The sequence below is a fragment of the Aquabacterium sp. CECT 9606 genome (assembly GCF_918741295.1).
Taxonomy (GTDB): Bacteria; Pseudomonadota; Gammaproteobacteria; order Burkholderiales; family Burkholderiaceae_C; genus Aquabacterium.
Window position 1 is genome coordinate 1 of record NZ_CAKKNB010000003.1, and the last position, 115,343, is coordinate 115,343.

82 protein-coding genes and 1 pseudogene (1 of these 83 running past the window's edge) are annotated in these 115,343 nt (G+C 64.4%); 43 read left to right on the forward strand and 40 right to left on the reverse strand.

Annotated elements, in window-relative coordinates:
- On the forward strand, positions 1–2,704 hold a 2,704-nt coding region (locus tag LQ232_RS12770; protein ID WP_230180733.1), incomplete at its 5' end, for a non-ribosomal peptide synthetase.
- A gap of 4 nt (positions 2,705–2,708) precedes the next feature.
- Entirely contained in the window at positions 2,709–10,610 is a 7,902-nt protein-coding gene (locus LQ232_RS12775; protein ID WP_230180734.1) for a non-ribosomal peptide synthetase, read from the forward strand.
- Here the strand turns inward: LQ232_RS12775 and LQ232_RS12780 are convergent.
- The 4 genes from LQ232_RS12780 to LQ232_RS12795 form a co-directional block, all read right to left on the reverse strand.
- Positions 10,595–11,551, reverse strand: coding sequence for an alpha/beta hydrolase (locus LQ232_RS12780; RefSeq protein ID WP_230180735.1), 957 nt, complete (start codon positions 11,549–11,551; stop codon positions 10,595–10,597). The genes LQ232_RS12775 and LQ232_RS12780 overlap by 16 nt on opposite strands.
- 9 nt (positions 11,552–11,560) lie before the next feature.
- A complete protein-coding gene (locus LQ232_RS12785) occupies positions 11,561–13,558 on the reverse strand; it encodes a TonB-dependent siderophore receptor (protein WP_230180736.1) in 1,998 nt (665 codons plus the stop codon).
- 194 nt (positions 13,559–13,752) lie between these two features.
- On the reverse strand, positions 13,753–15,048 hold the full coding sequence (locus LQ232_RS12790; protein WP_230180737.1) for a lysine N(6)-hydroxylase/L-ornithine N(5)-oxygenase family protein: 1,296 nt from the start codon (positions 15,046–15,048) through the stop codon (positions 13,753–13,755).
- 28 nt (positions 15,049–15,076) lie between these two features.
- Complete coding sequence (locus tag LQ232_RS12795; protein ID WP_230180738.1) at positions 15,077–16,123, reverse strand: GNAT family N-acetyltransferase; 1,047 nt, start codon at positions 16,121–16,123, stop codon at positions 15,077–15,079.
- A gap of 155 nt (positions 16,124–16,278) precedes the next feature.
- Between LQ232_RS12795 and LQ232_RS12800 the strand changes: the two genes are divergently transcribed.
- Positions 16,279–18,663, forward strand: coding sequence for a penicillin acylase family protein (locus tag LQ232_RS12800; protein WP_230180739.1), 2,385 nt, complete (start codon positions 16,279–16,281; stop codon positions 18,661–18,663).
- Here LQ232_RS12800 and fhuF read toward each other — a convergent pair.
- The gene (gene fhuF / locus LQ232_RS12805; protein WP_230180740.1) at positions 18,638–19,402 is read right to left on the reverse strand and encodes a siderophore-iron reductase FhuF; all 765 of its coding nucleotides are present in this window, start codon (positions 19,400–19,402) and stop codon (positions 18,638–18,640) included. The two genes, LQ232_RS12800 and fhuF, sit on opposite strands and share 26 nt — an antisense overlap.
- 136 nt (positions 19,403–19,538) lie before the next feature.
- Here fhuF and LQ232_RS12810 point away from each other — a divergent pair, with 136 nt between their 5' ends.
- The 8 genes from LQ232_RS12810 to LQ232_RS12845 all read left to right on the forward strand — a co-directional run bounded on the left by LQ232_RS12810 (position 19,539) and on the right by LQ232_RS12845 (position 38,729).
- Positions 19,539–21,191 carry a cyclic peptide export ABC transporter gene (locus tag LQ232_RS12810; RefSeq protein ID WP_230180741.1) on the forward strand — a complete coding sequence of 551 codons (1,653 nt, stop codon included), beginning with the start codon at positions 19,539–19,541 and terminating at the stop codon, positions 21,189–21,191.
- A 177-nt stretch (positions 21,192–21,368) separates the two neighbouring features.
- Entirely contained in the window at positions 21,369–22,115 is a 747-nt protein-coding gene (locus LQ232_RS12815) for a response regulator transcription factor (RefSeq protein ID WP_230180742.1), read from the forward strand.
- On the forward strand, positions 22,106–23,785 hold the full coding sequence (locus tag LQ232_RS12820; RefSeq protein ID WP_230180743.1) for a FecR domain-containing protein: 1,680 nt from the start codon (positions 22,106–22,108) through the stop codon (positions 23,783–23,785). Before LQ232_RS12815 ends, LQ232_RS12820 begins: the two co-directional genes overlap by 10 nt.
- Entirely contained in the window at positions 23,786–25,600 is a 1,815-nt protein-coding gene (locus LQ232_RS12825) for a CHASE2 and HATPase_c domain-containing protein (protein WP_230180744.1), read from the forward strand.
- A gap of 166 nt (positions 25,601–25,766) precedes the next feature.
- Positions 25,767–31,865 (forward strand): SdrD B-like domain-containing protein, encoded by a 6,099-nt coding sequence (locus LQ232_RS12830; protein WP_230180745.1) that lies wholly within the window; start codon positions 25,767–25,769, stop codon positions 31,863–31,865.
- A gap of 56 nt (positions 31,866–31,921) precedes the next feature.
- Positions 31,922–36,202, forward strand: coding sequence for an OmpA family protein (locus LQ232_RS12835; RefSeq protein ID WP_230180746.1), 4,281 nt, complete (start codon positions 31,922–31,924; stop codon positions 36,200–36,202).
- A 50-nt stretch (positions 36,203–36,252) separates the two neighbouring features.
- A complete protein-coding gene (gene aqpZ, locus LQ232_RS12840; protein ID WP_230180747.1) occupies positions 36,253–36,936 on the forward strand; it encodes an aquaporin Z in 684 nt (227 codons plus the stop codon).
- A gap of 257 nt (positions 36,937–37,193) precedes the next feature.
- Positions 37,194–38,729 (forward strand): methyl-accepting chemotaxis protein, encoded by a 1,536-nt coding sequence (locus LQ232_RS12845; RefSeq protein ID WP_230180748.1) that lies wholly within the window; start codon positions 37,194–37,196, stop codon positions 38,727–38,729.
- 87 nt (positions 38,730–38,816) lie between these two features.
- Here LQ232_RS12845 and LQ232_RS12850 read toward each other — a convergent pair whose 3' ends face one another.
- The 4 genes from LQ232_RS12850 to LQ232_RS12865 all read right to left on the reverse strand — a co-directional run bounded on the left by LQ232_RS12850 (position 38,817) and on the right by LQ232_RS12865 (position 45,027).
- A complete protein-coding gene (locus tag LQ232_RS12850) occupies positions 38,817–38,954 on the reverse strand; it encodes an EAL domain-containing protein (RefSeq protein ID WP_371820229.1) in 138 nt (45 codons plus the stop codon).
- Positions 38,955–39,251: 297 nt separating this feature from the next.
- The gene (locus LQ232_RS12855) at positions 39,252–42,365 is read right to left on the reverse strand and encodes an efflux RND transporter permease subunit (RefSeq protein WP_230180749.1); all 3,114 of its coding nucleotides are present in this window, start codon (positions 42,363–42,365) and stop codon (positions 39,252–39,254) included.
- 14 nt (positions 42,366–42,379) lie between these two features.
- Positions 42,380–43,540 carry an efflux RND transporter periplasmic adaptor subunit gene (locus LQ232_RS12860; RefSeq protein WP_230180750.1) on the reverse strand — a complete coding sequence of 387 codons (1,161 nt, stop codon included), beginning with the start codon at positions 43,538–43,540 and terminating at the stop codon, positions 42,380–42,382.
- Positions 43,537–45,027, reverse strand: a complete 1,491-nt coding sequence (locus tag LQ232_RS12865; RefSeq protein ID WP_230180751.1) for an efflux transporter outer membrane subunit — start codon at positions 45,025–45,027, stop codon at positions 43,537–43,539. Before LQ232_RS12865 ends, LQ232_RS12860 begins: the two co-directional genes overlap by 4 nt.
- 143 nt (positions 45,028–45,170) lie before the next feature.
- Between LQ232_RS12865 and LQ232_RS12870 the strand changes: the two genes are divergently transcribed.
- From LQ232_RS12870 to LQ232_RS12890, 5 genes and pseudogenes are all read left to right on the forward strand, one after another.
- Positions 45,171–45,866 carry a response regulator transcription factor gene (locus LQ232_RS12870; RefSeq protein WP_230180752.1) on the forward strand — a complete coding sequence of 232 codons (696 nt, stop codon included), beginning with the start codon at positions 45,171–45,173 and terminating at the stop codon, positions 45,864–45,866.
- Between the two features lie 2 nt (positions 45,867–45,868).
- On the forward strand, positions 45,869–46,936 hold the full coding sequence (locus LQ232_RS12875) for a HAMP domain-containing sensor histidine kinase (RefSeq protein ID WP_230180753.1): 1,068 nt from the start codon (positions 45,869–45,871) through the stop codon (positions 46,934–46,936).
- A gap of 43 nt (positions 46,937–46,979) precedes the next feature.
- A pseudogene (locus LQ232_RS23615) lies at positions 46,980–47,399 on the forward strand (ABC transporter permease); the annotation flags it as partial.
- Positions 47,400–47,433: 34 nt separating this feature from the next.
- Complete coding sequence (locus tag LQ232_RS12885; protein WP_230180754.1) at positions 47,434–47,574, forward strand: GMC oxidoreductase; 141 nt, start codon at positions 47,434–47,436, stop codon at positions 47,572–47,574.
- Between the two features lie 99 nt (positions 47,575–47,673).
- Entirely contained in the window at positions 47,674–48,345 is a 672-nt protein-coding gene (locus LQ232_RS12890; RefSeq protein WP_230180755.1) for a TetR/AcrR family transcriptional regulator, read from the forward strand.
- Here LQ232_RS12890 and LQ232_RS12895 read toward each other — a convergent pair.
- The 5 genes from LQ232_RS12895 to LQ232_RS12915 all read right to left on the reverse strand — a co-directional run bounded on the left by LQ232_RS12895 (position 48,333) and on the right by LQ232_RS12915 (position 54,437).
- Positions 48,333–49,493, reverse strand: a complete 1,161-nt coding sequence (locus LQ232_RS12895; RefSeq protein WP_230180756.1) for a serine hydrolase — start codon at positions 49,491–49,493, stop codon at positions 48,333–48,335. The genes LQ232_RS12890 and LQ232_RS12895 overlap by 13 nt on opposite strands.
- 118 nt (positions 49,494–49,611) lie before the next feature.
- Positions 49,612–51,234 (reverse strand): bifunctional 3-(3-hydroxy-phenyl)propionate/3-hydroxycinnamic acid hydroxylase, encoded by a 1,623-nt coding sequence (locus tag LQ232_RS12900; RefSeq protein ID WP_230180757.1) that lies wholly within the window; start codon positions 51,232–51,234, stop codon positions 49,612–49,614.
- Between the two features lie 18 nt (positions 51,235–51,252).
- Positions 51,253–52,290 carry an alcohol dehydrogenase catalytic domain-containing protein gene (locus LQ232_RS12905; RefSeq protein ID WP_230180758.1) on the reverse strand — a complete coding sequence of 346 codons (1,038 nt, stop codon included), beginning with the start codon at positions 52,288–52,290 and terminating at the stop codon, positions 51,253–51,255.
- Positions 52,287–53,252 carry a fumarylacetoacetate hydrolase family protein gene (locus LQ232_RS12910; protein ID WP_230180759.1) on the reverse strand — a complete coding sequence of 322 codons (966 nt, stop codon included), beginning with the start codon at positions 53,250–53,252 and terminating at the stop codon, positions 52,287–52,289. The genes LQ232_RS12905 and LQ232_RS12910 overlap by 4 nt, the downstream gene beginning before the upstream one ends.
- A 45-nt stretch (positions 53,253–53,297) precedes the next feature.
- On the reverse strand, positions 53,298–54,437 hold the full coding sequence (locus tag LQ232_RS12915; protein WP_230180760.1) for a VOC family protein: 1,140 nt from the start codon (positions 54,435–54,437) through the stop codon (positions 53,298–53,300).
- 118 nt (positions 54,438–54,555) lie between these two features.
- Between LQ232_RS12915 and LQ232_RS12920 the strand changes: the two genes are divergently transcribed.
- The 9 genes from LQ232_RS12920 to paoC all read left to right on the forward strand — a co-directional run bounded on the left by LQ232_RS12920 (position 54,556) and on the right by paoC (position 65,510).
- A complete protein-coding gene (locus LQ232_RS12920; RefSeq protein ID WP_230180761.1) occupies positions 54,556–55,242 on the forward strand; it encodes a TetR/AcrR family transcriptional regulator in 687 nt (228 codons plus the stop codon).
- 7 nt (positions 55,243–55,249) lie between these two features.
- Positions 55,250–57,187, forward strand: coding sequence for an acyl-CoA synthetase (locus LQ232_RS12925; protein WP_230180762.1), 1,938 nt, complete (start codon positions 55,250–55,252; stop codon positions 57,185–57,187).
- Between the two features lie 128 nt (positions 57,188–57,315).
- Positions 57,316–58,287: a fumarylacetoacetate hydrolase family protein gene (locus LQ232_RS12930; RefSeq protein WP_230180763.1), complete on the forward strand. Its 972-nt coding sequence runs from the start codon at positions 57,316–57,318 to the stop codon at positions 58,285–58,287.
- Positions 58,288–58,387: 100 nt separating this feature from the next.
- Complete coding sequence (locus LQ232_RS12935) at positions 58,388–59,491, forward strand: amidohydrolase family protein (RefSeq protein ID WP_230180764.1); 1,104 nt, start codon at positions 58,388–58,390, stop codon at positions 59,489–59,491.
- A gap of 77 nt (positions 59,492–59,568) precedes the next feature.
- Positions 59,569–60,171, forward strand: coding sequence for a TetR/AcrR family transcriptional regulator (locus LQ232_RS12940; protein ID WP_230180765.1), 603 nt, complete (start codon positions 59,569–59,571; stop codon positions 60,169–60,171).
- Positions 60,168–61,580 carry a serine hydrolase gene (locus LQ232_RS12945; RefSeq protein WP_230180766.1) on the forward strand — a complete coding sequence of 471 codons (1,413 nt, stop codon included), beginning with the start codon at positions 60,168–60,170 and terminating at the stop codon, positions 61,578–61,580. The genes LQ232_RS12940 and LQ232_RS12945 overlap by 4 nt, the downstream gene beginning before the upstream one ends.
- Before the next feature lie 122 nt (positions 61,581–61,702).
- On the forward strand, positions 61,703–62,350 hold the full coding sequence (gene paoA / locus LQ232_RS12950; protein WP_230180767.1) for an aldehyde dehydrogenase iron-sulfur subunit PaoA: 648 nt from the start codon (positions 61,703–61,705) through the stop codon (positions 62,348–62,350).
- On the forward strand, positions 62,347–63,297 hold the full coding sequence (locus tag LQ232_RS12955; RefSeq protein ID WP_230180768.1) for a xanthine dehydrogenase family protein subunit M: 951 nt from the start codon (positions 62,347–62,349) through the stop codon (positions 63,295–63,297). Before paoA ends, LQ232_RS12955 begins: the two co-directional genes overlap by 4 nt.
- Positions 63,298–63,299: 2 nt before the next feature.
- Positions 63,300–65,510, forward strand: a complete 2,211-nt coding sequence (gene paoC, locus LQ232_RS12960; RefSeq protein WP_230180769.1) for an aldehyde oxidoreductase molybdenum-binding subunit PaoC — start codon at positions 63,300–63,302, stop codon at positions 65,508–65,510.
- Here paoC and LQ232_RS12965 read toward each other — a convergent pair.
- The 7 genes from LQ232_RS12965 to LQ232_RS12995 form a co-directional block, all read right to left on the reverse strand.
- Positions 65,503–66,405 (reverse strand): hypothetical protein, encoded by a 903-nt coding sequence (locus LQ232_RS12965; RefSeq protein WP_230180770.1) that lies wholly within the window; start codon positions 66,403–66,405, stop codon positions 65,503–65,505. The two genes, paoC and LQ232_RS12965, sit on opposite strands and share 8 nt — an antisense overlap.
- Positions 66,402–67,451, reverse strand: a complete 1,050-nt coding sequence (locus tag LQ232_RS12970) for a glycosyltransferase family 4 protein (protein ID WP_230180771.1) — start codon at positions 67,449–67,451, stop codon at positions 66,402–66,404. The genes LQ232_RS12965 and LQ232_RS12970 overlap by 4 nt, the downstream gene beginning before the upstream one ends.
- Positions 67,451–67,855 (reverse strand): 6-carboxytetrahydropterin synthase, encoded by a 405-nt coding sequence (locus LQ232_RS12975; protein WP_230180772.1) that lies wholly within the window; start codon positions 67,853–67,855, stop codon positions 67,451–67,453. The genes LQ232_RS12970 and LQ232_RS12975 overlap by 1 nt, the downstream gene beginning before the upstream one ends.
- Positions 67,856–67,870: 15 nt before the next feature.
- Entirely contained in the window at positions 67,871–68,656 is a 786-nt protein-coding gene (locus tag LQ232_RS12980; protein WP_230180773.1) for a RibD family protein, read from the reverse strand.
- Positions 68,653–69,660 (reverse strand): zinc-binding alcohol dehydrogenase, encoded by a 1,008-nt coding sequence (locus LQ232_RS12985; RefSeq protein ID WP_230180774.1) that lies wholly within the window; start codon positions 69,658–69,660, stop codon positions 68,653–68,655. The genes LQ232_RS12980 and LQ232_RS12985 overlap by 4 nt, the downstream gene beginning before the upstream one ends.
- Positions 69,661–70,530, reverse strand: a complete 870-nt coding sequence (locus LQ232_RS12990; RefSeq protein ID WP_230180775.1) for a 1-acyl-sn-glycerol-3-phosphate acyltransferase — start codon at positions 70,528–70,530, stop codon at positions 69,661–69,663.
- 147 nt (positions 70,531–70,677) lie between these two features.
- Positions 70,678–71,250 (reverse strand): hypothetical protein, encoded by a 573-nt coding sequence (locus tag LQ232_RS12995; RefSeq protein WP_230180776.1) that lies wholly within the window; start codon positions 71,248–71,250, stop codon positions 70,678–70,680.
- Between the two features lie 208 nt (positions 71,251–71,458).
- Here LQ232_RS12995 and LQ232_RS13000 point away from each other — a divergent pair, with 208 nt between their 5' ends.
- From LQ232_RS13000 to tadA, 3 genes are read left to right on the forward strand one after another with little or no spacing between them, the layout of a single operon-like run.
- On the forward strand, positions 71,459–72,046 hold the full coding sequence (locus LQ232_RS13000) for a 2'-5' RNA ligase family protein (RefSeq protein WP_230180777.1): 588 nt from the start codon (positions 71,459–71,461) through the stop codon (positions 72,044–72,046).
- A 46-nt stretch (positions 72,047–72,092) separates the two neighbouring features.
- The gene (locus LQ232_RS13005) at positions 72,093–72,356 is read left to right on the forward strand and encodes a hypothetical protein (protein WP_371820231.1); all 264 of its coding nucleotides are present in this window, start codon (positions 72,093–72,095) and stop codon (positions 72,354–72,356) included.
- A 44-nt stretch (positions 72,357–72,400) separates the two neighbouring features.
- Entirely contained in the window at positions 72,401–72,928 is a 528-nt protein-coding gene (tadA, locus tag LQ232_RS13010) for a tRNA adenosine(34) deaminase TadA (RefSeq protein WP_230181590.1), read from the forward strand.
- A 2-nt stretch (positions 72,929–72,930) separates the two neighbouring features.
- Here the strand turns inward: tadA and LQ232_RS13015 are convergent, their stop codons facing one another.
- Together LQ232_RS13015 and LQ232_RS13020 are read right to left on the reverse strand one after the other, a co-directional pair.
- Positions 72,931–74,052: a beta-ketoacyl-ACP synthase III gene (locus LQ232_RS13015; protein WP_230180778.1), complete on the reverse strand. Its 1,122-nt coding sequence runs from the start codon at positions 74,050–74,052 to the stop codon at positions 72,931–72,933.
- Between the two features lie 9 nt (positions 74,053–74,061).
- Entirely contained in the window at positions 74,062–75,750 is a 1,689-nt protein-coding gene (locus LQ232_RS13020; protein ID WP_230180779.1) for an electron transfer flavoprotein-ubiquinone oxidoreductase, read from the reverse strand.
- A 209-nt stretch (positions 75,751–75,959) separates the two neighbouring features.
- Here LQ232_RS13020 and LQ232_RS13025 point away from each other — a divergent pair, with 209 nt between their 5' ends.
- From LQ232_RS13025 to LQ232_RS13050, 6 genes are all read left to right on the forward strand, one after another.
- Positions 75,960–76,745, forward strand: coding sequence for an SDR family oxidoreductase (locus LQ232_RS13025; protein WP_230180780.1), 786 nt, complete (start codon positions 75,960–75,962; stop codon positions 76,743–76,745).
- A gap of 31 nt (positions 76,746–76,776) precedes the next feature.
- The gene (locus tag LQ232_RS13030; RefSeq protein ID WP_230180781.1) at positions 76,777–77,247 is read left to right on the forward strand and encodes a thioesterase family protein; all 471 of its coding nucleotides are present in this window, start codon (positions 76,777–76,779) and stop codon (positions 77,245–77,247) included.
- A gap of 97 nt (positions 77,248–77,344) precedes the next feature.
- Positions 77,345–78,052 carry a CoA transferase subunit A gene (locus LQ232_RS13035; protein WP_230180782.1) on the forward strand — a complete coding sequence of 236 codons (708 nt, stop codon included), beginning with the start codon at positions 77,345–77,347 and terminating at the stop codon, positions 78,050–78,052.
- A gap of 2 nt (positions 78,053–78,054) precedes the next feature.
- Positions 78,055–78,687: a CoA transferase subunit B gene (locus LQ232_RS13040; protein ID WP_230180783.1), complete on the forward strand. Its 633-nt coding sequence runs from the start codon at positions 78,055–78,057 to the stop codon at positions 78,685–78,687.
- Positions 78,688–78,761: 74 nt separating this feature from the next.
- Positions 78,762–80,228, forward strand: a complete 1,467-nt coding sequence (rmuC, locus tag LQ232_RS13045) for a DNA recombination protein RmuC (RefSeq protein ID WP_230180784.1) — start codon at positions 78,762–78,764, stop codon at positions 80,226–80,228.
- Positions 80,229–80,328: 100 nt separating this feature from the next.
- Positions 80,329–82,866: an EAL domain-containing protein gene (locus LQ232_RS13050; protein ID WP_230180785.1), complete on the forward strand. Its 2,538-nt coding sequence runs from the start codon at positions 80,329–80,331 to the stop codon at positions 82,864–82,866.
- Here LQ232_RS13050 and LQ232_RS13055 read toward each other — a convergent pair.
- Both LQ232_RS13055 and LQ232_RS13060 read right to left on the reverse strand, forming a co-directional pair.
- On the reverse strand, positions 82,833–83,609 hold the full coding sequence (locus LQ232_RS13055) for a glutathione S-transferase family protein (protein ID WP_230180786.1): 777 nt from the start codon (positions 83,607–83,609) through the stop codon (positions 82,833–82,835). The two genes, LQ232_RS13050 and LQ232_RS13055, sit on opposite strands and share 34 nt — an antisense overlap.
- Entirely contained in the window at positions 83,606–84,520 is a 915-nt protein-coding gene (locus tag LQ232_RS13060; protein ID WP_230180787.1) for a glutathione S-transferase family protein, read from the reverse strand. Before LQ232_RS13060 ends, LQ232_RS13055 begins: the two co-directional genes overlap by 4 nt.
- Positions 84,521–84,601: 81 nt before the next feature.
- Here LQ232_RS13060 and LQ232_RS13065 point away from each other — a divergent pair, with 81 nt between their 5' ends.
- Positions 84,602–85,573: a GlxA family transcriptional regulator gene (locus LQ232_RS13065; protein ID WP_230180788.1), complete on the forward strand. Its 972-nt coding sequence runs from the start codon at positions 84,602–84,604 to the stop codon at positions 85,571–85,573.
- Between the two features lie 131 nt (positions 85,574–85,704).
- Positions 85,705–86,403: a methyltransferase gene (locus LQ232_RS13070; RefSeq protein WP_230180789.1), complete on the forward strand. Its 699-nt coding sequence runs from the start codon at positions 85,705–85,707 to the stop codon at positions 86,401–86,403.
- Here the strand turns inward: LQ232_RS13070 and hemH are convergent.
- The 12 genes from hemH to LQ232_RS13130 all read right to left on the reverse strand — a co-directional run bounded on the left by hemH (position 86,386) and on the right by LQ232_RS13130 (position 101,584).
- Positions 86,386–87,483 carry a ferrochelatase gene (gene hemH / locus LQ232_RS13075; RefSeq protein WP_230180790.1) on the reverse strand — a complete coding sequence of 366 codons (1,098 nt, stop codon included), beginning with the start codon at positions 87,481–87,483 and terminating at the stop codon, positions 86,386–86,388. The genes LQ232_RS13070 and hemH overlap by 18 nt on opposite strands.
- Positions 87,480–91,118, reverse strand: coding sequence for a PAS domain S-box protein (locus LQ232_RS13080; protein ID WP_230180791.1), 3,639 nt, complete (start codon positions 91,116–91,118; stop codon positions 87,480–87,482). The genes hemH and LQ232_RS13080 overlap by 4 nt, the downstream gene beginning before the upstream one ends.
- Positions 91,119–91,184: 66 nt before the next feature.
- Positions 91,185–92,123 carry an adenylate/guanylate cyclase domain-containing protein gene (locus tag LQ232_RS13085; RefSeq protein WP_256450048.1) on the reverse strand — a complete coding sequence of 313 codons (939 nt, stop codon included), beginning with the start codon at positions 92,121–92,123 and terminating at the stop codon, positions 91,185–91,187.
- A gap of 62 nt (positions 92,124–92,185) precedes the next feature.
- Positions 92,186–93,010 (reverse strand): lipase family protein, encoded by an 825-nt coding sequence (locus tag LQ232_RS13090; RefSeq protein WP_230180793.1) that lies wholly within the window; start codon positions 93,008–93,010, stop codon positions 92,186–92,188.
- A 94-nt stretch (positions 93,011–93,104) separates the two neighbouring features.
- Positions 93,105–95,351 (reverse strand): RNA polymerase sigma factor RpoD, encoded by a 2,247-nt coding sequence (gene rpoD / locus LQ232_RS13095; protein WP_230180794.1) that lies wholly within the window; start codon positions 95,349–95,351, stop codon positions 93,105–93,107.
- A gap of 117 nt (positions 95,352–95,468) precedes the next feature.
- Complete coding sequence (gene dnaG, locus LQ232_RS13100; RefSeq protein WP_230180795.1) at positions 95,469–97,532, reverse strand: DNA primase; 2,064 nt, start codon at positions 97,530–97,532, stop codon at positions 95,469–95,471.
- 104 nt (positions 97,533–97,636) lie between these two features.
- Complete coding sequence (adk, locus tag LQ232_RS13105) at positions 97,637–98,293, reverse strand: adenylate kinase (RefSeq protein ID WP_230180796.1); 657 nt, start codon at positions 98,291–98,293, stop codon at positions 97,637–97,639.
- A gap of 93 nt (positions 98,294–98,386) precedes the next feature.
- The gene (gene kdsB, locus LQ232_RS13110) at positions 98,387–99,148 is read right to left on the reverse strand and encodes a 3-deoxy-manno-octulosonate cytidylyltransferase (protein ID WP_230180797.1); all 762 of its coding nucleotides are present in this window, start codon (positions 99,146–99,148) and stop codon (positions 98,387–98,389) included.
- Between the two features lies 1 nt (position 99,149).
- On the reverse strand, positions 99,150–99,389 hold the full coding sequence (locus tag LQ232_RS13115; protein ID WP_230180798.1) for a Trm112 family protein: 240 nt from the start codon (positions 99,387–99,389) through the stop codon (positions 99,150–99,152).
- Between the two features lie 16 nt (positions 99,390–99,405).
- Complete coding sequence (gene lpxK / locus LQ232_RS13120; RefSeq protein WP_230180799.1) at positions 99,406–100,470, reverse strand: tetraacyldisaccharide 4'-kinase; 1,065 nt, start codon at positions 100,468–100,470, stop codon at positions 99,406–99,408.
- Between the two features lie 28 nt (positions 100,471–100,498).
- Complete coding sequence (locus tag LQ232_RS13125; protein WP_230181591.1) at positions 100,499–100,930, reverse strand: biopolymer transporter ExbD; 432 nt, start codon at positions 100,928–100,930, stop codon at positions 100,499–100,501.
- Positions 100,931–100,945: 15 nt separating this feature from the next.
- Positions 100,946–101,584 (reverse strand): MotA/TolQ/ExbB proton channel family protein, encoded by a 639-nt coding sequence (locus LQ232_RS13130; protein ID WP_230180800.1) that lies wholly within the window; start codon positions 101,582–101,584, stop codon positions 100,946–100,948.
- A gap of 364 nt (positions 101,585–101,948) precedes the next feature.
- Here LQ232_RS13130 and xseA point away from each other — a divergent pair, with 364 nt between their 5' ends.
- From xseA to zapE, 6 genes are all read left to right on the forward strand, one after another.
- Positions 101,949–103,265 (forward strand): exodeoxyribonuclease VII large subunit, encoded by a 1,317-nt coding sequence (xseA, locus tag LQ232_RS13135; protein ID WP_230180801.1) that lies wholly within the window; start codon positions 101,949–101,951, stop codon positions 103,263–103,265.
- Positions 103,266–103,352: 87 nt separating this feature from the next.
- Positions 103,353–103,934 carry a superoxide dismutase gene (locus tag LQ232_RS13140; protein ID WP_230180802.1) on the forward strand — a complete coding sequence of 194 codons (582 nt, stop codon included), beginning with the start codon at positions 103,353–103,355 and terminating at the stop codon, positions 103,932–103,934.
- A 305-nt stretch (positions 103,935–104,239) separates the two neighbouring features.
- Positions 104,240–107,098, forward strand: coding sequence for a 2-oxoglutarate dehydrogenase E1 component (locus LQ232_RS13145; RefSeq protein WP_230180803.1), 2,859 nt, complete (start codon positions 104,240–104,242; stop codon positions 107,096–107,098).
- A 68-nt stretch (positions 107,099–107,166) separates the two neighbouring features.
- A complete protein-coding gene (odhB, locus tag LQ232_RS13150; protein ID WP_230180804.1) occupies positions 107,167–108,459 on the forward strand; it encodes a 2-oxoglutarate dehydrogenase complex dihydrolipoyllysine-residue succinyltransferase in 1,293 nt (430 codons plus the stop codon).
- 77 nt (positions 108,460–108,536) lie between these two features.
- Entirely contained in the window at positions 108,537–109,964 is a 1,428-nt protein-coding gene (gene lpdA / locus LQ232_RS13155; protein WP_230180805.1) for a dihydrolipoyl dehydrogenase, read from the forward strand.
- A gap of 73 nt (positions 109,965–110,037) precedes the next feature.
- The gene (zapE, locus tag LQ232_RS13160; RefSeq protein ID WP_371820286.1) at positions 110,038–111,135 is read left to right on the forward strand and encodes a cell division protein ZapE; all 1,098 of its coding nucleotides are present in this window, start codon (positions 110,038–110,040) and stop codon (positions 111,133–111,135) included.
- Positions 111,136–111,137: 2 nt separating this feature from the next.
- On the opposite strand, the gene LQ232_RS13165 is transcribed toward zapE, so the two are convergent.
- The gene (locus LQ232_RS13165) at positions 111,138–111,905 is read right to left on the reverse strand and encodes a PP2C family serine/threonine-protein phosphatase (protein WP_230180807.1); all 768 of its coding nucleotides are present in this window, start codon (positions 111,903–111,905) and stop codon (positions 111,138–111,140) included.
- 99 nt (positions 111,906–112,004) lie between these two features.
- On the opposite strand from LQ232_RS13165, the gene LQ232_RS13170 reads away from it, so the two are divergent.
- Positions 112,005–112,208: a DUF465 domain-containing protein gene (locus LQ232_RS13170; RefSeq protein ID WP_230180808.1), complete on the forward strand. Its 204-nt coding sequence runs from the start codon at positions 112,005–112,007 to the stop codon at positions 112,206–112,208.
- Between the two features lie 10 nt (positions 112,209–112,218).
- On the opposite strand, the gene LQ232_RS13175 is transcribed toward LQ232_RS13170, so the two are convergent.
- Both LQ232_RS13175 and map read right to left on the reverse strand, forming a co-directional pair.
- Complete coding sequence (locus tag LQ232_RS13175) at positions 112,219–114,819, reverse strand: [protein-PII] uridylyltransferase (RefSeq protein ID WP_230181592.1); 2,601 nt, start codon at positions 114,817–114,819, stop codon at positions 112,219–112,221.
- Between the two features lie 17 nt (positions 114,820–114,836).
- Positions 114,837–115,343, reverse strand: the 3' portion of a protein-coding gene (map, locus tag LQ232_RS13180) for a type I methionyl aminopeptidase (RefSeq protein ID WP_230180809.1). The gene runs 303 nt beyond the window's last position; the window shows 507 of its 810 coding nt (coding positions 304–810); the start codon falls outside the window, past its right edge; the stop codon is at positions 114,837–114,839.

Consider the following 115,343-nt stretch of genomic DNA (forward strand, 5'->3'; position numbering starts at 1 on the left):
CGGACGCTACCGCGACTACATCGGTTGGTTGCAAGCTCAGGATGCCTCGGCCAGCCAGGCCTACTGGCGCGAACAGCTGGGGCAACTGGCCGCGCCCACGCGCCTGGTCGACGCCTTGCCCAAGAGCGAGGCAGGACAGGGCCATGGCGTGCAAAGCCGGGGCTTCGATGCCCAGGCCACGCAAGGCCTGGTGGCCTTTGCCAAGCGCGAGCGCATCACGCTCAACACCCTGGTGCAAGGCGCCTGGGCGCTGCTGCTGCAACGCTACAGCGGGCAGGAGGCCGTGGCCTTCGGAGCCACGGTGGCCGGGCGTCCCAGCGAGCTGGCCGGGGCCGAGCAGATGCTGGGCTTGTTCATCAACACCTTGCCGGTGATCTGTGCGCCCAAGGCAAGTCAGCCCGTGGGCGAGTGGCTGCGCGCGCTTCAGGCGCAGAACCTGGCCGCCCGCGAGCACGAGCACACCCCGCTGTACGAGATCCAGCGCTGGGCCGGCCTGGGCGGGCAGGGCTTGTTCGACTCCATCCTGGTATTCGAGAACTACCCCGTCGATCAGGTTCTGCGCGAGGCTTTGCCTGGTGGCTTGCACGCCACCGTGGTGGACAAGCGCGATGAGACCAGCTACCCGGTGACCTTGTCGGTGGTGCAGGACGACGCCCTTGATCTGCAACTGAGCCACGACCGTGCGCTCATCGACGACGAGGTGGCCACCCGCATCGCATCGCACTTGGTGAACCTGCTGCAAGCTTTGGTGGGGGACAGCCATGCCGCCGTCGCCTCGCTGGCTGTGCTTGATGACCATGAGCGATCGCAACTGCAATCCTGGGGCCTTAACCCCGAGCGCCATGCGGGGCTGGACCCGGTGCACCTGACGATCGCCCGCCAAGCGAGCTTGAGGCCGCAAGCCACGGCCCTGGTCTTCGAAGACCAGGTGCTGAGCCATTTCGAACTCAACCGTCGAGCCAACCGACTGGCCCACCGCCTGATCGCCCAAGGCGTGCGGCCCGAATCGCGCGTGGGCATCGCCGTGGCGCGTTCGGTGGAGATGATCGTGGGCCTGCTGGCCATCCTCAAGGCCGGCGCCACCTACGTGCCTCTGGACCCGGAGTACCCATCCGATCGCCTGGCCTACATGGTGGACGACAGCGGCTTGCAACTGGTGCTCACCCAGACCTCTTTGCTGGCCAGCCTGCCGCCCAGCGAGGTGCCCGTGCTGGCGATCGATGCACCGGCCGATGTCAGTCCCCACCACGACCACGACCCGATCGTGCCCGTGCACGGCCACCAACTGGCCTACATCATCTACACCTCCGGCTCGACCGGCCAACCCAAGGGCGTGGGCATCTCGCACCAGGCCCTGGCCGAGCACGCCCAGGTGTCCATCGGCTTCTTCGGCCTCACGCCCGAAGACCGCATGCTGCAGTTCGCCACCTTGAACTTCGACGGCTTCATCGAACAGGTCTACCCCACCTTGTGCGCCGGGGCCGCCATCGTGTTGCGCGGCCCTCAACTGTGGGACAGCGAGACCTTCTACCAAGCGCTGATCGACAAGCGCATCAGCGTGGCTGACCTGACCACCGCCTACTGGTTCCTGCTGGCCCAGGACTTCGCCCGCCAAGCCCCGCGCGACTACGGTGCCCTGCGCCAGGTGCACGCGGGCGGCGAAGCCATGCCGCCCGAAGGCCTCAAAGCCTGGCGCGACGCCGGCCTGGGCCACATCAAGCTGCTCAACACCTATGGCCCCACCGAGGCCACGGTCACCGCCACCGTGCTGGACTGCGGCCCCTATGTACGGGGCAGCTTGCCAGCGCCAGCGCAGATGCCGATTGGCAGCCCGCTGGCCGGGCGGCAGCTGCATGTGCTGGACGCCAACCTGCAGTCCGTGCCCGTGGGCGTGGCCGGCGAGCTGTGCATCGGCGGCGAACTGCTGGCGCGCGGCTACCTCAACCGACCTGGCTTGAGTGCCGAGCGCTTCGTGGCCAATCCCTTCACCGAGACGGGCGAGGAGGGCGGGCGCCTGTACCGCACCGGCGACCTGGTGCGCTGGAGCGCGCAGGGCCAGCTCGAGTACCTGGGCCGCATCGACCACCAGGTCAAGATCCGGGGCTTCCGGATCGAGCTGGGCGAGATCGAAGCGCAGTTGCTGGCCGAGCCGCAGGTGCGCGAGGCCGTCGTGGTTGCCCAAACCGCAGCCAGCGGTGCCCGCCTGCTGGCCTATGTCTCGCCGCAGGAAGGCCACAGCCTGGACAACGCCACGCTGCGCCAAAGCCTGGCCCAAGCCTTGCCCGAGTACATGGTCCCCGGTGTGATCGTGGTGCTGGAACGCTTGCCCCTGAACCCCAACGGCAAGGTCGACCGCAAGGCGCTGCCCGAGCCAGACAGGGCAGGGCACGAGGACCACTACGAGGCCCCGCAAGGCGAGGTCGAACAGGCGCTGGCCGCCATCTGGGCCGAGGTCCTGGGCATCGTCCGCGTCGGCCGGCAAGACAACTTCTTTGAGCTTGGTGGGCACTCGCTGGCGGTGCTGCAGGTTCAGGCCAAGGCCCAGGAGGCGCTGTCGACCCGGTTGCCCCTTAAAACCTATTTTGAGCAGCCTTCGCTGCAGGGCATCAGCGCGGCCCTGCACAGCCAGCGCGTCCAGGCCCAGGCCACCGAGACCGCGGACATCGACGAGATGGCGGCCCTGCTTGAATCATTGGAGTCATGAAAAAATGGACCAGAAGAAAAGACTGATTGCCGAGCGCTATGCAGCGTTGCCCAAGGCCAAGCAGAAGGATTTCCTGGAGGCGCTGCGCCGCCAGGGCGTCGATTTCGGGCTGCTGCCGATCGTCTCTGCGGGCGACCGGCAGGGCTTGCCGCTGTCGCCCGCCCAGCAACGCCAATGGTTCCTTTGGCAGCTCGATCCGCAAGGCACGGCGTACCACATTCCCGGAGCCCTGCGGCTGCAAGGCTGCCTGGACGTGGCCGCGCTTCAGGCCAGCTTCCAGGCTCTGGTGGCGCGCCACGAGTCCTTGCGGACCACCTTCCGTGCGCATGAAGATGGTTTGGCCGAGCAATGCATCGCACCCGAAAGCCAACTGAGCATTCCCTTGACCGACCTGCGCGCGGTCGCGCCCGGGCCCGCGCGGGATGCGCAGGCCCTGGCCGCCGCCATCTTAGTTAACCAGACGCCCTTCGACCTGGCGCAAGGCCCACTGCTGCGCGTGAGCCTGATCCGCCTGGCCGATGAAGAACACCTGCTGGTGGTGGTCATGCACCACATCATCTCGGACGGCTGGTCGATGCAGGTCATCGTGGACGAGTTCAGCGCCCAGTACCGGGCCCGCGTTCAGGGCCAGGTGCCGACGCTGGCGCCCCTGCCGATCCAGTATGCGGATTACGCCGTCTGGCAACGCAGTTGGCTGGAAGCCGGCGAGCAGGCCCGCCAGCTGGCTTACTGGCAAACCAAGCTGGGCAGCGAACATCCCGTGCTGCAATTGCAGACCGATCACCCTCGCCAGGCGGTGGCCAGCCACCGGGCTGCCAAGCATGGCTTCGAGTTGCCCGCGCCGCTGGTGCGTGAACTCAAGCAAACCGTGCAGGCCCAGGGTGGCACGCTGTTCATGGCCTTGCTGGCCGGCTTGCAGGCGCTGCTGCACCGCTACACCGGGCAACCCGACATCCGCGTGGGCACCTTGGTCGCCAATCGCCAGCGCCCGGAAACCGCGGGCGTCGTCGGCTTTTTCGTGAACACCCAGGTGCTCAGCACCCGTCTGCAAGCGCACCTGCCTTTGAAGGCCGTGCTCCAGCAGACCCAGGACACGGTCTTCGAAGCGCAGGCGCATCAGGACCTGCCCTTCGACACCTTGCTGGACGTGCTCAAGCCCGAGCGGGGGCTCAGCGCCAACCCCTTGTTCCAGGTGCTGATCAACCACCAGCAAGAGGACTACCAGCCCCGCCAGCAACTGCCTGGCCTCACGGCTGAAGGCTTCGATCTGGGCGCTTCCGAAACCGACTCGCGCTTCGAGCTGATGCTGGACACCATCGAGCGTCCCGACGGTGTGGTGGGTGTGCGCCTGACCTACGCCGCCGACCTGTTCGAGCCGGACACCATCAAGCGTCTGGCGGGTCACTACCAGGCCATGCTTCAGGCCCTGGCTCGGAACCCCGACGAGACCTTGGGCAATGTGCCGCTGCTCAACCAGCAAGAACAGTCGCAACTGCAAGCGTGGGGCACCAACCCCGAGCGCCATGCGGGGCTGGACCCGGTGCACCTGACGATCGCCCGCCAAGCGAGCTTGAGGCCGCAAGCCACGGCTCTGGTCTTCGAGGACCAGGTGCTCAGCCACTTCGAACTCAACCGTCGAGCCAACCGACTGGCCCACCGCCTGATCGCCCAAGGCGTGCGGCCCGAATCGCGCGTGGGCATCGCCGTGGCGCGTTCGGTGGAGATGATCGTGGGCCTGCTGGCCATCCTCAAAGCCGGTGCGACCTATGTGCCGTTGGACCCGGAGTACCCGCCCGATCGTCTGGCCTACATGGTGGACGACAGCGGCTTGCAACTGGTGCTCACCCAGACCGCTTTGCTGGCCAGCCTGCCGCCCAGCGAGGTGCCCGTGCTGGCGATCGATGCACTGGCCGATGTCAGTCCCCACCACGACCACGACCCGATCGTGCCCGTGCACGGCCACCAACTGGCCTACATCATCTACACCTCCGGCTCGACCGGCCAACCCAAGGGCGTGGGCATCTCGCACCAGGCCCTGGCCGAGCACGCCCAGGTGTCCATCGGCTTCTTCGGCCTCACGCCCGAAGACCGCATGCTGCAGTTCGCCACCTTGAACTTCGACGGCTTCATCGAACAGGTCTACCCCACCTTGTGCGCCGGGGCCGCCATCGTGTTGCGCGGCCCTCAACTGTGGGACAGCGAGACCTTCTACCAAGCGCTGATCGACAAGCGCATCAGCGTGGCCGACCTGACCACCGCCTACTGGTTCCTGCTGGCCCAGGACTTCGCCCGCCAAGCCCCGCGAGATTACGGTGCCCTGCGCCAGGTGCACGCGGGCGGCGAAGCCATGCCGCCCGAAGGCCTCAAAGCCTGGCGCGACGCCGGCCTGGGCCACATCAAGCTGCTCAACACCTATGGCCCCACCGAGGCCACGGTCACCGCCACCGTGCTGGACTGCGGCCCCTATGTACGGGGCAGCTTGCCAGCGCCAGCGCAGATGCCGATTGGCAGCCCGCTGGCCGGGCGGCAGCTGCATGTGCTGGACGCCAACCTGCAGTCCGTGCCCGTGGGCGTGGCCGGCGAGCTGTGCATCGGCGGCGAACTGCTGGCGCGCGGCTACCTCAACCGACCGGGCTTGAGTGCCGAGCGCTTCGTGGCCAACCCATTCACCGAGACGGGCGAGGAGGGCGGGCGCCTGTACCGCACCGGCGACCTGGTGCGCTGGAGCGCGCAGGGCCAGCTCGAGTACCTGGGCCGCATCGACCACCAGGTCAAGATCCGGGGCTTCCGGATCGAGCTGGGCGAGATCGAAGCGCAGTTGCTGGCCGAGCCGCAGGTGCGCGAGGCCGTCGTGGTTGCCCAAACCGCAGCCAGCGGTGCCCGCCTGCTGGCCTATGTCTCGCCTCAGGAAGGCCACAGCCTGGACAACGCCACGCTGCGCCAAAGCCTGGCCCGAGCCTTGCCCGAGTACATGGTCCCTGGTGTGATCGTGGTGCTGGAGCGCTTGCCCCTGAACCCCAACGGCAAGGTCGACCGCAAGGCGCTGCCCGAGCCGGACAGGGCAGGGTACGAGGACCACTACGAGGCCCCGCAAGGCGAGGTCGAGCAGACCCTGGCTGCCATCTGGGCCGAGGTCCTGGGCATCGCCCGCGTCGGCCGGCAAGACAACTTCTTCGAGCTTGGCGGCGACTCCATCCTCAGCCTGCAAATCGTGGCCAAAGCGCGCCGCGCCGGCTGGCAGCTCACGCCCCGGCAGATGTTCGAACGCCAGCGCATCATCGACCTGGCCCAGGTGGTGCAGCGCGAAGAGGATCAAGCGCACGCGTCAGTGGCACATCAGGCCACGCCCCGCGCCATCGGCCGCCTGAGCGACCACCTGTCTGCCGAACTCATCCAGCGACTCGCCTTGAGCGAGGCCGACATCGAAGACGCCTATCCGCTGTCGCCCACGCAAGAGGGCATGCTTTTCCACACCATCGAGTCGGCCGGTTCGGGCCTGTACGTCAACCAGCGCAGCCTGGACGTGCAAGGCCTGGACCCTCGGCGCCTGGAATCCGCTTGGCGCGCGATGGTGCAGCGCCATCCCATCCTGCGCACGGCTTTCATCTGGCAGCCCGGCATGGAGCGGGCCGTCCAGATCGTGCGCCGCAGGGCCGATGCCGCCATCACGTCCCTCACCCAACTGGACTGGCGTGGCCAGGCCGACGTGCCCGCACGCTTGGCTGCCCTGGCCGACGAAGAACTCAAGCGCGGCTTCGACCTGCTGGCCCCGCCACTGTCGCGGGTCACCCTGGTCCGCCTGGACGAAAACCGCCACCAGCTGATCTGGACTGAGCACCACATGCTGCTGGACGGCTGGGGCGAGGCCCGCCTGATGGGTGAGTGGCTGCAAAGCTATGCCGGCGAAGCCTTGCCCGACGCCGGCCCAGGCTATGGTGACTATGTTCGCTGGCTCCAGGCGCAGGACGCGTCCGCCACCGAAGCCTTCTGGCGCCACACCTTGCGCGACGCCGAAGGCGCCACGCTGCTGGCCGAGGCCGCCCGCGCCCCGCAGGGCGCCACGGGCTACGGCAAGATCTACTCGCGGCTGTCGGCCGCCCAGACCCAGGCCCTGAAAGCCTTCGCTAGACAAGCACGCGTGACCATCAACACCGTGGTTCAGGCCGCCTGGGCCTTGAGCCTGCAGCGTTTCACCGGCAAAAGCACGGTGGTGTTCGGCGCCACGGTGGCGGGCCGCCCGCCCAGCCTGAATGGCTCGCAGGACATGCTGGGCCTGTTCATCAACACCATCCCGGTGCCCGTGCGGCACCGCGCGTCGCAGCCCCTGGGCGAGCATCTGCGTGAACTGCAGACCCTCAACCTGCAGTTGCGCGAGTACGAACACACGGCCCTGGCCGACATCCAGCGCTGGCAAGGCTCGTCCGGCCGGCCGCTGTTCGACAGCATCCTCGTGTTCGAGAACCACCCCATCGCCGAAGCGCTGCTCGACACCGAACGCCTGGGCTTGCGCTTCGGCGAGGTGGCCACCCAGTCGCTGACCGGCTACGCCATGGACCTGCAGGTCATGGTGCAGGACACCCTGGAGATCGAGTACTGCTACAGCAAGCGCGAGTTGCCCGACAGCATGGCCACGGACTTGCGTGCCCAGATGGAAAGCCTGCTGGCACAGTTTGCGCACGATGGCGAGCAACGCCGCCTGGGCGAACTGGCCTGGCTGCCGCGCGAGGAACAGCAGGCCTTGCTGGCCCTGGGCTGCGATGCCCAGGCCAGACCTGCTGTGCCGTCGCCTGCCCAGCGCCTGGTCCACCAGCACATCGAACACCATGCCGCCACCCGGCCCGAGGACATCGCCTTGCGCATGGGCGAGGCGACCATGAGTTACGCCGAGCTGAACGCACGCGCCAACCACCTGGCTCACCAATTGCGCCAGCAAGGCGTGACCTGGGAGCACCGCGTCGGCGTCGCGCTCGACCGTTCCTTCGACATGATCGTGGCCCTGCTGGCCGTGCTCAAGGCCGGCGCGGCCTATGTGCCCATGGACCCCGACTACCCGGTCGATCGTCTGGCCTTCATGGTCCAGGACAGCGGACTGTCGCTGCTGATCACGCAGACCAGCGTGCTGCCCAAGCTGAAGCTGCCCGCCCACGTGCGGGTCCTGACCCTGGACACCCTGAGCCTCGCTGGCCATCCCGAGACCAATCCCGATGTGCCCGTGGGCTTGCGCAGTCTCGCCTACGTGATCTACACCTCAGGCTCCACCGGACTGCCCAAGGGTGTGGCCGTCGAACACGGCCCGCTGGCCATGCACTGCCGTGCCACGGGCGAGATCTATGGCATGGGCCCGCAGTCCTGCGAATTGCTGTTCATGTCCTTCTCCTTCGACGGTGCCCACGAACGCTGGCTCACGGCCTTGACCATGGGATCCTCGCTGGTCCTGCGCGACCCCGAGCTGTGGACCGCGGAGCAAACCTACCGCGTGCTGCAGCGCCATGGTGTCAGCCACGTCGCCTTCCCGCCGGCCTACCTGGGCCAACTGGCAGAGTGGGCCGTGGGGCGTGATGACGTGCTGCCCATCGAGGTGCTGGTCTTTGGTGGCGAAGCCATGCCCAAGGCTTCCTACGACCTGGTGCGCCAGACCTTGCGGCCGCGCTTCATGCTGAACGGCTACGGTCCCACCGAAACCGTGGTGACCCCGCTGATCTGGAAGGCCCCCGCCAGCCAGGCCATCGACTGCGCCTACGCGCCCATCGGCAGGCCGGTCGGCAGCCGCGACGCCTACGTGCTCGACGATGAACTGCGCCTGGTGCCCATCGGCACCGTGGGCGAGCTGTACATCGGCGGCCAAGGCCTGGCCCGCGGCTACTTGCACCGTCCTGGTTTGAGCGCCGAGCGCTTCGTGGCCGATCCTTTCGGCGAAGGGGGCGGGCGCCTGTACCGCACCGGCGACCTGGTGCGCTGGCTGGGCGACGGCAACGTCGAGTACGTTGGTCGCGCCGACCAGCAGGTCAAGATCCGGGGCTTTCGCATCGAACTGGGCGAGGTCATCGCCCGTGTGCGGGCCTGTCAGGGCGTGCAGGAGGCCACGGTCACGGTGCACGAGGCCGACACTGGCCGAAGCCTGGTGGCCTACGTGGTGGCAGCCCTTGGCACCGATACCGCTTTGATGCCCGGGCGCATCAAACAGGAATTGGGAGAATCCTTGCCGGCCTACATGGTGCCGTCGCACGTGCTCGTCATCGCCCAGATGCCGGTGCTGCCCAGCGGCAAGCTCGACCGAGCGGCATTGCCCGCGCCTGGTCAGACCGACCAGTTTGTCAACAGGCATGTGGCGCCGCGCAATGCCACCGAGCAACGGCTGGCCGACATCTGGGCCCAGGTGCTGCGCACCGAGCGTGTAGGCATCACTGACAACTTCTTTGAGCTGGGGGGCGATTCCATCCTCAGCCTGCAAGTGGTTTCCAAGGTTCGCAACGCTGCATTGGGCTTCGAGCTGCGCCTGCGTGATCTGATGCGCCACCAGACCATCGCGGCCCTGGTCGAAAAGCTCCAGCCGAACATCCACCTGCCGACGCAGGCCGTGTCCGCCTTGCCCGATGGGCAGTTGGTCTTGACGCCTGGCCAGGCCCGATTTTTCGCGCAGCAGCATCCTCAGCCGCACCATTTCAACCAGGGGGTGCTGCTGAAGCTCGACCGCCCAATGGACCTCCACGCGCTGGCTCAGGCGCTGGGCATGCTGTCGCGCCACCACGATGCTTTGAACTTGCGCTTCCAGCGAGGGGACGATGGCAACTGGACAGCCAGCCTGGCCGACCCGCATGGCTTCGCGGCTCCACTGTGGTCACGCCAGGCCTCCGGTCCTGCTGACATCGAGGCCCTGTGCCAGGCCGCACATGGCAGCCTGGACCTGGCACAAGGCCCGCTCTGGCGCGTGCTGCACATCACCTTGCCTGACGGCAGCGCGCGCCTGTTCATGGCGGCACACCACCTGGTCAGCGATGCCATCTCAGGCCGCATCCTGCTGGAAGACCTGCAACAAGCCTACCGGTCGCTGGGTGATGGCCGCCCAGTGGCCTTGCCGGTCGCCACGGCCAGCTTCCAGGCGTGGTCGGCGCAGTTGCTGGCCATGGCGCAATCCCCTGCCTTGATGCAAGAGATGCCCTTCTGGGAGGCGCAAACAGACGAGGCCACCGAGGTGCCCTGTGACCATCCCGCGCCAGCCAATCTGAACCGCGATGCGCACGTGGCCACACGCCTGCTCGATGCGCGATTCACAGACCGATTGCGTCAACAGGCCACTGCCGTCCACGGCACGGGTATCGACACGCTCCTGCTGTCGGCCCTTGGCCGCGCCATCCACCGCTGGACCCACCTGCCCAAGCTGGTGATTGACGTTGAGGGCCATGGCCGCGAAAGCGATGTCGCCCAACTGGACCTGAGCCGCACCGTGGGCTGGTTCACCAGCATCTACCCGGTCAAGCTTGCTGTGGGGCAAGCCGACGCCCGCGACACGGTCAGTGCGGTTCACACCCTTTTGCGGCAGGTGCCCAACCAAGGCATCGGCCATGGTGTGCTGCGCCACCTGGGCAGCCAGCAGGTGCGGGAGCGACTGGCGAGCACAACTGCCAGCGTGGCCTTCAGCTACCTGGGCCGCGCTGGCGGACAGGCCGACCTGGGGGAATTGGCGTCAGAGTTCAGCGGACAGCCCTGGAGCGATCAGGCCCCTTTGAGCCATCGTTTGCAATTCATCGTCAGCATTGATGAAGAGAGCCGGCTGTCTTGGCGCTGCCGCTTCAGCCAGGCGCTGTATGAGGTTGGAACAGTCGAACGCCTGCTTGATCAATGCCTGGATGAACTGGGGGCGATCATCGTCAGCCAGTCACGGCCTTGCGTTCAAGCTGCTGTGTGATGATGAAAAGCGCTGGCCAGCGCCTGAGCAATGTCCGCTCGCACCTGATCGGCTTCGTCCACGATGTTGCCCAGTCGGGCGAAGTCATGGACCATGCCTTCATAGACCTTGAGCTGCACGGTCACGTCTTCGTGCCGCAGCCGATCCGCGTATGCCAAGCCTTCGTCCAGCAGCGGATCATGGTCGGCCAAGGCGATGAATGCCGGTGCCACCCCACGAAGGTCGGTGGCCTGAAGGGGGGCGAAACGCCAGTCAGTGCGGTCCTCGTTGCTGCGCAAATAGTTGGCGTACATCCAGCGCAGGGTCGTCGCTTCCAGCAGGTGGCCAGTGGCGAAGCGCTGGTGTGAAGCGCTGTCCTGGTGGCCGAGGGTGCAAGGGTACAGCAGCACCTGAAGGCAAGGCTGCTCGGCCCCGGTTTCGCGCGTGGCGATGGTCAAGGCGGTGGCCAAGGTGCCACCCGCACTGTCACCACCCACCGCGATGCGCCGCGTGTCCAGGCCATGCGATGGGCCTTGGGATTGCAACCACCGCAAGGCATCCTCGGCATCGTGGAAGGCCACCGGAAAGCGGTGCTCCGGTGCCAGCCGGTAGTCCACGGCCAGCACCGCGCAGGGCGTGTTCACGGCGATCGCCGCACACAGCGAGTCGTGGGATTCAAGCCCACCGACGGTGTAGCCGCCGCCGTGGAAGTACAGCAGAACGGGCAGGGCTGCCGCGCCAACCGGTTTGGTCTTGTACAAGCGTGCCTTGATCAAGGCGCCATCACGGCAAGGCAAGGTCAGGTTCTGCACGCTGTCCGGCGCGGCGCCTGGTGCGTCCAGCGCCAGGGTTGATGCATTGTAGTCAGCTCGTGCTTGCGCGACGCCCACCTGGTTCATCGCGGGACGATCGCCCGAATTGACCAACTCCAGAAATGCTTCCAAGTCAGGGTGAAGCGCCATTGCTGCCTACTACCAGTTATAGGCCAGTGAAGCCCGCAGCACGCGGCCTTGTCCATAGAACTGAGCGCGGTTGGCCACGTAGGCCTTGTCTGTCAGGTTAGCGGCATTCAAGGCCAGGGTGATCGGGCCTGTCTTGTAGTGGATTGCCGCATCGATCACGGTGTAGGACGGGTTGTAGTACGCCACATCGCCGTCATACGCCGCCAGGACCTTGTCCACATAGCGAACGCCACCACCAATGCTCAAGCCCCCTAGCACGCTGCCCGAGAACTTGTAGTCCAACCAGACCTTGGCCGTGTTGCGAGTGGTCTGGTCCAGTTGGTGGCCCACGTCCCCATTGTTGCTGCGGCTGACCTTGGGAACCAGGTATGTGTAGCTGGCGATCAAGTCCAACTGGCGGCCCAGCGAGGTGGATCCTTCCAACTCCAGGCCTTTGACGTGAACTTCTCCGGTTTGAATCACCGCATCCGCAGTGTCGTTCGGATCATCGGTTGTGACGTTTTGCTTCTTCAGGTCAAACACCGAGGCGGTGAGAAGCAGGTCGGTGCCGCGAGGCTGGTACTTCACGCCGAGTTCGATCTGTTGACCTGATTCAGGTTTGAGGTGCTCGCCCGAGACGGTGCGGTCAAACACATTGCCGGGCTCGAACGAGGTCGAATAGCTGGCGTAGGGGGAGATCCCATTGTCCCAGGTGCGCAAAACGCCAAGGTTGTAAGTGGTCTTGGCATTCTTGTTCTCATAGACATCGCCATCGCTATAAAACGTGGCGGTGCGATCATGGCGCAGGCCCACGTTCATGGCCCAGGCCCCAAGGCGCATCTGGTCCTGCGCATACAGCCCGGCTTGACGCAGCTTGCTGGTATTCGGGTTGGTCACGATGGGGTCCACCGCGAGGCCATAGACCGGGTTGTAAACGTTCAGAATCGGCGCGTTGCCAAATCCGAGGTCTTCGATGCCTGTGAAACGTTGGGTGTCCAGGCCCAGCAGGATCTTTTGTTTAAAGATGCCCCAGTTCAGGCTCACCTCTGCCTGGTTGTCCACCGTCAGCGCGCGCCCCTTGGTGCGAGAAAGCAAGCTGCCACGCACGATGTCCGTCATGTCCGAGTTTGTCCATGAATCACCATACAAATGCTGGTAATTCAGCCTGAAATCCGAGTAGCGGACATTCTGGCGCACGGTCCACGTTTCATTGAACTTGTGCTCAATCAGGTAGCCCAATGAAGCCATGTCACGGTTGTAATGATCAAAGCCGGGCTCACCCGCAAAACGGTTGACGGGAATTTTTGGATTTGACTGAATCAGGGCCAGCGTTGGCCACCAACTTTTTGGGGTTGCCCGATCACGGGTCACGTCGGCCAGCACAGTCACCGAAGTTTGCGCCGACGGACGCCACGACAGGGACGGAGCCAGGAACACGCGGTTGTCCTGGCTGTAGTCGGTCTGCGTCTTGCTGTCGCGCACCAATCCATTGATACGGAACAACAAAGTGCCATCTTGATCAAACTTGCCGCCCAGATCGAAACTCGCCTCGTAGCGGTCGTGATTGCCCACCGACATGCCGATCTCGTTGATTTGATCAACCTGAGGGCGCTTGCTCACCTGGTTGACGATGCCGCCAGGTGCGCCCTGGCCGTAAAGCACCGATGCAGGACCCTTGAGCACTTCAACCCGCTCCAGGCCTTGAGGATCTGCCTGCCAGTCGCCAAAGCTACCAGATGCGAAGGTACGCATACCGTCACGGTATACCGTTGGTGCAAAGCCGCGAACCACCATTGACTGGTAGCGTAGGTCGTAGCCCGTGACCTCTGTCATCACGCCTGCTGTGTAGCGCAGCGCCTGCTCGGCGGTCTGTACACCCTGTGCCTTCATCTGGTTCCGGGTGACCACGGAAATCGATTGCGGTGTTTCGCTGATCAGCGAATCGGTCTTGGTGCCTGAGGCGCTGCGCTTGGCCACATAGCCATTCACCGGACCCGTAGCGGTTTCCGCATCCCTTTTGCCTGTCACGGTTACCTCTGGCAGCCTGGCATCCACCTTGTCAGACGCCTCCTGCGCGCGAACTCCGGACCCGAAAGCCAGTCCGATCAGGGTGCTTTGAACCAACAAAAAACCAAGATTCCGCCTGGGCAGGGAGGAGGAAGACAATGCCTTGAAACGACGTGAATGCAACATGATGTAAATACAAACGAGAATGATTCTTGTTAATAACTATAGCTCAGGCTTGTTGTGTCGCTTGCACGCGAAGGCCACCCTGAAGCCAACAACGCATCGCCGATCTCACCTGTCCTCGAGGCCGTCACCGACAGCAGCGTGTCGCTCAAGCCGTGGCTGGATTCGCAGGCGCCCTGCAAAAACACGGATGGCAGGAAGTTGGCATGGCTCCGCAAGCGGTACTGGCGGTCCACCTTGAAGTCGTCCAGCCATGGCGCGATGGGGGCCAGCAGGGTCTTGTGGCGATCTCGCGCATAACCTGTCGCCAACACCACGGCGTCATAAGTCACGCTGCTTTCGCGTTGGGCATTCATGTCCACCAAGGTCATGTGGATGCCTTCTTCAGAAGCGCGCGCGCTCATCACCTCGTGGCGCCGCAGGAAGCGATGGCGCTCAATGCCCGTCACCCTTTGTTGGTAGAAGACATCGAAGATCTTCTCGATCAAGGCCAGGTCAGGGGCCGCGTAATTGGTGTGCCAGAACTCGTCCAGCAAGGCGGCGCGTTCCTGGTCCGGACGGCTGTAGACGAAGTCGATGAAATCGGCATTGAAGATCTCGTTGACGAAGGGGCTGTCGTCCGAAGGCTTGATCGAGCGTGCCCGCATGATCAGGTCGACCTGGGGGCCGTTGGGCCGCCCATGCAGGTCCATGAAAATCTCCGAGGCACTTTGGCCCGCGCCCACCACGGCGATGCGTTGGGCCTTGGGGTGGCGTGCGATTTCCTGCAGATAGTTGCTGGAATGGAAGACGCGCCCGTCGTGCCTCAAGTGGGCGAAGCAGGCGGGGACATTGGGCATGCCGCCCACGCTGACCACCAGGTTGCGGGTCAGGCGTTCATGCACGACCTGGTGGCTGTCGCGCGAACGCACGCGCAGCAAGGCGACATCGTTGCCACGCCGCTCGGGCAGCACTTCGAACACATCTTCTCCGTAGGCGCAGGCACCTTCGAACTGCGCAGCTGCCCACGACAGGTAGTCGCTGAACTCCTGGCGGCTCGGGAAAAAGGTCTTCAGGTTGATGAAGTCCTGCAGGCGGCGCTTTTGGTGCAGGTAGTTCAGGAAGGTGAAGCGGCTGGCGGGGTTGCGCAGCGTGGCCAGGTCCTTGAGGAAGGAGATCTGCATGTGCGCGCCATCCAGCAGCATGTTCTTGTGCCACGCAAAGCTGGGTTGTTTCTCGATGAACAGGGCATCGACGGGCTCGCCCGCCTCGCGCTTTTCTTCTAGCGCGATGGCCAGCGCGATGTTGGACGGGCCGAAGCCAATGCCGATCAGGTCATGGATTTGCATGGTGTTGTCCTCGGTGGGTGGGCGTGGATCAGGGCTGCGGAATCCACAGTGCTTCGTTGAAAAAGCGTTCGCGCAGCAACATCCCCAACATCGCCCGCTTGTGCGGGAAGTCGAAAGCCTTCAGGTGGGCGTAACCGCAGCGCCCCAGGCTGTGGATCATTTTCTGGTTGTCGATGCGCGGCTCGATGACGATGCGCTGGGTGCGGCAATCGTCCAGAAAAAGGTGGTGCGAAATGGAGGGCATCCAGGCCGTCAGGAATGGTTTGCCACGAAAGCGGGCCTCGCCCACCAGGGCATGCCAGCCGCGGTCGAAGTCGGCCACGTCGTAGTACGGCGCGATGCGGTCTTCCTTGGCCCAGTACACCTCGAAGTAGCCGAAAGGCTCGCCATCGAAGCAGCCGATCAGCCCGGTCACCCGCGGGTCGGCCTGGATGGCTTCCAGGTAGGCGCGGTGCTTGGCCAGGTCGCCTTCTTCTTCCCAGAAACGGGAGACCTCCGGGTCGTTCATCCAGCGGTGGAAGAGCGGCAGGTCCTGCGCGATGTCGATGGTGCGCAGCGACAAGGTCTGGTCCAGCCAGGGGATGTGCCGTTGATAGACGGTCCCGCTGGGCTTGGGCGCACGGCGTGGATGGCGGCGGCCTTGCGTCAGCGTGTATTGCAGGGGGCAGGAATCGGCGCTGAGCGCGTGCCAGAGGCGGGGTATTTGCCACAGCGCCTCGCGGGCCACGCTGGCCCGGCCTTCGCCGCCAGGCACGATGGTGCCCGACCGCAACAGCGGCACAGGCCAGGGCAGGGTGGAACCCAGTTGCACATGGGCATGCCCAGGGTGGTGCATGAACGCGGCCTCCAGCGCCGCCAGCCAGTGGGTGTCGCCGGGAGGCGCCGCTTGCAAGTCCTCGGCTTCCAGCCAGAGCGCTTCGCCTTGCGCGCGCAGGGCCCATCGGCTCAGCCGGGCATCGCCGGGTGGGCCAATCAAAAGGGCTTGCCCGTCGCGCACCACTTTCAGCGCCAGTCCGTCCGGACGTGACACGAACGAACCCCAGTTGCGCAGGGGCAGGGTCGATTCGATGGGCATGGCGTTTCCTCGCGGTTTGGCTTGAAGGTGGGAAGGTGGCAGACGCCGCCCTCCGTGTGATCAAGACGAACCAGGCTTGCAAATGTTCAGTTGAATTCCTGCGCTGCCAAAACGTCTGAGTGGCAAGGGGGCAGCAGACAAACACTGGAGACTGCATGCAACGCAAGTTCGGAATGGCCTTGGCGGCCCTGGCCCTGTTGGCGTCATCCGGCCACGCAGCCGCCGCCAAGCAAGCCCTGGAGGTTCGCCGCACGACCGATGGCATCGCGCACGTGCGCGCAGGCAACTGGCGCGACCTTGGCTTTGGCGTGGGCCATGCGCAGGCACAGGATGCCCTTTGCACATTGGGGGAGGCCTTCGTGACTTTCGAAGGCCGGCGATCCCAATTTTTTGGCCCGCAGGCACGCCCCGACAGGCCGTCCACGTTTGGCCAGGCCAGGAACCTCGATCTGGACTTTTTCTTTCTGGCTTTTGCGGATGCCGCGCTGGTGGCGCGCTACCGACAAGCGCAGACGGCCGAGTTCGATGCGCTGATGGAAGGCTTTGCGCAGGGCTACAACCGCTACCTCGATGAAGTCCAGTGGCAAACCCGACCGTCCGCCGCGCGCCGGCATGTTTGCTCGCAGGCGCCCTGGCTGCGCCACATCACGGCCGACGATCTTTATCGGCGACTTTATGCAACCCATCTGGCCGCGGGCTATGCGCGCTTCATCCCCGAGATCGTGAACGCTCGCCCCCCAGTCAGCAACGACCTGCCTGCGCCACCTGCCAGTGAGGCTGGGATGGCCGATCTGCAGGCCAAGCTGGCCCGCGGTGTGGGCGATCAGGATGGCCTGGGCAGCAACATGATCGCCTTGGGCCGCCAAGCCACAGGCGAAAACGGCGCGGTGCTGCTGGGCAACCCGCACTGGTATTGGGGTGGCCCCGACCGCTACTACCAGATGCACCTCACCATCCCGGGGCAACTCAATGTGGCCGGTGTGTCCTTCCTGGGCATACCGGTGGTCATGATCGGCTTCAACGCGCAGATCGCCTGGAGCCACACGGTGTCCAGGGCCCGCCGATTTGGCCTGTTCGAGCTGAAGCTTGATCCGCAAAATCCCACGCGCTACGAGGTGGACGGCGCCTTCGAGCCCATGCGTCCAACCGTGTTGACCGTGACTTGGCAGGACGAACGTGGCGCAACCCTGTCTGCCTCGCGCACCTTGTACCGCACACGTTTCGGGCCGGTGCTGGATTTGGGCGACCGCGCACCAGCCTTCGGCTGGAGCCACGCTCGTGCACTGGCCATCCGCGACATCAATGCCGACAACTTCCGCATCTACCGCAACTTCATGGATTGGGGGCGGGCCCGTTCACTGGATGATTTCATCGCCATCCAGCGGCGCGATGCCGCCATGCCTTGGGTGAACACCGCCGCCATTGGCCGTGGCGACGGGCGTGTCTGGTACAGCGAGATCGGCGCCGTGCCCCATGTGCTTGACGCATGGCGGGCCGGCTGCGCCTCGCCATTGAGCCAAGCCTTCGGGGCGGCCGATATGTTGACGCCCGTGTTGGATGGCCGCCGCTCAAGCTGCGACTGGCCGAGCGATCCGGGCGCAACGCAAGCCGGTGCCCTGCCCGCCAGCGCCATGCCGACCTTGCTGCGTGAAGACTACGTGGCCAACATGAACGACAGCCACTGGCTCGTCAATGCACGCCAGCCCTTGGAAGGCTATCCCCTGGTGATGGGCGCGGAGCGGCAGGCCCTGAGCCTGCGCGGGCAACTGGGCCACGAGATGGCCTTGTCACTGCTGAAGCCCGATGGCGGTCCCCGGTCCGCGCAGGCCCTGGGTCGGCGGTTGATGCGGCAAGCGCTGGTCCCGCGCGCTCATTCGGCGGAACGCTTCAAGCGACCACTGCTTGAGCAGGTTTGCCAAGCGCCCACCGCGCCGAACCTGGTGGTCGCCTGCGGCACCCTGCGACGCTGGCCTGACACCGCCCAGGCCCACGACCGTGGCGCCTTGTTGTGGGATGCCTTCTGGGCCAGGCTGGAGGACAGCATCCCCGCCGATGAGTTCTACCGCAGACCCTTCTCGGCCAAGGCCCCCCTGGACACGCCGGGCTTGCCGAATGCTGGTGACCCGCGTGTGGCCCGGGCCCTGTCCGACACCGTGGCCGACTTCGCCCGCCGCGGCTGGCCCCTGGATGCGCCCGTGGTCGAGCAACGCCATGTGGATGCCCGGGGCGGCACCTTGCCGCTTTATGGTGGATGCCATGAGGCCGGCTATTTCGTGATCGCCTGCAAGGAGCCGGGCGCGCTCTCGATGGGCCCCCAAGTCCAGGCCAACAGCTATCTGCAAGTCGTGCACTTCGGGCCGCGGGGCGTTCACGCGCACACCCTGCTGGCCCATGGTCAGCAGGAGTCGGCGCTGACCCCGCAAGGCGCAGGCGCGGGGCCGGTGGCACGCTACGCGCGTCAGGCATGGCTTCGCTTTCCTTTTCGTGAAGCCGACATCGCCCGCGACCCGGCCTTCACTCGGGAGGTGCTGCGTCCTTGAGCTTGCGGTATTGCGGTGCCAAGGGGCAGGCGCCGCAATAGCCTTCATCTGGCAGCAGGTAGTACAGGCAGCATTGCTGGTGCAGGGTGATGCGTTCAGTCTGGCCTTTGTCGATGTGGATGACCTGGCGCTGCACGCCCTGCAAAGGATTGCGCGCATGGCCTGGCCAGCTCGGGCAGTGCAGCAAGTGTGCGAGGTCTTCGGCGATGTGCGGCGCCTGGCCCGTGAGGATCAGCGCCTCATCGAGGACCGATTCGATGTGGCGCGCGGCATTGCCCCACAGGATCTTGGCGGGCACCCGCGCTTGGCGGTTCAGTGCCGTCACCAATGGCAGAAGATGGGTCCAGACCAGGGGGGCAAACCGCGTGGCCGCGTCCGTGCCGGGCCAGGGGTGTCCTTCGTCCAGAATGTGAAACCGCAGGGGCTCGCCGTCTTCGTCCAGGCTCAGCCACATCCGTGCCGGATCCACGGGGAAGCCGTGTTGCAGCACGCTGGCGGCTGCCACGACCGGTGGCAGCAGTGCCCACAGGTAGCTCAGGCTCCAGGCCGAGGCCACGGCCCGCATCTCCGTGCTGCGCCAACGTCGGGCATGGCGGGCCAGGATGTCGGCGAGCAGCTCGGGCTGGGTCAGCAGGTCGGCCACCTTCACGGCACCGTCCGGTGGGCGAGGAGCGCAGTCCAGTGTCTCGCCCAGAGGGGCCCATTCACCCTGGAACAGGGGTTCGAGCAAAGCGATCATCGGCGTTTTGGCGCAGGGCTTTCATCCATGCGGTTCAAGACGATCCAGCCCGCCAGGATTTCAACCGCTGAACATCCGGCAGGCTGGATCGTCTGCCCTGAGTGCCCCATTTCTTCAGCTTCTGCCGAGGTGCTCCTTGCTGACTTACCTGATCAAGCAATCCCGCCGCTTACTGCTGGCCGCCGCGCTGGCCAGCGTGGTGACCGGCGTGTGCAGTGTCTTGCTCGTGGCCCAGATCAACGCCACGCTGACCGCCTTGCCAGCCGAGCGCAGCACTTTGGCCTGGACCTTCGCGGGCGTGGCAGTGCTGGCCATGCTCAGCCAGATGGTCTCGTCCGTGCTGTTCGAGCGCCTCAGCCAACGCGCCCATGCCGAGATGAGGCGTTTCATCTCATCACGTGTCATCGGTGCCGACTACCGCCGGCTGGAGGAGATCGGCGCGGCCAAGGTGCAATCGGCCTTGTCCGAGCACAGCACGCGCGTGGCTGAATTCTTCGTCAGCGCGCCCACCATCCTGGTCAACGCGGTCATCGTCGTCGGGTGTCTGTTCTACATGGCGTGGTTGTCGTGGCAGGTTTTCGCAGCCGCCATGGTCGTGATCGGTCTGGGTTCCATGGGTTACCACTTGGCCCACCTGCGGGCCATCACGCACCTGGACACCGCCTCGAAAGAGCAGGATCACCTGTTTGGCCATTTCCGCTCGCTGGTCGAGGGGGCCAAGGAGTTGCGCCTGAACCGTGACAAGCGGCGGATGTTCTCGGACGAGGTGTTGGGCCGGTCCATCGAGACCGTGCGGCACCAGCGCACCGTGGGCATGTCGATCTTCGTGATCTCAGGCAGTTGGGGTAATTTCCTGATCTATGCCTTCATCGGCCTGGTGCTGTTCGTGCTGGTGGGCGATGTGCCCGACCGCGTCCGCGTCATGACCGGGTTCGCGCTGGTCTTCCTCTACATGGTGACGCCGCTGGAGTCTCTTTTGCTCAACTTGCCGCGCGCCAACCTGGCCCGTGCATCGGCCGACCGCATCGACGAAATCACCAAGGACATGCCCAGCGCCGAAGCGCATGGCGCGCCCTTGCCAGAACTCGAGATGGGCAGCATCGTTCTGAAGGGGGTGCGTCACCGCTACTATCACGAGGTCAGTGACGACATGTTTTCGCTGGGGCCCATCGACCTGGCATTCGAGCCCGGGCAAATCACCTTCCTGGTCGGTGGCAACGGCAGCGGGAAGACGTCGTTGGCCAAGCTGCTGGCGGGGCTGTACGTGCCAGAGGAAGGCCACATCCTGTTCAATGGCGTGCCCGTGGTCCATGAAACCCGCGACCGCTACCGCCAGGCCTTCTCGGCTATTTTTTCCGACTTCCATCTTTTCGACCGCCTGCTCGATGCGTCCAGCCCCGAGGCCGATGCCCGCGGCAACCGCCTGATCGAGCGCCTGCACCTGCAGCACAAGGTGCAGGTGCGCGATGGTGCCTTCACCACGCAGGCCCTGTCACAAGGGCAGCGCAAGCGCCTGGCGCTGGTGGTGGCCTGCCTTGAAGACCGTCCCTTCCTGCTTTTCGACGAGTGGGCCGCCGACCAGGATCCGGTGTTCAAGGAGGTGTTTTATGGCGAGGTCTTGCCTGAACTGAAGGCCATGGGCAAGACGGTGCTGGTGATCTCGCACGATGACCGCTACTTCCACCTGGCTGATCGGTTGGTGCGCATGGAAAACGGCCAGGTCATGTCGGTCGAAAGCCCCATAGGCGCTCATTCAAACCGCCATCCCCAGGTCAAATTGGCGAGTTGAAGAGTCCCGTTTGTCGGGATGCTCATGTTCCGGGCATGGAAAAGCAGACTTGTCCGAAGATCCAGGGGGGCTCAGGCCTCAAACCTTACCTGTGCTTGTTAACATCGCGGCCATGTGGCGAATGAAGCAGTTGAAGAGCAATACGACCATGAAGTCGGTCATTGGTGGCGGCAGCTCATGCGCATAGCCGTGCTGGACGATGACCAGGACCACCGCGACCTGGTGCTGCAGATCATCGAGCGGGCCGGGCACGATGGCGTTGCCTTTCCAGAAGGCGCATCGCTGCTGCGTCAGCTCCAGCGTGATGTGTTTGATTTGTTGATCGTGGACTGGCAGATGCCGGGGATGTCTGGCGTTGAAGTGGTCCGCTGGGTGCGCGCCAACGTGCAGGACCGCCTGCCGGTGCTGTTCGTGACGCAGCGTGACGAGGAGCGGGACGTGGTCGAGGCGCTGGCCTGCGGTGCCGACGACTACATGAGCAAGCCTGTGCGGGTGCATGAACTGCTGGCCCGCGTGACTGCCTTGCTGCGTCGCAGCTACCCATCTTCCGAAGCGAAACAATTGGTGCTGGGCCGCTACCGCTTGGACCTGGCGCGGCGCGCGGCCTTCTACGGTATGCAGATGATCGACCTCAAACCGCGTGAGTTTGAGCTGGCGCACTGCCTGTTCATGCAGCCGGGACGGCTGTTGTCGCGTGACTATCTGTTGCAGACCGTGTGGGGGCTGGCCAGCCATGTGCCCTCGCGCACGCTGGACACGCACATGTCGTCCCTGCGCGCGAAGCTGGCCCTGCGAAGCGAGCGTGGCGTGCGGCTGACGGCGGTGTATGGTCTGGGGTACCGGCTGGAAGAGACCAAGGCGCTGCTGCAAGGCTGCGACGACCAGCAGGCAGCACCGGACGCGGGAGCGGCGCGATGCGCGTGAGGCACCGGCACATGTTCGCGGCCACCTTGGTGCTGTGCTGGCTGGTGCCAGCCACTGCCGAGGACATGGCCATGCACCAGGTTCAGCCAGGCGACACGCTCATTGGGATGTCAGAGCGCTTGTTGGAGAACCCCTCGCAATGGCGGGCAGTGGCGACGCTGAACGGGGTGACCAACCCCCGGCGCTTGCAGCCTGGCAAGCACTTGCGCATTCCGGTGTCGCTGCTCAAGGGACAGGTGCGTCCGGCCACCGTGCTCTACGCTCGGGGTCAAGTGGGGCGGACTTCGGGTGATCTGCCTGCGCGGCCTGTCGCAATCGGCGATGTGTTGGACGAGGGGGAGGTGATCAGCGTGGGCCCCGACAGCTACGCCAGCCTGCGCCTGCAAGACGGCTCGCAGGTGCACGTGCAGGCAGGCACGGTGGTTCGACTGGACCGCTTGCGAAAGGTGGCGGAGTCGGGCCGCTCCAGCACCTCGCTCGGTCTCCAGCGCGGGCGCGTGGACACGCAGGTGGCACCGCAGCGAGGCGGCTCGCGCTTCGATGTGCGCACGCCGCTGGCGGTGGCTGGCGTGCGCGGCACGCGCTTCGGCGTGACAGTGGATGACACCGGCATGCTGGCCTTGTCCGATGTCGTGGAAGGACGGGTGGCGGTGCAGGCCCTGGAGGCAAAAGCTCTGGCGGCCCAAGTGTCCGCCGGACAGGGTGCGGTGGTGCGGCGAGCCAGGCCGGCGCTGGCCGTGCGGTCCTTGCTGCCCCCGGCCGGGGTGTCTGCGCTGCCTGCCTTGCAGCAGCGTTTGCCTTGGCCGCTGGCCTGGCCGGTCGTGCCGGGCGCAAAGGCCTACCGCGTGCAACTGGCCGAAGACGAATCGCTGACCCGTGTCGTGCGGAGCCGCGAGGTGGCATCGCCCGCCATGCTGATCGATGGCGTGCCGGACGGGGACTATGTGCTCAGCATCCGGGCGGTCGATCCCGATGGTTTGGTGGGGCGCGAAGCGATCCACCACGTGCGCTTGAAAACCCAACCTGTGCCACCGCTGGCCCAGACGCCGGGCCCCGAAGAGGCCGTGGTCGCCGGGCCCGTGAGCCTCGTGTGCACGGATGTGCCAGGAGTCGTCGGTTACCGCTGGCAACTCCAGCGTGGCGAAGGTGCCTGGGGCAGCGACCTTGTGTCGCATGCGGTGCGAGAGCACTCCGCGCCGAGCCATTGTGCCTGGACGGTGGATGCGGCCGAGCCCGGCCTCTACCGCTGGCGCGTGGCCAGCCAGGTGCAGCGCCCGGACGGTTCACTGGACGAGGGCCCCTTCGGTGACGAAGCGCGTTTTGTGGCCGTGACCAGGCCCGAGCAGCCCGTGCCGACCGTCGAGGTGGGAGACCAGGTCCGAGTGCATTGGCAAGGCGCGCCTGGCATCCGTTTCGACGTTCAACTGTCTCCTGATCCCACTTTCAAGCAAGACGTGCAGACGCAAACGGTGACCTCGCCCGAGGTGCAGTGGCCCATGCCTTCCGGGTGCCGCCCGTCTTACCTGAGGTTGAGGGCGGTGTCGCCGGAAGGCATCGCCTCGGCCTTCTCGCCGGCCAGACTGCTCCACGGCGAAGCCGGGGTGTGCAGCGGTGACGGACAGCCCGTGATGAGCGGCCACGGCACGCGACTGCAACACGGGAGCCCCTGATTGCGGTGGCTGGCCATGCTGCTGTTGGGCATCGCGCTGCTGCTGGGCTGGACGGACGGGCGCGGTCGGCTTGAAAGCGCGGCCATCGACCAATTGGCGAGCTTGAACGGGCGGCCGGCGCCCGACGACATCCTGATCGTGGCCATCGACGAGCCCAGCTTGGCGGCGCTGGGGCGCTGGCCCTGGCGACGCACAGTGCATGCCGCCTTGCTGGACCGCTTGGCCCAGGCTGGCGTGCGCGGTGTGGGTTTGGACGTGATCCTGTCCGAGCCGGACCGCGAGCACCCCCAGGACGATGCCTTGCTCGCCGAGGCAATGCGGGCCGGTCCCCCCGTCGTGCTGCCGGTGATCATGGCCATGGGGCCCAGCGGTGCGCCTCAAGCCGCCGGGCCAGTACCGGTGCTGGCCGCCTCCGCGAAAGCCTTGGGGCACATCCACGTCGAACTGGACGCGGACGGCGTGGCGCGCAGCGTCTTCCTCAAAGAGGGAGGGCCGGGCCGTTGGTGGGACCACTTCGCGCTGGCCTTGCTGGGCGTGGCCGGCCAGTCGCCGTCCGCTGCGGATCTGCCCGGACAGCGGCGTCCGCCCAAGGCAGGCTCGGGCTGGCTGCGAGACCACTGGATGCAAATCCCTTACGCCGGGCCGCCGGGCCATTTCAGGAGCGTGTCCTATGTGGATGTGCTGGAGGGCCGTGTGCCGGCCGCCATGTTGCGCGGCCAGCTGGCGCTGGTGGGCGCAACGGCGGTGGGCCTGGGTGATGCTTATCCCACACCCATGGCCAGCCACGATGCGCTGATGCCAGGCGTCGAGGTGTCGGCCAATGTGGCTGATTCACTGAGACAAGGGCTGACACTGCGGCGGGCCGAGTCCTGGGAGAACGCCGCCGTCGCGGTGCTGATGACCGGGTTGCTGTTGCTCGGATTGCGGCGCTTGTCGCCATGGCAGGGGCTGTGTCTGGTGGTAGCGGCCATGGCCGCCACGGCCGGGCTCACTTGGCTGGCCCTGCGCCTGGCTGGGGTGCAGCTGTCGCCCCTGCCGTTGCTCGGCGCATTGGCGCTGGTCTACCCGCTGTGGAGCTGGCGGCGCCTGGAAGCGGCCCGCTTGCAAGAAGCGCTGCGGCGCGAGCAGGAAGCAGTGTGGCGCTTCATCGCCCATGACATGCGCGCGCCCCAGTCCGCCATCGTGGCCTTGGTGCGGCGTTGGCGGGCTTCGGGTGAGGCCTTGGATGGAGAACTGATGTCCCGCGTGGAAGCCCATGCCCAGCGCAGCTTGACGCTGGCGGACGACCACGTGCAGCTGGCCCGTGCCCGCCATGGTGGCGCCCAGGAGCCGCTGGATCTGCGCGATGTGGTAGCCGATGCCGTGGACCAGCAATGGCCGCTGGCCGAGGCCCAAAGTGTCCGTCTGACCTGCGAACTGCCCGATGACGAGGCGGTTGTGAGGGGCGACCGCGCCTTGCTGGTCCGCGCGCTGGTCAACCTGTTGAGCAATGCGTTGAGGTTCACGCCGGAGGGCGGCACCGTGCGTTGCGCGCTGTCACCACAGGGCCAGGACTGGGAGATGCGCGTGAGCGACGAAGGGCCCGGCGTGCCACCCGAGTTGCGGCCTCGCCTGTTCCAGCCTTTTGCCCAGGCCATGGCTGTTGCCAACGAGCCCGACCGGGCCGCGGTGCAGGCGGCGTCCGGCGCCGGCCTGGGCCTGGTGTTCGTGCGGACGGTGGCCGAACGCCATGGCGGCCGGGCCGATCTGGACAGTGGCCCACGCACCAGCGCCGATCTTGGCGCCGCGTTTTTCATCCGCCTGCCCCGCGCCTGACCGCTTTCCCCGCATCCGCGGTGGATGCTTTGTCAACGATTGTCAACTCGCTGGCGCCGCCTGCGCCTCGTCCCTAGAGTCCGCACGCGGTGAGAGGCCGGGTGCATGCACCTTTGCGCGCCATCTCGCCATCGTGATCGACAGCGTTTGACGAAGGTGGCCAGCAATGATCGGCAAGACGATGCCCGCGTGTGGGCAGAACGAGATGGGGCAGGGCGCAGCAGGGCAGGTGCGCCGCGTGGTCGGCACCGCATGGCGGTGGTTCGGGCCTGCGGCTGTGCTGATGTCCGCGCTGGCATCGTCTCCGGCCTGGTCCGCCTTGATCATCTCGGGCTTGCCCGACACGCCCGACCCGGTCTCGGCCGGCGGCGAGGTGACCTACACGGTGCGCGTGGCTGAATCGGGCGGAGCCCCGGTGAGCAATGCTTCCGTGGCCTTCGACGTGCCGGCCAATGGCCGCTATGCGGGCGCCGATGCCTTGCCTGCGGGCGTGACCTGCAGTGGCATGGCTGCGGGCCAGGCCGGTCCCGGCGTGTTGACCTGCAGCGGCCTGAACCTGGCCGCCAACGAGGTGGCCGAGTTGCCTTTGCGTGTGCGCTCGACCGTGCAGGGCAGCCTGACCGTCAGCGCCACGCCTTTGCCCTCTGGCACACCGCAATCGCAGACCACGACCGTCAACAACGGCGCTGACTTGCGCGTCGGCATCAGCGGCCCCGCCACCGCCCCTGCTGGCAGTGCGCAGGCGTGGTCCTTCACCATCACCAACGACGGTCCGGATGCCTCACCCGCCTCCACGCTGACCTACAACGTGCCGCCCAACCTGGGCATTCCGTCGCTGCCATCAGGCTGCAGCCTGGCGGGCAGCCAGCTCACCTGTGCCGTGGGCTCTCTGGCCGTGGGCGCGAGCCGCACCGTGGTCGTCAATGCTGTCATTGGGGCAGGCAATGGCTCGACCTTGGCCCACACGGTGGACATCACCGCGGGCGGCGGGGTGGGTGATGGCGTGTCGGGCAACAACGTGGCCACGCTCAACACCGTGGTGTCGGCGGGCAGCAGCCTGGCCATGGGCAAGACCAAGTCGGTCGCCGATCCGGTCGAAACAGGCCAAGCCTTCAACTTCCTGCTCAACCCCAGCTACAGCGGTGACTACCCGGCCGGTGTGCAGGTGAGCGATGCCATGCCCGGTAACTTCTGCAAGAGCGGCCCCGCCAGCTTCAACAGCGGCGCGTGGTCCTGCACCGCTTCCAGTGTGTGCCCCGCGGCGGGGCCCACCATCACCTGTACCCGCAGCGGTTCGGGCAGCGCGGGCTACAACCAGGCGCTGGGCGTGATCACCGTGCCGGTGCAGGCCTTGACGGCCGGCGTCGGTGTGAACAACACGGCCAGCGTGAGCGCGCCCGGCGTGGTGAACGCCGATGGCACCGTGGCCACCACGGTGATCGATCCGCGCTCGGACTTGCGCGCCAACAAATCCAAGAGCTGGCCGCAAAGCGCCGTGCCGGTGGGGCAGGCGTTCAACTACACCGTGTCCACCACCAACCTGGGGCCATCGGCCTTCCCGGCCTCCGGCGTGCTCACCTTGACCGACACCGTGCCGGCGGGCCTGCAGGTCAACAGCATCACGCCGCCATTGGGCTTCGTGTGCGTGTCATCGGGCGGCGCGGGCTTTCCGCAGGCAGGCCCCGTCACCATCACCTGCACCAGCAGCGGCGTGGGCTTGGCGCTCAATGCCAGCACCGCCAATGTCGTGATCAATGCGCAGGCCACGGCGGCCGGCAGCACCTTGACCAACAGCATGTGCGTGGGCAGCGCGGGCGGCCCGCCGGACGATGTGCCACCCAACAACTGCGCCTCGGTCGGCATCGACCCCCAACTGGGGCCGGACCAGGCGGACGTGTCCGCGCTCAAGCGCGTGCTGGGCCTGGGCGATGCGCCAGGCAACCGCCAGCAGGCCGGCCAGGCCGTGACATGGGAAGTCGAGATCGTCAATGCCGGCCCCTCCACCGCCACCGACGTGGCCGTGACCGACGTGTTCAACAATGTGTTCAATGCCAGCGGCGCTGACTACAGCGTGAGCACCGTGGTCGGCAACGCAACCTGGGGAGGCTGCGCGCTGTCGCCATCCGGCAGCAATGTGTCACTGAGCGGTTGCACCATCACCTCGCTGCCCGTGTGTACAGCAGGCAGCACCTGCCCCCGTGTGCAGGTGAGCGTGCGCCACTTCGGCAATGGCAGCAGTGGCTCCGATGCCTTCCAGGTGAGCAACACGGCCTTCGCGCTGGCGCAAAACCAGGGCGACCCGAATCTGCTCAACAACAACGCCAACAACAACACGCCGACCCTGGCCTATTTCCAGGCGCGCACGGACGTGGCGGTGAGCAAGGCCGACAACCCGGACCCGGTGCCTGCAGGCCAGTTGCTCACCTACACCATCACCGCGAGCAACGTGGCGGCCACCAGCGCCAGCCGGGCGTTCAACGTGGTCGTGACCGACACCTTGCCGCTGAACGTGGTCTTCCTGTCTGCGGCCCCTTCGGGCGGCGGCAACTGCACCACCGCGCCAGCCGCCGGCAGCGTTACCACGGGTGGCAACCGCACATTGGTGTGCGCCTGGCCTCAAATCGACCGCGGTGCGCAGCAGACCGTCACGGTGCGTGTGCGCCCGCTCGTGGCCACCAGCGTGGCCGGTGGCGGCTCGGGCAGCATCACCAACGATGTGGTCATCGCGACCGACACGCCCGAAGTGGCGGGTGGCGCCCCCAACAACGCGGCCACCCAGCCCACGGCCGTGACCTCGCCCAGCTACGACCTGATCATCAACAAGGTGGACGATGTCGACCCGGTCGATGTGGGTGACGATGTCACCTACACGCTGACCGTCACCAACAACCGGCCGTCCACCGCCGAGAACCTGGTGCTCACGGATACCTTGCCCGCCGGGGCCGGTGCGCCCACGTTCGTCGAGGTGGTGGCGCCGCTGCCCTCCGGCATGGCCTGCAACACCGCTGGCGTGACGCCAGGCATGGCGGGCGGCAACATCGTCTGCACGATCGCTCAACTGGGCGGCAGCGGCTCAGGCTCGACCAGCGAGGCTTCGTCGACCCAGGTGCGCGTGAAACTGCGTGGCCAGGCCAAGGGCTCGTTCAACAACGTGGCCACGGTGGCGTTCGCCAACCCGGCGCTGGATGCGCTGGACCCCCAAGGCAACAACACGGCGTCGGAGCCGACGACCTTCCGCCTGAAGGCGGACGTGCAGGTGGTGACCAAACGCGCGGTGCAAACCGGCACGGCCACGGCCCTCACGCAGGTGCCCTACAACGCGACCTTCGACTGGCTGGTGGACCTGCGCAACAACGGGCCGCTCGCGGCCGAACAGGTCGCGGTGTCCGACAACCTGCCCGCCGGAATGGTGCTGGCGGGCGCACCGGTCTTGAGTGTGACGAGTGGCACCTTCGTGCCTTCGGCACCCATCTGCACTGGTGCGGTGGGCGGCAGCAGCGTGGGCTGCGCCATCGACAGCATGCCGGCCAACGGCACGGCCACCTTGCGCGTGCCCGTGCGCTTCAGCGGCACGCCGGCCGACGGCACCGTGGTGAGCAACACGGCCAGCATCGTGACCACCGGTTCGGGAGACACCAACGGTGGTGCTGATCCCGCCGCGGGCAACAACTTCAACAGCGGCAGCATCACCGTGCAGACGGCGCTGCTGGCCGGTCACGTGTACGTGGATGGCAATGGCAACGGCGTGTTCAACGCCGGCGAGCGCGGCATCGAAGGCGTGTTGCTCACGCTGACGGGCACCGCGCAAGACGGCAGCCCCGTCAGCCGCACCGCTACCACGGATACCGACGGCCGCTACTTCTTCCCAGGCTTGCCGCCTTCCAACGCCACCGGCTACACCATCACTGAAAGCCAACCGGCCACCTATGTTGACGGCCAGGACCACACCGGCCAGGTCAATGGCGCCCCCACGGGCAACGCGGGCAACGATGTCATCACGGGCATCGTCTACGCCAACGGCACGGGCACCAACGGCGATGGCTTCGATTTCGGCGAAGGCGGTGCCAGCGTGGCAGGCCAGGTCTTCAACGATGCCAACACCAATGGCACGCACGAGCCCGGTGACCTGCCCCTGGGCGGCGTGACCATCACGCTCACGGGCACAGACGCCAGCGGCCAGGCCGTGAGCCGCAGCACCCAGACCGGGTCCGATGGCCGCTACCGCTTCAACGACCTGCCGGCGGCCGATGCCAACGGCTACCTGATCACCGAAACGCAACCCGCAGGCTACAACCAGGGCGGCCAGACCCCGGGTTCCATCGGCGGCACCAGCCCCGTGGCCAACCAGCTGCGCGTGCCCTTGACGACCCCAGGCACGCAGGCCACCGGCTACGACTTCTTCGAGCAAACGCAAACGCCTTCGTCCTTGTCTGGCCACATCTGGCGTGACCTCGACCATGACCGGACACGGGCCAGCGGCGAGTCGCTCGTCGGCGGCTGGACAGTCGAGTTGCTCGGGTGCCCCGGCGGCGCAGCCACCTGCACCTTGAGCGAGGTGAGCGTGCTGGCCACGACCACCAGCGCGGCCGATGGCAGCTACCGCTTCGACCAGCTCGTGCCGGGCGACTACCAAGTCCGCTTCCGCTCGACAGCCGGGCAGACGGTGGGTGGCGTCTGGCCCACCGACCCGGTGCAGAACGCACCGAGCGGCCCCAACCCGACCGTGCCTGGCGCGGCCACGCGTGCACTGATCCCCGTGACCGTGGGCGCTGGCGTGAGCATCGTCAACCAGGATCTGCCGCTCGACCCCAGCGGCGTGGTCTACGACAGCCTGACCGCCCAAGCCGTGCCCGGTGCCACGGTGACCCTCTCCGGCCCGGCCGGCTTCGACCCAGCCCAGCACCTGCTGGCGGGCGGCGCCTCCGTCACCACGGGCGCGGACGGCTTCTACCAGTTCTACCTGCTGCCTGGCGCCCCAGCTGGCGCCTACCGCCTGACGGTGACACCACCTGCGGGCTATGGCGTGTCCTTGACCTACCCGGCTGCCACGGGTCCCCTGGACATGCAGACCTGCACGGCGCCTTCGGGCACGGTCGATCCCGTGGCCGGAGATCCCTGCCTGGTGAGCCCCACGCCGCAGCCCACGGCGGGCAACCTGCCGCCGTACTTCATGGACTTCAGCTTCCCGGGCTCAGCCGCGCAGAACGTGGTCAACAACCACATTCCGCTCGATCCCGCAGGCGGCAACAACGCCATCGAACTGCGCAAGACCACGTCCAAGCTGACGGTGCGCAAGGGCGACCTGGTGCCTTACGTGATCACCGCGGTCAACACCCGCGCGCTGGCCTTGTCCAACATCGACGTGGTCGACACGCTGCCGCCCGGCTTCAAGTACGTGCAGGGATCCCTGACCGTGCAGGCGCTGCCTTCGGGCCCTGTGCTTAAGGCCACGCCCACCTTGCAGGGCCGCCTCCTGACCGTGCCGGCCCAGGCCTTCGCGCCCAACCAAACCTTGCGCCTGTCCATGGTGCTGGGCGTGGGCACGGGGGTGGGTGAGGGCGATTACGTCAACGTGGTGCAGGCGCAGCAAGGCCTGGGCGGCGAGCGCCTGTCCAACGTGGCCTCGGCCACCGTGCGTGTGGTGCCTGACGCCTTGTTCGATTGCACCGACGTGATCGGCAAGGTCTACGACGACCGCAACGCCAACGGCTACCAGGACGAGGGCGAGCCCGGCCTGCCCAATGTGCGCGTGGCCACGGTCAACGGCCTGCTGATCAGCACCGACGCACAAGGGCGGTACCACATCGCCTGTGCGATGGTGCCCAAGGAGGGCACGGGCAGCAACTTCGTGCTCAAGCTCGACGAGCGCACCTTGCCCTCGGGCTACCGCGTGACCACGGACAACCCCGCCAGCGAACGCATGACGCGCGGCAAGCTGGTGAAGGTGAACTTCGGCGCGTCGGTGCACCGGGTGGTGCGCCTGGCCCTGCGCGGCGCCGCCTTCCAGCCCGGCCTGACCGCGCTGCAAGCGGGTTTCGACACCCAGCTTGACGAGGCCATGCGCCAGTTGGCCGAGCGGCCGTCGATCCTCCGGTTGGCCTACGAGCGTGCGACCGACGAGGACGCCAACCTGGCCGAACGGCGCGTGGCAGCGCTCAAGGCCGAGGTGCTGCGCCGCTGGCAGGCGCTGGGCCGTGGCCACGAACCGGCGCTGTTCAACCTGGACATCGAGGTGGAGCTCAACACGGCTCCAGTGGCCCCATGAGCGCCTTTGCCCACCACCCACCCTCGCCATCCCCGACACAGCCAAGGCGCCCGAGCATGAGCATGAAGTCCCTCCATCCCACCCGCACCCTGGTTGCCCACGCGGTGGTGCTGGCCTGCCTGTCGGCCGGTGGCGCCCTGGCCCAGGGGCCCTCGCAGACGCCATCAAGGGCGCCCGACACCGAGTGTTCACGCGATGACCGCGGCCGCATGCGCGACCACTGCGCCGAAGACCGGCGGGCCGTCGAGATCACCGGCACGCAACGCCTGCCCGAGTCCGGCGAGCGCGAGCTGCCCAGGCTAACCGTGCTGCTGGGCGACGAGCGCCCCATGCCGGCCGCCCTGGCACCTTCCGCGCCATCAACACAAGCTGCGGCCGAGACGAGCAGCCCGCGCGAGCAAGAAGACCGCCACGTGCCCCGATTCGCATCCGGCGAGGACCTGCTCAAGCCGCAAGACCGTGCACGGCTGGACGCCATCTTGGCGCAAGTGAAAGGACGCCCCGGTCTGCACTTCGAGGTCGTGGGCCACACCGACGTGCAAGGCATCAGCCCCGCCTTGCGCCGTCGCTTCCCCGATAACCAGGCGCTGGGCCTGGCCCGCGCGCGCCAGGTGGCCGACTACCTGGGTGAGCGCCTGGGCCTGGCCGCCTCGGCGTTCAAAGTCCAATCTAAAGGCCCCGATGCACCCCTGGCCACGCCGGCCGAGCAGCCCGCCAACTGGCCTGCCAACCGCCGGGTCGAGGTGCGCGTGTATTGGCGCGACGAAGCTGCCGCCGTGCCCCCAGCGCCGGCCCCAGCCCCTGTGGACCCTGGTGTGTGCGATGCCTTGTCACCCCCGGCCGCCGATGACGGGCAACCCTGGCGCCTGACCGTCGATGGGCGTTTGCCCGCCAGCGCCACGCCATCAAGCCCCGGCGCCGTCGCCGCCACCAGCGCCGACCGCCAACGCTGCACCGATGTGCTGCTCGAACGGCACCAACTGCGCCTGCAGTACGACAGCCTGTCCCAGCCCCGTCGGCTGAACGGCGCGGCCTGGCCCACCACGGTGTCGCCCGGTGAGGCCGTGCGTTTCGCCGCCGACAGCAACTACCGCCTGTTCTTCAAGCACGCCGAGTTGCGCCTGTTCACGGCCAACGAGGCCATGCAGCCGCAACTGCTGGCCGTGCTGCCACTCGACGGCGACTTGCGCGCGCAATGGACCGTGCCCAAGGACATCGCCGAAGGCTCGGCGCGGCCATCGCGCCTCTACTGGCGCATACGCGTCACCGACGCCCAGGGCCGCTTCGACGAAACCTCTGACTTCACGCTGACCCTGGCCGATCCATCGCCGCGCCCCGACGCCTTGCCGCCCCCGGATGTCGAGCAGGAACTGCGCCGCGCGCTGGGCGAATCGCGCCTGTCCATCATCAACATCCCGCTGCAAGGCGGCACGGTCACCGCCAGTGGCCAGGGCATCGCGGCCACGCAGCGCGTGCGGGCCCTGGGCCTGGCCGTGCCGGTGGACGCGCAAGGCCGCTTCGTGGCACAGCAACTGGTGCCGCGCCAAGTGCACACCGGCGAGATCGCCGTGATCGAGCCCGATGGCCGGGCACAGGTCTACCGCCGCGACTTCGAGATCCCGCGCCGCGACGGCTTCTTCGTCGGCCAGGCCGACCTGACCGTGGGCCACAACCAGGTCAGCGGCCCGGCCGCCTTGCTCACCGAAGACAAGAACCGCTACAACGACGACACCTGGACCGAAGGCCGCATCGCCTTCTACGGCAAGGGACAGCTCAACGACCGCTGGACCATCACCGGCAGCCTCGACACGCAAGAACAGCCGCTGGACGACCTGCTGCACCGCCTGGACCGCAAGGACCCGACCTCGCTGCTGCGCCGCGTGGACCCGGTCGATTCGTGGGCCACCTTCGGCGACGACTCCACCGCCATCGAGGACGCGCCGACGCAAGGCAGCCTGTACCTGCGCATCGACGATGGCCGCTCGCACCTGCTGTGGGGCGACTACAAACTCACGCTCGACGGCACCGCGCTGGCCCAAGTCAGCCGCGGGCTGTACGGCCTGCATGGCCGCTATGTGGGCGACGACAGCACCAGCTTCGGCGATGCCCAGCTGCGCCTGGACGTGTTCGCCGCGCAGCCAGGCACACTGGCCGCGCGCGAGGATTTCCGCGGCACCGGCGGCTCGCTCTACTACCTGCGCCACCAGGACATCACACGCGGCGCCGAGAAGGTCTTCGTCGAGGTGCGCGACCGCGACTCCGGCCTCGTGATCTCGCGCCGCCAACTCGTGCCGTCATCCGACTACGAAGTCGATGCCCTGCAGGGCCGCGTGCTGCTCAGCGCGCCGTTGTCCAGCGTGTCCGACAACAGCAGCATCATCCGCACTGGCGGTACTGCCGGTCACCCCGTGTACCTGGTGGTCGACTACGAATACACCCCCGTGGCGGGTGACCTCGAGAGCCTGGCCACGGGCGGCCGCGTGGCCTGGTGGGCCACCGACAACCTGCGCTTGGGCCTGACCAGCTCGCAACAACAACAGACGGGGGGCGACCAGCACCTCACCGGCATCGACGCAACGTTGCGCCGCAGCGAGACCACCTACCTGAAGGTCGAGGCTGCCCGCAGCAGCGGCCCCGGCACGGGTCAGCTCGAATCGCTCGATGGCGGTTTCAATTTCACGAACAACAACCCCTTGCCAGACCAAGGCCAGGTGGATGCCGGCGCGTGGCGCGTCGAAGGGCAGGTCGATCTCAAGGAGACCGGCCTGGCCGACCACGGGCGGCTTGCCGCCTATGCACAGCAGCGTGATGCCGGTTACTCGGCACCGGGCCAGTTGGCCGCGCGCGCATCGCGCCAGGCTGGCGTGAGCGCCACCGCGCCGCTGGGCGAGCGCACCGAGCTGCGCCTGAAGGCCGACCAGCGCAATGAAGACGGCGGCGTGGACACCCAGGCCGCCGAGGCGCAGCTCGCATTCAAGCTCGCGCCCCGCTGGGCACTCACCGTCGGTGCCCGCCACGACGACAAGCAGACCGATGCCCTGATCGTCAACCCGATGGCGCCCGTGCTCAGCAACGTCGAAGGCGACCGCACGGACCTCAGCGCGCAGCTGGATTTCGACAGCCAGGCCAACTGGGGTACCTATGTGTTCCTGCAGGACACCATCCAGCGCAGCGGCACACGCCAGGACAACGACCGCGTGGGCGTGGGCGCCCGCTGGCGCGCCACCGACAAACTGGGCCTGCGTGCCGAACTGTCGGGCGGCGATGGCGGCGCGGCGGGCAAGGCGGGTGTCGACTACCAGTACGACGACCGCTCCAGCGTCTACATGACCTACGCGCTGGACACCGGCCGCACCGACGAGAACAACCTGGGCCGCGGCGGCACCTTGGTATCGGGCCTGAAATCGCGCGTGACCGATGGCCTGAACGTCTACACCGAGCACCGCCAGACGACGGGGCTGCAATCCGGCCTCACCCACGCCTATGGCGTGCAGTACGCGCCCAACACGCGCTGGACCTGGGGCGCCTCGTTCGAGAACGGCCGCATCGAGTCGGAAACTGTGCAAGAGCTTCGGCGCGAGGCCGTGGCCTTCACCGCCGGCTATGCCGACGCCGACGTGCGCTACACCGGCGGGGCCGAATACCGCTGGGACCGCTCGGCCACCGAATCGCGCCGCAGCTGGCTGCTCAAGAACGCCCTGAGCGTGAAGAACGGCAGCGATGGGCGATGGGTGGCCAAGCTCAACGTGGCCGACAGCGACAGCAGCGCTGGCGACTTGTACGCCGCCCGCTACACCGAGGCCATGGCGGGCTATGCCTGGCGCCCGGCGCTCAACGACAAGCTCAACATGCTGTTCAAGGCCACCTGGCTGCACGACCTGTCATCTCCGGGCCAGGTGGTGGCCACCGATGTGACCCAGGTCGCCGTGGTCACCCAGGGCATCGATTACCAGCAGCGCAGCCGCGTCCTGGCGGTGGACGCCACCTATGACTTGACCTCGCGCTGGACGGTGGGCGGCAAGCTGGCCTGGCGTACCGGCGAGCTGCGCGCAGCCCGCGATGACAGCGCACCCTGGTTCAGCAGCACGGCCACACTGGCCGTGGCCCGTGTGGATTGGAAGGTGGTGCGCCAGTGGGATTGGCTGCTGGAACTGCGCACCTTGCAAGCCCGCGAACTGGACGACCGCAAAAGTGGTTTCCTCACCGCGATCTACTACCACGTCAACGAGAACTTCAAGGTGGGTGTCGGCCACAACTTCACCGACTTCTCCGACAACGTGACCGACCTCAGCTACCGCAGCCGCGGCTGGTTCCTCAACATGCTGGGCAAGTTCTGACGAGCCCGGACCTCTTTCTTCCCTTTGATTTTTTAAACAGGAGTAATTCCATGAAAGCATATGGCGCCGAATTCGTCGGCACGTTCTGGTTGGTGCTGGGCGGCTGCGGCAGCGCGGTCCTCGCGGCGGCCTTTCCCGGTGTGGGCATCGGCCTGCTTGGCGTGTCGCTGGCCTTCGGCCTCACGGTGCTGACCATGGCCTATGCCCTGGGGCACATCTCGGGGGCGCACTTGAACCCCGCCGTCAGCGTGGGGCTGTGGGTGGCGGGCCGTTTGCCCACTGCCAAACTGCTGCCTTACATCGCAGCCCAGGTCGCGGGCGGCATTGCCGGTGCTGGCGTGCTGTACCTGGTCGCCTCCGGCAAGGCGGGTTTCGACGTGTCCGCGGGTTTTGCCAGCAATGGCTTCGGCGAGCACTCGCCGGGCGGCTACTCCTTGCTGGCTGCCGCGTTGATCGAAACGGTGCTCACGGCCGGTTTCCTGTTCGTCATCCTGGGCGCGACCTCGACCGCGGCGCCGCAAAACTTCGCGCCACTGGCCATCGGCCTGGCCCTCACGCTCATCCACCTCATCAGCATCCCGGTGACCAACACCTCGGTGAACCCGGCGCGCAGCACGGCCGTGGCGCTGTTCGTGGGCGACTGGGCCATGTCCCAACTGTGGTTGTTCTGGTTGGCCCCCCTGGTCGGAGCGGCGGGCGGGGCCTTTGTTTACCGCGCATTGTCAACCGAGTGAAGGGACTTCGCCGTGCAGTTGCCCGGTGTCGGGTGGCCGGTCTTCTAGCATCGTGGTCACTTCAGCCAGAACTGCCGCCGGTACCTCCAGTTCTGGAGGTTCGGGCGAATTGGCCAAATTGAAAAAGCAACTGGCGGACTTGTATCCCGAGGCCATTTGAGCGCGTGCAGGTCACGCATACCTTCAGGAAACAGAACAGGCTGCCGATAAGCATGCTGAGGCGGGGGCCTCACCCATCTGCTATCCAGGGAGTTTTCATGCGATTTTCCGCCCGACTGACGATTTGCTTCATAGCGCCTGCCACACTGTTCGTGGCGGCCACGACTGTGGGTGTTTGGGGACTCGCACGCACACAAGCCGAGTTTGATCAGTACATGGCCACCGACCAGAAGCTCTCAGATGGGCTGTCTGAGATGTACGCGCAAGGGCTTCAATCTGGTCAAGCCCTTCGCAACACGGTCCTGGACCCCAAGAACGCCCGAGCCTACGACAATCTGAAGGCTGCTCAGGAAGCCTTCCGCAAAGCCTTCAATGAAACTGAGAAGGTGGCCGCCGGCACGCCGTTTGAGAAAGATCTTCCAGTCATTGCCAGCTTGCGCGATGCACAGGAGACGGCGGTGAGCAAGGTATCTGCCTTGGTGGCAAGCGATCCTCAAGCGGCTGTGAAACTTCTGAACGCCGAAGAAACGCCAGCGTGGCGCAAACTTCGCAGCGAACTCATCAAGCAACGTGAAGCTGCGAGGAAGCTGGCTCAGGAGGCCCATGCTGCGGCGCAGAATCGAGGTCGTCAAGCCACCGCCATTGCTGGATTTTTTGCATTCGTGGCGGCTGGCGTGGCAATTGCCTTGGGATGGTTCATGCAACGCAATGTCCATCGTGAACTGGGCGGCGAGCCAGCAGATGCCCGTGATGCGCTGCGCCGGATCGCGGCGGGCGACCTTTCAGTGCCTGTCCCGCCGACGTCCCATGCGGACAGTTTGATGGCCGAACTTGCGCACATGCAGCAAGATCTCCAGAAGTTGGTCGGGCAAATTCGGCAAGCCTCCGACAGTATCCAGGTGGCCAGCGCGGAAGTGGCCACTGGCAATGTGGATCTCAGCAGCCGAACGGAAGAGGCTGCGAGCAGTTTGCAGGAAACGGCGGCCTCCATGGAGCAGCTCACAAGCACGGTGACGCAAAGCGCATCATCCGCAGCGACTGCAACCCGACTCGCTTCGACGGCCAGCGACTTTGCCCAACGAGGCGGGCAGGTGGTGGCCAAGGTGGTATCGACCATGAGTGACATCAATGCCAGCTCGAAGAAGGTGGTCGACATCATTGGCGTCATCGATGGCATCGCGTTTCAGACCAATATTCTTGCGCTCAATGCGGCGGTTGAGGCTGCACGCGCTGGCGAGGAGGGCCGCGGCTTCGCCGTTGTGGCAGGTGAAGTGCGCCAACTGGCACGCCGTTCCGCTGACGCCGCCAAGGAAATCAAAAAGCTGATCGGCGACAGTGTCACCAGTGTGGAAAACGGAGCTCAACTGGTCGAAGACGCAGGCAGAACCATGTCAGAACTCATGATCAGTGTGCAAGGGGTGAGCAGTTTGATCACAGAGATCAGCGCAGCTGCCAACGAACAAAGTCTGGGGATTGGGCAGGTCAACGTCGCGGTGGGGCAATTGGATCAAATGACGCAACAGAACGCGGCCCTGGTTGAGGAGTCGGCCGCTGCGGCCGAGAGCTTGAAGGATCAGGCCAATCGCCTGGGAGAGATGGCTTCGCGATTCAGGCTGGGCGCTGTCGCGACTTAGTTTCGGCCGGGCGTGAACCTCCCGGGTTGGAGGAGCTTCCAACCCGGGCACACAAAACAACTTGATCGATCAGCGCATTCTTTCAAGCTACTGTGGAGGTGCAAGCAGGGCATTGAAATTGACGTTGGGCATCCGTCTGCCGAACAGGAAGCCCTGTTGATAAGTGCAGCCGTGGGCCAGCAAGAATTCTGCTTGAGCTGGAGTTTCCACCCCTTCAGCCACCACACGTCAATTGAAGGCACGGCCCAATGCGATGACGGACATGGCGATCGCACCATCGCGTCCACCGCCAGTTCGACGTCAGACATCAAATCACGACCTCAAGCTTGAACTCCGTTTCGTACTTTTTCATGCAACCCTTTGAAGTTTGTCCAACTCCTGGGCAGTAGCCCGGGGTCATGACAAAGACGTGCACGACACGAGGGTCAGCGCCTCAAGCAAGAGCACTTTGACTTGCCCCCAAGTCCACCTGGGCTTGTTCGCCCGGCTCGGTCTCGAACCGTCAACAATGCCTTTGCTGGCTCATTGACCTGGCGTGCCGGTGATCGCTGCCGGTTCGGCGCGCCGGATCAAACCGAGGCGCTTGCGTCCCCACACCAGCAGGTCATCAACATAGGTAAAAACGACGGGCACGACGAGTAAGCTCAGTGCCGTTGAGGTCAAGAGCCCCCCGATCACGACGATGGCCATGGGCTGGCGGAAGCTGGGCTCCGCACCGAGGCCCAACGCATTGGGCATCATGCCGGCGCCCATCGCGATGGTCGTCATCACGATTGGGCGGGCACGCTTGTGACAAGCATCGACGATCGCGTCATACCGAGACATGCCCAGCTCACGCCGGGCCATGATCGCGTATTCGACCAGCAGGATCGAGTTCTTCGTCACGATGCCCATCAGCATCAGCATGCCGATGACCACGGGCATCGAGAACGATTGATTGGTCAGCCACAGCGAGATCAGCGCGCCACCCATGGCCAAGGGCAAGGCACTGAGGATGGTGGCGGGCTGCAGGAAGTCGTGGAACAGCAGCACCAGCACGGCATAAATGCAAAAGATGCCGATGGCCATCGCGGTGCCGAAGCTCGTGAAGAGTTCGGCCATGCGTTGCAGCTCGCCCTGGTCGACGAAATGCACGCCAGCTGGCAGCGATTTCAGCGCAGGCAAGGCCATGGCTTCGCGCTGCACCTCGCCGAGGGTGCGGCCGTTCAGCTCGACCTTCAGCGTCACGTTGCGAGAGCGATCGATGCGGTCGATCTGCGAAGGGCCACTGCCGATCGAGATGTCTGCCACCGAGGCCAGGCTGACCGTGCCCTTGTTCCCGGCCACGCGCAGTTGCCCCACGGCGGCCAGGTCTTCCCGCACGCTGGGGTCCAGGCGCACGCGGATGGCGATCTGCCGCTGCGGCAGGTTCAGCTTGGGCAGCGAGATGGCGTAGTCGCCGTAGGTGGCCAGCCGCACCGCGGTGGCGAGTGATTCCGATGTCACGCCGAGTGCGGCGGCGCGCGCGCTGTCTGGCCGCACCTGGATCTCGGGCCGCTGCAGGGCGGCGCTGGAGGTGACGTTGCCAATGCCCTTGAGGGTCCGTAGTTGGGGTTCTGCCTGCGTCGCCGCCCGGGACAGGGCATCGGGATCGTCGCTGGCCAGCGTCAGCTCCAGCGATTCACCGCTGCTGCCACCGCCCACCGAAATGCGTGTGCCGGGCAGATCGCGCAGCAAATTGCGCATCTTGGCCTCGACCCCGGATTGCTTGAGTTGGCGGTCACCGCGGTCCAGCAGGTCGACTGTCAGCGTTGCGCTGGTGAGGTCGGTGGACGAGGTGGCACCCATGCCGCTGCCCGTGGAAGCCGTGCCTGCCGAGACGAAGACGCTCTTGACTTCCGGCAGTTGCTTCAGCAGTTCGGCTGCGCGCTGCGCGGTGGCCGAGGTGGTTTCCAGCGTCGAGCCCGGCTGCATCTTGATGGTCACGCTGCTTTGTGCTTTGTCCTGCGCGGGGAGGAAGCCGGTCGGGATGAAGGGCACAACCAGCATCGCCAATACAAAGAAGACCAACGTGCCCAGGAGCGTGGTCTTGCGGCGGCGCTGGCCAGTGCGCACCCAGCCCAGGTAGCGCGTCATGATCGGGCCGTCGGTCGACGCCTCATGGTGTCCGGGCTCTTTGGGATTTTTGGGCTTGAGCAGGTAGGCCGCCATCATCGGCGTCAACAGGCGGGCCACCAGCAACGAAGCCAGCACAGCCACCGAGGCGACGATGCCGAACTGCCGGAAGAACTTGCCGGGAATGCCGCCCATGAAGGCCGTCGGCAGGAACACCGCCACCAGGGTGAAGGTGGTGGCGATCACGGCCATGCCGATCTCGTCGGCCGCCTCCATCGCGGCTTGGTAGGGTGTCTTGCCCATCAGCAGGTGGCGCTCGATGTTCTCGATCTCGACGATTGCATCGTCCACCAGCACGCCCACCACCAGCGACAGCGCCAGCAAGGTGATGGTGTTGAGCGAGTAGTCCAGTAGCCACATGGCCAGGAAGGCCGGCAGGATGGACAAGGGCAGGGCGGCGGCACAGACCAGGGTGGCCCGCCAGTCACGCAGAAACCACCACACGACGATCACGGCCAGCAACGCACCTTCGAGCAGCAGGTCCATTGAGCCTTCGTAGTTGTCCTGGATGGGCGTGACCGTGTTGGTGGCCTCATGGATCTCCATGTCCGGATGGGCCTGGCTGAAGGCCTGAATCGCCTGCCTGACGTCATTGACGACCCCGACGTCCGAGACGCCTTTCGAGCGGGTGATCTGGAACCCGATGACACGCTTGCCATCTCTGAAGGCCAGCGTCGAGCGGTCCGCAAAGTTGTCGGTGATGCGGGCGATCTGGTCGAGCCGCACGGTGCGCCCGTCGGCAAGCGGCAGCGTGATGGCGCCGATCTCGGCCGGGCTGCCGACGGTGGCGATGGTGCGCACCGATTGCCGCATGCCGCCCAACTGGCCCTGGCCGCCCGAGCTTTCCTTTTGCACCGCCTTCAGCTGGGTGGACACATCGGAGGGCGTCACGCCCAAGCCGGCCATCAGTTCCGGTTGCAGGTCCACATGCACTTCGCGGTCCACACCGCCAACGCGGGCAACCTGGGCGACGCCCTTGACGGACAACATGGCCTTGGTGACGTCGTTGTCGACGAACCAGGACAGATCCTGCTCGTCAAGTCGGCCCGATGCGATCGTGTAGGTCAGCAAGGACGACGCGGCCGCGGTGGCCTTGGACACCGTCGGCGAGTTCATGCTCGAGGGCAGCTCCGACTTGGCGCTGTCGACCGCGTTGCGCACCTCGTTGAGCGCTTGCTCGGCGTTCTTGTCGATGTCGAAGCTGACGCTGATGCTCACCGAGCCATCGGTGATGGTCGTGGTGATGTGGTCCAGCTTGGTCAGCGAGGCCAGCTTGTCTTCGATCTTGCGCGCGACCTCTGTTTCCAACTGCGACGGGGCTGCACCTTCAAGCGAGGCGGCGATCTGGATGGTGGGCAGATCCGTGTCCGGGAAATCCTGGATCTGCAGCTTGCCGAAGCCGATCAGACCCATCACGGTCAGCAGGACGAAGAGCAGGACGGACGGGACGGGGTTCCGAATGGACCAGGAGGAGACGTTCAAGGTGTGTCCTCTGCTCAGTGCGAGTTGCCGGAAGCCGCTGGGGCGGCCGACGGAGATGTGGCCACCGTCACCTTGGCCCCATCAGACAGGAAGGCGCCACCGCTGGTAACGACGCGGGCATTCGGCGCCAGGCCGCCAACGACCTCCACCCGCTGTTGCTGGCGGCGGCCCACGGTGACCACCATGCTCGTGACTTTGCTGTCTTTGTCGACGAGGTAGACGTAGTCGCGGCCATCGCGGGCGACCAGGGCGGTCTGCGGCAGCGTCACAGCGGCTTGCGCGGGCAGCTCGATCGAGCCTTTGCCGAACATGCCGACTTTGGCGGGGCTGTCAGTCGGCAGGCTCACGTAGACCAAGGCGCGGCCGGTGCTGGTGCTGAGCACCGGCCCGACGAGGCGCAGACGCCCATCAACAGCTTGGCCATCGGGCAAGGTGACCGAGACGCGCTGGCCGGCGCGGATTGCGGAGAGCTGGCGCGCATCGACCTCGCCCTGCCATTCAATGCGGCCTTGGCGCACCAGCCTGAACAGTTCCGTCCCGGCACTGACCACATTGCCCAACACACCAGTGCGCGAGGACACCAGCCCATCGTCTGGCGCAACGATGCGCGACTGCCGCAGCTTCAGCTCGGCGGCGTCAAGGTCGGCCTTCGCAGACGCCAGGCTGGCGCGCGCCGTGGCCTCGTTGATCTTGGCTTCCTCGATGCTCTGCGCCGACAGGCCGCCGGTGGTTTCAACCATGCGATAACGCCGCAGGTTCGACGTGGCCTTGTTCAGCGAAGCCTGGGCCTGAGCGAGCACCGCTTGCTGTTTGTGCAAGTCGTTCTGGAGGCTCTCATCGGCCAGGCGGGCGAGCACCTGGCCACGTTTGACGCGGCTGCCCACATCAACGAGCAGTTCCGCGATCCGCAGGCCGCCGGTTTCCGGGCTGACGATGACTTCCTGCCAGGCGGCCAGGGTGCCGTTGGCCTGGATGGTCTGCGGCCAGGGCAAGGTGGTCGGCGAGACGACCTCGACGGTGAGGACACTGGGCGTTGTCGTCTCCGCCCCCTCTTGAGCGCTGGCGGCTTTGTCGCTTGTCGCCGCTTGCTTGTCTGAGCAGGCCGCCAGGATCAGCAGCGTGATGATGGCGATCGCTGCGCTGGTGCGGAAAGGCCGGTTCAAGGTGTGGCTCATGGGGTGTTCTTTGCGGGCAGCTGTGCGGCGTTGATCGAGAGCGTGGCGGCGTTGTCGGGCGGCGCGAGGGCGGGGGCATCGGCAGTCCAGCCGCCGCCGAGGGCCTTGTACAGGGCAATCCAATGGCTGATCTGGCCCTGCTGAAGGTTGATGTCGTCGATGTCGGCGGACAGCGCGGAACGCCGGGCCTCCTCAAGGCTCAGCAGGCTGGTGGTGCCGGCGCGCCAGTTGGCTTCGGAGGCGTTGAAGTATTCGCGGTACGCCTGTGCAGCGCGGTGCGATTCATCTGATCGGTTCACGCTGCTGTCCAGGTTCACCAGCGCCTGTTCGACCTCTTTGACGGCCAAGCGCACGCCCGCCTGATAGCCGGCCAGCGCGCTTTGGTAACTAGCTTGGGCGCTGTCGACCGCGGCCCGGCGCTTGCCAGCATCGAACAGCGGCAGCGACAACTGCGGCCCGAAGGACCAGGTCGTGTAAGCGCTGCCGCTACCGGCCGTGGAGGCGCGCGCGATGGAGCCGCTCAAGGAGAAGCTGGGGTAGCGGTCGGCCTGTGCGGCGCCGATCTCCGCGCTGGCGGCGGCCAGCTCGCGTTCCAGTGAACCCAGATCGGGGCGCTGGCGCAGCACCTGCGCTGGCACCTCGCCCACGCGCAAGCCCTTGGGGCGGGGCATCGCGGGGCCAGATGCTGCCAGGGCGATGAGCAACTCGGGCTGCTCATGCCCGGTCAGGTACACGAGGGACTTGAGCAGCACCGTGCAGCTTGCGCGCTGCTTGAGCGCCGACGAGCGGCTGCTGGCCAGACCAGCGCGCGCCAGTGCGCCGTCCGATGGCGCGCTCAGCCCCGCTTCGACCATGGACGCGGTGGCCCGCTCCGTGGCAGTCTGAGACTGCAGCTCGCGGTCGTAGACATTGGCCAGCAGCTCGCAGGCGCGGTACTGCACATAGGTGTCCGCCACCTCGGCGGCCAGCGACACGCGGGCATCGTGCCAGTCGGCGATGCGTGCATCAATGCGGGCACTCGCGGCTTCGGCATTGCGGCGCAGCTTGCCGAACAGGTCGATTTCCCAGGAGGCGTCCAGGCCCGCGCTGTTGACGGTGGACAGCGTGGTCTGGTCAACGGTGAGCTGCTGGCGGCTGCGCGTCGAGCTGGCGGACCCACTCACGTTCGGGAGCGCGCCTGAGCGATCCGTGGTCAGCGTGGCGCGTGCCTTCTCGATGCTCGCCCAGGCCTGGACGAGCGAGGTGCTTTCGGCCTCGGCCCAGGCAACCAGCTGCGTCAGCGCCGGGTCATCAAACTGTGCCCACCAGTCGGCCAGACCTGCTTCACTGCCGCCGTGGGGCAAGGGCGAATACCACTGCGTCGCGACCTTTGGCGCAGGCGCTTGGTATGTCGGGCCCACGGCGCATCCTGAAAAACCCATCACCAGGGTCAGGGCCAGGACTGAAATGCATTGCCGACCCATCGTGCGAAAATGTGCTGTGCTCATTGAACTCATCTGTTCGCGCCATGCTATCAAGCGCTGCGCCTTGCACGGTGGCGCGTGGGTTAATGTGGGTAAAAGGTCTGAAAATCGCCGCGCGCCAACATTGATTCGGCTCGATACTGAGATCTTTGACATGGAAAGCTCGGATGAGCAAGGTACTTATCGTCGATGACGATGTCGATCTGACAGCCATGCTTTCGCAGTTCCTCATCCGGGAAGGATTCCAGGTGCACGTGGTGCACGATGGCGAAACTGGGGTCGAGGAAGCGACGGGAGGGGACTACAGCGTCGTCGTCATGGACATCATGATGCCCAGGATCTCCGGTATCGAAGCGCTGCGACGAATCCGTAATACGTCCAATGTTCCGGTGCTGATGCTGACTGCCCGGGGCGACAACATCGACCGCATCGTTGGCCTCGACATGGGCGCCGACGACTACGTGCCCAAGCCGTTCAACCCTGGGGAACTGGTCGCGCGCATTCGAGCCATCTTGCGGCGTGTCGATGGCCGCGATTCGGCCACCACGAACCGGGGCGCTCGGGAGCTCCAGGCGGGCGGGCTGAAGCTTTGGTTGGGCAGTCGGCGCGCTCAGTGGCACGACCAGCCGCTGGAATTGACCGGCACCGAGTACACCTTGCTGGAGGTGCTTGCGCGGCATGCAGGACAGTTGGTCAGCAGACAGGATATTTCCATGCAAGCCTTTGGTCAGCCGTTGGGGCCTTTTGACCGTCGCATAGATGTACACATCAGCAGCATTCGTCAGAAGCTGGGCATGCGAAGCGATGGGCAGTCGTGGATTCAAAGCGTCCGCGGCCAGGGCTATCAGCTGCTGGAGGACTGACCGTGGCGCGCTCAAGGCGCCTTGGCCGCCTTTTCTGGAAGTTCTTCCTGGTGCAGTGGCTGAGCATGGCGCTGACCATGACTGGCGTCGGGCTGTACTTCCACATGAGCGGCTTGAAGCCGCCGCCCGGCAACCAATTGATGTTGTTCGGGCTGGTGCCGGTGGCGCCGTTGATTGCGGTCGCTTTCACGATGATGGCGAGCAGCCTGGCACTCGCGTGGTATTTGTCGCGTCCGCTGTGGCAGCTCAGCTGGGCTTTGGGTCGCGTGTCCGCCGGGCATCTGGACACACGCGTTGCCGGCCGCACCGGGTTTCGCAGCAACGATGTCATGGACCTGGCTGATGATTTTGATCGCATGGCCCGGCAACTGCAGGTGCTGACCGAGTCCAGAAGCGTCTTGCTGCATGACATCTCCCATGAGCTGCGCTCGCCGCTGACGCGCTTGCAGGTGGCCATCGGGCTTTTGAAGCAGCAGCCCTTGCACTTGGACCAGATGCTTGAACGCATCGAGCGGGAAAGTGGCCGCCTTGACACATTGATTGAAGAGCTGCTGACTTGGCATCGCCTGGAAGCCGGCGCAGCGATTCCGCCAGCGTCCCGCGTGGATGTCATTGAACTGCTTCACGCAATCGCGGAAGACGCCCAGTTCGAGGCCCTGGCCAGCGGCAAGACGGTGGTCATCGATGCGCCCGCCGAGTTTGTGTCCGAGGTGCACGGCGAGTTGATCTACCGTGGGCTGGAGAATGTGATCCGCAACGCGGTGAAGTTCACGTATGTGGGCGGTCAGGTTGAGATCACCGCGCGCGTTTCCGACGATCAGGCGCAATGGACCTGCACCGTGAAAGACCGTGGGCCTGGGGTGCCTGTCGGCATGCTGGACACCATTTTCGAGCCTTTTGCTCGGGTGGCTGGATCCGAAGGCGTGCAGGGTGTGGGACTGGGCCTGGCCATTTGCCGACGTGCGATGGCGCTGCACGGTGGGCGCATTGATGCGCAATTGCGCCCAGGCGGCGGGCTGACATTTACCATGGTCTTGCCGAGGTCTTCATGCGTACGTGCGCCGTCTTGAGCCCCAGCGTTCGAAGACCAGCGGCCACGGGGCAGCGACCTGTCTGCAGAGCTTCAGCTGCCAGATCATCGGCTTCTTCAACGCCAAGGGCCAGAGCTCCATCGGCTCCGACCAGGACGACTTCATTCTGGTCCCCATCGCCACGCTGCAGCGCCGCGTCACGGGGAACACCGACATCGGCGCCATCCTGATCTCGGCGCGCCAGGGCTTTTCGACCGATGTCTTCTCCGACACGCTGTCCGGCACCACCCGCATCCTGACCATGCTGCTCGGCGCGGTCGCGGCGGTCAGCCTGCTGGTGGGCGGCATCGGCATCATGAACATCATGCTGGTCAGCGTGACCGAGCGCACCCGGGAAATCGGGATACGCCTGGCGGCGGCGTCGATCGGCATCGCTTTTGGCTACACCCCGGCCAGGCGGGCTGCACGACTCAACCCCATCGAGGCTTTGCGGCACGAGTAAACACCCCACCATCCACCGGCCGCCGCTGAAGTCCATGTGGTCAATAGTGAACCTGTCGATTCAAGATGGCTCGGTACTGCCCACCCGTGTGGGTGCCAATCCTCAGTTGAGCATATATGGGCTGGCGCACCGCTTCGCGTTGGGCCTGGTGCGCTACCTCGCGCTGCGGTGGTAAGCAGCACAGCAAGAGTCGCCCTTGGGTCACGCTCGCCGTGTACACTTGAACCCGTGTTATGGCGCCTACAGCGCGTCTCCGACCCTGACGAATCGCGGCATGTCTGGCAGCCCACCCACCCGCAAAAAAAGCCCCAAGGCCTCGGCCATCACGCCAACGACTTCATCGTTCAAGAGTGAATATGGCCAAGGCCGGCGCAAGCTTCTGGAGGCGGTGACGCGTCTGGCGGCCAGAGAAGGGCACACGCGCTTCAGCCTGCGCGAGTTGGCGAAAGAAGCCGGCCTGGGCCACAACTCGCTTTACCGCCATTTCAACAACGTTGACGAAATGATTCCTGAGCTGATGGAGGACTTCAGCCAGGACTTGCGGGAAGGCTTGAGGCAGGCTCGCAAGGCCGTCCCCCCCGGTGAGACGCCCGCCAAGACGGTCGTGTCCTGGTTGCTGGACTTTGCGTTGGTGCACCGCGATATCTTCCTTTTGTCGATGCGCCAACGCGTGGGCCCGCCAGGTGCCGCCAGGGTCGCCTTGGAAAAGAACTTGCAGGCGATTCGCCAGGACATGCTGTCGGAGCTGGGGGCGCTGGGCCACTTGCCAAGCAAGCTGCACCCGCGCATGGACTGGGCCTTGGAGATGGTGATCGACCAGAGCTTTCGGCTGTGCATCGAATACATCGAGCATCCTGACCAGCGCGAGGACATCCTGGTGCGGGCCCAGTTGTCCTTCGCCTGGATCATCGGCGGCGCGCTCGCGCCGAGCGCTCAGTCCAGATAGTCCGCCAGCGCGCGGCCCATGACCACGTTCTCTTCGATGTGGGCGCCAACCGTTTCGAAGTCGCCGCTGATGCGCACAATGATGGTGTTCTGCTTGGGCAGCACGTGGATGGCCTGGCCAAAGACACCCAAGGCGGAGAAGTCGTTGCGCTCGCCTTCCAGCGCCCACCAGTGGTAGCCGAATCCGTAGAGGCCCAACTTGTTGCCATTGACAGGCACGGCGTGCCAGTTGGTGGGGTCGCCGTCAAAGGTGGTGGAGCGGCGAACCCAGTCGCTTGAAACGATCTGCCGGCCATGCAAGCGCCCCCCTTGTGCATAAAGAAGGCCGAACATCGCGTAGCTGCGTGTGGTTGCATACAGGCAGCAAAAGGTGAAGGCATCGCGGCTTCGGTCCACCAGCACCTTGGCGCTGTTGGGCGTGCGCATGGGCTTCCAAAGCTTGAGCTCCAGGTAGCGTTGGTAGGGCATCCCGACGGCTTTTTCCAGTGCCATCGCGATGGCTTGGGAGTTGATGCTGGCGTATTGGTATTTGCTGCCGGGCGCATAAGCCGGCGTCAAGGCGGCATCCGTCGTTTTCTCTCGCAAGCCGTAGCCCGAGCTTCCCAGGGTGTAGTAATCGGTGATGGTGTCCAGAAAGAGTTTGAAGCGATCAGCCTCTTCGTTGTAGGCCACGCCCGATGACATTTGCAAGGCCTGCTTGAAGGTCACGCCAGCAAAGCCATTGACGGCCAGTGCTGGCTCGTAGGCGTCCATCCTGTCGTTCACCGAGCGGATGGTCCCCTCGTCAATGGCGATGCCCACCAGGGCCGAGAGCATCTGCTTGGCCATGGACCACGACTGGTGTTGCGAGGTCTTGGTGTATGGAAACTTGTTGTACTCATACACGATCTTGCCGTCTTTGATCACCAACATGGCGCGGACCTTGGCATCGTCCTGGTACTGCGCCAGGCTTTTGCTCACACCCTCGTAGTTGTAGCGCAGGCCAGAGATCGGCGCCTTGGGCGCCGCGGTGGGCAAGGTCACCGGGAAGCTGGACGTGTCCACAACCTCGCGCGGCAACACCAGCTCTGGCAGGAACAGCGAGGGTGGCAGGGTTTGAGCCTGGGCCTGGCAAGCGGCGATCAGGCCAAGCAGCAGTGTCTTCTTCATTTCATGCCTTTTTCTCATTTGCTAGAATGGGTACAAATGTACGCATTTGATTTTTGGCAGCGAAGAGGTGTTTTCCCGAGATCTGCCTGGGCCCACGAAGTGATCCTGCGATGCCTTGTCAGGGGTGAGACAAGCCTGGCGTGAGTTCTTTCGTGCTCAGGCTGTCGTGCATGCTCATCGCATGCTCGATCAGCGCTGCGGCATCCGTGCAAGGCCCGTCATGCATCACCACCTTGTCGGGTCTGACGATGGCCAGCCAGCCAACCGGCACCACTGAAGGCATCAAGCCCCCACCGAGGTCTTCCCAGAGGCTCTGCGTGGAAGTTCGCGCCATTTGCCCGCGCGGGTTGATCTGGATGAACTGGCCACCGCGTGCGGCCCAAGCCTGGGTCAAGGCAGGCGTGAGTCCGGCCGATGGGTCGATACCGAAACCCACCATGGCCAAGCCGGTGCCCAGGACGTCGTCGCTGAGAACCACCTCGCCGCCGGCCCGAGGTTTGAGCCACACCTGCGGCATTTGCGCGCCGCGGCGCAAACGGGCGCCTCGCAAGGGCTTGACGAAGCAGCCCACTCGGAAGTGGTTGGGCGGTTTGATTTCCAGGTTCTCGAACAAGCGCTTCAGCCTGGGGATGCGGGTCATCATGCTCATCAAGCCATGCGTCAGGAATGCCGTTGCATGGTTGCTGGGCATGACCAGCCGCCCCATCATCTTCGCCAGGTCGATCATGGCTTTGGCATGCGGGCGCCGCTCCTGGTCATAGGTGTCCAGCAAGCTGGGCAAAGCCCGACCATGGCAGACCCATGCCAGCTTCCAGGCCAGGTTGGCCACATCGCGCAGACCGGACACCAGGCCTTGGCCCACAAACGGCGGCGTGATGTGGGCCGCATCACCTGCCAGGAGAACGCGCCCAACTTTGAACTTCTCGGCAACCCGCGCATGGAAGCGGTAGACCGCCACCCGCTCGATCTCGATGTCCTTGCCCTGGGTCCAAGGCTGGAGCAGTCGTTTGACCGTGTCCGGGTGTTCCATCTGCTCCCGGGTCTCGCCGGCCTTCAGTTTGAACTCCCAACGTTGGCGGCCACCCGGCGCCACCATGTGTGGGGTGGGCCGGTGGGGATCACAAATGAACTCGACGTGGTCGATGGGCGTGGGCAATTGCTTGGCATCGACCACCAGCCAATCCTCTGCAAAGGTCTTGCCCTTGAATTCTTGACCCAGGATGCGGCGAACCAGAGAGTTGGCGCCATCCGCGCCAACCATGTAGCGCGCGCGGACCTGGTGCGGCTGGCCGTCCTCGGTTTGCAGTTCCGCGGTGACCTGATCGGCATCCTGAGTCAACGAGACCAGAGACACCCCCAGTGCGATGGTCACGTGGCGGCTGTCCTGCAAGCGGTCGCGCAGCACCTGCTCCAGCTGGGGTTGGAAGAAGGTGACCAGTTTGGGGTGCCCATCGACCGAGCCGGCGGTGACGGCGCGGCTGTATTGGCCAAACAGCGGCGACCGCATGCGCACCTCCGGGATGGCCACCTTGTCGAATGCATCCTCCTCCAAGCCGCACATCTGCAGCACTCGGAGGGCTTCATTGTCCAGCGCGATGGCGCGTGGGGCCATGAAGATGCTCTTGGCCTTGTCGATCACCAGAGTCTTGGTGCCGTAACGGCTCAGCAGTTGCGCCAGGGCCGCCCCAACGGGCCCCATGCCAACGATCAGGACATCAACTTCAGAAGGTAGGTAAGACATGTGTGTTCCGGTCCGCGGTCAAGCGGGTATGAGGATGGCGCGGCCTGGGCGTTGCTGCGCGACGTGCGCAAAGGCTTGAACGCCTTGGGCCAGCGGGACGGCCAGGCCAATGGGCAATTGCAGGCCGATGTTGGCGGCCAGCAGCCCGTGCAATGCGTCCAGGGCTTCAACGCTGGGTTGAAAGATGGTCCAGGCATAGCGGGTGCCCCGGCCTGCCTGCGCCGTGGCCAGACCCTTCATGGCCGACCATGCCCGGTACACCTTCCATCCGCCCTTGATCCAGCCGTGGACATCCATGGTGTCCAGCAAGGGGTGCACGGTGGTGGCGTGGCCCATGGCCCCAGGTCTGAGCCGGGCGATCAAATCCGCTTCGTCGTGCCAGGTCGCGAAGTTGAGGCTGACGTCGTAGCCCGTTCCCAATGTCGACAATGCCCGACGCGTTCTATCCACGACCACGGCGGCGCCAAGGTTCCTGCAGGTCTGGACATGCTTGGTGCTGCACACGGCCGTGACCCGCGCATCCCATCGGCTCAAAAGCTGCAATGCCAGCTGCCCCAAGCCGCCGGAAGCACCATGAACCAGCACCTGTTTGCCCTTGGCGTTGTGCTGATCAAGCCCCACGCTTTGAAGCGCCAACCAGAGTGTGGTGAAGGTGTAGGGCAGGGCGGCAAGCTCTTGTGCGGTGAGGTTGGCGGGTGCTGCGCGCAGGTGCTTGGCCTGGGCCAGGACATGGCTGGCATGGGCGCCTTGGGGCCCGGTTGGCAAGAGGCCGAACACGCGGTCTCCTGGCTTCCACGTGGTTTCGCCAGGGCCGACAGACTGAACCACCCCCGCCACGTCATTACCCAGGGCCCTTGGAAAACGCGCAGCGCCTTTGAAGGCGAGGAGGCGTCGCCCATAGCCTGTCGAGCGCTTGGCGTCGATGGGGTTGACCGAGGTGGCCTCGACACGCACCAGCACCTGCTCGCGACCTGGTGCGGGCACCTCGCCTGGCCGCACCTCAAACCGTGCTGGGTTGCCTGGTGCCAGACAAAGCAACTGCTGTGCGGTGCTCATGCAGGCACCACCACGTTGCGCTGCTGGCCCAGGTCCAAGGCCCCGTCGTCCGTGCGGATGCTCAGGGTCATCACGTCATTGGGCTGCAGGTACATGGGATTTTTGATGCCGCCCTTGATGAAGAACCGCCACTTGGTGGGCTCGGACAAGATGCGGTTGCCCACAAACATGGACAACTTGCCGGGAGCTTTGGCCGCACAGCCGGCGGGGGTGCCGGTCGCAATCAGGTCGCCCGCGTGCAGGTCTTGCAGCGCCGAGAACTCGCTCACGGTTTGGTGCGGCTTGTACAGCATGTCGCGGCAGTAGTCTTCTTGACGAACCTGGCCATTGACGCTCAACTGCATGTGCAAATCGGGCCAACGCTGCCACTCGGCTGGTTCCAGCAAAAGAAGCACGGGTCCTGCAGGCCCGAACGTCCGATAGCTCTTGCCCTTGTAAAACTGACCTTGGGGCAGCTGCACATCGCGGGCAGACACGTCGTTGACGATGGTGATGCCCGCCAGCACCTCGTGCAGCCCATCGGGCCTGACTTGAACACCTCCCGTCAGGTCGCGCCCCAGCACCAGCCCCAGTTCGATCTCATAGTCCAGCAACTTGACATGAGCCGGGCGAACCACGTCGTCGTAAGGCCCCGTTAGCGACGACGATGCCTTGGTGAAGAAGGTGTTGAAGGGCATGTCAGAGGGATCCTTGCCGGACTCGCGCACATGGCTGCCGTAATTGGCACCTTGGCAAAGAAACTGCTGGTTCGTCGTGATGGGCGACAGGATCTTGACCTCGTCGAAACTGACGGTGGCGTTGGCGGCCGTCTTGGCGCGTGCCTCGGCCTGCCCATGCGTGACAAAGTCCGCCGTGGTGGCATAGGTGCCTGCCAACGGCGCGATACGCCGTTCAAACAGAACACCCCAATGGGTTTGCTCTGGTTGGCCTGGCAATGTGAAGCGAACAACTGAAGTGGCCATGTCGGACTCGTTTGATTGAATGGGATTTGGGAGAGAAGCGGGGCGTCACAGCCACGGGCGCGCAGGTGTATCGACCACCTTGCCCATCTGCATCAGACGCTTCAATGTCACGCGGCCTGAGCGCAGCAGCTTGACCACGCGCCACAACATCGCGGGCGTCTTGGCCGGGAACATGCTGGAAGGAACGTCGTGGCCCCAGGCCCAAAGCGCGCTGGTGGTGAACGGCCCGTAGTGCGGCTCCCGGTCGGCCGTGAAGAGGTCACCATCGGTGTAATGCTCGAACGCCAGCCCATCCCCATCGCGCCAGTAGTCAAACAGCTGGCTGCCCAATAGATGCCGGCCGATGCCCCACATGTGCTCATGCCCATTGGCGCGCAGCACCTGCTGGCCTTGTCCCAGGGCATCCATGTCCGTCACTTCCCAAGCACTGTGCTCGTAGCAGGCCTCCAGCCCTCCGGCGATGACCACGGTGTGGTGGTCAGCGGGGGTGTCGCCCAGGTCCAGGCGGAAGAACGTGAGGAATGGGGCGCCGTCGTCCAGGTACTGCACGTCTGAAGGAATCAAGCCAAGGTGGCGCATATACCAGTCGGCCATGGTGTGGAAGTCCGTGGTCTGCAGCACCACGTGCCCCAGGCGGCCCACGGCGGCCGGTTCGATGTCGGTGCGCACGGTGGCGTTCACGCGAACCGATTGCCCCAAGGCGTTCATGTGGTGGTGCTTGGGCTGCCGCAGGGGCAACGGGTCCACCACGCCCCAATCGGTGATCAGCCAGACCTCGTTGCCATCGGGATCGAGCAGGCTCACGCCACGGGCGCCGCCAGGCACGGCATTGGCGGCCAATGGCTGCGCGCCGCTCTCACGCCTGAGGCGGTCGAAATCGGTGTCGGGCGGCACGGTGAAAGCAGCTCCCACGTAGCGAGGCACCTTGGCCTTGCGCGCCATCAAGACCGCGGGCGCCGAACCGGTGCCGCGCATCACCAGCATGTCTTGCGTGCGAGAGACGGTGATCAGCCCGAAGTCAGTCCAGAAGCGCTGCGCCTCGTCAAGGTTGGCCTTGTCAAAGCGGAGAAAGGCCAGCTGGGTGGCTTTATGCAAAGCCACAGGGCGCTGGAGCTTGCACACATGGGCAGGCAACTCGCTTTCGGGGTATTCGGGTGGGGTCCTCAAGACCTTGTTGTGGCTCATAGGTGTTTGTTCGGATCTGGTGGGCTTGCTGATGATCGCGATTTTGCATGATAATGACAAAAAAGTCATTATGACGATATTGTCGTTTTTACTGATCGTGATCCGCTAACCTGTCTCCATGAGCACACCCGATTTCCGCACCCGCGTTGCGGCAGAAAAACGCGAACGCATGCGCACCCGTCTGATTGAGGCCGCCATGGAGGTCTTCTCTTCAAAGGGCGTTGATGCCACCGTCATTGAAGACTTGATCGAGCAAGCGCAGGTTTCGCGCGGCACCTTCTACAACTACTTCCGTACCACCGAAGAGGTCATGGCCGCGGTGCTGCAGGTCGTGGGCAACGAGTTGTTGTCGCTGGTGGACCTGGCCATTGCCGATCGAAGCGATCCGGCTGAGCGCCTGGCCTGCGGCGTGCGCATGGTGCTTCAGATGGCAAGGCACTTCCCGCACGCGGGCCGCTTCATCTCTCGCGTGGGGGTGACCCGCAGCATGGACCACCTGCCCGCACTGGGTTACCTGCTGCGTGACCTGGTTGAGGCCACCGAGGCGGGCCGCTTTAACCTGGTCGATCCGATGCTTGGCCTGGACTTGGTGGTGGGCACCACGAGTGCCGCCTTGTTCTCGCTGAGCATGCGCACGGACCTCACGGACACCTACCCGCAAGAGATCACCTTTCACATCCTGCTGGGCCTGGGCATGACCCGCACCGCCGCTCGCAAGCTGGTGGACAAGCCGATCCAGGCCGTGCAGCTCCCGCCCGAATCCTTGCTGGTGCGAACGCTGCACAAGCCATCCATCATCACTTGAACCACTCATGAACGCTCTCGCCGCAAGCCCTATCCGCAGTCTTCAGGACATCGAAGCCATGGAGGCCAGCCTGCCTGACCTCATGGCAGGCCAGGAAAGCACTTATGCGCTGCTGTCCCAAGGGGCCAAGGTACGGCCCAATGCGGCGGCGCTGTCATTCTTCCTGCGCACCGATGATCACCATCGGCCTTACGTCTGGACGCACCGCGAGTGGCTGACCAAGATCACCCAGGCCGCCAACATGTTCAGGCAGTTGGGGGTGCAGCGTGACGATGTGGTGGCCTTCGTGTTGCCCAACTTGCCTGAGACGCACTGGACCATCTGGGGCGGTGAGGCGGCCGGCATCGTGTTCGCGATCAATCCGCTGCTGGAGCCCTCGATGATGCTGGACCTGCTCAAGGCCGCGCAGCCCAAGTGGATCGTGACCCTGGCGCCGACGCCGGGGGCTGATCTGTGGGAAAAGGTGGCGGGCATCGCCCCGCAAGTGCCTGGCCTGAAAGGGGTGCTGAGCATCAGCCCGCTGCGTTATCTGCGCCACCCGCTGGCGCCACTCTTGCGCTTGGGCAACCGGCTCAAGACCCCAAGGCGCTTGGGGACGGTGCCCGTGCTCAACTTCCACCAGGCGCTCGAGCGCCAGGATGGCTCGGCATTGGGCTTTGCGCCTCCGGGCCTGGACGACGTGGCCTCGTACTTCTGCACTGGTGGCACCACGGGGATGCCCAAGATTGCCGTGCGCACCCACCGAACCGAGGTGGCCAATGCCCTGGAGCTGGCGGCCGTAGGCGCCTCCGAACTGGACGGCCCGGACGTGACCGTGTTTTGTGGCCTGCCGCTCTTCCATGTCAATGCGCAGATCGGCACGGGGCTGTCCCTGTGGGCGCGGGGCGGCCATGTACTGCTGGGCACCCCTCAAGGCTACCGCGGCGACAACGTGGTCAAGCGGTTCTGGGAGCTGGTGGCGCATCACAAGCTGGTGTCGTTCTCTGGTGTGCCGACGGTTTACGCCGCCTTGTTGCAAGTGCCGCGCAAAGGCCATGACTTGTCCAGCTTGCGCTTCGGTGTCTGCGGCGCCGCACCCATGCCGGTGGAGATGTTCAACCGGGTCCAGAATGAGCTGGGGCTCAAGGTCCTTGAAGGCTATGGCTTGACCGAAGCTGGTTGCGTGTCCAGCCTGACGCCACTGCATGCCCCACCCAGGATCGGCTCCATCGGCTTGCGCATGCCCTGGCAAGACATGCGCGTGGCCCTCATCGGCGCCGATGGGGAGTACCTGCGCGATGCCGAGGTGGATGAAGTGGGCACCATCATCATCAAGGGGCCCAATCTGTTCAAGGGCTACCTCAACCCAGCGCACAACAAGGGCTTGTGGGTGACGCGGCCTGGCCTCCAAGGGCAGCCCGAGCGCTGGCTCAACACCGGTGACCTGGGGCGCGCGGATGGCGACGGTTATTTCTGGCTGACGGGCCGCCAGAAGGAACTGATCATCCGCGGTGGGCACAACATTGATCCCAAGATGATCGAGGAGCCCATGTGCACGCACCCTTCGGTGGCGATGGCAGCGGCGGTGGGGCGGCCCGACGCCCACGCCGGCGAAGTGCCCGTGGTCTACGTGCAGTTGCGCCCGGGTTGCCAGGCCAAGGAGGATGAGCTGATGGACCATGCCCGCTCAACCATTGCCGAACGTGCGGCACACCCCAAGATCATCCGGATCGTCGACATCCTGCCCACCACGGCGATCGGGAAGATCTTCAAGCCAACGTTGATCCAGTCGGAGGTGCAGTCCGTCTTCATGGAAGAGGCTGCCAAGCTGGGGGTGCGTGAGGCCAAGGGCGAGGCCTGCCAGGACGTGAAGCTGGGCCTGGTGTTGCGGTGGCAGGCCAGTGGCGATGTGGCAGCGCTCAAGGCGAGCCTCGACCGCTACACATTCCGGCATGAGCAGGCCTGAGCATGGACCGGAGACAGTCGCGCCGTCATGTGTTCAAGGCAGGAGCCGCGTTGCTGGGCACCTTGTCTTTGCCCAAAGGTGGCCAAGCCGCCAAGCCCTCATCAAATCATTCACCAAAGGCTATTTCCATGGCACTGCACACCGTTCGTTTTTCCCACCAGGGTCGTGTTCAATGGGGCCTGGTGTCCAAGAACCGCATCACGCCTTTGCCCGGCGAGTTCGCCACCACGGCTGATTTCATCCGCGGCCACGATCTTGCCGCCTTGTCTGAGTTCGCGGCATCCGAGGCCGGGCGCAAAACAACGCTGGCTTTGGACGAGGTTCAAATCCTGTCTCCAGTGACCAGCAATCAGCAGTTCCTGTGCCAAGGGGCCAACTACCGCCAGCACATGATCGAGTCGGGCATGGACCCCGATGCCAAGTCCTACAACATGATCTTCACCAAGGCCACGAGCTGCATCGTCCCGGCCAACAGTGACCTCGTCAAACCGGCCCGCGTGCGCTTTCTTGACTACGAGATCGAACTTGGCTTGATCCTCAAGCGCGATGTGTTGGCCAAGACCGTGGTGACCAACGCCAATCTGCATGAGTTCGTGGCCGGGCTGGCCATCGTCAACGACTACTCTGCGCGCGACATCCAGATCCCGCAGACACAGTTCTACAAAGGCAAGAGCTTTCGCACCTTTGGTCCGGTGGGACCGTTCCTCTGCTTGCTGGCGCCGCAGGACATGAAGCACCTGGACAAGCTGCAACTGACGCTCACCGTCAACGGCCAGGTGCGGCAAAAGGACACCACCGCCAACCTGGTGTTTGGCCCAGCTGAAACCTTGACCGAACTGTCGGGTGTGCACGACCTGTTCGCGGGAGACCTGTTGTCGACGGGCACGCCCGCGGGATGCGCCTTGTCCGTCCCGTCGCCGTTCAAGCAACGCATGGGCGCGCTGCTCCCCGAGGCCACCAAGTGGGCGATCTTCAACAAGGTCCAAGAAGGCCGCACGGAGTACCTCAAGGCCGGGGACATCGTTGAAGCGCGGATCCAAAGTCCAGATGGTGCCATTGACCTTGGCGTGCAACGCAACAAGGTGGTCAACGGCGGCTGATGAGCCTGGATGGATGGTGGAAACCCCATTCATGCGTTTTGGCAAGATGTGTACATTTGGACGCATCAATCAAACCAAAGCGTCTTGAATGGAGAAAACCATGGCCAACGACCAGCAACAGCCCAGCAACACTGATCGCCGTGGGCTTTTGAAAAAAGCCGCGGTGGGCCTGGGCGTGACGGCGGTGGGCGGCTTCACGCCCCTCATCGCCAGGGCGACCCCGGCGCTGTCGCGCATTGATGTGCATGCCCACCTCATCCCTGACTTTTACCGGCAGGCCATGAACGACCACGACGTGGCAGGAGATGGTGGCATCCCCATCCCATCGTGGTCGCCCAGTGCTGCAGTGAACTTCATGGACAAGTTCGGCATCCAGGCCCAGGTGGTGTCCTTGTCCGAGCCCGGCTTTGCCTTTTTGCCTGACCGCGCCTCCAGGGAGCAGATGGCCCGGCGGATCAACGACTACATTCGCGATGGCCTGATCAATGTGTCTCCGGCGTCACCTCTGTACCGCCGCTTTGGCGGTTTTGCATCGCTGCCTTTGGGCGACCCGGATGATCCCAGCGAGGTGGCCGCCGCCTGTGCGGAAGCCTCGCGGGCCATCAACCTCTTGGGCTTGGATGGCATCGGGCTTTACTCCAGCTACAAAGGCATTTACCTGGGCGACCCGCGGCTCGACCCGCTCATGCGCACCTTGAACGAGCTGCGCGCCTATGTGTTCATCCACCCCGTGGCACCGCCCGTGCGCCCCGAGTTGTCCATGCCCAATTTTGTGCTGGACTTTCCGTTCGAGACAACGCGGGCCGTGACCAACATGCTCTACAAGGGCATCTTCCTGAGGTATCCCTCCATCCGTTGGCAAGCGGCCCATGCAGGCGGCACCATTCCGTTCTTGTCGTACCGCAGTGCCTTGCTGGCGCTGAATTTGAACCCGCGAAACAGCTCCTATTCCTCGCTCTTTTATGACACGGCATTGTCGGCCGCACCGCCAGCCATGGCCGCCGTCCGCAAAGTGACCGATGTGAGCCACATCTTGCTGGGCACCGACTATCCCTACGCGGGGATCGTGTACGCCCTCAAATGGCCGGGCGATCCCAATTCGGAGTTGAACGACACCTTCAATCCCTCAGAGCGCTTGCAGGTCGACCGCGGCAACGCGCTGGCCCAACTGCCGCGCCTTTCAAAAAGGTTGGGTGTTGGCTAGACGCCAACTGCTGTACTGGCAAAGATCAGGGAAAGCGCTGCTACCCAAGCGCGTGTACCAATTGGTACATTGCGCCCATGCCCAACGCTGAAGCAAACCCGCGCGCCACCTCCGATCAAGCAAGGACCTTGCTGGACCAGGCGATCGCGCACGTCCTTGAACATGGTTACAGCGACCAGTCATTGCGGAGCATGGCGGCCAGCCTGGGCACCAGCCACCGCATGCTCAGCTATTACTTTGGCGATGTCGATGGCTTCTGGGAGGCCGTCGTCAAGCACCTGCGCAACACGGAACATCACCGGCAGGCCGGCATGGCTGAAGGCCAGGTGTTCACGGCTCCGCCCATCGAAGAGGTCTGGCAGCACTTCACCTCGCCCGGCTACCTGCCGGTCTTCCAGCTGATGTTCGAGATTTACATCAAGGCCCTGCGTGACCGGCAACGCTTTGGTGATTTTCTCGCCCATGCCGTCGATGGCTGGATTGGCCGTGTGGCCCAGTCGCTGCAAGCCCAGCATGGCCTGAGCAAGGCCAAGGCCCGCACCCGTGCCCGGCTCGAACTGGCCATCGTGCGCGGCCTGCTGCTCGACCTGCTCACCACTGGTGACAAGGCTGGCACGACCCAGGCCATCAAGCACTACGCCCAATTGATTCAACTGCCCCACCAGGAGACCACACCATGATCCGTCGCACCACCGTGAGGGCCGCATCGCTGGCCTGCCTGATCTTGCTGAGTCAGGCTGTCAGGGCCGACCTCATCGCCGACATTCCCGCGGGCACGGGCTATGCCGCGTGGGAGCTGTGCACGCGTACCCAGCAAAGCGGTGACGATTACCTGCGTGTGCGCTGGTTCTACACCGCCCCCAAAGTTCAGCCTCTGCCCGTGGTGTGGACCATCAAGTATGACCCCGGCAACAAGGTGGATGTGAGCAGCTTCATCCCTTTCATCACCAACAAGCGCACTGCCGTCTACCGCGCGGGCCTGGGTTGCACGCTCGTGCCCCCGGGTGCCACCGAAGCCGGCGTGCGCGCCCAAGCCTTCAAGCCCGCGCCTTTGCCGATGCCCTCAGTGCAGTCATGGCCCACTGGCGAAGGCCCCGCCGAAACCGCCCGGCTCACCCCGGCCCAGGCGGCCCTGCTCGCAGCCCATGGTGACCGCATTTTCACCGAGACCACCACCAAGCTCAGTCAGAAGCAGAACGCGCTGGCCTTCCTCGTGGCCCGCGATGGCCACCTGGTGTATGAGCGCTATGCCCGCGATTACCGGCGCGATCAACCCCAACTGGGGTGGTCCATGACGAAATCGCTCACGGGCTTGATCGCGGGCGTGATGGCCACCGATGGCCGGCTGGACCTGGACGCCCCCGTGGGTTTGCCGCAATGGGCGGGCAGCGCGAAGGCGGCCATCACCTGGAAGCAATTGCTCAACATGGCCCCGGGCATGGCATGGAACGAAGGCTACGAGGGTGCCAGCGATGCCACCCAGATGCTGTTCTCGCAGCCCGACCAAGGTGCTTGGGCCGCTGAGCGGCCCTTGACTTCCGCCCCGGGCACGGTCTTCAACTACTCCACCGGCTTTGCCACCGTGGCCACCTATGCCATGAAGCAGAAGCTGGGCGGCGGCCACCAGGCGCTGTACGACTACTACCAGCAACGCTTGTTTGCACCGCTCGGCATTCGCCAGGGCGTGATCGAGCCCGATGCCAGCGGCACGCCCGTGGGCGGTGCGCGCGGCGTGCTGCGCCCGGTGGATTGGTTGCGATTGGGGCAGTTGGTGGCGCAAGGCGGCCAATGGCAGGGCCAGACTTTGATCGCCCCCGAGGTGATGAACTTCCTGGTGGCCGCCTCACCGGCCAGCGCCGAATATGGCGGTTTCATCTGGCGTCAGCCTGCCACGGCGATCCCCGAGTCCGTCCGCGCGCGCCTGCCCGCCGACCTGGTCTGGTTCGCTGGCCACATGGGCCAGTTCCTGGTGATCGTGCCCAGCCAGAACCTGGTGGTGTTGCGCATGGGGGTGTCGTTTGAAAAAGACCTGGCCCGCACGCAAGTGTTCGAGGCCGTGGCTGACCTGATCGCAGCCGGTCACAACTGAACGTGACACCAGGCTTGGTGCAGCACGATAAGAAATTGTTACGCCAGTGTGCCCGGTGAGGATGCGGCATCCAGATTGCTCTTCGGTGTTCTCACGCCTTGGTGAGAATGACAGGAGCCGGTATGGACAATCCTTTGGACCTGGACGCGACCATCTCGCGACGTGATCTTTTGCTGGTGGGGGCCGCCTCGGCAGCGGCGGTCAAAATCCCCCCGGCCAATGCGGCTGTGCCTGCGCCCACGCCGGATTTGCCGACGTCGCTGGCAAAAGTTTCACTGAACGTCAATGGTCAGGCCCATGAACTGGCGCTCGACACGCGCACGACCCTGCTCGATGCCCTCCGTGAACACTTGCTCCTGACCGGCACCAAAAAAGGCTGCGATCACGGGCAGTGTGGCGCCTGCACGGTGATCGTGGATGGACGGCGCATCAATGCCTGCCTGACCTTGGCCGTGATGCACCCGGGCGCACAGGTCACCACCATCGAAGGGTTGGGCAATCCCCGCAAGCTGCACCCCATGCAGGCCGCTTTCGTCAAGCACGATGGTTACCAGTGCGGCTACTGCACGCCAGGGCAGATCTGCTCGGCGGTGGCGGTGCTGGATGAAATCAAGCGTGGCGTTCCCAGCCATGTGAGCGCCGACCTCACCGCGCGCCCGCTGTTGTCGGCCGAGGAGTTGCGTGAGCGCATGAGCGGCAACATCTGCCGGTGCGGGGCCTATTCCAACATCATTGATGCCATCACCGAAGTGGCGGGAGGTGCGGCATGAAACCCTTCACTTATGAGCGGGCGGCATCGCCCGCCGAGGCCGCCGCGGCCGTCGCCAGGCACCCCGGCGCCAAGTTCATCGCAGGTGGCACCAATCTGCTCGACCTGATGAAGCTGCAGGTCGAGACGCCCACACACCTGGTGGATGTCAATGCCCTGGCCCTGGACAAAATCGAGGCGACACCCGATGGCGGCTTGCGCATCGGCGCCCTGGTGCGCAACACCGACCTGGCCGCCGACCAGCGCGTGCGGCGAGACCACGGCGTGCTGGCGCGCGCGCTGCTGTCCGGGGCGTCGGGCCAGTTGCGCAACAAGGCCACGACCGCGGGCAACCTGCTGCAGCGCACGCGGTGCCCGTACTTTTACGACACCAACCAGCCCTGCAACAAGCGCCAGCCTGGTAGCGGCTGCAGCGCCATCGGCGGCATCACGCGCCAGCAAGCGGTGATCGGAGTCAGCAAGGCCTGCATCGCCACCCATCCCAGCGACATGGCCGTGGCCATGCGGGTGCTGGATGCCACCGTTGAGACCGTGCGGTCCGACGGTGCGCAGCGCGTCATCCCCATTGCCGATTTTCATCGACTGCCTGGCGACACACCTCACATCGAAACGGCTTTGGAGCCAGGCGAGCTGATCACCTCGGTGGTGTTGCCCAAACCCGTGGGCGGCACACACATTTACCGCAAGGTGCGTGACCGCGCCTCGTATGCCTTCGCGCTGGTGTCGGTGGCGGCCATCGTGCAACGCGATGGATCGGGCCGAGTGGCCTTGGGGGGCGTGGCGCACAAGCCCTGGCGCATTGAGGCGGCGGAAGCCGCGATGCCGCGTGGCGCATCGGCGGTGATGGCGCAACTGCTGGCCGGGGCGCAGCCCACCGAAGACAACGCATTCAAATTGCTTCTGGCCGAGCGCGCCTTGGCCGCGGCCCTGCTTCAAGCGAGGACCTGACCATGAAGTTCACCACGCCCGCCACCACCAACCCCATCGACCAACTCAAGGTCATTGGCAAACCCACGGACCGCATCGACGGCCCGCTGAAGACCTCGGGACGCGCGCCTTACGCTTATGAGCGCCATGACGTCGCGCCCAATGCCGCCTACGGCCACGTGGTGGGCGCGGGCATCGCCAAGGGGCGCATCGCCTCCATGGATCTGAGCGCTGCCCGGACGGCGCCTGGCGTGATCACCATCGTGACCGCCCGCAATGCTGGCAAGCTGGGCAAGGGAGACTTCAACACCGCCAAGCTGTTGGGTGGCCCCGAGATCCAGCATTACCACCAGGCGGTGGCCTTGGTGGTGGCCGAGACCTTCGAGCAAGCACGCGCAGCGGCGCAATTGATCCGGATCGACTATGCCCGCTCGCCTGGCAAGTTCGACCTGGCTGCAGAAAAGGCGTCGGCTCAACTGCCCAAGCCCACCGGCTTCTCGGGCCCACCCGAGTCCAAGGTCGGTGATTTCACCGGTGCCTATGCAGCGGCGCCCGTGCAGTTGGATGCCACCTACAGCACGCCCGACCAATCACACGCCATGATGGAGCCGCACGCCTCAATCGCGGCCTGGAAGGGCGACAAGCTCACCGTCTGGACCTCAAACCAGATGATCGCCTGGAGCGTGGGTGATGTGGCCAAGACGCTGGGCATCCCGAAGGCCAATGTGCGTCTGGTTTCGCCCTTCATCGGCGGAGGCTTCGGCGGCAAGCTTTTTGTGAGGGCGGATGCGCTCCTGGCGGCCTTGGGCGCGCGGGCGGCGCGGCGGCCGGTCAAGGTGGCGTTGCAGCGGCCCTTGGTGGCCAACAACACCACCCACCGGCCGGCTACCATCCAGCGCATCCGCATTGGTGCCACGCGCGCAGGCAAGATCACAGCGATTGCGCACGAGGGCTGGTCGGGTGACCTGCCTGATGGTCAAGCCGAGACCGCCGTCAACCAGACCCGCCTGCTGTACGCCGGGGCCCACCGATTGACGACCACCCGGTTGGCCGTGCTCGACCTGCCCGAGGGCAACGCGATGCGCGCGCCAGGCGAGGCGCCAGGGATGATGGCCCTGGAGATCGCGGTCGACGAAATGGCGGAAATGCTCGGCCTGGATCCCATTGACTTTCGGGTGCTGAACGACACGCAGGTCGACCCTGAAAAGCCGGGACGGCCTTTCTCGCAACGTCGCCTGGTCGAGTGTTTGCAGACCGGCGCGCAGCGCTTTGGTTGGGGCCAGCGCAAGGCCAAGCCAGCCCAGGTTCGCGATGGCCGCTGGCTGGTGGGCATGGGGGTGGCCGCCGCCTTCCGCAACAACCTGGTGACCAAGTCGGGCGCGCGCGTTCGCCTGGACAGCAAAGGCCTGGTCATCGTCGAAACCGACATGACCGACATTGGCACTGGCTCTTACACCATCATTGCCCAGACGGCCGCCGAAGTGATGGGCGTGCCCTTGAACCAGGTGGCCGTGCGGCTGGGTGACTCGGCTCACCCGGCGTCTTCCGGCTCGGGCGGGCAGTGGGGCGGCAACAGTTCCACATCGGGCGTCTACGCGGCTTGCATGAAGCTGCGCGAGGCGGTGGCCAAGAAGCTGGGCATCACTTCACCCGACGTGGTGTTCGCCGATGGCTTGGTCAAGGCAGGCGATCTCAGCATCCCGCTTGGCGAGGCGGCGGGTGCCGACGGCCTGGTGGTTGAAGATTTCATTGAGTTTGGCGATCTGGACAAGAAGTACCAGCAATCCACGTTCGGCGCGCACTTCGTGGAGGTGGGGGTTGATGCCGTCACGGGCGAGATCCGGGTGCGGCGCATGCTGGCCGTCTGTGCCGCCGGCCGCATCCTGAACCCCAAGAGCGCACGCAGCCAGGTGATCGGTGCCATGACCATGGGCGTTGGCGCGGCGTTGATGGAGGAGTTGTCCGTGGACAAACGCCACGGCTTCTTCGTCAACCATGACCTGGCGGGCTACGAGGTGCCCGTGCATGCCGACATCCCCCACCAGGACGTGCTTTTTCTGGACGAGACCGATCCCATCTCCTCGCCCATGAAGGCCAAGGGCGTGGGTGAATTGGGCATCTGCGGGCTCGCTGCCGCCGTGGCCAACGCTGTCTACAACGCGACGGGAATTCGCGTTCGCGATTACCCCATCACGCTCGACAAGTTGCTGGACCGCCTACCCGTGGTCACCTGAACACATGGAAGTGGGGCACGGCCAGCAAATCCAGGTGCCCAATGTCGAGAGACAGCAAACCACGGTGGATGTCGGTCGATCGGTCGGCCAGCCAACTGGACACGGCGGGCTTGCAGGAGGGATCCGTTTCGGCGGCCACGGCGGCCGCTTCCTGGGCCATCTTCAGGAGCATGTCGCTGTGTTTCTGGCCAATGTGCCAATCGCTCGCTTGGGTGCTGACCTGGTAGCCCGCCACGGCGAGTTTGGCCGCGAGGTAGGGTGTTGCCCGCGCGCCCAGCGATGGGCCAAAGCCCTTGTCGCTGCCTTGGTGGGACAAGAAGGCATCGGCAATGAGCTGGTCGGCAGGCCTGGCGGGAAACCATGCGCGCCGGCCATCCACGGTCAAGGAGGCCAGCAGAGGGCGTGGTGTCCGCGCGAGCAGTGCGCTCAGCCGATCCAGCCAGACGGCCGACACCAGGTCCAGAAATGCGGTGGTGACGAGGCCGTCGCATGAGGCCAGATCGATGTCTTCGAGGTCGCGCGCCAGATCGAGCTGCTGGCCGCGAACAAGCCAGCGGGCAGGGCCCGCGTGGATGGCGAGGCCACCTTCATGATCATGGCAGTGCCATCCGCGCCCGCTTGCCCACCTGGTGATCTCGGAACGCTGGGCTGCAAGTAGCAGAGGGTCATGATCGACCAAACGCCATTCCTGGTCGTTTTCCAGCAAGGGCGCCAAGGCCCGGAAGTTCGCGCCCGAACCCGAGGCCAGGTCAATGATGCGCAAGGCGGCAGGGGCCGGTGGCCTCAGCGCATCCCGGAATCCGAGCGTGAGCGATGGACTGCGCGCGGCCAGATCGAAAGGTTCGCGCTGGCGCAGCCAGTCTGCGCTGAACCCGGTGTTCTCCGCGTCAGTCATCGGCTTACCTTGTTCAGGGCTGCCACCCAAGCTTGTACAGCGCTGTCCCAGTCGGGAAGGGCGCTGGCAGCCTGCTCTGCTGCGTTTGACAGCCGAGCGCGCAGGGCGCCATCGGTCAGGGCCTGCTGAAGGGCATCTCGCAGGGCGGGCAGGTCACCTGGCGCAACGACCAAGGCGGCGTCAGCAGGCAGCGTGGCCGCGATGGCGCAGGCCGTGGTGGCAATGACGGGAAGGGCATGTGCAAGCGCCTCGGCGAAGACCATGCCGTAGCCCTCATGGTAGGACGGCAGGACGAAGATGTCGGCACGCTGGTAGGCCTCCGTCAGCCGCTGATCGGGCTGCTCTCCCAGAAGCGCGATGCGGTGGGTCAGGCCATGGGTGGCCATGCGCTCTTGAAGCGCGGCCGAGGCGGCGGGGTCTCTTGTCAGACTACCGATGCAGGTCAGTTGCCAGTCAAGGTGGCGCAGTTGGGCCAGGGCGTCGACCAGCAGCAGATGGCCTTTGCGCGGCGTGACGCTCCCAACTGCCAGCAATTGCAGCGGCCCCTCGCTTTTGGCTTGGCGGATGGTGGTGGGGCGGTGTGTACCCGGGGTGACCACGGCGACACGATCCGTTGGCAGGCCCGCTGCCCGAAGCGCTTGGGCGGTGTGTTTGCTGGGACAGATGGCACCCTTCAAACAGGGCCAAAGCGCGGCCTCAAGCTGTGCGTAGTGGCGGGCGTTCGCCGCATCCAGTCCGGTCTCCAACGACAGCGGATGATGGATGAGGCCGACCAGGTTCAGACGGCTTGCTTGGTCCCTCAAGCAGTCGGCCACGCCAGGCAGCGCCAGTCCGTCGATGATGACCGTGCTGCGGTCCGGCAATCGGGCGAGTGCGGCGGCGGCGAGTGTTCGCGTGGGCTCATCTGCCTGTGGATACCGACCGGCCAGCTCGACCACATTGACCGCCTGGCCAAGCGCGCGCAGACCTTCAATGATGTGCCGGTCGTAGAGGTAGCCACCGGTGAGCTGATCAAGCCGCCCGGGGACCAGAAAAGTCAGCGCCATCAGCGCAACGCGCCTTCGAAGCTCGCCCAGGCAACCGGCGATTCACGCAAGACGACCCGAAGTGATGCCAGCTCGCCTGCCGTGCCGGGCCCCACGGCGCCCTCGGCCACGCGGGCCTTCAGCCGGGCAAAGATCTCACCGGCGAGAAACTCGGTGGTCGTGTTGCGGCCTTTGAACTGCGGCAACTCATCCAGGTTTTTGTAATTGAATTCGCCCAGCACTTCGCGCAGCAACTGCAGCGCCAGCCCGATGTCGCACACCAGCCCATTCTGGTCCAGCGTCGGGCGGCGGAAATCAATCTCGACGTTGTAGGTGGCGCCATGGAGTTGCTGGGCCGGGCCGAAAATTTCGCCGCGGAAGCTGTGGGCGATCATGAAATGATCAGAGACGGCAAGGCTGTACATGGTGGTGTTGAGTTTTCAAGGGGAGGGGGTGATGTCGAAGTCGCATTCGATCATGGTGTCGTCACCCAGCAGGAAACGACGCGTGCGGGGGCGCAGGCTGAGCGCCAGATCATGGATTTCCGGCAGCACCAGGCTGGGGCGGCCGGAGCCGAGGATGACCGGGGCCACGGTGATCTGCAAGCGATGAAGCGCGCCTGCGGCCAGAAAGCGGGACACAGTGATGCCGCCGCCTTCCACGAACAGCCATGACAGCCCACGCAAGGCCAGGATCCGCCGGATTTCGAAAGGGTCAAGGCCATGGTGGCCGCGCGGCACGGGGATCACCTCGGCCTGGCCCCATTGCACCTCAGTGCCGGCTTTGTCGGCGGCCACCAGGATGAGGGTGGGCGCGCTGCCATCGCAAAAAACCCGCTGGCTGCCATCGAGCCGGTGCTCCGGGTCGACGATCACCCGCACGGGGTTGTCGCCTGCGCACAAGCGCACCGTGAGTTGCGGGTCGTCATGCAGGATGGTGTTGGCGCCCACGAGCACTGCATCCGCGATGGCCCGCATGCGGTGGGTGTGCAGCAGGTCTTCTTCACCACTGAGCCAGCGCGACATGCCGCAGGTGGTGGCAATGCGGCCATCAAGGCTCTGCGCCAGGTGGCCCACCACGTAAGAGCCTTTTTGCCGCATGGCGCAGAGCGGGCCGTAAAGCCTGTGGACCGGCGAGTCGCCATGGATCGCGCCACTGTTGTCTTCACCCCGAAGCACGGCCTGCCAGTCGGCTTCGTCCCTTCGTGGTGAAGTCGTGGTCGTCATTTGGCGCAACGGTGAGGTGAAGGCCAGGCGTAATCGATGCGGTGGCACAAGGTGGTGTCCAGGTTGGATGCCGACAAACGCGCGAGCACCGCGGGCAAGGCGGCAAAGGGCGAGGCATCGGTGATCAAGGCATCCAGTGCAGAGTCGCTCAGCAGTGACAAGGCCAGCTCGAAGCGCCGGCGGTGACTCCAGCGAGCGCGCTGTGCGGTGGCCACTTGGCCCACTTGTGAACTTTTGAGCGTGAGCCTGCGCGAGTGAAAGGCACCGCCGAGCGGCACGTTCACCTGGCGCTGGCCATACCAGCTCAGCTCCAGCACAGTGGCCTCGAAGGCAGCCAGATCCAGCGCCGTGGCCAGGCCTGAAGATTGGCCGCTGGCATGGATCACGAGATCGGCTTCCTGGCGAGCGGCGTCGGGCAGGGCAAAGTCCACATGGAGGTGCGCAGCGACGGCGCGCCTGGCCTCTTGTGTGTCCACCAATTGGACTTGACAGCCGGGCAGTCGGGTCGCCAGCCATGCCACCAGCATGCCCACGGCGCCCCCACCGACCACGGCAATGCGGTCGCCCACACGCGGAGTGGCATCCCACAGCGCATTGACGGCCGTCTCCATGTTGGCCGCGAGCACGGCCCGCGCTGGCGGCACGTCCGGGGGCAGCACGTGCACGGCCGTGGCGGGCACCACATAGTGGGTTTGGTGCGGGTACAAGCAAAACACCGTGCGCCCCAGAAGATCATCAGGGCCTTGCTCGACCAGGCCAACGCTGTTGTAGCCGTACTTCACTGGTGCCGGGAAATCGCCTGACTGGAACGGCGCGCGCATGCGCTCAAACTCGCTGTCAGGCACCTCCCCACGAAAAACCAAGGTTTCCGTGCCTCGGCTGATGCCACTGTGCAGTGCCCTGACCAGCACTTGATCGGGCCCCGCCTCCGGCAAGGTCTCTGTGAGCAACTCGGCGTGGCCGGGTTCGGTCAGCCAGCAGGCTTGGGCAAGGGTATCGGCCATTCAGGCCACCGATCCGTGCGTCAAGATGAGTTGCCGCATCTGCGCCGTGACGCAAGCGCCGAGGGCCTTCGCATCACCTTGATCGGCTTTCATCGGCGTGCCGAATGTCACCCTGGCGACCAGGTCTCGGTAACGAGGCAAGGCCACCTGCAATGCGGCTGCCAGCTTCTCTTTGTGGTGCGCCGTGCGGCGCAACAGGGTCAGGGGATGCCGCTGGGCGGCAGGTGAGATGACGTGGCTCACCAGCGCCGGCACAAACTGCGTTTGGGGTGCCAGGCGAGCAAACAAGGCATAGCTGCTGGACCAGTTCTGCAAAGAGGCCGACGCTCGCTCTGAGCCAAAGGTGGCGGGATCAGGCTCGATCTCTCCGGCCGGGAAGGTCAGCAAGGCGCCACCTTCTTTCAGGTGTTGGGCGCCGGCACGAACCACGGCCATGCGACCGGACTCTTCCTCGGGCAAGAAGATCAATTGCCGCGCAACGTGAGGCAAGGCGCGCAGGAAGGGGCGATCCAGGGCAATCACCCGCAAGTCAGGGCGCGATGCCAGGCTGCAGAAAAGTGCCACCGTGTCGGTCATGCCAGGGTGGTTGGCCAGGATGAACACCGGGCCCCGAGCCGGGATGTTTTCCACTCCACAAGTGTGCACGCCAGCGGTCATCTGGCTCATCAACCAGGCGCTGCCTTGCGCCAGGCCGTGGTCGCCCACACAGTTGTCAAACTCATTCGCCGTCCGGGCAAAGCGGCGTGCTGCGGGGCGAAACAGCCGACGCAATGGCGTGCCTTGAAAACGCAACAAGCCGATCGAGTCCATGAAATCGACGATGTTGATTTCAGTGAGCGTATCGATTGACGGTGAGGAGGAGGCAGGCATGGCTCGGCGAAGTGTGAACCTCCACGAAGTCTAGACCACTTCATGATCGGCTCAGACTGAGCGCTGTGACAGAGCATGGGGCCAAATCGCGCAAGACCTCGCAGGCTCTTCCCGAACCTCTCTGCCCGGGATGACCAAGCGGAATGCTTAAGCGCGTTTTTTCCCGCGGCGCAATGCAAACGCCAACACGCTCAGGCCGGCGACCATCAGCTCCACCGTCGAGACTTCAGGCACCGCGAGAGCAACCTTCCAGTCCGACGTATCGGTGGAAAGCGCGCCTGATTGGAAAGCAAGTTGGCCGAAGTAGTCCTGGAAGGCACCGTTGAACAAATAGACTTGTCCGCCGTTACCAAACGAGTCCGTGTGGTTCGCCGAGTACGTCGTGCCATAGAACTCGGTCGATGTCAGGCTGCCTGATGCATTAGTGGTGAAGGCCACCCAGGAATCTAGGCTGTACCAGCCATCCACATAATTCTGTTCGTAGCTGCCTGCGGTCAGGTGGCCCGAGATGATGTCACCGATGGTCCAGGACTGCGACGCCAGCGAGCTTCCGCCGTTGTCTGCAAGCAGTTGGATGGTCAATTGATCGCCTGGGGAGACTCCGGCGATTGAGGACGACGAGATGGTCGTGGTGTAAGTGAAGTTGACCAGTTCAGCATGCGCTGAAGCCGTGGCAAAGGTCAAAACAGAAGCCGCGCAGGCCACTAAAAATCGGTTCATCAATTTCTTTCCTCCCTTGAACATGGTTGAAGCACGGTGGTATCACCGTGTATCAATTGTCATGCAGCGGTGGGCGGTTCAAGTCAATTCTGGATCCCTCAAATGCAGGGGTGCAGGCCATGTCGGACTCTGCAAAGCGATCCTCACTTGCGCGAATTTCTCTGGGATAAACTGCTCGGGCCACCAGTCCATTCCCGTACCAAGTCGCATGCCTGACCAGCTTTCCCTGATGGGCTTCGATGAGCCCCCTCGGCCGACGGACCGGCTGTTCTTCGCCGTGTTCCCGACGGAGGACGCCGCCAGGCGCATCGCCGACCTCGCCTTGCAATTGCGCAGTGAACATGGACTCAGCGGCGCCCCGCTTCAGGCCCAGCGATTCCACATCACCTTGCATCACCTGGGAGACTACGCAGGGTTGCCGCCCGATGTGCTTGCCTTGGCCCTTCAGGCCGGACAGGCGCTTGACGTGCCCCGGTTTGAGATCACCTTCGACCGCGTGGCCAGCTTTTCAGGCCATCCCAGCAAGCGGCCCTTTGTCTTGCGGGGCGGTGACGATGATTTGGCCGCGCTCACAGCCTTTCAGCAAACGCTGGGCATGGTCATGCGGAAAGTCGGCTTAGGGCGCAGGGTGGATGCGCGCTTCACACCGCATGTGACGCTGCTCTACGACTCGCGGCTGGTGGCCGAACAAGCCGTGTCACCCATTCACTGGACTGCGCATGAGTTGGTACTGGTGCACAGCCTGCTGGGGCAGACACGGTATGTGCCGTTGGCGCGCTGGCCCCTGCAAGCGTGACCGTTTGCCGTCGGCAAGCAGATAATCGCGCCATGAAGCAACGAGGGTGACCAAAATGCGAGGTTTGTTTTCATTGGTGGGGTTGCTGGCCGTGTTGGCCATCGTAGGCCTGGTGGCCAGGCAGCAGCTGACAAATGCCGCCAACCAGCGTGCATTGGCTTCAACGGCGTCAGGGGCATCCACGCCCGCCCCGCAGGTCGCCACACCTCAGCAGGGCCAGCAGTTGCAAAAGCAAGTCCAGGATGACGTCAACAAGCTGATGCAAAGCCGCCCTGCGGACATCGATCAGCAAATCGAGCCCAAACCGTGAGCAGTGAAGAAGACGTCGTTTTCACGCCCGCCGACGAAAGCGCCATGCGCATCGCGCTGGACCAGGCCCACAATGCCTGGCTGGCCGGTGAGGTGCCGGTGGGGGCGGTGATCATGCGCGAGGGCCAGGTGATCGCCACTGGCTACAACCGCCCCATCACCACGCACGACCCGACCGCGCATGCCGAGATCGTGGCTTTGCGCCACGCCGCTCAATTGCTGGAGAACTACCGACTGCCCGATTGCGAGCTGTACGTGACGCTGGAGCCCTGCGCCATGTGCGCCATGGCCCTGATGCACGCGCGTTTCAAGCGGGTGGTGTTTGCCGCACCCGATCCCAAAACCGGCGTGGCTGGTTCGGTGCTGGACTTGTTCAGCCACCGGCAGCTGAACCACCACACCCAGATCGTGGGTGGTTTGCTGGCCGAGCCGGCCTCCAAGTTGCTGAAAGCTTTTTTTGCCGAGCGCCGCGCGCAGCTCAAAGCAGAACGCGACGCGGCCAAGGCACTCGACGACGAGCCCATCCCCGTCGGGCAGGTCATTGAACTGCCCGTGGACGACGGCAACAACTGAGCTTAGAGCTTGCGCAACACCACGCTGCCGATCGAGTAGCCCGCGCCAAACGAGCAGATCACTCCGATGTCGTCACGCTTCAGATCGGCGTGGTGAACGTGGAAGGCAATCACCGACCCGGCCGATGACGTGTTCGCGAACTCGTCCAGGATCAGCGGTGCGATGTCTGCGGTGGCTTCGCCACCGATCAGTCTCTTGATCACCAACTGGTTCATGCTCAAGTTGGCCTGGTGCAGCCAGAAGCGGCGCACTTCAGAGGGCTGCGTCCCCAGGTCCTTGAGGTGGGCATCGATGTGGGCGGCGGCCATCGGCACCACTTCCTTGAACACCTTGCGGCCCTCCTGGCGGAAAGTCTTGTCGCGGGCGTTGGGGTCGGTGTCTTCGCAACGGTTCATGTAGCCGAAGTTGTTGCGGATGGCGTTGGAGAACTGCGTGGCCAGCTTGGTGCCCAGCACTTCCCATTGGTCGGTGCTGGTGGCGGTGTCCGCGCGCTCCACGATGACGGCCGTGCAGGCGTCGCCAAAAATGAAATGACAATCGCGGTCACGCCATTCCTGGTGGCCCGAGGTGATCTCGGGGTTGATCACCAGCACGCAACGGGCGGTGCCCGCACGGATCGCATTGACGGCCTGCTCGATGCCGAAAGTGGCCGATGAGCAGGCCACGTTCATGTCGAAGCCGTAACCGCCAGCGCCCAGCGCCTGCTGGATCTCCACGGCCATGGCCGGGTAGCCGCGCTGCATGTTCGAGGCTGCGCAGATCACGCCATCGATGTCCTTGCCTTCCTTGCCAGCCTGTTCCATGGCCTGGCGCGAAGCGTGGACGGCGATCTCGGCCATGAGTGACAGTTCGTCATCAGCACGTGGGGCCAGGCGCGGGTACATGCGCTTGGGGTCCAGCACGCCGCTCTTGTCCATCACATAGCGCTGCTTGATGCCCGATGCCTTTTCAATGAACTCGACGCTGGAGTGCGCCAGGGCCGGGCGTTCGCCCGCCTCGATCTCGGCGGCATGCGCGGCATTTTGCTGATCGACGTAGGCGTTGAAAGACTCGACCAGCTCAGCGTTGGTGATGGTCTGGGAAGGCTTGAACAGCCCCGTGCCGCTGATGACGACTTTGGTCATGGCGCTTCCTTACATGCCTGCATAGTTGGGACCGCCGCCGCCTTCGGGCGTGACCCAGACGATGTTCTGGGTGGGGTCCTTGATGTCGCAGGTCTTGCAGTGCACGCAGTTTTGCGCGTTGATCTGCAGGCGATCCGTGTTGTCTTCGTTCTTGACGAACTCGTACACGCCGGCCGGGCAGTAACGCGATTCAGGACCCGCGTACTTGGCCAGGTTCACATCGACCGGGATCGAATTGTTCTTCAGCGTCAAGTGGGCCGGCTGGTGCTCTTCATGGTTCGTGTTGGACACGAACACCGAGCTCAGGCGGTCGAAAGTGATCTTGCCATCGGGCTTGGGGTAGTCGATCTTGGCGCACTCGGCCGCCGGCTTGAGGAAGGTGTGGTCCGCGGCCGGGTTAGGCAAAGTCCATGGTGGCGCTTTCATGCCCAGCTTGGGCAGCAGCCAGTGTTCGACGCCGGTCATGATCGAGCCGACGTACAGGCCCTTCTTGAACCAGGTCTTGAAGTTCTTTGCACCGTTCAGTTCTTCGTGCAGCCAGCTCTTCTCGAACGCGACGGGGTAGGCGTGCAGTTCGTCGTACTGGCGGCCAGATGTGACGGCAGCAAAGGCCGCTTCAGCGCACAGCATGCCGGACTTGATGGCCGCGTGGCTGCCCTTGATGCGCGAGGCGTTCATGTAGCCCGCATCGCAGCCGATCAAGGCGCCACCGGGGAACACGGTCTTGGGCAGGCTGGGCAGGCCGCCGTTGTTGATGGCGCGCGCGCCGTAGCTGATGCGCTTGCCGCCTTCGATGTGCTTGAGGATGCTGGGGTGTTTCTTCCAGCGTTGCATTTCTTCGAACGGGCTCAACCAGGGGTTCTTGTAGTCCAGGCCGACCACCAGGCCGAGGGTGACCTTGTTGTCTTCCAGGTGGTACAAAAAGCCGCCACCAAAGGTTTGCGAGTCCATGGGCCAACCGGCGGTGTGCACCACCAGGCCAGGTTGGGCCTTGGCCGGGTCGATTTCCCACAGCTCCTTGATGCCGATGCCGAAGCTCGGGGGCGCCTTGCCTTCGTCCAGCTTGAACTTGCTGATCAGTTGCTTGCCCAGGTGGCCACGCGCGCCTTCGGCGAAGATTGTGTACTTGGCCAGCAGTTCCATGCCCAGCTGGAAGTTGTCGGTGGGCTCGCCTTGCTTGTTGATGCCCAGGTTGCCCGTGGCCACGCCCTTGACGCTGCCGTCGGCGTTGTAGAGCACTTCAGCGGCGGCAAACCCAGGGAAGATTTCCACGCCCAGGCTCTCAGCTTGCTGGCCCAGCCAACGCACCACATTGCCCAGGCTGATGACGTAGTTGCCTTCGTTGTGGAAGTTGTTGGGGATCAGCGCCTGCGGGGTCTTGAAGACGCCGGTTTCGCTGGTCATGAACAGCACTTCGTCGGCGGTGACGGGCTGGTTCAACGGCGCGCCGAGTTCCTTCCAGTTGGGGAAGAGCTCGGTGATGGCGCGGGGGTCCATCACGGCGCCCGACAGGATGTGCGCGCCGGGCTCGGAACCCTTTTCAAGCACGCAGACCGAGACTTCTTTTCCACTTGAGGCGGCCAACTGCTTCAGGCGGATGGCCGTGGCCAAACCGCCCGGGCCGGCGCCGATGACGACCACGTCGTATTCCATCGATTCGCGTGGGCCAAACTGCTCAAGGATTTCCTGGGGCGTCATCGTGCTTCCTTCTGCTGGGCGGATGAATGTTGTTGCTGTTCTGGACTAAGTCCGCGATTCTAAAACGTGATGCGTTTCCATTTTGCCGGAAAAAAGCACGATCGTTCGAAAATCTGCATTTCGAGGCCAAACGCCATGTCGCGTGCTAAGGTTCCATGCGCTGAACCCACAAAAAACCCTTGAGAGACTTGCAGAGGAATTGCCACAGCATGAGCTACAACATTGACCTGGCTGGCCGCGTGGCCCTGATCACCGGCGCCTCCAGCGGCCTGGGCACCCAATTCGCGCTGACCCTGGCACAGGCCGGTGCCGCCGTGGTGTTGGCCGGTCGCCGCATCGAGCGGCTCAAAACCTTGCGTGCCGAGATCGAAGCCGCGGGTGGCGACGCCCACGTCGTCGGTATGGACGTGACCGACATCGACAGCATCCGCGCTGCCGTGGCGCACGCTGAAACCGAAGTCGGTGCCATCGACATCCTGATCAACAACTCCGGCGTCAGCACGACCGAGCGCCTGCAGGACGTGACGGCCGACAGCTACGACTTCGTGTTCAACACCAACACGCGTGGTGCGTTTTTCACGGCCCAGGAAGTGGCCAAGCGCATGCTGGCCCGCGCCCAGGGCTCGGCACCAGGCACCTTCACGGGAGGTCGCATCGTCAACATCGCGTCGGCTGGCGGCCTGCGCACCATGCCCATGATCGGCGTGTATTGCATGAGCAAGGCAGCCGTGGTCCACATGACCAAGGTGATGGCGGCGGAGTGGGGCCGTTTCGGCATCACCACCAACGCCATTTGCCCGGGCTACATCGAGACAGAACTGAACTCGCGCCACTTCAACAGCGACGCCGGCCAGAAACTGATCAACATGCTGCCGCGCAAACGCCTCGGCCAGGCCAAAGACCTGGATGCCTTGCTGGTGACCCTGTGCGCGCCGCAAAGCGACTTCATCAATGGCGCTGTCATTTCGGCCGACGATGGCATGACGGCGGCTTGAAAAACTGGGGCCGCGGCCCCATTTGCAGCACATGCGACTCGACATTCCTGAACACAAGATCCTGGTCCACGATGTGACCTTGCCCGTTTACTGGGGCGACATGGACGCCCTCGGGCACGTCAACAACACCGTCTACTTCCGCTACATGGAGCAAGTGCGGGTGTCGTGGATCGCCTCCATGAGCGGCCCTGTCACCAGTGGCGTCGAAGGCCCTGTGATCGCCAACACCTTCTGCAACTTCTACCGCGAGTTGGAGTTCCCGGCGCAGGTGATCGCCAAGCTGTACGTGGCCAACCCAGGCCGCACCAGCTTTGACACCTACGTGACCATTGAGCGGGCTGACGAGCCGGGCGACATTTGCGCGGCCGGTGGCGCCACCTTGGTGTGGGTCAGCTCGGCTGAACGGCGGCCCATCCCGCTGCCCCCCTTCTTGCGCGCCATCGTGGGACCGGCCCCGGCCTTGCCCGGCACCGAGGCACCGCCCGCTTTACCAGGCAAGTGATTGGAGGGGTGGTTTTTCGTCCAATTCTCTGGATTTTTGCGGGTCACCCGGTGTACGCTGGCAATGTTGCGGTGCAGCGAAAACAAGGAGTGATTGGATGAACAAGGTCTATCCCGATGCGGCCAGCGCGTTGGCGGGCATCGTCAAGGACGGTCAGTTGATGGCGGTCGGTGGCTTCGGCCTGTGCGGCATCCCCGAAGCATTGATCGATGCCCTGGCGGCGTCGGGGGTCAAGGACCTGACGGTGATCTCCAACAACGCGGGCGTTGATGGATTTGGCTTGGGCAAGCTGCTCAACACCCGTCAGATCACCAAGATGATTTCCAGCTACGTGGGCGAGAACAAGGAGTTCGAGCGCCAGTACCTGAGCGGCGAGCTGCAGCTCGAGTTCACTCCCCAAGGCACGCTGGCTGAAAAGTTGCGTGCAGGTGGCGCGGGCATCCCCGCTTTCTTCACCAAGACCGGCGTGGGCACCTTGGTGGCCGAAGGCAAGGAAACACGCGAGTTCGATGGCGAAACTTATGTCATGGAGCGCGCCTTGCTGCCCCAGGTGTCCCTGGTCAAGGCCTACAAGGCCGACAAGTCGGGCAACCTGATTTTTCGCCGCACGGCGCGCAACTTCAACCCGGCGGTGGCCATGGCCGGCAAGGTCACCATCGTCGAGGTGGAAGAGCTGCTGGAGATCGGTGAGATCGACCCCGACAGCGTGCACCTGCCTGGCATCTACGTGAACCGCATCGTGGTGAACGCGCACCCTGAAAAACGCATCGAGAAACGCACCATCACCGAAAAGGCAGGAGTCTGACCATGCCCTGGACCCACGACCAAATGGCCGCCAAAGCGGCCGCCGAGCTGGAAGATGGCTTCTACGTCAATCTGGGCATCGGCCTGCCCACGCTAGTGGCCAACCATGTGTCTCCTGACATCGATGTCTGGCTGCAAAGCGAAAACGGCATGCTGGGCATCGGCCCTTTCCCGACCGAAGACCAGGTTGATGCCGATCTGATCAACGCGGGCAAGCAAACCGTGACCACCATTCCCGGCTCGTCGATCTTCGGCTCGCACGACAGCTTCGCCATGATCCGCGGCGGCAAGATCAACTTGTCGATCCTGGGCGCCATGCAGGTGTCCGACAAGGGCGACCTGGCCAACTGGATGATCCCTGGCAAGATGGTCAAGGGCATGGGCGGGGCCATGGACCTGGTGGCCGGTGTCAAGCGCGTGATCGTGCTGATGGAGCACACTGCCAAGGGCAACGAGCACAAGCTGCTCAAGGCCTGTACTTTGCCCCTGACGGGCGTGGGCGTGGTCAACCGCATCATCACCGAACTGTGCGTGCTTGACGTGACGCCAGAAGGCTTCAAGTGCGTGGAGCTGGCACCGGATGTGACCTTGGAGCAGGTGCGCGAGAAGACCGGGGCGCCTGTGTTGGCCGCCTGAGCGCCGTTGGCTTGCACTTGAACCAGGCCGCCTCCGGGCGGCCTTTGCCATGGTGCGTCTGAGACAATGCCACGATGAACTGGATCAACTGGATTTTGCTGGCTTTGGCGGTGTTGAACACCCTGGTGTTGCTGTGGCTGGCCACGCGGCGTGGTGATGACGCGCCTTTGAAACGCGCGGCTGACGAGCTCAAGCAGGAGCTGCGCAACCAGACTGATCAACTGGATCGGAACCTGCGCGACGAGGTGTCAAGAAGCGCCGTGGGCACGCGCCAGGAGTTGGGATCGACCCTGGCCAATTTTCAACAGACCTTGCTGGCCCAGCAGGGCGATGTGGTCCGCACGCAAAACGAGCAGCTGGACAGCTTCCGTGTGCAGCTGGCGCAGATGCAGCAGTCCTTGAGCGACACCTTGCGCCAGACCACGACCACCCTGGCCGAGCAGGCCCACGCCACCCGTGAGACGCAAGAGTCCGCCTTCAAGCGCTTCTCTGACACGCTCAATGAGCAACTGCGGCAGCTGTCTGACACCAACGAGCGCCGCCTGATCGAAGTGCGGAATACGGTCGACACGCGCCTTCAGGCCCTGCAGGCCGACAACGAAAAGAAGCTGGAGCAGATGCGCCAGACGGTGGACGAAAAACTCCATGCCACCTTGGAGGCCAGGCTGGGCGAAAGCTTCAAGCAAGTGGCCGATCGCCTGGAGCTGGTGCACCGTGGCCTGGGCGAAATGCAGCGCCTGGCCAGTGATGTGGGCTCGCTCAACCGCGTGCTGAACAACGTCAAGACACGCGGCATCTTTGGTGAGGTGCAGTTGGCCGGCTTGCTGGAACAGGTCTTCACGCCCGAGCAGTACGCCGTCAACGTCGAGACCGTGCCCGGCAGTGGCGCCCGGGTTGAATTTGCCATCCGCCTGCCGGGGCGCGGCGCGCCGGGCTCCGCGCCCTTGTGGTTGCCGCTGGATGCCAAGTTCCCGCGTGAAGACTATGAACGCTTGCTGGATGCCCAAGAGCGCGCCGACGTGGGCGCGGTAGAGGCCGCGGGCAAAGCGATCGAGCAACGCCTGCGCATCGAGGCCCGCACCATCGCCGAGAAGTACCTTGCCCCGCCACACACTGCCGATTTCGCCATCCTCTTCTTGCCGACCGAAGGCCTGTACGCCGAGGCCTTGCGCCGTCCCGGTTTGTTCGAGGCGCTGCAACGCGAGCACCGCGTCATGTTGGCGGGCCCCACCACTTTGTTGGCCACGCTCAACAGCCTGCAGATGGGTTTCCGCACCTTGGCTCTGGAGCAGCGCTCGTCCGAGGTGTGGCAAGTGCTGGGCGCGGTCAAGACGGAGTTCGCCAAGTTCGGCGACGTGCTGGCCAAGACCAAGAAGAAGCTGGAAGAAGCGGGTAACACGATTTCGTCCGTTGAAACGCGCACTCGCATGATGGGCCGCGCGCTCAAGAGTGTGGAGTCCATGCCCGATGCGCAAGCCCAGGCCTTGCTGCCGGTTGAGAACCCGCTGGACGCCGACGAGGGCGCGCCCGAATTACCCTGATCAAGTTTGCTGAAAAACCGCCGATAACCAGGGTTGCCTTCAACCAACAAGGTGTTCGGTGACGCGGATTTTGTGGGTGGTTTTCTTGTGGTGGTGCAGCGTGGCTCTGGCCCATGCTGCACAGCCGGGTCCTGGCATCGCCGATGTGTCGGCGCTGCAGGGGCTTGGCGAGCAAGTGCCCATTGCGATCTGGCGGCCCGCCCAGGCCGCTTCAGAAACGCAGCCTGTCCGGGTGCCGTCCGATGCCGAAAACTGGGCAAGCCAGCGCCGGGGCATCCGCCCTCTGGGTTTCCGGGGCGAAGGCGTGTGGACCTGGGCCCGCTTGTCCAACCCATCTCAAAACCCCACGTCGGCTTGGTTGGCGGTCGCCGAGCCCTTCACCGATTGGCTGGACTGCGTGGTCAGCTCGCCAAGCCGTGCACCCATCACCTACCGCCTGGGTGACCATCGACCTTATGCCGAGCGGCCTGTGCTCCATCCCCGCTTCATCCTGCCTTTGACTTGGCAAGCCGGCGAAACCCTGGACGTGCACTGCTACCTGCGCAACAAGGGCGCGAACCTGGTGGCCTTCGAGTACTGGCATCCCGACCACTTCTGGGCCATTGAGCGCACCGTGGCCATGACGAAGTTCCTGGGCTATGGCGCGGTGTTGCTGGTGGTGGTGTGCGGTGTGGTGGGCTTGCTGGTCAACCGCATCCCGGCTGCCATCCTTCTGGTGATCGAGCTGGTCCCCGTGTTGATGGGCACGTTGGCCGGTGAGGGCGATGCCTTCGAGTTCCTGTGGCCCACGCACCCTGGGTTGAACCTGCCGCCCTTCATGTGGACTTTGACCGCTTGCATCGCCGGGACGGTGGTGGTGGGCAAAATCCTGCCGCTGGCCCGCTTTGAGAAAATCCTGGTCCGACTCGTGGTGGCGACCGCATCAACACTGATGCTTTTGGCGGTGACCACCCCGATGAGCCAGCCCTTGGGCACCGCGGTCAATGTGCTGCCCTTGGTGTACCTGTTGACGCTGGTGACCTTGTGCCTGAGGCATTGGGGCGGGGGCCATCTACCGCGGATCCTGGCCGTGGGCGTGGGCGCCCAGGCCCTGGGATTGATGGGCGTGTTGGGCGGCGTGCTGGGCTGGCTGGGCCCCAGCGCGCGCCTGGCGGCCTTGTTTGCCAGCGTGGTCAAGGCACTGAGCCTGGCCGTGGCCTTGGCTTACCGGATGCGCGTGGAACGCGAGCAAAGTGTCCGCACGCAACTGGCACACACCCGTGAACTGGAGCAGCGCCTGGCCTTTGAATCAGAGCTGCGCCACGTGGCCACGCACCACCTGCGTTATGGCCTGCCCAACCAGGCTTTGCTGGACGAAGCCCTTCGGCGCGCAACGCTTTCAGCGCCGTCCTCGGTGCTGTCGCTGTGGGTGATTCGGCTCAATCGCCTGTCGTTCCTGGAATCCATCTTGCCGCGTGAGCGCCTGGCCCGGCTGGTGGAAGGCTATGCGCAGGACATTGCCCTGTGGCTCAAGGGCCGCGACGACCTCCACCTGCTGCCGGTGGAAGACGCTTTGCACGTGGCAGCGCTGGACGACGGCACGCTGGCCTTCGCGTCCGTCGGGCAGCCGCCCAAGGCGGTCACGGCCGAGCTGACGGCTTTCCTGACGCACCGCTATGAGCAAGACGGCCTGTTCATTGCCTGGGATCCGCATGTGGGGGTGTCGTGCACGCCATCCGACCAGCCCCTGGCGCACGACATGATCGACGAAGCGCGGGTGGCTTTGCAATGGAGCACCGCCCACCAGCGCGTGGTGATGTTCGATGCCGAGCGCATGAAACGTGAGCAGCTGTCGTATGGCCTGACGCTGGACCTGGAAGGCGCCATCGTGCGGGGCGAGCTGGTGCTGCACTACCAGCCCAAGGTGGACTTGCCTTCGCGCAAAACCAAATCGTTTGAAGCGTTGGTGCGCTGGCGTCATCCGGCGCGCGGCATGATCCCGCCCGGCGCCTTCATCGCCGAGGCGGAAGCCACGGGCGCCATCAACCGCCTCACCATGTGGGCCATCCGCGAGGCTGCCCGGTTCCTGCTGACCTTGCCCGATGCCTCGGTGCGCGTGTCGGTCAACATCTCGGCTTTCGACCTGGCCACTCCCCGCTTCGTGGAGCAGGTGCTGGCCGTCTTGCGCGAAGAAAACTGCCCAGCTGAACGCCTGATCCTGGAGGTGACCGAGTCGGCCGCCTTGAGCGACCGTGAGCGTGCCCTGGGCACCTTGTCGGCTCTGCGCCGTCATGGCGTGCAGATCGCGCTGGACGACTTCGGCACGGGCTATTCCTCACTGGCCATCTTGCAGGAGTTGCCGTTGGACGAGATGAAGGTGGACCGCAGCTTCGTGACCGACCTGGCCGTGTCAGAACGCAAGCAGGAGGTCCTCAAAGCCATGATCGACGTGGGCCACCGTCTGGGCTTGACCGTGACCATCGAAGGCGTTGAGCAAGAAGACAGCGTCGAATGGCTGGCCCAGCACGACTGCGACGTCATCCAGGGCTTTGTGTTCAGCCGGCCTCTGGAGGCCGCCCAGGCGAGGCAGTGGCTTCAAGACCAACAGCCCCGGATCGACCGTGCTCAGGCCGCCTTGCGCGACGTGGCCTCGGTCTGAATGACGCCTCGGTGCAGCTCGTACATCTTGCGCACCCACTGCAGGGCCGGGCGATCACGCCAAGGTGCGGTGGCGCCGGCCATGGCGCGCTGGTAGGCCGGATCGCCATACACCGGGTGCTGGCTGGGGCAGGCAATTGGCGCCAGCAGTGATGCCGCGGTGATGTCGGCCGCCGTGAACGTTTGCCCCACCAGGTAGGTGCGCCCATCGCTGAGTTGCCCCTCCAGCCAGTCGATCACCTCGGTGATGCGCTTTTGAGCCCGTGCTGCACCCTTGGGCGTGATGTTCAGCTTGCGCTTGAAACCCCAACGGATGATGGGATAGGCCGCGCGCACAAAGGCTGCCTTGATCGGCGTGGCGTCGTCGGTCCACAGTTTGACGATGTGCGCATCGCCCGATCCAAAACTGCGGGCATACAGAAAGCGCGCCACATTCTTGCCAATGGCGTCGAAGTGCCGCTCAACCGCGTGGATGTCCTGGCTTGACACTTTGGGGATCAAGGGCAGGGGCGCCCGGGATTTTTCCAGCCACAGCAAGATGCGGCTGCTGTCCTGGATGGTGACGTCGGGCGTCTTCAGGATCGGCAGGGTGGTCTGGCCACGCCTGCCCATGATCAACGCTGGCGCCATGTGGAAGACGGGCGTCATGCGCACTTCCTGGTAGTCGATGCGTGAAAAGTCCAGCGTCCAACGGATCTTCTCGCTGTAGTGCGACATGGCGAAGGTGTACAAGGTCCAGCTCATGATGGTTTCACTTCACGGATGCGGTAGCCCACTCGGGGAAAATGGATGTGCACCCGGCCAGCGCGTTCGCTGTGCTGCACCAGGGTCAGGCGCTGCGCGTTGATGCCCACCAGCTCGCCTTGCACGGCCGTGCCATGGCCCAACAACTCGGGGGCGACGCTCACGCGCTGGCCGATGGCCAGGCCACCAGCATCGGGCGAGACGCTGTCGTAGGTGAGGGCGGCCGGTTCATGCGCGGCGGCCAGGGCAATGGACTCATCGGCCGTCATGTCCGTGCGTTCGCCGTGGCCAAATGCCTTCATGCGGTCCATCCAGGCGGCGGTGGCCGGGAAGCGGCCAAAGTCGAAGCGGCCATTGCGCGCGAACCACAAGGTTGAATACAAAGTGAAATCGGCACTGCCTGGCACCGCGCCGTTGACGAAAGCCTGGGCTGCCAAACCGCTTTCAACCCAGGCCACATGGGTGGCCAGTTCTTGCTCGACCAAGGGCACTGCACGCTTGAGTGCTTCACGGTCCAGCGGCGCACCGCGCAAGGCGGCTCGGTCGGCCAGGAACTCGTCAGGCAGGTGGTCCACGTTCTTGCCAAAGGTGTAGGCCACGGCCTTGCCAAACAGGTTCAGGTCCACCCAATGTTCGACGATGTCGTTCCAGCCCGGCTCCGCCTTGGCCGAAGGTGCGGGCGCCACGCGTTCCAGCTCCCAGGCGATCAGCCGCGTGTCGCAAAACACATCGGCGCCAATCTGCAGCACCGGCACTTTGCGGTACCCGCCGGTCAGCGCCACCATGTCCGGCTTGGGGGCGATGCGCGGCACCATGACCGATCGCCAGCTCAAACCCTTGTAGCCCAACAGCGCGCGGATCTTCTCGGCATAAGGGGATTCGTTGTAGTGGTGCAGAACCAGGTCGCTCATGGGGGCCTTTCTCAAGTCGGGCCATTGTGGCCGTTGGGGGCTGCCTCTAAAATTGGCGTTTTGGACATCTTTGATGCTGATATGGTCAATGTGACGAAGCGGGTTCACTGGGTGGGCGTTTACGTGTGCCGCCACCACAGCCTGGCCAGTGTGGGCTTGGTGTTCGACACCTTCCGCATGGCGAACCAGGTCCCCGGGACCCACCGTTTCGCCCTGTCGCGCATCAGCCATGACGGTCAGCCCGTGCCGCACCCCGATGGCGCTTTGATGATGGATTGTGACCTGTCTGCCATGGCCGGCATGGATGTGGTCGTCATCCCATCCCTGTGGGCGCATGGCGATGCGGCTGTGGCCGACAACCCTTCGTTGATCCAGGCACTGCGGGCTTTGCCGCCCCAGGTGCTGGTGGCCACGATGTGCACCGGCGCCTACCTGCTGGCGGCCAGCGGGCGTTTGAACGAGCGCCAGGCCACCACCCACTGGATGCTGGCCGATGGTTTTCACGAGCGCTTTCCGAGTGTGCGCTTGACCCCATCCGAGAACCTCACTCACGATGGCAACTTCATCTGCTCAGGTGGTTCTCTGGCGGCCGTCGACGCCTGCTTGTACGTGGTGCAGTTGCTGGCAGGGCGCGACACCGCCCGAGAGCTGGCCCGGATGCTGGTGACCGATGTGCAGCGCGGGCCGCAGACCTTGTACGCACCGCCCCAAGGCTGGCGCCAGCACGCCGATGCTGATGTGCGCAAGCTGCAGGCCCACATCACCGAGCACCACGCCCAAAGCCTGACCCTGGATGAACTGGCCAGCCAGATCCACGTCAGCGTGCGCACCTTGCAGCGGCGTTTCCTGGCCGCCACAGGCATGACGCCCATCCAATACCAGCAGACCGTGCGCATCGAGCGCGGCAAGGATCTGTTGGAGGCCGACAAGCTGCCAGTGCAGGACATCGCGGCCCAGGTGGGCTACCAGGACCGCGTGGCATTTGGCCGCTTGTTCAAGAAAATCACCGGCATGACGCCTGCGGCTTACCGTCAACGTCAACGCCGGGTGTAGAGTCCGGGCTTCCTTCTTCCCTTCCTCTCTTACGCCTCGTCCTGCATTGCCCATTCGTGGCGTCGTGCCTGTTCGATCCGAACGATGGGTATCCGACGTCAGCGGCCACCATGCCGCGTCTGGAGCCTTGCATGACCGCCGTCGCCCCGCCCGACCTGGGTTACCAGGTCAAGTTCCAATCCGTGGCCATCGAGGGCGGTGATGACTTGCAGATCCGATCTCTGCTGGACCGCCAGCAGTTCTTCGACCCGGACGGCGCGGCGCAAGCGCAAGGCATCTCGGCGGCCACCTGGCCTCTGTTTGGCATGTTGTGGCCCTCGGCCCAGCGCCTGGCCGGGGCCATGCAACAGCGCAACGATCTGGCGGGCAAACGCATCCTGGAGATCGGTTGTGGCTTGGGTCTGGCCAGCCTGGTGGCCCACCGCCGCCTGGCCGATGTCACCGCCAGCGATTGCCATCCTTTGGCCGAGACCTTTCTGCAGGCCAACCTCTTGCTCAACGCCTTGCCGGTGATGAAGTACCTCACAGGGCAATGGACCACGGCCAATGCGGGCTTGGGCCAGTTCGATCTGATCATTGGCAGCGATGTGCTCTACGAGCGCAACCATCCCCAGCAATTGTCCGACTTCATTGATCGGCACTCGGCCGACGCGGTCGAGATCGTGATCGTGGATCCCAACCGCGGCCACCGTTCGCGCTTCACCCAGCACATGCAAGCACTGGGCTTTGACTACGCCATGACCAACCTGGACAGCGCCGTGTCAGCCAGCGAGCCGTACCGGGGCCGCATGCTGCATTTCAAGCGCCAACGCTCACTGCTTTGCGCCTGAGGCCTTGGCCCGTTCGCGCTGCGCGGCGAGCACTGAAGGTGAAGGTTGCGCAGCACGCTGGGTTGGCCAGCCTTGCAAATGCCGGCCCACCAACTGGCTCAATGCCCGGATCCACTCCAGGCGGTCGTTCAGGCAGGGGATGTAGTTGAACTCCTGGCCACCGCTGGTCAGGAAGGCCTCCTTGCCCTCCATCGCGATCTCTTCCAGCGTCTCGATGCAATCGCCCACGAAGCCTGGGCAGATCACATCAACGCGTTGTGTGCCGGCCTTGGCCAGTGCGCGCAGGGTGGGCTCGGTGTAGGGCTCCAGCCACTTTGCCTTGCCAAAGCGGCTTTGGAAGGTGACCACGTGTTCATCGGCTTTCAGACCCAGGCGTTCGGCCAGCAAGCGGCCTGTTTTAAGGCATTCGCAGTGGTAAGGGTCGCCCAGGTGCAAGGTGCGCTCGGGCATGCCATGGAAGCTCATCACCAGCTTGCCGGCACGGCCATGGCTGGCCCAGTGGGCTTGCACGCTGGCAGCCAAGGCATCGATGTAGCCCGCATCATCGTGAAACCGCGCAACGGTGCGCAACTCGGGCAGATGGCGCACGCGCTTGCCCCAATCAAACACATCGTCCATCACGCTGGCGGTGGTGGCACCCGAGTATTGCGGGTAAAGCGGCACGATCAGGATGCGGGTTGCGCCTTCAGCCTTGAACGCATCCATCTGGCTGGCAATGCTGGGCTGCCCATAGCGCATCGCATGCTTCACGATGAGGTCATGACCTTGCTCGCCCATGAAGCCTTGCAGCAGGGTGGTTTGCTTTTCGGTCCACACGCGCAGGGGCGAGCCTCCAGTGGTCCAGATGCTGGCGTACTTCGCGGCCGACTTGGCGGGGCGCACGCGCAGCACGATGCCGTGCAGGATGAGCCACCAGATCGCGCGCGGGATCTCCACCACGCGGGGGTCGCTCAGGAACTGGCCAAGGTAGCGGCGCAGGGCCGCGGGTGTGGGCGACTCCGGGGTGCCCAGGTTGACCAGCAACACGCCAGTCCGGGGAGCTTGCCCGTGTTGAAAACGGGGTTCAGTGGCAAAAGTCATGGGGGTGCATTGTCACCCCTGTCCGCCAGTTTGCACAAAACCGAAGTCACCTGCTGGATGTCAATGGGTTTGGTCCAATAACCTGCAAAACCGGCCGCCGTGGCGCGGGCCACATCGTCGGGCATGGCATCGGCCGAGCACATGAAGGCGGGCGTGTTTTCCAGCAAGGGCAGGGTGCGCAAGGCGCGCAACACGTCAAATCCGGACATGCCGGGCAAATGGGCGTCCAGCACCAGCACATCGGGTGCTTTGTCCCTGGCCATGGACAGGGCCATCTGACCGTCCTCGGCGATCTCCAGGCTCAGCTGTGGGTAAGGGCGCAAGGCCTCCTCGAACAGCATCGCGTTGATGCGGTTGTCTTCGACGTACAGCACGTGAAGGGGTGTCTGCTCCGCGCAGGGGCCCTCGCGGGGTGTATTGGCGATTCTTGCATCGCCATCGGGTTTGTCCATGTGCGTATTGGTTGTGTCGCCAGCATTTGACAGGAGGCCATTGGCCGCCGCTGGCATGACGATGTTGACCCGTGTCCCCGAGCCTGGTTGACTTCGAATTTCCATGCTACCCCCCATGGCTTCGATCAGCGAGCGCGTGATGATAAGTCCTAGTCCAGAACCTTCGATGGACGAGGTTTCTCGGCCCAGGCGTTCAAAGGGTTGAAACAGCTTGCCCAGTTGCTGGGGGCTCATGCCGGGCCCGGTGTCCCGGATGGCCAGGGCGATGCCGCCATCGCTGCGTGCTTCGGTGTCAAACCAGACCGAACCGCCAGCCTGGTTGTACTTGATGGCGTTCGAGCCGATGTTCATCAGGATCTGACGCAGACGTTGGCGATCGGCGTTGACCTGGTAAGTCGGATCCACATCAACCTGCAGGGAAATGCCGCGTTGCGAGGCCAGCGGGCCCAGCATGGCGGCACATTGCTGCACCTCGCCCAACAGCGTCAGGGGTTCGGGTTTGAGGGTCAGGATGCCGGCTTCCACCTTTTGCAGATCCAGCACGTCGTTGACCAGCGCCATCAGGTGTTGGCTGCCGTGCAGGATCTGGTCCACGAAACTGAGGTGTGTTGACGCAGCGGCGGTGTTGGCCAGTTGCAGCTTGAGCAATTGTGCAAAGCCGTTCACCGCGTTCAGCGGCGTGCGGATCTCGTGGCTCATGCGGGACAGGAACTCGCTCTTGGCCGCGCTGGCCGCCTCGGCCGACTGCTTTTCCCGCAAGACTTGCTCGGCCCGCTTGATGGGGGTGATGTCCGAATGCGTGCCCACCAGGCGCACGGGGTGTCCTTGCGCATCACGGCTGACGATCTTGCCGCGCGACAGGATCCACACGTCGTGGCCCAATTTATGGCGCATGCGGAACTCGGCCTGGAACAGGCCTTGATCATGTTCCATGTAGTCGCTCAGAGCAGCCACCACAGCTTGGCGATCCTCGGGGTGGATGCGGCCTGTCAGCTCGCTGACCAGGTCACCGATCTCATGGTCTTCGTAGCCCAGCATCGCTTTCCAGCGCTGCGAGTAAAAGATGCGGTCGGCGGTGGCGTCCCAATCCCACACGCCGTCTCCCGCGCCATCCAGGGCGAACTTCCAGCGCTCCTCACTCACGGCCAAGGCTTGTGCGGCCTGGCGTTCCTGGGTGATGTCCCGGAAGGTGGCCACCACGGCGAAGGGCTGCGCATGGGTGTTGACACGCAGCAGGTGGCTGCTGATCTGAACCCAGACCACCACACCATCGCGGCGGCGCAGGGGGTACACGCGGTCATCCTGGCGCTGCCCGGTCCGGATGGTGGCAATCACCGGCCACTGCTCACGCGGCAAGGTCTGCAGCAAATCATCCGTCAAGAGGTCGTAGCCCAAGGCATCGCTGGTGTTCAGGTTGAGCAGCTCATGGGATTGCACGCCCAGGATGCGGCAGCCCGCCTGGTTGATGGCCACCACGCGGCCATCCAGTTGCACCACGATCAGGCCATCGCTGATGGACGAGGCCACCGATCGGTACAGCTCTTCGCTGACCCGCAGCTTCTCGGCGGCCACCATGCGTTCGGTCATGTCCCGCGTCAGGAAGAGGGTGTGCTTGTCAGGCATGGGCGTCAGGCGCGCCTCGAAATGCCTCAAGCCACCGTCCAGCGCCAGGCTGTAGTCAAGGCGTTGCGGCAAGCCCGTTTCATGGGCCCGGGCGATGGCCTGTGCCTCGCGCTCGGCCAGCTCAGGCGGCATGGCGGCGCCAAAAGGCTTGCCCTTCAATTCACTGAACGGGCGGACCAGCAGGGCATGCTCTTCATGAGCGGCCTCGTAGCGGCCTTGATCATCAATCACAAACCAGAGATCAGGCAAGGCCCTCAGCACCGAGGTCAGTCGAGCCTGGGATTCTTCAAGCGCTTTTTGTTGCACGGCCAGGGCCGCGGCATGCCGCTTGGTTTCGCTGATGCCGATCGAGAAGTGCACGATGCTGCCATCGGGCAACCGCTGCTCCTTGGACAAGACCCAACCATTGTCCAGGCGGATCTCTTGCGGCTCGGGCTGATCGACCAGGCGCATGCGCCACTCGAAGAAGTCGTCTTCGCGCCCAACGGCATCGGGGTAAAGGCCCTCGGCAATGCGTTTGCGCAGCAGATCGGCCCACAACATGCCCTCAACGGGATCCGCGCTCATGCGCCTGCGCCAACTGCTGTTGCTGAGCAGGATGCGCCCGTCTGGTCCGCGGATCATCACCCCGGCGTTGAATGACTCGATGGCTTGCCTGAGCAAAAGGTCGGCCTGGCGGCTTTGCTGCTCTTCGTTGATCTGGCGGGTGATGTTGCTGCTGGCCCCCCGGTAGCCCATGAACCGCCCTGCGTGGTTGAACACCGGCGTGCCACTGATGCTCACGGTGATCTGGCCACGCGGGGTCATGCGGTCGGCGATGGCGTTGCTGAAAGGCTCGCGCCGGGCCCGCGCAGCCAGGAAGCGATCCCAGGAGGCGCGGGTGTCGTCGTTGCGGGGGGTGTAGAGGTCTTTGGCCTTCAGGCCTACTTCGGTCGATGGGTTCAGGCCTGTGTGTTGCATCAGGCTGGCCGAGACCCATTGGATGATGCCCTGGTCATTGGTCTCCCACAGCCAATCGCTGCCGGCCAGGCTGGCCGTGCGAACACGCGCTTCCAGTTTCCGAAAGCGCTGTGTGCTCAGGCGAGCTTCAACCAGCGCGCTGGCGGTCATGCCCAGATCTCGCAGGCTCTGCAATTGCTGGGCGGACAACTCGCGGGGCTGGGTGGCCAGCACGCAAACCGTGCCCAGTGCTTGACCTTGCACCATCAAAGGAACGCCCGCGTAAAAGCGGGCGTGTGGTGGTCCGGTAACCCAATCGTTGTTGGTGAACCTCGGGTCGTTCTGCGTGTCGGGGATGACCAACACATCGGCCTGCCCAATGGTGGTGGCGCAAAAGGCGTCCAGCCGAGAGAACTGGCGTTGCTCTATCCCGATTCGGGCCATGGCCCACAGTCGATGGCTGTCGATCAGGTTGATCATGGCCACGGGGCAGTCCAATTGGGCGACCAGCAGGCGTGTCAAAGCGTCGAACGCGGGGTCGACCTCGGAGTCCAGCAGCTTGCTGGCGCTCAACAGCGCTAGTCGCGCGGATTCATCGGGTGGAACTGCATTGAGGGTCATGCGGTCGTCATGGGTGGGACGGCAACGAATCACTCTAACCCATGCGTGCTCAGATGTGTCTAAGCGTCAGCACTGAGGCAAAGTGTCAGAAAAGCTCAACACTTCGAAATGAATCTGGGTCGCGGTGGCGTCCGTGGGGGGAGACCCCATGCAGATCACGCCACTGCCATGCAAGGTGCAGGTGCCGCGGCGCAAGGTCAGGATCTGGTCATCGTGGTCGAACTTGACGTGCGTGCCGTTGTAGCTGAGATCACTCAGGTAGATGTGGCCGCTGTGTGATTCGATGCGCACATGCGAGCGCGACACGCGGGCATCGCTGACGCAGAAAGACGCCTGAGGACTGCGACCCAGGGTCAGCGGCATGCTCGCGGTCGAGAAGATGCGCTCGGTGCCCAGCCAGGTCAGGCGCACGCCGTCCGGCATGTCGGTGCTTTCGGCGCCCATCATCATGGTGGATTCGGTGTCGCCAAATTTGCGGCTTTCCATGCGCAGCACGGGCACCGGTTCTTTGCGGCCGCGCAGGTGGAGGCGGTCGATGCTGCGAAAGCGCTCTTGCTGATCCGAAGGCAGCTCGCGGATCAAGGGGCCGGTGGCCAGCGTTTCGTTGTCGCCAGCCAGGTCGATCAGTCGGGCGGCCACATTGACGGCATCGCCAAAGCAATCACTGTCCACCTCCACGATCTCGCCCCAGGCCAGGGCCACTTTCATCTTCAGGGCGGTGGCCTTGCTGGGCAGGCCGTCCCTGGGCAAGGGGGCCAGGCGTTCCAGCGAGTCCTGGGCGCTGGCGGCGGCCTCAACCGAGCGCTCGGCGTCGTCAAACACCGCCATCAGGCCATCGCCCAGGGTCTTGACGACCCGGCCGCCACCCTTGGCCACGATCTGCCCAAGCATGGCCAGGCTGTGCGTGACCACCGTGGCGGCCTCCTTGTTGCCAAGGCGCAAATACAAGGCCGTGCTGCCGCGAAGATCGGCAAACATGACGGCACATTCCTTGGTGGTTCCCATAGCTCGGTATGTTGGCTCAGGTGGTCAGCCGGTGGTGTGAAAAATCACACGGGTTTTGAGGCCTATTCGGTGGCATGCCTTGCGCTCGGCATCCGGTCAATGTAGTTGACTGGGGCGTGATCCGCCAGCAAAGCCGGGGGTGTGGTGCGCCAGGCCAACGGATTGACCAGGGCGCCTGTGCCGCGAGGGGCGCGCAGCCGCACTTCGTGGCCCACGTGCCTGAAGCCCATGAAAGCCGGCGGGACCATGGACACCAGGTCGATGTCGTCGACCACCCGGTAGATGGGCAGGTGGCGCATGGACCTGGCCAAGGCGGCGTTGCCAACGCGGGGGGCGCCAAAGTTGTAGACGGCCCGGGGTGTGCGCCTGGCCGCAGCCAGGGTGGCCAGGGCCGCGCCCAGACTGTGGCCAGTGTAGAAGATCGGACAGTCCAAGGCGGCCAGTTCAGGCTCGATGTCGGACCAGATGGAATCAAGGGCGCGCCGAAAACCCCGGTGCAGACCAGGTCGGCGCAGTCTCAGAAATTGCAAGCCCAAGGTGATGTCGGTGAGGCTGTCTCGGGGGGTGTCCGTGCCGCGAAAGGCCAGCACGGCGAACTGGGGCGGCGAGCCGGCCGTCACCAGCATGGCCTGGGTGTCGGTTTCGGCGCACAGGAAAAAACGCCGCTGTTGCAAACCGACTTTGTCCAGAAAACTACGCCGCGTGGGCCGGGGCGGCGGATTGCTTTCTTCGATGTCGTGGCGGTAGACCAGGCGGCTCAACTCGGCCAGCCACAGGGCATTGCCTTCCACGTAGTCGCTGGTGCCGGGGTCAAAGGCGGGCAGGGCCACGCGCGTGAAAAAGTCGGTCGCATCTCCGGGGCGCAGCACGTCTTGCCAGGTGGTCATCGGTGTCTTCTGTGGGTAAAAATGAAAGCGCCATGAAAAATGCCCGGGGATGCCGGGCATTTGGTCAAACTGGCTCAGCCGTGGTCCGGGTGGATCACAGGTTGTCCAGGTAAGTGCGCAGCTTGTCGGACCGGCTGGGGTGCTTGAGCTTGCGGATGGCCTTGGCCTCGATCTGGCGGATGCGCTCGCGCGTCACGTCAAATTGCTTGCCGACTTCTTCCAGCGTGTGGTCCGTGCTCATCTCGATGCCGAAACGCATGCGCAGCACCTTGGCTTCGCGCGGCGTCAGGCTGTCGAGGATGTCCTTGACCACGTCGCGCAGACCGGCCTGCATGGCTGCTTCGATGGGCGCCGTGTTGTTGGTGTCCTCGATGAAGTCGCCCAGGTGGCTGTCGTCGTCGTCCCCGATCGGCGTTTCCATGGAGATCGGCTCTTTGGCGATCTTCATGATCTTGCGGACCTTGTCCTCCGGCATTTCCATCTTGGCGGCCAGCGTGGGCGCATCGGGCTCGAAGCCGAACTCTTGCAAATGCTGGCGCGAGATGCGGTTCATCTTGTTGATCGTTTCGATCATGTGAACCGGGATGCGGATGGTGCGGGCCTGGTCGGCGATCGAGCGCGTGATGGCCTGACGGATCCACCAGGTTGCATACGTCGAGAACTTGTAGCCGCGGCGGTATTCGAACTTGTCCACCGCCTTCATCAAGCCGATGTTGCCTTCCTGGATCAGGTCCAGGAACTGCAAACCACGGTTGGTGTACTTCTTGGCGATCGAGATGACCAGGCGCAGGTTGGCCTCGATCATTTCCTTCTTGGCATCGCGCGAGGCCTTTTCGCCCTCGTTCATGCGCTTGTTGATCGTCTTCAGGTCATCGATGGGCACGACGGCCTTGGCCTGCAGGTCGATCAGCTTCTGCTGCAACTCTTGGATGGCAGGCAGGTTGCGCTGCATGATGGCGGCGTAAGGCTTGCCGGTCGCAATTTCCTTTTCGGCCCACTTCAGGTTCAGGATGTTGGGCGGGAAAGACTTGATGAAGTGCTCTTGCGGCAGGCCGCACTTGTCCACCACGATCTTGCGCAGTTCGCGCTCGTAGCGGCGCACGTCGTCGACCTGCGAGCGCAGCACGTCGCACAGGCGCTCAATGGTCTTGACCGTGAAACGGATGGTCATCAAGCCCTGGCTGATGCCTTCTTGCGCCTTGTTGTAAGGCGAAGATTTGTAGCCATCCTTCTCGAAGGCCTTGGCCATCTTTTCGAAGTTGGTGCGCAAGGTGTCGAAGCGTTCCAGGGCCTGGTTCTTCAGCTCTTCAAGCTTCTTGGTCAGGGCCTTGGAGCCGCCGTTGCCGTCGTCGTCGTCTTCTTCATCGAACTCGTCGAAGTCTTCTTCGGCGACGTAGTCGTCGGCTTCGCCCACGGACACGAAACCATCGACCACTTCGGAGATTTTCATCTCGCCGCTGCGGATCTTGTCGGACAGCGACAGGATCTCGGCGATGGTGGTGGGCGAGGCCGAGATGGCCAGCATCATGGCTTGCAGGCCACCTTCGATGCGCTTGGCAATTTCGATTTCGCCTTCGCGCGTCAGCAGCTCGACGGTGCCCATTTCGCGCATGTACATGCGGACAGGGTCGGTCGTGCGGCCAAACTCGGAATCGACTGTGGACAGCGCGGCTTCGGCTTCTTCTTCGGCTTCTTCTTCGGTCGCGGTGCTGGTGGTGGCACTGGCCAGCAACAGCGTGGCGGCGTCGGGGGCCTGCTCGTAAACGGCCACGCCCATGTCGTTCAACATGGAAATGATGGCCTCGAGGATTTCGGCCTCGATCAGCTTTTCGGGCAAGTGGTCGTTGATTTCCTGATGCGTCAGGAAACCACGGGTCTTGCCCATCTTGATCAGGGTCTTGAGTTCCTGGCGGCGCTTGGCAACTTCTTCTTCGGACAAGGCCGTCTCGTCGATGCCGAATTCGCGCATCAATGCGCGCTCTTTGGCGCGCGAGACCTTCATGCGCAAGGGCTTGGCCTTGGGCTTGTCGTCAGAGGTGCCGTCAGCGACTTCGGCCTCTACGGCCTCAGGCTCACCTTCGAGTTCGGCTTCGATGTCGCCGATGTCTTCTTCTTCAAAGGCGGCCTTCTTGGGATCCTTTTTGGCAGCGGCGGCGGGGGCTGCATCCACAGCAGCCTTGGGCTTGCGCCCACGCTTCTTGGGCTCGCTCGCGGCCGCACCCTCGGCTGCTTCGGCTTTGGGCACGCGTGTCTTGGCGACCTTCTTGTCGGTCGTCTCTAAGGCCTGCGACGCAGGGGTGACTTTCGCGGTTTCTGTCTTCGCGGTCTTCTTCGCGGTCATGCGGATCCTCGAAAGATGGGCTGGGGGCTTGTCGAACCCTCCATTATCCTTCATGCGGAGAGTTGCGTCAAAAATAGTCATGCTGGCGGTGTGCCACATGACCGGCGAAATCGACTGCTAGGAGGCAGAAGTGGGGCGCATGCGGCTGATTTCAAGCTTGAGCGTCAAGGATTGGCGGATCAACTCGATCTTTCTGGCCTCGGCCGAGTCGGAGAGCTCGCCCGACTGGGTCAACAGCTCCAGTTCGTCCTGCATCGACTGCAATTGCAGGTGCTTGATCTGCCCCAATAGTTCTTCCAGCGACTCCTGGCCGGTCAGCACGTCGTGGAAATTGGTGATGCGTTGGGCGAGGGCCGAAAAACCGGGGTCTGGCTCGGCAGAATCGCTGTGGTCGGGGTTGTCATCGTCGCCCAAGGTGGCGTGGCGCATGCGGTCAATCAACTCCTGAGCACTCATCGCGCCTTGGTCGTGCACCAGGCGGTCCAGCCACCTGAAAAAATGACCGTAGACGGCGGGTTGTTCGCAGAGCAAGTCGTGGGCCGAGGCGGGCACCTGCTCCCAGAAGTCGCTGCGGGCGATCATCAGCCAGACGATGCGGTCCAGGCGCCCGGCGGCTTGAGGCAAGGGGCGCCGGTCCACCACCGGGCTGCCTTTGCGCTGCCAGCGGCTGTTGCCATCCCAGGGCTTTTTCCAGTCGCCGCGTTTGCCACCACCTTGGCGGCGGGGTTGGGGCGCGCCGTCGTCACCGTAGCTCTGGTAGCTGTGTTCGTCGGCGGGCTCGCCGGTATAACTGTTGTCCCAGGGCGGTGACTGGTCGCCATCGCGATGCTCTTGGTGGCCTCTTTTGGGCGTTTGCTTTGGCTCGGCCTGGGCAGCCAGGCGTCGGCGGATCTCTTCGGGGGCGGTGCGCGCCATGGCGGCCAACTCATCGGCGATCTGGCCGCGCAGGGCGCCTTCGGGTAACTGGCCGATCAGGGGCAGGGCCTGGGCTTGCAGGCGCGCGCGCCCCTCCGCTGTGTTCAAGTCGCAGTCGCCTTTGGCGTGCTCCAGCAACTGGCGTGACAGGGGCACGGCCTGCTGGACGCAGGCTTCAAAAGCCTCGGGGCCGAAGGCGCGGATGTACGAGTCCGGGTCGTGCTCGGCGGGTAAGAACAGGAAGCTGATGCGGCGGGTGTCGCTGGCAAAGGGCAGGGCGGCCTCCAGCGCGCGTCCGGCCGCACGGCGTCCGGCCCCATCGCCGTCAAAGCTGAACACGACCTGTTCGGTGAAGCGAAACAGCTTTTGCACGTGTTCGGCCGAGCAGGCGGTGCCCAGGGTGGCCACGGCGTTGCCGAAACCCCATTGGGCCAGGGCCACCACGTCCATGTAGCCTTCGGTGACGAGGGCATAGCCCTTGGTGCGCAAGGCGCTGCGGCCTTCGTACAAACCGTAGAGTTCGCGGCCCTTGATGAAGACCGGGGTCTCGGGCGAGTTCAGGTATTTGGGCTCACCCTTGTCCAGGACCCGGCCGCCAAAACCAATGACCTCGCCTTGCGGATTGCGGATCGGGAACATGATCCGGTCGCGGAAGCGGTCATAGCGCTTGGCCTCGCCATCGGCCCTCGGTTCGCCATCGTCAGAGGTGATGACCAAGCCGGCTTCCACCAGCAAGGGGTCGTCGTACTTGGGATAAACGCTGGCCAGGCCGCGCCAGTTGTCGGGTGCATAGCCCATGCCGAAGCGCGCGGCGATCTCGCCGGTCAGCCCCCGCGCCTTGAGGTAGTCCACGGCCCGAGGTGTGCTTTTCAATTGCTGGCGCCAGTGCTGCGTGGCTTTGGCCATCACGTCGGTCAGCGAGGTCTGCTTTTCTTTCTGGGCCTTGGCTTTCTCGCGGTCTTCGGGCTTGCTGTCGTCGTCGGGCACGGGCATGCCCTGGATCTGGGCCAGGTCCTTCACGGCTTCCACAAAGCCCAGGCCCGCGTTCTCCATCAGGAAGCCAACGGCGTTGCCGTGCACGCCGCAGCCAAAGCAGTGGTAAGTCTGGCGGCTGGGGCTGACGATGAAGCTGGGCGATTTTTCGCCATGGAAGGGGCACAGGCCCTTGAAGTTGATCCCCGCTTTCTTCAAGGTGACGTAGCGGCCCACCACCTCGACGATGTCGGTGCGGGCCAGCAGGTCTTGGATGAATGACGGTGGGATCACGGGGCGAGGCTTCGGTCTGAAGTGACAGGAAAGACAACGGCCCCGACGCTGGGCAAGCGAGGGGGCCGTGGGTCAAGCCGGGATGGGCTGTGACGGCGTCTGGCTCAGGCCCCCAGGGCTTGCAAGGCGCGGGTGGTGATTTCATCCACCGTGCCCACGCCGCTGATCTTGGCATAACGAGGGGCGGCCTTGTCACCCGTGGCGGCCCATTGTGAATAGTAGTCCACCAGCGGGCGGGTCTGCTGGTGGTAGACCTCCAGGCGCTTGCGCACGGTTTCTTCCTTGTCGTCGTCACGCTGGATCAGGTCTTCGCCAGTGGCGTCGTCCTTGCCTTCAACCTTGGGAGGATTGAACTTGACGTGGTAGGTGCGGCCCGAAGCAGGGTGCACGCGCCGGCCACTCATGCGGTCGATGATGGACGAATCGGGCACGTCGATTTCAAGGACGATGTCCAGGTTGACACCGGCGGCCTTCATGGCGTCGGCTTGCGGGATGGTGCGCGGAAAGCCGTCGAACAGGAAACCCTTGGCGCAATCAGGCTGAGCGATGCGTTCCTTGACCAGGCCGATGATGATGTCATCACCCACCAGGCCGCCGGCGTCCATGACCTTCTTGGCGGCCAGGCCCATGTCGGTGCCCGCCTTGACAGCCGCGCGCAACATGTCGCCCGTCGAAATTTGCGGGATGCCGTACTTCTGGCACAAGAACGTGGCCTGAGTGCCTTTGCCGGCGCCAGGCGCACCCAACAGGATGAGTCTCATGGTTCTCCTCGGTATCCGATGACGCTGTCGGACGGCTGGCGCCGAACAGCTCTTGCAAGCCGCGCAGGATAGCACGCGGCGTTCATTCAACCCTCAAGTTCTACCCTCGAAGAGAGCGCGAATGCGGGCAAGATCCTCGGGGGTGTCGACGCCAGGCCCAGGGGGCTGAAGCGCGACATGCACCGCGATGCGCTCGCCGTGCCACAGCACGCGCAATTGTTCAAGCGATTCGACGGCTTCCAGCGGGCTGGGCGGCAGTTGCGGAAAGCGGCGCAAAAAGCCAGCGCGGTAGCCGTAGATACCGATGTGGCGCAGGGGCGCGCCTGCGCCCGAGGCCGCTTGGCCGGGCGTGGGTGCATCACGCCACCACGGAATCGGGGCGCGCGAGAAATACATGGCGCGGCCCAAGGCATCGGTGACCACCTTGACCACGTTGGGGTTGCCGAATTGATCGGCATCGTCGATGGCATGGGCGGCGGTGCTGACCACGCAATCGGGGCGTTGGTCCAACTGGTCGGCGCAGGCATTGATGAGCTCGGGGTCGATCAGCGGTTCATCGCCTTGCACGTTGACCACGGCATCGTTGCCATCCAGTCCCAGCAGCACGCAGGCTTCGGCCAGGCGGTCGCTGCCGGTGGGATGGTCGGCGCGGGTCAGCACGACGCGCACGCCATGGAGCTCGCAGGCGGCGGCCACTTCAGGGGAGTCCGTGGCCACCACGACCTGGCTGGCTCGGCTCTGGGCGGCGCGTTGCGCCACGCGAACGACCATCGGCAAGCCAGCGATGTCGGCCAGCGGCTTGTTGGGCAGGCGGCTCGAGGCCAGCCGCGCCGGGATCAGGACCGAAAAGCCCATGTCAGGCGGCCCCGGCGTCGTGGGCGGCGCCGGGCTTGCCGGTCAGCAGGGCGGCGTTGGGAATGGGGTCGTCGTTTTCTTCCACCGGCAAGGCTTCGTTTTCCAGCATGACGGGGATGCCGTCGCGGATGGGGTAGGCGAGTCGATCCGCCGCGCAGATCAGAGCCTGGCCCTGGGGCTTGCGGTGCAGAGGGCCTTTGCACAGAGGGCAGACCAGCAGTTCGATGAGTCGAGTGTCCATCGGGATGATTTTTCCGTTAAAGGTGAGGGCCGGGCAATCGCGCCAGCGCCGAGTCGATCGCCTGCCAGAAGCTGGTGTCAGGCCTGAAGTCTAGTGCCGCCACCCACACTTGCGTGCCGGGGCGCTCCTGGCGCGCGCGTTCGGGCTTTATTTTGACCGCGTCTTTTTCGGTCAGGATGACATGCGCGATGCCCTCGGGCCAGGGCAAGGCGGTGTAGGGATCATGGTCATCGCGTGCCACGGGGTGGGTGGTGAAGCCCAACGCGGCCAGTTGGTCAAAAAATTTGGGTGGGTGGGCGATGCCGGCCACGGCCCAAGCGCCTTCTCGGGGTGGTTGCAAGCTGGCGTTGCGGCCTTGGCCCGACCACCATTGGCTCAGCGGTTGTAGGGGCGACATGCCGCGGTGCGCCAGGTGCCCTTTCAATGGCGTGGTGGGTGCCGCGGCGTTGTACAGAACAATGGGTGGTGCCACCAGCGAGCCGCAAGCAGCAGGGGCGATGGGCTCGCGCAAGGGCCCTGCCGGCAGCAGCCACCCGTTGCCAGCGCCACGTTCGTCAAACACCACGACCTCGATCTGACGGGCCAGCTTCAAGTGCTGCAAGCCATCGTCGCAAACCAGGATGTCGATCGCTGGGCAGGCCCGGCGTAAAGCCCGCCCACCTTCGACGCGGTCGCGGCCCACCATCACGGGCACATGCGTGCGCCGCCAGATCAGCAGGGGCTCGTCACCCACCTGATCGGCGCTCAACTGGTCGGCCGATGAGGGGTCAATGAGCGCGAAGGCCGGGGCGTCTGCCGCGCGCTTGTAGCCCCGCGTCAGCACACCAGGGTGCCAGCCTTGCTGTTGCAGGTGCTGAACAATGGCGATCGTGGCCGGGGTTTTGCCCGCCCCGCCGACGATGCGGTTGCCCACCACCAGCACGGGCAGGCCTGGCGATTCGGCCTTCATGAGGCCCACACGGTAGGCGTGCCGGCGCAGGGCGACCAGGCCGAGCATCAACGCGGACACCGGCCACAGCAAGATCGGCAAAAGCCCCCGCGATGACCAACTGCGAACAATCCGCTGCGTGATCGAAGCCATCAGCAGGGTGAGGTCTTGAGCACGCCGATCAGGGCTGGGCCGCCGCGCCCATCTGGCCTTGGGTGGCGAAGGTCAGCTGCGACAAGCCGGCGCGCCGCGCCGCGTCCATCACGTTGATCACGCTCTGATGCGTTGCAGAGGCATCAGCGGTCAGCACGATGACGGTGTCACGGTTCGCCCCGGTGCTCGCGGTCAAGGCCGCGGCCAGCAATTCAACGCTGCGCCCTTCGACCTGTCGGTTGTCCACCGAATAGCGCCCATCGGCCGTGACCACCACGACCAGCTCCTTGGGCCGTGGCTTGGTGGACTGCGCGTTGGCCACGGGCAGGTTGATCTTGAGCTCGGTGAACTTGGCGTACGTGGTGGTCAGCATCACGAAGATCAGGATCACCAGCAGCACGTCAATGAACGGGATGAGGTTGATCTCGGGGTCTTCGCGGTGGCGCGTGCGGAAATTCATCGACATGGCAAGCGCTCAGCGGCGGCTGGTGGTCAGGCGCAGGATGTGCGGCACCATGCGTTCGGCCGCCTGCTCCAGGTCCAGGGTGTAGGCATCAACCCGGGCCCGAAAATGCCGGTAGAAGGCCAACGACGGGATGGCCACAATCAAGCCGAAAGCGGTGTTGTACAAGGCCACCGAGATGCCATGCGCCAGTTCCAGCGGGTTGGCGCCGGCCGTGCCGGAGGACGCGCCCGAGGCGCCAAAAATTTCGATCATGCCCACGACGGTGCCCAGCAGCCCCAGCAAGGGCGCGGCACTGGCGATGGTGCCCAGGGCGCTGAGATTGCGCTCCATGTCGTGCACGGCCTGCCGGCCCGCGGTCTCGAACGAGGCCCGCAAATTGGCGTCGGTGATGCGAGGCTCGGCCATGGCCGTGCGCAGGCCTTGGGCCAGCACCAGCCCCAGCGAGGAGTTCTCGGCCAGTTTGTTGACCGTGTCCACGGTGGGCAGGCTGGCGCGGGTCACGGCCATGACCTCATCGACCAGCCGAGCCGGGGCCACGCGAGAAGCGCGCAGGCTCAAAAACCGTTCAATGATCAGGGCCAGGGCCACGATAGAGCACAGCACGAGAGGCCAGATTGGCCAGCCAGCAGCTTGTAAGATCGACAGCAACGAGAGCTCCAAAGGTCACGCTAAGCCGCAGATTATGGCGCTGAAATTTGCGCTTTCCCGGCTCCGATTCATCTCATTGGCGACCGGGGAGTCATCCACCAAAGCTGTGGATAACTTTGTGGGTAAGCCATCCTGGCGGCCCGCCAAACCGCGAAAATTCGCGGCCCTCTACAGATTGCTACATTTTTAAGCAGCTAAAAGTCTTTGTGAATCATATGCTTATGACATTGTTAAGGCTCTGTGACAGCGTTTTAGGCCGTTTCGGCCTTGAAGTGCGCGGTTGTGGACTTCCGCAGGCGCTTGTCTGCTGGCGATGCGGCCCCTCCGCGCTGTTTGAATCGGGCGCATGGTCTTGGGGTTATCCATGACGGCTCGCGTGTGGGGCGTTTCGGCCCTGATCAATGCCATCAGCGACAGCCTAGCTGCGCGCTTCCCCCTGTGCGTGGTGCGTGGCGAGATCAGCGGCTTCACGCGCGCCGCCAGCGGCCATGGCTATTTCACGCTGAAAGACGAAAACGGCGGCGCCAGTTTGCGCTGCGCCATCTTCCGCCGGGCCTTGTCCCAGGTCGATTTCACGCCCAGCGAAGGCATGCTGGTCGAGGTGCGCGGCAACCTCTCCGTGTACGAAGCGCGCGGCGAACTGCAGATGGTGGCGGAGGGCATGCAACGGGCTGGTGCCGGGGCCCTTTACGAGCAGTTTTTGCGCTTGAAGGCCAAGCTGGAGGCCGAGGGCCTGTTCGAGCCTTCGCGCAAGCGTGAGATCAGTCATTTTCCGCGCCGCGTGGCGGTGGTCACTTCGCTGGCGGCCGCGGCTTTGCGAGACGTGTTGACGACATTGCGGAGGCGCTCGCCGCATGTCGAGGTCGTGGTGGCACCATGCTCGGTGCAGGGTGTCGAGGCGCCCGCGCAGATCGTTTCGGCCTTGGCCCAGGTGGTGTTGAACCACCATGCGGGCATGGTCATCGACACTGTCATCGTGTGCCGGGGCGGCGGTTCGCTGGAGGATCTGTGGGCTTTTAACGACGAGCGGGTGGTGCGCGCCATCGCGCAATGCCCGATTCCGGTGATCAGTGGTGTCGGCCATGAAACCGATGTCACGCTGGTCGACTTTGTGGCCGACTTGCGGGCGCCAACGCCCACGGCCGCTGCTGAACTGGTGGCCCGTGCACAAGGGCAGGCCCAAGGCGACTTGGCCGCCATCGCCACCGCGATGGGCCAGAGGATGGGGCAGCGGCTGGATGGCTTGGCTCAGCGCCTGGACCAAGCCGCGATGCGCCTGGCTCGTCCGGCCCAGGCCTTGCGTGGGCATCGGCATGACCTGGCCTTGTTGGCGCAACGCATGCGGGGCGCCAGCCACCGTCGTGTGGGATTGGCCGCACAAGCCTTGCCGGCGTGGCATGCACGTTTGGTTCGGGCGGTTTCGCAGCAGCAATCGCACGCGCAGCATCAGGTCCATGCACTGCAAAACCGCCTGCATGCTCTGGACCCGCAGCGCGTGCTGGAGCGTGGCTACGCCTGGCTCAGCGATGCGAGTGGCCATGCGGTCACCAAAGCGTCGCAGGCCGGCGTAGGGGCCACCTTGGACGTGGTCTTGGCCGATGGTCGCTTGCAGGTCCAAGTGTCCAACCGATCCATTGACGCGGCGCTTTCATCCGCAGGAGAAGCCACAGCCGCCGACTGAGTTTTGCGGGCATCCTCGCGAATGCCTGGAGCACCTGCCTACAATCAGAAATTGTTCACGTTTTTAATTCCAAGAGGATCAAGCACCATGGCTCACACGCTCCCCCCCCTGCCTTACGCCCAAGACGCATTGGCCCCTCACTTGTCGAAAGAGACTTTCGAGTACCACTACGGCAAGCACCACCAGGCCTACGTCACCAACCTGAACAACCTGATTCCCGGCACCGAGTTCGAGAACCTGTCGCTTGAGGACACGATCAAGAAGTCCAGCGGTGGCGTCTACAACAACTCGGCCCAGATCTGGAACCACACCTTCTTCTGGAGTTGCATGAAGCCCCAGGGCGGTGGTGAGCCCACAGGTGCCTTGGCCGATGCCATCAACGCCAAGTTCGGCAGCTACGCCGCCTTCAAGGAAGCCTTCACCAAGTCGGCCGTGGGCAACTTCGGTTCGGGCTGGACCTGGTTGGTCAAGAAGCCCGATGGCACGGTGGACATCGTCAACACGGGCGCTGCTGGCACCCCGCTGACCACCGCCGACAAGGCGCTGCTGACCATCGACGTGTGGGAGCATGCCTACTACATCGACTACCGCAATGCGCGCCCCAAGTTCGTCGAGACCTTCCTGAACTCGCTGGTCAACTGGGATTTCGCGGCACAGAACTTTGCTTGAGCCTTTCAGGCTTCGTGAGCATCATCAAGCCGGGCAATGCCCGGCTTTTTTGTCGACCGGTTTTTGATGAAAAGACTTCAATACCCTTTCGTCATCTTTGGTATTTAGATGCTTTTGTGCCAAATACCGCTTAGCGGCTTGAGCGGTGGTACATTCGTCCTCGGTTTTTATCAGGCCCTTCCCGTCGCCTTTCTGGATCTTCAGAAGTCAGCAAGGCGGGTCGCAATCCGCCAACCGGTCAAGCCGTGTCGCGGAAGGTTTTCAACCAGCCATAACCCAGCAAACCTGGGAGTGAGGTCAGCGAAATGATGCAGCAGTTCAGGTCGAACTCGTACCTGTTCGGGGGAAACGCCCCGTACGTCGAAGAGTTGTACGAGGCCTATCTCGACAACCCGGGCTCCGTGCCCGACAACTGGCGGTCGTACTTCGACGCCTTGTCCAACGTCCCTGCCACGGACGGCTCCGATCACCGAGATGTGGCCCACGCGCCCGTCGTCGAATCGTTTGCCCAGCGCGCCAAGGCCAATGCCTTCATGGTCAAGACCAGCAGTGCTGATCTGGCCGTAGCCCGCAAGCAAGTCCATGTGCAGTCCTTGATTGCTGCCTATCGTTTCCTCGGCTCCCGTTGGGCCGACCTCGATCCCCTCAAGCGCCAGGAGCGCCCCAAGCTGCCCGAGCTGGAGCCCGCGTTCTACGACCTGACCGAGTCCGACATGGACATCACGTTCAGCGCCACGAACACCTACTTCACCAAGGCCGAGCAGATGTCCTTGCGTGACATCCTCCAGGCCCTGCGCGAAACGTATTGCGGCTCCATCGGTGCAGAGTTCATGCACATCACCGAGCCGACTGAAAAGCGCTGGTGGCAGGAAAAGCTGGAAAGCATCCGCTCCAAGCCTTCGTTCAGCGTCGAGAAGAAAAAGAACATCCTGGAGCGCCTCACCGCGTCGGAAGGCCTTGAGCGCTTCCTGCACACCAAATACGTGGGCCAGAAGCGCTTCTCGCTCGAAGGCGGCGAAAGCTTCATCGCCTGCATGGACGAACTGATCCAGCGCGGCGGCGAAAAGGGCGTGCAAGAAATCATCATTGGCATGGCCCACCGTGGCCGCCTGAACGTGCTGGTCAACACTCTGGGCAAGCAGCCCGCCGAGTTGTTCTCGGAGTTCGACCACACCGCCCCCGAGAATCTGCCCTCCGGCGACGTGAAGTACCACCAGGGCTTTTCAAGCGACGTGAGCACCGATGGTGGCCCGGTTCACTTGTCCCTGTCCTTCAACCCCTCGCATCTTGAGATCGTTAATCCGGTGATCGAAGGCTCGGTGAAGGCCCGCCAGGATCGCCGTGGCGACACCTCCGGTGACCAGGTCCTGCCCGTGCAAGTGCACGGCGATGCCGCCTTCGCCGGCCAGGGCGTGGTGATGGAAACGCTGGCATTGGCCCAGACCCGTGGCTACTACACGGGCGGCACGGTGCACATCGTCATCAACAACCAGATCGGCTTCACGACCTCCGACCCGCGCGACAGCCGCTCGACGCTGTACTGCACCGACGTGGTCAAGATGATCGAAGCGCCGGTGCTGCACGTCAATGGCGATGATCCAGAGGCCGTGGTGCTGTGCACGCAACTGGCCCTGGATTACCGCCAGGAGTTCAACAAGGACGTGGTCGTTGACATCGTCTGCTTCCGCAAGCTGGGCCACAACGAGCAAGACACGCCGTCGATGACTCAGCCGCTGATGTACAAGAAGATTGGCCAGCATCCTGGTACGCGCAAGGTTTACGGCGACAAGCTGGTGGCCCAGGGCACGATCGCGGCCGAGGTGCCCGACCAGATGGTCAAGGACTACCGCGCCGCAATGGAAGCCGGCAAGCACACGGTCGACCCGGTCCTGACCAACTTCAAAAGCAAGTACGCCGTCGATTGGACGCCTTACCTGAACAAGAAGTGGACCGACGCCGCAGACACCGCGCTGCCGCTGGCCGAGTTCCGCCGCCTGGCCGAACGCATCACCACCATCCCCGACAACTTCAAGCCGCACCCCCTGGTGCAAAAGGTCATTGACGACCGCGCGGCCATGGGCCGTGGCGAAGTGAACGTGGACTGGGGCATGGGTGAGCACATGGCCTTTGCCTCCCTGGTGGCTTCGGGCTACCCCGTGCGCTTGTCTGGCGAAGACTGCGGCCGCGGCACCTTCACTCACCGCCACTCGGTGCTGCACGACCAGAACCGTGAAAAGTGGGACACGGGCACTTACATCCCGCTGCAACACGTGGCCGACAACCAGGCCCCGTACGTTGTCATCGACTCCATCTTGTCGGAAGAAGCGGTGCTGGGCTTTGAATATGGCTACGCCAGTGCTGACCCGAACACCCTGGTGATCTGGGAAGCGCAGTTCGGCGACTTCGCCAATGGTGCGCAAGTGGTGATCGACCAGTTCATCGCATCGGGCGAAGTGAAGTGGGGCCGCGCCAATGGCCTCACGCTGATGCTGCCGCACGGCTACGAAGGGCAAGGTCCCGAGCACAGCTCGGCCCGCCTGGAGCGCTTCATGCAGCTGGCCGCTGACAACAACATGCAGATCTGCCAGCCCACCTCGGCCAGCCAGATCTTCCACCTGTTGCGCCGCCAGATGGTGCGCATGTTCCGCAAGCCCTTGGTCATCATGACGCCCAAGTCGCTGCTGCGCATGAAGGACGCGACCTCGCCGCTGACCGAGTTCACGCGCGGTGAGTTCCGCACCGTGATTCCCGAGACGGATGCGACAGTGGACAATGCCAGCGTCAAGCGTTTGATCGCCTGCTCGGGCAAGGTCTATTACGACCTGGTCAAGAAACGCGCCGAGAAGAAGAGCCTTGATACCGCCATCATCCGCGTTGAACAGCTCTATCCTTTCCCGCACAAGGCGTTCGCTGCCGAGTTGAAGAAGTACCCCAACCTGACCGACTTGGTCTGGTGCCAGGACGAGCCGCAAAACCAGGGCTCATGGTTCTTCGTGCAGCACTACATCCACGAAAACATGTCGGAAGGTCAGCGCCTGGGTTATGCCGGCCGGCCAGCTTCCGCCTCGCCAGCCGTGGGTTATGCGCACTTGCACCAAGAGCAGCTCAAAGCACTGCTTGATCAAGCCTTCGCCAAGCTCAAGGGCTTCGTCCTCACCAAATAAGTCATCGCGGGCGCCGCGCACAGCAATGGCTGGTGCGCGAGGTCGCCCTCGCGTCTGGAGAAAAATTCATGGCACTCATTGAAGTCAAAGTCCCCCAACTCTCGGAATCCGTGGCCGAAGCCACTTTGCTGAACTGGAAGAAAAAGCCCGGTGAAGCAGTCGCCCAGGACGAAATCCTGATTGAAATCGAGACCGACAAAGTCGTGCTCGAAGTCCCCGCCCCGGCCGCCGGCGTGATGGCCCAACTGGTTCGCAACGATGGCGACACCGTGGCCAGCGAAGAGGTGATTGCCCGCATCGACACCGAAGGCTCGGAAGCCGTGAGTCCCTTGCCTGTCAAGGCGCTGCCGCCTGAGGTGGCTTCCCCGGCGCCTGCCTCCGCTGCGGCGGCCTCGGCCGCTGGTGGTGCCAAGGCCGACGTGGCCATGCCCGCCGCCGCCAAGCTGCTGGCGGACAACAACCTGACCACGGCGCAAGTGCCTGGCACTGGCAAGGATGGCCGCGTCACCAAGGGCGATGTGTTGCAAGCCGTGGCGGGTGGCGCCGCAGCGCCCGCGCCAGCGGCGGCCCCCGCAGCGCCGGCCACCAAGGCCATCCCCACGGGTGTGCCTGCCACGTCCTTGCCCGCGGTGCAGGTGCCGGGCCTGCCCAACCTGTCTGATCGCCCTGAGCAGCGCGTGCCCATGAGCCGCCTGCGCGCCCGTGTTGCCGAGCGCCTGCTGCAGTCGCAAGCCACCAACGCCATCCTGACCACCTTCAACGAGGTGAACATGGCGCCGGTGATGGAGATGCGCAAGAAGTTCCAGGAAAAGTTCGAGAAGGAACATGGCGTCAAGCTGGGCTTCATGAGCTTCTTCGTTAAGGCGGCGGTGCACGCGCTCAAGAAGTACCCGGTCATCAACGCCTCGATCGATGGCAATGACATCGTGTACCACGGTTACTTCGACATCGGCGTGGCCGTGGGTTCGCCCCGTGGTCTGGTGGTGCCGGTGCTGCGCAATGTTGATCAGATGACCTTCGCCGAGATCGAAAAGAAGATCGCCGAGTTCGGCGTCAAGGCCCGTGACGGCAAGCTGGGCCTGGAAGAATTGACCGGTGGCACTTTCTCCATCTCCAACGGTGGTGTGTTCGGCTCAATGCTGTCCACCCCCATCATCAACCCGCCACAGTCGGCCATCCTGGGCGTGCACGCCACCAAGGACCGTGCCGTGGTCGAGAACGGTCAGATCGTGATCCGACCGATCAACTACCTGGCCATGTCTTATGACCACCGCATCATTGACGGCCGCGAAGCCGTGCTGGGCCTGGTGGCCATGAAGGAAGCGCTGGAAGACCCAGCCCGCCTGCTGTTCGACATCTGACCCCATAACTTGTTTTTTGCGGCCGGGCGCGCCTCACAAGGGCGCGCTCCTGACTTGCAAACCCAGGAGCTTTTCCCATGTCCCAAGAATTCGACGTCATCGTCATCGGTGGTGGCCCCGGTGGCTACATCGCCGCCATCCGTGCGGCCCAACTCGGCTTCAAGGTCGCCTGCCTCGACGAGTGGAAGAACGCCAAGGGCGGCCCCGCACCCGGCGGCACCTGCACGAACGTGGGTTGCATCCCGTCCAAGGCGCTGCTGCAGTCGTCCGAGCACTATGAGCAAGCCGGCCACCACTTCGCCGACCACGGCATCAACGTCGAAGGCCTGAGCCTTGACCTGGCCAAGCTGCTGGGCCGCAAGGACACCGTCGTCAAGCAGAACAACGACGGCATCCTTTACCTGTTCAAGAAGAACAAGATCACCTTCTTCCATGGTCGTGGCTCGTTCACGAAGGCGGCCGATGGTGGCTATGAAATCGCGGTGGCTGGCGACAAGCCCGACACCTTGAAGGGCAAGCACATCATCCTGGCCACAGGTTCGAACGCGCGCCAGTTGCCCGGCACGCCCTTCGATGAAACGCAGATCCTGTCGAACGATGGCGCGTTGCGCATCGGCGATGTGCCTTCGAGGCTGGGCGTGGTTGGCTCGGGCGTGATCGGCCTGGAGATGGGCTCGGTCTGGCGCCGCCTGGGTGCCGAAGTCACCATCCTCGAAGCGTTGCCGGGCTTCCTGGGTGCGGTCGACGAGCAGGTGGCCAAGGAGGCCCAGAAGGCCTTCACCAAGCAAGGTTTGAAGTTCCAGTTCGGTGTGAAGATCACCGAGGTCAAGGCCGGCAAGAAGGGCGTGTCCGTGGCCTACACGGACTCTGCTGGCGCCGCGCAAAAGCTGGACGTGGACAAGCTCATCGTCTCGATCGGCCGGGTGCCCAACACCAACGGCTTGAACGCCGAGGCCGTGGGCCTGAAGCTGGATGAACGCGGTGCCATCGTGGTGGACGACGACTGCAAGACCAACCTGCCCAATGTGTGGGCGATTGGCGATGTGGTGCGTGGGCCCATGCTGGCGCACAAGGCAGAAGAAGAAGGCGTGGCGGTGGCCGAGCGCATCGCAGGCCAGCATGGCCACGTCAACTTCAACACGATTCCCTGGGTGATTTACACCAGCCCGGAGATCGCCTGGGTCGGCAAAACCGAACAGGCGTTGAAAGCGGAGGGCCGGCCCTACAAGGCCGGTTCCTTCCCCTTTGCCGCCAACGGACGCGCGCGCGCGCTGGGCGACACCACCGGTTTCGTGAAGTTCCTGGCCGACGAGAAGACCGACGAGATCCTCGGTGTGCACATCATTGGCCCGCAGGCCAGCGAATTGATCTCGGAGGCCGTGGTGGCCATGGAATTCAAGGCCAGCGCCGAGGACATCGCGCGGATCTGCCATGCGCACCCCTCATTGAGCGAAGCCACCAAGGAAGCGGCGCTCGCCGTGGACAAGCGCACCTTAAACTTCTGACCTCACGGATCAGCACAGACAAGGGGCGGCCAAGGTCGCCCCGATTTCTTTCATGGCAGCGCAGCAATCCAACATCACCGTCACCGATCTGTATTACCAGAGCTTGAAAGAGCGGGGATACCAGGCCGACGCGGCCCAGCTCAAGGGCATCGCCGCCTTGCAGCGTTGTCAGGATGAATGGTCGGTCTACAAGGCGCAGCGCTCCAATGCCTTGACCAAGATGCTGCGCTACCCAAACCTGCCCAAGGGCGTGTACCTGTACGGCGGGGTGGGGCGTGGCAAGAGCTTCATCATGGACTGTTTCTTCCAGGCCGTGCCCCTGGAGCGCAAGACCCGTCTGCACTTTCACGAGTTCATGCGCGAGGTGCACCGGCAGTTGCTGGAACTGAAAGGGCAAGCCGACCCGCTGGAGATCCTGGCCAAGCGCATGGGGCGCCGCCACCGCATCGTCTGTTTTGATGAATTCCATGTGGCCGACGTGACCGATGCGATGATCCTGCACCGCTTGCTGGACGCGATGTTCCGCAACCGCATGAGCATCATCACCACGTCCAATTTCCACCCCGACCAGCTGTACCCCAACGGCTTGCACCGTGACCGCATCCTGCCGGCCATCGAGTTGCTGAAAAACCAGTTGGAGGTGGTCAATGTGGACAACGGTACCGACTACCGTCAGCGCACGCTGGAGCTGGCCAACCTGTACCTGACCCCTTTGGGCCCCGAGGTGGATGGTCAGATGACTGAGATCTTCAATCAGTTGGCCGAATCAGCTGACGAGGATCCCACCTTGAACATCGAGCACCGCGTGTTGAAGGCCCGCAGGCGTGCTGGTGGTGTGGTGTGGTTTGACTTCCAGACTTTGTGTGGCGGCCCACGTTCGCAGAACGACTACCTGGAACTGGCCACGCGTTTTCACACGATTGTGCTCACCGAGGTGCCGCTCATGCCCGTGCGCCTGGCTGCCGAGGCGCGCCGCTTCACCTGGCTCGTGGATGTACTCTATGACCGGCGGGTCAAGTTGGTGGTGTCAGCCGCCGTGCCGCCTGAGCAGCTTTACACCGATGGCCCCTTGGCGCACGAATTTCCCCGCACGGTGTCTCGCCTGAACGAGATGCAGTCCAAGGAATACCTCAGTGAAGAAAAGCGCAACGTTGACACTTCGCTGACCTGAGGTCAGTGCGAAGCCTCAATGCGCACCAGCGCCAGCGACAGGTTGTCGCCCCCGGCACGTGCGCGGTGGCGTGCCTTGCCCACCAGCATTTCAGCCGCCTCGCGGGGCGGCAAGGTGTGAACGATGGCTCCCAGTTCTTTGGGCGTGAAGTAGTGCCACAGGCCATCACTGCAAACGAGCAATGAGTCGCCCACTTCCAGCTGGTGGATGTGGTGGAGGGTGGTGGGTGGATCTTGTTGCGTGCCCAGACACCCCGTCAGCAGGTTGGACTGAGGATGCACATTGGCTTCTTCTTCGGTGATCTGGCCTTCGTTCACCAGGCGCTGCACGAAAGAGTGGTCCATGGTCCGATGCATCATTTCCGGACCCCTGAAGTGGTACGCGCGCGAGTCGCCCGCATGCACAAACACCGCCGACAAATCGGGATTGATGATGAACGCAGCCACCGTGCTGTGAGGCTCTTCCTCAAAAGCGATGGCCGTGAGCTTGATCATGAGGTGGGATTCCTCGACCAGCTGCTGGAGGTTCTGGCCCGCCTCGTCCTTGGATGGGACATAACGGTCAAACACCTGGCGTGAGGTCATGATCACCTGATCGGCGGCCTTGCGGCCCCCGCTTTTACCGCCCATGCCATCGGCCACGACCGCCAGCAGGCAGCCGGGCGTTCGGGGGTGAGGCAAGATTTCGACCTGGTCTTGCTGGTAAGGCCGGTCGCCTTTGTGGATGCCGGTGGCGGCCACGAGGCGATAACTGGTCGGTGTCAGAGTCATTGGAAAACTATAATCCCTAAATGATGGGGTCCGAGGGGCGGCGAGCCTTCGGGTCATCCCTTGTTCAGGCGCCTGTCAGCGAGTACTGTTGCGTACCAGATGCAAGAAAACCTGCATTCCCCTCATCGCCAGTTGATCGAGTTGCGCATGGAGCATGCCGACCTCGACAACCTGATCGATCTTGCGGCCGAACAGGCCCCTGTTGACGAGTTGACCTTGCGTCGGCTCAAGAAGCGCCGCTTGTTGCTGCGGGATCGCATTGCGCGACTCGAGCGCATGTTGGACCCCAAGGAGCCTGCCTGAGGCGCTGCTGTCAGGCGTTGGACGGCGCAATGGCTTCCAGCAATTCAGTTTCGAGCTTGAGTTGTGCTCGATCCTGGCGCAGGCCAGGACCCGTGACCAAAAAAGTGTCTTCCACGCGCTCACCCAATGTGCTGACCTTGGCCAGTTGAACGTTCACCTGGTGGCGCGCCAGCACCCGGGCGATCACGTAGAGCAGGCCTGATCGGTCGCTGGCCGACACACTGAGCAGCCAGCGTTGCGCGCGTTCGTCCGGACGCAGGCTGACGCGGGGTGGCACAGGAAACGACTTCACTCGCCTGGACAGCCGACCCTTGCTGGGCTCGTGCAAGGGCAGGTCGGAGGCGCAGGCGGCAGCCAATTGGTTCTCGACCAGCGCGATCAAATCGCGGTAATGCACCCCCTCCTGCGATGAGTTGGGCGCGGACATGATCTGAAACGTGTCCAGCGCATAACCGCCGTTGGTGGTATGGATGCGGGCGTCTTGAATGGTGAAGCCAGCGCGGTCAAAGTAGCCGCAGATGCGGGCGAACAGGTCGGCCCGGTCAGGTGCATAGACCAGCACCTGCAGCCCTTCCCCGGCCGGTGACAGGCGGGCGCGCACGATGGGCTCGGGGGTGTCCACCAGTTGCCACAGGCAGCGCGTGTGCCAGGCGATGTCGGGGGCGTCGTGTCGAGCAAAGTAGCTCATGTCCAACGTTTTCCACAACGATGCCTCGATGCCTTCGGGCAGGTAGTACAGGGCCAGCGAGTGCCTGGCTTGCTGTTTGCGGGCTTCAATCTCGGCGTCCATGTGCGGACGGGCGCCGCCCAGGGCGCGCAAAGCCAGCTTGTACAGGTCTTCCAGCAGCTTGCCTTTCCAGGCGTTCCAGACCTTCGGGCTGGTGCCCCGGATGTCGGCCACGGTCAGCAGGTAAAGGCCGGTGAGGGCGCGTTCGCTGCCCATGCGTTTGGCAAAGGCCTGGATGACTTCAGGATCGCTGAGGTCTTCCTTTTGAGCCACACGGGACAAGGTCAGGTGCTCGCCCACCAGGAACTGGATCAGCTTGGTGTCCTCAGGGCTGATGCCATGGGCCTTGCAGAAGCGGTGCACTTCCTGGACGCCCAGTTCGGAATGATCACCACCGCGCCCCTTGGCCACGTCGTGGAACAGGGCGGCGATGTAGAGGATCCACGGCTTGTCCCATTCGGCGGCCAGTTGGGTACAGAAAGGGTACTCGTGCGCATGCTCGGGGATGAAGAAGCGGCGCACATTGCGCACCACCATCAAAATGTGCTGGTCCACGGTGTAGACGTGGAACAGGTCGTGCTGCATCTGGCCCACGATGCGGCGGAAGACCCACAGGTAGCGCCCCAGCACCGAGGTCTGGTTCAGCAGCCGCATCACACGGGTCAGACCATGCGGCTCCTTCAGGATCGCCATGAAGGTCTGCCGATTGACCGGGTCATTGCGGAAGTCGGCATCCATGAGGTCGCGACCGTTGTACAGCGCGCGCAATGTGCGTGCCGACAAGCCCTTCATGGTGTTGTCGTGCTGCAGCACCAGGAAGGTTTCCAGGATGGCATGGCGGTCGCGCTGGTAGAGATCGTCGCTGACCACTTCCAGAAAACCGCCTCGGTCCAGGAACTTGTCATTGATGGGACGCATGGGCGCGTCTTGTGAGCCCAGGATGCGCTCTTCAATGTTCAGCATCAGGATCTGGTTGAGCTGCGTGACGGCTTTGGCAGCCCAGTAATAGCGCCGCATCAGGGCTTCGCTGGCGCGCAGGGCGGGCGTGTTCACGTAGCCGAAGGTTTCGGCCACCCCGGCTTGCAAATCGAACACCAGGCGGTCTTCGCGGCGGCCGGCCACTTGATGAAGTCGGGCGCGGATCAGCTTGAGCAGGCCTTCATTGCGCTGCAGCTGGCGGGCTTCAAAAGCGGTCAGCAGGCCCTTGACGGCCAACTCGTGCCAGTTCTTGCCAAACCCGGCCGCGCGGGCCACCCAAAGCACCACTTGCAGGTCACGAAGCCCACCTGGGCTTTCCTTGCAATTGGGCTCCAGGGCGTATGGGGTGTCCTCGTACTTGTGGTGGCGCTGGCGCAGCTCCAAGGTCTTGGCGCGCATGAAGGTGGGCGCATCCAGGTGCTTGAGCGTCGCTTCTTTCAGCTCCTCGAAGCGGGCTTTGGATCCGCACAAAAAGCGGGCTTCCAACAAGGCGGTCTGGACCGTGACGTCTCGCTGGGCTTCTTCGCTGCACTCTTCAACGCTGCGCACACTGGAGCCAATCTCCAGGCCGATGTCCCAGCAGGCGCTGATGAAACTTTCAACGCTTTGGGTCAGGCCTTCGTCGCCCGCGGCAGAGGGGGACACGGGCAACAGCACCAGCACATCGATGTCGGAATGCGGGAACAACTCACCCCGGCCGTAGCCGCCCACGGCCACCAGAGTGGCCCCTTTGGGCATGTGGTGGGCATCCCAGAGCAGCATCAAGCTGCGGTCCACGGCCTTGGCGGTGTTGTGCAGCAGCCGCGTGGCCGAGGCCGCGATGGGCCGGGCGTTGGCGAACTGGGTCAGCAGGTCGGTTTTGGCGGTGCGCAGTTGCGTGCGCAACGCCGGGATGTCCAGGGCCATGGGTACAGCGGTCACGCTCAAGCCTGGGTGGTGATGAAGGCGGGCGGAGGCGGGCTGCCAGCCGACAGGGTCAGCACTTCGTAGCCAGTCTCGGTGACCAGCACGGTGTGCTCCCATTGCGCCGACAGTGAGTGGTCCTTGGTGACGATGGTCCAGCCGTCGGGCAGGGCCTTGATGTCGCGCTTGCCGGCGTTCACCATGGGCTCTATGGTGAAGGTCATGCCGGCCTTGAGTTCCTCAAGGGTGCCTGCGCGGCCATAGTGCAGCACTTGCGGCTCTTCGTGGAAGCGTTGGCCGATGCCGTGGCCGCAGTATTCGCGCACCACCGAGAAGCCCTGGTTTTCAACAAAGGTCTGGATCGCATTGCCGATGTCACCCAGGCGCACGCCGGGCTTGACCTTGGCGATGCCGCGCCACATGGCCTCATAAGTCAGGTTGCACAGGCGCTTGGCCGCGATGGAGCCTTCGCCGACCACGAACATGCGGCTGGTGTCGCCGTGCCAGCCGTCCTTGATGACGGTGAT

What these genes read in the sequence shown, in the direction of transcription:
- LQ232_RS12885 (WP_230180754.1), top strand. Translation starts at nt 47,434, where the DNA reads ATGTGGTCAATAGTGAACCTGTCGATTCAAGATGGCTCGGTACTGCCC.
- lpxK (WP_230180799.1), bottom strand. Translation starts at nt 100,470, where the DNA reads ATGGCTTCGATCACGCAGCGGATTGTTCGCAGTTGGTCATCGCGGGGG.
- LQ232_RS12920 (WP_230180761.1), top strand. Translation starts at nt 54,556, where the DNA reads ATGAGCACACCCGATTTCCGCACCCGCGTTGCGGCAGAAAAACGCGAA.
- LQ232_RS12780 (WP_230180735.1), bottom strand. Translation starts at nt 11,551, where the DNA reads ATGGCGCTTCACCCTGACTTGGAAGCATTTCTGGAGTTGGTCAATTCG.
- LQ232_RS12980 (WP_230180773.1), bottom strand. Translation starts at nt 68,656, where the DNA reads ATGACGACCACGACTTCACCACGAAGGGACGAAGCCGACTGGCAGGCC.
- LQ232_RS12945 (WP_230180766.1), top strand. Translation starts at nt 60,168, where the DNA reads ATGATCCGTCGCACCACCGTGAGGGCCGCATCGCTGGCCTGCCTGATC.
- LQ232_RS13015 (WP_230180778.1), bottom strand. Translation starts at nt 74,052, where the DNA reads ATGACCAAAGTCGTCATCAGCGGCACGGGGCTGTTCAAGCCTTCCCAG.
- LQ232_RS13115 (WP_230180798.1), bottom strand. Translation starts at nt 99,389, where the DNA reads ATGGACACTCGACTCATCGAACTGCTGGTCTGCCCTCTGTGCAAAGGC.
- LQ232_RS12900 (WP_230180757.1), bottom strand. Translation starts at nt 51,234, where the DNA reads ATGTCTTACCTACCTTCTGAAGTTGATGTCCTGATCGTTGGCATGGGG.
- LQ232_RS12910 (WP_230180759.1), bottom strand. Translation starts at nt 53,252, where the DNA reads ATGGCCACTTCAGTTGTTCGCTTCACATTGCCAGGCCAACCAGAGCAA.
- paoC (WP_230180769.1), top strand. Translation starts at nt 63,300, where the DNA reads ATGAAGTTCACCACGCCCGCCACCACCAACCCCATCGACCAACTCAAG.
- LQ232_RS12940 (WP_230180765.1), top strand. Translation starts at nt 59,569, where the DNA reads ATGCCCAACGCTGAAGCAAACCCGCGCGCCACCTCCGATCAAGCAAGG.
- LQ232_RS12815 (WP_230180742.1), top strand. Translation starts at nt 21,369, where the DNA reads ATGCGCATAGCCGTGCTGGACGATGACCAGGACCACCGCGACCTGGTG.
- hemH (WP_230180790.1), bottom strand. Translation starts at nt 87,483, where the DNA reads ATGACTTTTGCCACTGAACCCCGTTTTCAACACGGGCAAGCTCCCCGG.
- LQ232_RS13145 (WP_230180803.1), top strand. Translation starts at nt 104,240, where the DNA reads ATGATGCAGCAGTTCAGGTCGAACTCGTACCTGTTCGGGGGAAACGCC.
- LQ232_RS13175 (WP_230181592.1), bottom strand. Translation starts at nt 114,819, where the DNA reads ATGGCCCTGGACATCCCGGCGTTGCGCACGCAACTGCGCACCGCCAAA.
- adk (WP_230180796.1), bottom strand. Translation starts at nt 98,293, where the DNA reads ATGAGACTCATCCTGTTGGGTGCGCCTGGCGCCGGCAAAGGCACTCAG.
- lpdA (WP_230180805.1), top strand. Translation starts at nt 108,537, where the DNA reads ATGTCCCAAGAATTCGACGTCATCGTCATCGGTGGTGGCCCCGGTGGC.
- LQ232_RS12860 (WP_230180750.1), bottom strand. Translation starts at nt 43,540, where the DNA reads ATGAGCCACACCTTGAACCGGCCTTTCCGCACCAGCGCAGCGATCGCC.
- kdsB (WP_230180797.1), bottom strand. Translation starts at nt 99,148, where the DNA reads ATGGGCTTTTCGGTCCTGATCCCGGCGCGGCTGGCCTCGAGCCGCCTG.
- rpoD (WP_230180794.1), bottom strand. Translation starts at nt 95,351, where the DNA reads ATGACCGCGAAGAAGACCGCGAAGACAGAAACCGCGAAAGTCACCCCT.
- LQ232_RS12970 (WP_230180771.1), bottom strand. Translation starts at nt 67,451, where the DNA reads ATGGCGCTGACTTTTCTGGTCCCCGGGCGGCTTGATCAGCTCACCGGT.
- LQ232_RS12935 (WP_230180764.1), top strand. Translation starts at nt 58,388, where the DNA reads ATGGCCAACGACCAGCAACAGCCCAGCAACACTGATCGCCGTGGGCTT.
- odhB (WP_230180804.1), top strand. Translation starts at nt 107,167, where the DNA reads ATGGCACTCATTGAAGTCAAAGTCCCCCAACTCTCGGAATCCGTGGCC.
- LQ232_RS12915 (WP_230180760.1), bottom strand. Translation starts at nt 54,437, where the DNA reads ATGAGCCACAACAAGGTCTTGAGGACCCCACCCGAATACCCCGAAAGC.
- LQ232_RS12830 (WP_230180745.1), top strand. Translation starts at nt 25,767, where the DNA reads ATGATCGGCAAGACGATGCCCGCGTGTGGGCAGAACGAGATGGGGCAG.
- LQ232_RS12955 (WP_230180768.1), top strand. Translation starts at nt 62,347, where the DNA reads ATGAAACCCTTCACTTATGAGCGGGCGGCATCGCCCGCCGAGGCCGCC.
- rmuC (WP_230180784.1), top strand. Translation starts at nt 78,762, where the DNA reads ATGAACTGGATCAACTGGATTTTGCTGGCTTTGGCGGTGTTGAACACC.
- LQ232_RS12795 (WP_230180738.1), bottom strand. Translation starts at nt 16,123, where the DNA reads ATGCCCATCGAATCGACCCTGCCCCTGCGCAACTGGGGTTCGTTCGTG.
- LQ232_RS12870 (WP_230180752.1), top strand. Translation starts at nt 45,171, where the DNA reads ATGAGCAAGGTACTTATCGTCGATGACGATGTCGATCTGACAGCCATG.
- tadA (WP_230181590.1), top strand. Translation starts at nt 72,401, where the DNA reads ATGCGCATCGCGCTGGACCAGGCCCACAATGCCTGGCTGGCCGGTGAG.
- LQ232_RS13165 (WP_230180807.1), bottom strand. Translation starts at nt 111,905, where the DNA reads ATGACTCTGACACCGACCAGTTATCGCCTCGTGGCCGCCACCGGCATC.
- LQ232_RS13090 (WP_230180793.1), bottom strand. Translation starts at nt 93,010, where the DNA reads ATGACCACCTGGCAAGACGTGCTGCGCCCCGGAGATGCGACCGACTTT.
- LQ232_RS12925 (WP_230180762.1), top strand. Translation starts at nt 55,250, where the DNA reads ATGAACGCTCTCGCCGCAAGCCCTATCCGCAGTCTTCAGGACATCGAA.
- LQ232_RS12965 (WP_230180770.1), bottom strand. Translation starts at nt 66,405, where the DNA reads ATGACTGACGCGGAGAACACCGGGTTCAGCGCAGACTGGCTGCGCCAG.
- LQ232_RS12865 (WP_230180751.1), bottom strand. Translation starts at nt 45,027, where the DNA reads ATGAGCACAGCACATTTTCGCACGATGGGTCGGCAATGCATTTCAGTC.
- LQ232_RS12975 (WP_230180772.1), bottom strand. Translation starts at nt 67,855, where the DNA reads ATGTACAGCCTTGCCGTCTCTGATCATTTCATGATCGCCCACAGCTTC.
- LQ232_RS12820 (WP_230180743.1), top strand. Translation starts at nt 22,106, where the DNA reads ATGCGCGTGAGGCACCGGCACATGTTCGCGGCCACCTTGGTGCTGTGC.
- LQ232_RS13020 (WP_230180779.1), bottom strand. Translation starts at nt 75,750, where the DNA reads ATGACGCCCCAGGAAATCCTTGAGCAGTTTGGCCCACGCGAATCGATG.
- LQ232_RS13065 (WP_230180788.1), top strand. Translation starts at nt 84,602, where the DNA reads ATGGTCAATGTGACGAAGCGGGTTCACTGGGTGGGCGTTTACGTGTGC.
- LQ232_RS12990 (WP_230180775.1), bottom strand. Translation starts at nt 70,530, where the DNA reads ATGCCTGCCTCCTCCTCACCGTCAATCGATACGCTCACTGAAATCAAC.
- LQ232_RS12905 (WP_230180758.1), bottom strand. Translation starts at nt 52,290, where the DNA reads ATGAGCACCGCACAGCAGTTGCTTTGTCTGGCACCAGGCAACCCAGCA.
- LQ232_RS13000 (WP_230180777.1), top strand. Translation starts at nt 71,459, where the DNA reads ATGCCTGACCAGCTTTCCCTGATGGGCTTCGATGAGCCCCCTCGGCCG.
- xseA (WP_230180801.1), top strand. Translation starts at nt 101,949, where the DNA reads ATGACGGCTCGCGTGTGGGGCGTTTCGGCCCTGATCAATGCCATCAGC.
- LQ232_RS13030 (WP_230180781.1), top strand. Translation starts at nt 76,777, where the DNA reads ATGCGACTCGACATTCCTGAACACAAGATCCTGGTCCACGATGTGACC.
- LQ232_RS13080 (WP_230180791.1), bottom strand. Translation starts at nt 91,118, where the DNA reads ATGACCCTCAATGCAGTTCCACCCGATGAATCCGCGCGACTAGCGCTG.
- LQ232_RS13170 (WP_230180808.1), top strand. Translation starts at nt 112,005, where the DNA reads ATGCAAGAAAACCTGCATTCCCCTCATCGCCAGTTGATCGAGTTGCGC.
- LQ232_RS12790 (WP_230180737.1), bottom strand. Translation starts at nt 15,048, where the DNA reads ATGCAAATCCATGACCTGATCGGCATTGGCTTCGGCCCGTCCAACATC.
- LQ232_RS12835 (WP_230180746.1), top strand. Translation starts at nt 31,922, where the DNA reads ATGAGCATGAAGTCCCTCCATCCCACCCGCACCCTGGTTGCCCACGCG.
- fhuF (WP_230180740.1), bottom strand. Translation starts at nt 19,402, where the DNA reads ATGATCGCTTTGCTCGAACCCCTGTTCCAGGGTGAATGGGCCCCTCTG.
- LQ232_RS13140 (WP_230180802.1), top strand. Translation starts at nt 103,353, where the DNA reads ATGGCTCACACGCTCCCCCCCCTGCCTTACGCCCAAGACGCATTGGCC.
- LQ232_RS12930 (WP_230180763.1), top strand. Translation starts at nt 57,316, where the DNA reads ATGGCACTGCACACCGTTCGTTTTTCCCACCAGGGTCGTGTTCAATGG.
- LQ232_RS12890 (WP_230180755.1), top strand. Translation starts at nt 47,674, where the DNA reads ATGTCTGGCAGCCCACCCACCCGCAAAAAAAGCCCCAAGGCCTCGGCC.
- LQ232_RS13085 (WP_256450048.1), bottom strand. Translation starts at nt 92,123, where the DNA reads ATGGGAACCACCAAGGAATGTGCCGTCATGTTTGCCGATCTTCGCGGC.
- LQ232_RS13035 (WP_230180782.1), top strand. Translation starts at nt 77,345, where the DNA reads ATGAACAAGGTCTATCCCGATGCGGCCAGCGCGTTGGCGGGCATCGTC.
- aqpZ (WP_230180747.1), top strand. Translation starts at nt 36,253, where the DNA reads ATGAAAGCATATGGCGCCGAATTCGTCGGCACGTTCTGGTTGGTGCTG.
- LQ232_RS12985 (WP_230180774.1), bottom strand. Translation starts at nt 69,660, where the DNA reads ATGGCCGATACCCTTGCCCAAGCCTGCTGGCTGACCGAACCCGGCCAC.
- LQ232_RS13040 (WP_230180783.1), top strand. Translation starts at nt 78,055, where the DNA reads ATGCCCTGGACCCACGACCAAATGGCCGCCAAAGCGGCCGCCGAGCTG.
- LQ232_RS12895 (WP_230180756.1), bottom strand. Translation starts at nt 49,493, where the DNA reads ATGAAGAAGACACTGCTGCTTGGCCTGATCGCCGCTTGCCAGGCCCAG.
- LQ232_RS12800 (WP_230180739.1), top strand. Translation starts at nt 16,279, where the DNA reads ATGCAACGCAAGTTCGGAATGGCCTTGGCGGCCCTGGCCCTGTTGGCG.
- LQ232_RS12995 (WP_230180776.1), bottom strand. Translation starts at nt 71,250, where the DNA reads ATGAACCGATTTTTAGTGGCCTGCGCGGCTTCTGTTTTGACCTTTGCC.
- LQ232_RS13060 (WP_230180787.1), bottom strand. Translation starts at nt 84,520, where the DNA reads ATGAGCGACCTGGTTCTGCACCACTACAACGAATCCCCTTATGCCGAG.
- LQ232_RS12845 (WP_230180748.1), top strand. Translation starts at nt 37,194, where the DNA reads ATGCGATTTTCCGCCCGACTGACGATTTGCTTCATAGCGCCTGCCACA.
- LQ232_RS13055 (WP_230180786.1), bottom strand. Translation starts at nt 83,609, where the DNA reads ATGAGCTGGACCTTGTACACCTTCGCCATGTCGCACTACAGCGAGAAG.
- paoA (WP_230180767.1), top strand. Translation starts at nt 61,703, where the DNA reads ATGGACAATCCTTTGGACCTGGACGCGACCATCTCGCGACGTGATCTT.
- LQ232_RS13125 (WP_230181591.1), bottom strand. Translation starts at nt 100,930, where the DNA reads ATGAATTTCCGCACGCGCCACCGCGAAGACCCCGAGATCAACCTCATC.
- LQ232_RS13070 (WP_230180789.1), top strand. Translation starts at nt 85,705, where the DNA reads ATGACCGCCGTCGCCCCGCCCGACCTGGGTTACCAGGTCAAGTTCCAA.
- LQ232_RS13025 (WP_230180780.1), top strand. Translation starts at nt 75,960, where the DNA reads ATGAGCTACAACATTGACCTGGCTGGCCGCGTGGCCCTGATCACCGGC.
- LQ232_RS12775 (WP_230180734.1), top strand. Translation starts at nt 2,709, where the DNA reads ATGGACCAGAAGAAAAGACTGATTGCCGAGCGCTATGCAGCGTTGCCC.